Here is a 114,874-nt window from a genome sequence, read left to right as displayed (position 1 = left end):
ATGCCCGAGCAGTGGCAGGCGGCCATCGAGCATCGGCTGCCATTGCTGCTGACGATTCGCCTGGCCACGCTGATCTGGTTCGGGTTGCACCGCTGGTCTTTCCACGACTGCGGGCTGAGCGAAGCGGGGCGGCTGGTGCTGGCCAACGTCATCGGCACCGTGGTGTTCGAGGCGACGCGCTCCTTCTTCTTCTTCGAGCCCCTGCCGCGCTCGGTGATCGCGATCGAGTTCTTCTTCACCACGACGTTGATGGGGGTGTACCGGTTCGCTCCGCGCATGGCGCGGCAGTGGTACCTGGACCAGCGCCGCTCGCGGGCGCGGGGGACGCGGCGCACGATCATCGTCGGAGCCGGCAGCGCGGGAGATCTGCTGCTGAGGGATCTGCTTCGCACGCCAGACGGTCCGTGGCACGTCATCGGCATGGTGGACGACGATCCGGGCAAGCTGGGGACGTCCCTGAGTGGCAAGCCGGTGCTGGGAGCCATCGATGCGCTGCCGGAGCTGGTGACGAAACACCGTGTGAGCCAGGTGCTCATTGCCATTCCCCGGCTGTCACCTGATCGCATTCGTCACATCCTGGGTCTGTGCAAGCACCAGAGCGTCAGCTTCAAGATCATCCCCGCCTCGTTCGCGTGGCTCGATCAGAAGATCACCGCCGCGATGCTGCACGATCTCAGCCCGGAGGACCTGCTGCCCCGAGACGCGATCGCCTTCGATCAGGAGGAGATTCACAGGCTGGTCTCCGGCCGCCGCATCCTCGTGACCGGAGGCGCGGGCTCCATCGGCAGCGAGATCGCGCGCCAGGTGGCGGGGCACGCGCCTGCCTCCCTGGTGTTGGTGGACATCAACGAGAATGAACTCTACCTGCTGGTGCGCCAGCTCCAGGAGCGCTACCCGCTGCTGCCGGTGAGCTCCATCGTGGCGGACATCCGGGATCTGGACCGGTTGATGCGCATCGGCCTGGAGCACGCGCCGCACTACGTCTTCCACGCGGCCGCGCACAAGCACGTGCCGTTGATGGAGGACTCGCCCGAGGAGGCCATCAAGAACAACGTCTTCGGGACGCGGAACGTCGCGAGCATGGCGGATGCCTGTGGAGCGGAGCGCTTCGTGCTCATCTCCACCGACAAGGCGGTCCACCCTTCCTCGGTGATGGGGGCCTCCAAGCGGCTGGCGGAGATGGTCATCCGAGACATCGCGAGACACTCGCGCACCGCGTTCACGGCCGTCCGGTTCGGCAACGTGCTCGGTTCGGCGGGCAGCGTGGTGCCGCTGTTCAAGCAACAGATCCAGCGTGGGGGGCCCGTCACCGTGACGCACCCGGACTGCACGCGCTACTTCATGACCATCCCCGAGGCCGTGGGGCTCGTGGTGATGGCGGGCCTGAGCGGCTACGGAGAGCTGTGCATCCTGGACATGGGCGCGCCGGTGCGCATCGCCGAGCTCGCCGCGAACATGATCACCATGGCCGGGCTGGTGCCGAACAAGGACATCTCCATCGTCTACACAGGGCTGCGGCCGGGCGAGAAGCTCGAGGAGACGCTGCTGAGCGAGGAGGAGGAGCTCACCCAGCAGGTCCGCAACCGCATCAAGGTGGCCCAGAGCCCGCTGCCTCCTCCGGATTTCCATGCCCGGCTCGATCGGCTGGGGCGGGCGGCGCAGGACGGAGACGTGCTCGGGGTGAAGCTTGCGCTCTGCGGCCTCATCCCCACGTACACGCCCTCGAAGCTCCCTCTTCCAGCTCCGAAGGTGCGAGAGGTCACGAACGCTCCGAGCTACGCCGCGAGCTAGACCGCCGCAGGGGGGCGGGCTGGAGCGAAACAGCAACAACGGGGGGATGCCATGTGTCGTGTACGAGGTGTGATCTCCATGGCCGTGGGCCTGGTGACGTGTCTCACGGGGGCAGCCACCGCGCAGGCGGGCGGTGGAGAGGTGGCCGCGCAGGCGAGTGTCCAGTGCGGCGATACGATCACCCAGAGCATCCGGCTCACCCGCGATCTGGAGTGCCCCGGAACGCCCGAGCCGGCGCTCCGGATCGCCGGTGAGGGAGTGGTCCTCGATCTGGGAGGCCACACGGTGCGCCGGACTGGCTCGGACACGTGGGCCTCCGAGGGCATCGCGGTGATGGCCGGGAGCACGGTGAAGAACGGGACCATCCGGGGCTTTGGCAAGGGATACGTGCTCTATGGGGGGCGCAACGTCTGGCTGTCCCGGCTCCAGTTCGTGAACAACGGGGTTGGTGCCCACAACTATGGCTTCTCGACGTTCACGGTCACGGACTCCCTTTTCATCGGGAACACCGTGGGGATGGGCAGCGAGCAGGATGCGAGCAACGGTGGCTTCGAGGTTCGGTCGACGCTCTTCATCGACAACCAGGTCGCGCTCGGCGTGAACAATGCCCACACTGTCAACGTGGACCGCTCGACCTTCGCCTTCAACGACGTCGCCGTCGTGTGCTTCTACGGCACCATCTCGTTCACCTCGAGCTGGATCTTGCAGAACTCGGCCGTGGCCAGCATTCCCTTCTTCGAAGGGGGCTATTCCCAGTGCGCCCATGCGTCGTTCCTCGACACGGTCATTGCGCGCAACGCCTCCTTCGCACCCGCGGATGAGCCGGTCTGGAAGCCGTTCGACTTCGTGCTGCGCCGCTCGCAGGTGCGCGACAATGACAGCGGGATCGTGGTGAGGACCACGACGGCTGACGTGCGGAGCAACACCTGGCAGAGCAACGGGGGTGGTTTGACCCTGGACGAGCCCCTTCAGTTCCTGCAGCCCACGTTGACGGGCACGGTCAGCGACAACCGCTTCCTCCGCAATGGAGGTGACGGCTTCCGGGTGACGGTCGCCAGCACCCTCACGGTGTCCCGCAACGTGGCGGTCGGCAACACCGGCTGGGGCATCCATGCGCCGGGAGTCATCGACGGAGGCGGTAACGTCGCGCGCGGTAACGGAGCAGGCAACTGTGTCGGAGTCGTCTGCACCTCCCCGTGAGCCCTGACGTGCGTCTTGGAGGGCGGAGGCCCTCCGGACCGACGGGGCTCAGCCCCGTGGCGCACGGTAGGCGGGGAAGTAGCCGCTGGCGGTGCGGCCTGCCGACAGATGGGCGTACACCTCGGGATTGCAGATGATCTCGTGGGTATGGAGGGAGGACTTCGCGTTCGCGAAGCCCTGCTTGAACTCCTCGAGCCCGTCGCCAGGCCGGACGCCTCCTCCCAGGTTGAGGGGGATCCCGAGCCGGGAGGACAGCTCGGACAACCCCAGGAAGACGTTCTTGGCCGGCGAGCGCGCCAGGTACGCATCCGCTGTTCCACCCAGGTAGTAGTGCAGCAAGCCGTCACTGGAGACGCCGATCGCCGCGGAGGCAATGCAGCCGTCGGGTGCACGCGTCGTCACGAGCCATGCCGAGGGTGAGGAGAACACCTGCTCGAAGTACGTGTCCGAGAAGAAGTATCGCGGGCTGGCCTCGTCGCGGATCATCGTCTGCAGATAGACCTGCTTGAAGCCCTCCTGCTCCTGGCGAGAGGTCTCACGCACCGGGCTCGAGGTGTTCACGAAGCCCAGGCGGAAGTTGCGCCGCACGTGCCGGCGGTGCATCTCCCGGAACTCGATGGGCAGCCGGGGATCGATGAAGTACACCGTGTTGCGCGCCGTCCCGTCCGCGAAGCAGAGAGGGCCCCAGACGCGATCGCGGACGAAGATGCTGACGAGCTCCGTGGCGCGCCAGTCCACCGAGTGCTTGGAGGCTTCGCTCAGCCCATCGAGCACTCCGCCCGGAAAGCCATAGGGCGAGACAGCGTCGCGGTAGGAAGTCCCCTCGATGGGCCGAACGATGAGAGGGATGCGCAGAGAATGCGCCTGGCCGCTGTCGATGACGAGGGTGTGAGTGACGCCCTCGGCGCGCAGGTGATGCTCCGAGCGGAAGTAATCCTGAGACAATGCCAGTCTGCCCTCATCGGGGACCAGCATGGCCTTCAGTTGCATCGTGGTCATTGCCGCTGTCTCCATGTCCACGTGGCAAGGTAACAATCCATTCAAGCGGTGGGTTAGGCACCCTGGGGTGCCGTCGATGTTGAAAGCCGGGCGTTGAATCGCTTGCTTGAATGTGCGCGTGGGATCAGGAGCGCGGCGCGCGGTAGGCAGGGAAGTAATCCGTCGTCGCGCAGCTTGCGGACAAGCGCTCATAGGCCGCTGGTTCGCAGATGATCTCATGGGTGTAGAAACGAGAGATTGTGTTCGCGAAGCCTCGCTTGAACATCTCGACGCCGTCTCCGGGGCGGACGCCGCCGCCCAGGTGGACGGGGGCACTCAGCCTCGCGGAGAGCTCGACCATCACCGGGAGATCATTCTTGGCCGGCGAGCGAGTCAGGTGCGGATCCGCTGTCCCTCCAATGTAGTTGTGCAGGTAGCCATCGCTGAGGACGGCGATCGCCGAGGAGGCCACGCTGCCGTCGGCGGCGCGCGTCGTCACGAGCCATGCGGCGGGCGAGGAGAACGCCTCCTCGAACCAGGCATCCGAGAAGAAGTATCGAGCGGTGGCTTCCGTACGGATCATGGTCTGCCGGTAGACTTCCTTGAGTTGCTCTCGATCCTCTCGGGAAGCCTGGCTCGCGTGGCAGCACGTCGTCACATAACCCAACCGGGCGTTGCGGCGGATGTCAGCCGCATGGTCCCTGCGGAACTTCACGGGCTGGGCGCTATCGATGAGACACACCTCGTTTCGAACCGTGGCATCCGCGAAGCAGCACGGCCCACCGATCCGATCTCGGATGAAGATGCTGATGAGCTCCGTGGCGCGCCAGTCCACCAGGTGCTTGGGGACTTCACTCAGCCCGTCGAGGACGCCGCCCGGGAAACCGTAAGGTGAAACAGCGTCGCGATAAGAAGTGCCCTCGATGGCGCGCACGATGAGCGGGATGCGCAGCGCGCGGGCCTGGCTGTCCTCGATGACGAGGGTATGTGTGACACCCTCCGCACGCAGGTGATGCTCGGAGCGGAAGTAATCCTGAGACAACGCCAGCTTGCCCTCATCAGGGACCAGTACGGCCCTCAATGGCTTCATCGTCATGCCTGCTCCCCCTGTGCTCCCCGACTGCTCAGGACACCCGAGCAGACAGGCCCATGTCGGCGTGCACTACCTCCGAGTACAACCTGATCTCAGGTGCATGTCGGAATTTGATTTGTAGACACACGTTCTGGTGGGCCGTGAACGCAATTCAGCATTCACATTTCAGGGTAACAGTCCGTGCGAGCGGACGGTTAGGCCCCCTAGGACACCACTGATGTTGGACTCTCGTCGTCGCAGCACGCGTGCTATCGCCACGTCTTCGATTCTGGTCCTGTCCCTCCTGCTCGGAGTGGCCTGCGATCCCAATGCCGAGCGGGCTGATTCGAATCCCAGCTCAGAAGAGAATGGCCAGGAGACGCTAACCCAGACAGACAGTCTTACCAGCCCCACACAGGCGGATGTCACCCTGGCAGCCACGGGCCTCCGCACCGTGGCGTCATGGGAACAGTTGTTCCTGGGCAAGTGGAGCTCCGAGCACTCCTCGAGCTTCCTGCCGATGAGCAATTCGCTCGATAGCTGGCAGTTCTACAACCTCTCGTATGGCATCGATGGTAACACCGCGATGTATCGCGCCACGGGGAAGACCCAGTACATGGACCGTGCGCTGCTGTATGTGAACAATGTCGTGAATCACGCCAAGGTCTCGTCGTCGCTGTCCAAGAGCCAATTCAAGGACTCGTATCTGGGCTGGGCCTCGGCTCGCTCGGACACGCTCGGGCAGGAAGTGCCTCTGTTCGAGAGCTACTGCTGGCGCTACGTCACCCGCATGCTGCGGGTCATCCGTGAGACACCCGCGCTCTACAACAACGCCACCTACCGCGCGCAGTACGACCGGCTGCTGGCGTTCACCGAGAAGAACATGTTCGAGAAGTGGTACAAGCGCGGCGCCAACAGCTACATCTACCGTGTCAACACGCACATGGCGTCGCACTGGGCCTTCATCGCGATGGATCTGTATCGGATGACGACGGATGCCACCAAGAAGGCCACGTACCTGACGGTCTTCAACAACATCAACCGCAACCTGCCGAACTACGTCTCGTCGCTGCGCGAGCAGATGGGCTCCAGCCCGGTCAACTCGTCCGCGTACTTCTGGAGCGACACGTGGGGCTCGCACTCGCGGCCCGGCCAGGACGTGGCCCACGGCAACGGGGTCATGGCGTTCATCGTCGAGGCGCGTGACGCGGGCATGGAGTGGACGGCCGCGGACATCAACGCCTTCGTCAACACGCTCAACCTGGTGATCTGGCCCGCGGCGGGCCGGTACGCCAACTACGTGGACGGCTCGGGGAGCGGCACGGGCTGGTTCAACGATGGCCTGATGAAGCTGGGGCGCTACAACGCCAACCTGCAGCGCCGGCTGGAGACTCACACCGTCGGTAACAACACGCAGTTCTACGGGAACGGCGCGCTCAACGCGGCGATCCTGGCTTCGCAGCCCGCCTCGTAGGCGTAGGCGAGCGAACAGACACACCCCCCTCCCGCCCCAGAGCATGGGAGGGGAGGGGGGTGACAGTCTCCTGGGCGCGCCGGGTTCACGGCCCGGTGTCGTCCTCTTCCCAGGAGTCTTTGCATGCCCCGGCGTATCTACCTGTCATCGCCTCACATGGGCTCGCTCGAGCGCGGCTACGTCAACGAGGCGTTCGAGAGCAATTGGGTCGCGCCGCTGGGCCCTCATGTCGACGCGTTCCAGGAGGAGTTCGCCCGTTGCGTGGGAACCCAACACGCGCTCGCGCTGAGTTCCGGCACGGCCGCGCTGCACCTGGCCCTGCAATTGGTCGGGGTAGGCCCGGGAGACGAGGTGTTGGTGAGCACGCTCACCTTCTCGGCCTCGGTGAACCCCATCCGGTATCTGGGGGCTTCTCCCGTCTTCATCGACAGCGAGCGCACGTCGTGGAACATGGATCCCGCGTTGCTGACCGAGGAGCTCGAGTCACGCGCCGCGTCCGGGCGGCTGCCACGCGCGGTTGTCGTGGTGCACCTCTACGGACAGAGCGCGGACATGGACCCCATCTTGTCCGTATGCGAGCGCTACGGCGTGCCCGTCGTGGAGGACGCGGCCGAGGCGCTGGGCAGCACGTACAAGGGACGCGTCCCTGGCACGCTCGGCCGGGTGGGCATCTTCTCCTTCAATGGCAACAAGATCATCACCACCTCGGGCGGTGGGATGTTGGTGTCGCATGACGAAGCGCTCGTCCGCCACGCGCTCAAGCTCTCCACGCAGGCGCGCGACCCGGCGCCGCACTACCAGCACTCCGAGATTGGCTACAACTACCGTCTCAGCAACGTGCTGGCGGCGGTCGGCCGTGGGCAGCTGCGGGTGCTGGAGGATCGGGTCGCCGCGAGGCGCAGGAACTACGCCTTCTACGTGCGAGCCCTCGGAGGCCTGCCCGGGATCACCTTCATGCCCGAGGCTCCCTGGGGCCGCCACACGCGCTGGCTGACGACGATAACGATCGATCCGATGCGCTTCGGCGCGGACCGGGAGGCGGTGCGCGTGGCGCTGGAGCGGGAGGACATCGAGGCCCGGCCCGTCTGGAAGCCCATGCACCTGCAGCCGGTCTTCGCTGCCTTCAAGCAGCGAGGCGGCCGCGTGGCGGAGGAGTTGTTCCAGAACGGGCTGTGCCTGCCCTCCGGCTCCAACCTCACCCCAGATGACCTTGCGCGGGTGGCCGAGGTGGTACGGGCCGTACACCAGGGTCAGGGACGGCACGCGGGTATGGGATGACGTTGCTGCCCGAACCCTGGAACTTGAACATCGTCGCCTCGCCCTCGAAGGAGATGCCCTGGCGCTGCACGACTCGCAGCAGCGTCAGCGCGAGGATCTTCGCGTCCAGCAACAGGCTCCAGTTGTCCACGTACCAGACGTCGTGCCGGAAGCGCTCCTCCCAGCTCAGGGCGTTGCGCCCGTTCACCTGGGCCCAGCCGGTGATGCCCGGCAGCACGTCATGGCGCCGGGCCTGCTCGGCGGAGTAGCGCGGCAGGTACTCCACGAGCAGCGGGCGCGGGCCCACCAGGCTCATGTCTCCTCGCAGCACGTTCCACAGCTGGGGGAGCTCGTCCAGGCTCGTCGCGCGCAGGAACTTCCCGACCCGTGTGATGCGCTGTGAATCGGGCAGCGGGTTGCCGTCCGCGCCCTTCGCGTCGCGCATGGTGCGGAACTTCAGGACTTCGAACAGCTTGCCTCCGCGGCCAGGGCGGATCTGCCGGAAGAGGATGGGGCTGCCCATTGAGGCCCGCACGGCCACCGCTGTGCCGGCCATGACCGGCGCGAGGCACACGAGCCCCGTGGCGGCCGCCAGCCGGTCGATGCATTGCTTGAGGAACAGCCCCGCTCCAGCCTGTCGCTTCATGGTGTTCTCCCTCCGGTGTGAATCGCAGGCCCCGCGCTCAGGTGCGCCCCAGGCAGAAGTAGGTGAACCCGCGCAGGCGCATCCGCTCGGGCTCGAAGAGGTTCCGGCCGTCGAAGATGACGGGCGTCTTCATGAGGTGCTTCAGCCGATCGAAGTCCGGGTGCCGGAACTCGTTCCACTCGGTGACGATGAAGAGCGCATCCATCCCCTCGGCCGCCGCGTAGGGGCCCGGGGCATAGGTGATGCGGTTGCCGAACACACGCCGTGCGCTCTCCAGTGCCACGGGATCATGCGCGGTGACCTGGGCCCCCTTGGCCAGCAGGCCCTCGATGATCTCGATGGAGGGCGCCTCTCGCATGTCGTCCGTCTTCGGCTTGAAGGCGAGCCCCCATACCCCGACCCTGCGCCCCTCGAGCGAGGAGCCGAAGTGGCGCACCGCCTTGGTCACCAGCAGGCGCTTGTGCCGCTCGTTGGTGCGCTCCACGGCGCGCAGCAGATCGAACTCGAGGCCGGCGTCCCTCGCGGTGATCCCGAGCGCCTTGACGTCCTTGGGGAAGCAGCTTCCGCCGTAGCCCACACCCGGGAAGAGGAACGAGTGCCCGATGCGCTTGTCCGTACCGATCCCCTTGCGCACCATCTCCACGTCCGCGCCCACGCGCTCGCAGAGGCAGGCGATGTCGTTCATGAAGGAGATGCGCGTAGCCAGCATGGCGTTGGCCGTGTACTTCGTCAGCTCGGCGCTGGCGGTATCCATGAAGAGCAGCGGGCTGCCCGTGCGCATGAAGGGCGAATAGAGGTCCGCCATCACCGTGCGTGCCTTCTCGCTGTTCGTCCCGATCACCACGCGGTCCGGTCTGGTGAAGTCCTCGATCGCCGCGCCCTCCTTGAGGAACTCGGGGTTGGAGACCACGTCGAACGCGACCTGCGTCACCGAGGCGATGGTGCGCCGGACCCGCTCCGCCGTGCCCACCGGGACGGTGCTCTTGTCCACGATGAGGGTGTACTGCTTCAGGGCTCGGCCAATGGCTTCGGCCGCGGAGAGCACGTGGCGCAGGTCCGCGTCTCCATTCTCGCCCTCGGGTGTCCCCACGGCGATGAAGACCACCTGTGAGTTGCCCACGGCGCTCGCCAGCTCCGTGGTGAAGGAGAGCCGCCCCTCGCGCACGTTGCGCACGAGGAGCTCCTCCAGCCCCGGCTCGTAGATGGGCACCTCTCCCGCGCGCAGTTGCCGGATCTTCTCGGCGTTGATGTCCACGCAGACCACGTCGTTGCCAGAGTCCGCGAAGCAAGCCCCCACCACGAGGCCCACGTAGCCCGTACCAATCACTGCAATCTTCATGTCCGCCTGCCTGATGAGAAGGTTCCCCCCCCGCCCTCGCCCATCCCAAGGCACTGCCGAGAGGCTCGTTTCGGCCTCCCAGCAGCGCCGCGCGCTTCAAGCGTGCAGGAAAGTAGGCGCCTTGCTGAATGCTCACCACGATCCCCCGAGCCGGATCCGGTTGTCCGTGTCCGAACATCCGCCGTCACGCGATGTCGGCCTCAGGGCGCGGCGTCCACTTCGGGAGCGACGCGGGATGGGACGGCCGCCTCCTGGAGCCCGATCCGCCTCCAGGCGCGCCAGGTGAGCCACGCACTGCAGACCAGCTCGACGAACCAGCCCAGCGCCAGCGCCCATGCCGCACCCACGGGCCCCACGGAGGGCACCCACCACGCGCTGCCCAGCGCGACCACGACGATGGAGGCGGCCAGCATGAGCGCCTGGGCCTTCAGCTCCCTCGCCGCCGTGAGTCCGATCTGCAAGCTCACGCAGACGTACTCCAGCGCGGCGGCCACCATCAGCCAGATGAACAGCGAGGGGTTCTGGGCGTAGGCTGCTCCGTACAGGAGCGTCAGTGCCCAGCGGCCGAACAGCGCTGCGCCCGTGATGGCACAGACGCCCACCAGCGCGGCACCTCCCGTGAAGCTCAGGAGCATGCGGCCATAGCGGTGTTGATCTCCGGCTGTGTGATAACGCCCGAGCCGGGGACTGACGGCCTGCCCGAGCGCATGCACCACCCGGCCTCCCAGCGCCGTGAGGTACGCGAGCGCGGCATACATGCCCAGCTCGGCCTGGCCGAAGCGTGCCTCCAGGACATAGCGGGGGACATTGGGGCGCAGCGAACCCAGCAGGGCCGTGATCCCGAGCGCGTAGGCGAGCCCCAGCAGGCCCTTCAGCCGGAGTCCCTCGTGGCGCCAGGGTGTCCGCCACAGCAGGCCCCAGGGGCGCTCTCCTCCGAACTCGCGCCGGTATGCCTGCGAGTCGAACAGGAAGAGCACGATGGCCCACGAGAGGCCCAGGGCCGCCGCCGCGACAACCGCGCTCCCCGTGAGGAGGAGCGCGAGCGCCACGAGCACCACGGAGAGCACGCTCTTGGCGATGATCGAGCGGGCGATGAGGCTCATCCGCTCGGTTCGCTGGAGGGCGCCGTAGAACACCTCGCTGACGGCCTCGAAGCCCTTGGCCAGCGCCAGCAGCGCGATGACGAGGCTGGCACGCGCCGAGTACCCCGCCACCAGGGCGATGGCGCAGCACACCAGCACGCCTCCGAGCACGTTGAGCACCATCAGCCCCAGGTAGTGCTCGAACGCGTAGATGCCCCGGGCGTCGGTGGCCTGGAGGGTGCGCATCTGCATCCGCGCCAGCAGCATCACCGGCGCGGTGATCGCCAGGCCGAGGGCGAACTCGCCGAGCAGCTCCATGGTGCCCAGCCGCGCATAGGCGACCAGGACCCCCCACTGCGCGAGCGCGTACACCAGCCCGGCCGTGAGGGTCCACGCGAAGTTCCCGCCCACCGACCGCTGGAGCTGTCGGGTCACGCGTTGGCCACCACTTGTTGGAGCACCGCCGAGAGCCTGCGGGCCGCGGTGTCCGCCGAGAAGCGCTCCTGGCCGAGCTGCCGGGCCCGTGCCCCTGCGTCAGCCAGCCACTGGGGGTCTCGGAGCCGGTTGGCCAGCAGTTCCGAGGCGGCGGTGGGATCCTTGGACGGCAGGCACAGGCCGAACTGCTCCTGCTCGACGAGTTCCGCCTGCCATCCTCCGTAGTTGAGCGCGAGCGGGCGGCCCGCAGCGAGCGCATCGAAGAACTTGTTCGCGGAGTTGTCCTGCATGCCCGGCACGTCCGTGAAGAGGGAGGTGGCGATGGTGGCCGCGGAGAGCACCTTGGGGACCTCGGCCTTGGGCACGCTGGGCAGGAAGAAGAGGTTGCGCTCGCGTACGCCCAGCCGGTCAGCGAGTGTATGCAGGGTGCTCTCCTCCCGGCCCTGGCCCATGATGACGAAGCGCACCTCCGGGTCGCGCTTGACCATGTCCGCGGCGATCCGCACGAGGTAGTCCACGCCGTTCACCAGGCCCAGCGTGCCCGCGTACAGCACCATGGGCCGATCCCCGAGCCACGAGTATTTCTGCCGGAACTCCGCACCCGCCGATGTCGGAACCTGGAAGCGCTCCGGATCGCAGAGGTTGGGGATGACGGTGATCTTCTCCGAGGATACGCCCGCCGCCTCGACCCCGGCCTTCATTCCGGGCGACAGCGCGACGATGTGCGCCGCTCCCGCATAGGCGGCCCGCTCGAGCATCTGCGCGGCGACGATGGCGGGGCGGCTCTTGAGGGCGCCGACGGCGATGGGAATGGCGGGCCAGAGATCCCGCACCTCGAAGACCATGGGCTTCCGGTTCCAGCGCGAGGCGAAGATGCCCGGGACCGCGATGGTCAGCGGCGTGCTTGTGGCGAAGACCACGTCCCCCGTGAGCTGGGTGGCCCGGTGCGCGGAGTTGACGGCGAAGTGGCCGAAGGCGCGCATCCGGTCCGTGTACTGCATGGAGTTGGAGTAGGGCACCGGGAGCCAGTGCACGCGGATTCCACTCTCGTTCGATACGCGCCAGCCCTTCGCGCCCGGAGAGGGCTGCGTGTCCGAGGTCACCATGTGCACCTCGTGGCCCATTCCCACCAGCCGGCGGGCAAGCTCGTAGGAACGGGTTCCACCGTGCATCGAGGGGGTGTTGAAGTACTGGTGGAGGTAGATGATCTTCATGTCACGTGACTCCGGGAACGACGGGGTGAGCTGCGGGAAGGGCTTGAGGAAGTGAGGCAGGAGCGGAGCGGCGCCCGGCGGCCGAGGTGCACGCGGCCATCGCCATCAGCAGGTAGAGCGCCCGGCAGTCGTAGAGGTCTCCGCTGGACTGGCTGCCGATCAGGATCAGCACCGCGGCTCCGACGGTGGCGCCATCGAGCCCGCCGCGCGCTCGCAGGACCGTGCGGACGAAGGTGAGCAGGACCCAGGCGAGGAACGCGAGACCCAGCACGCCTCCCTCACAGAACACCTCCAGGAAGAGGTTGTGGGGGTAGACGCCCAGTCCCAGCGCCGGGAATGCCGAGAGCCCTGCTCCCGCCACCGGGTGGTCGAGCCCGAGTTCGTAGGCGGCTTGATAGAGGACCTCGCGCCCGGAGAGGTACACCTTGCTCTCCGAGGCGTTGCCTCCGTCGTACTTCAGGGTCAGGCGCAGGAAGCGCTCCTCCACAGAGCGGTTGAGCGCCTGGCCCAGGGGCGAGAGCAGCGTCACCATCACGACGGCGGCCGTGGCGAGCAGCGACAGGATGGCGATCCGGCGCAGCGGCACTCGCCCCACGATGAGAAAGGTCGCGATGCCGGCGATGATGGCTCCCGAGCCCCCACGGGAGCCGGTGAGCAGCGCGAGGATCACCCCCGTGGCCGCGAGGGGAATCCAAAGCCAGGCCTGTCCCCGGCGGTACCAGAAGTACAGCGCGCCGAGCGCGAGCAGCCCCATGAGCCGCGCGAAGATGTTCGGTCCTCCTCCCAGCACGGCCAGCCGTGCTCCCCCGCCGCCGCCCAGCAACTGGCGCACGCCCGTGACGGCGAGCAGCGCGGTGGCGGTGACCACCACGGCCCAGAACGCATCCAGCACGCGCTCCGAGGGTTGGCGGAGCGAGGCGAGCCCGAAGCCCACGCTCATCACGCAGACGAGGGCGAGATCGTAGAGCTTCGCCAGGGCAAAGCTCGCGTCGGGAGACCAGAGCGCGCTGGTCGCCAGATATCCGAAGAACAGCAGCAGCGCGGTGGTGAGCCGGGTGTCGATCCGAGTCTCTCTCGAGCGTGCTGGACGGTGAGCCCGGTGGACCAGCCCCACGGCCGCGAGCATCAGCCCGCCCATGACGATCCACAGCCGGAGTTCCAGGAACGGATTCGGGTCGGGCTCCGCGGAGGCGAGCCTGTGAAATCCCCAGCGGCCCGCCAGCACGTAGAGCGCGGCAATGAGGCCCAATGCTGTGCGTCGGATCCAGCTCATGGGGGCTCCAGCCTTCGCTCAGCTCACGGTCGGGTAGTCGTACTGGTAGATGCCGCTCGCGGCGCGAGCCCTCGACGAGCGTGGCGCTCCGTTGAGGATGACCCCCTGCACCGGCGTGCCGTGCTGCTCGAACCGGTGGAGCGCCGCCGCGATCTCCTTCATCGGATGGGCTCCGGCGCGCACCACCATGAGGTTCACGCCCGCGTGTCGCCCCACGAGCGCCGCGTCCGTCACGGCGAGGATGGGAGGCGTGTCGATGAGGACGAGGTCGTGCTCAGCCGACAGTTGCGTCACGAGTTCCTTGAACCGGGCGCTCAGCAGGAGCTCGGAGGGATTGGAGGGAAGGGTGCCGGTGGGAAGGAAGGACAGGCTCTGCCCGGGAATCCTTCGGATGGCCTTCTCCAGGGGGATCGATCCGCCGAGGAGTTCGGAGAGTCCCTGGGCACGCTCGGTGGCGAAGCAGCGGTGGAGCCAGCTCCCTCGGAGGTTCGCGTCCACCAGCAGGACGCGCTTTCCACAGTCCGCGAGCACGCAGGCGAGGTTGAGCGAGACGAAGGACTTGCCCACGCTCGGGCTCGGGCCGGTGATGGCGATGACGTTGTTGCGGGAGGACTCCAGCGCGAGCAGGAGCCGGGTCCGAAGTCCGCGCATGCTCTCGATGACGGGATCGTGCGGCTGGGTCCGGGCCAGGATGGGGAGCCACTCGCCCGAAGACGCCCGCTTCCGTCGGGGCCGCGACGGAAGCGGGCTGGAGGGGAGGGTGGCGAAGACGGGAACGCCGAACTCCGCTTCGATCACGGCGGGGGACGACACGCCTCGACGGAGTCCCTGGCGGGCGAAGGCGAGCGCGATGCCGAGCGTCAGCCCCAGCACGAGGCTGACCGCGACCACACCGGGCTTGCTGGGCCGCACGGGAACGCGGCTCACCACGGGCACATCGACGATGCGCGCATTGCCGACGGTGCTCGCCTTCAGGACGCGGTACTCCTGCGCCTTGTTGTTGAGCTGGAGGTACAGCTCATTGGCTACCTTCACGTCGCGCATGAGCCGGGCGGACTCGAGCTCCGCTTCCGGCAGGGCCTTGAGCTGGGAGTTGAGCGCCGCCTGATCGGTCCGCAGCCGCGCCAGCTTGCGGGTCGTGGCGACGAGCGTGGGGTGGCTCTCGGTGAAGCGCTGCCGCAGCTCGGAGCGCTCGAGCAGGAGCGTCGAGATCGACTTCTCGAGGTTGGCGCTCCGCTCCAGGATCGACTGGGCCTCCAGCCCCAGGTCGACGTTCCCCTTCCCGGAGCGGTGGGCGCTCAGGGCCGCCTCGGCACGCTCCACTTCCTGGCGCAGGCCGGGCAGCTGCGAGTCGAGGAACACGAGCGTCTTCTCGGCGTCCTCGCTCCTGCGCTCGACGTTGTAGCGGACGTAGTGGAGGGAGAGGGCTTCGAGGATCGAGGCGATCTTCCCGGGCTCCTCTCCCTCCAGCGTCGCGGCGAGGATGCCGGTGTTGAGGCCCTTCTCGGTCAGGCGCAAGTCGCCCTGGAGTTCCTCCACTACCTGGGAGCGGGAGCGCTGCGTCACCCGGAACTGCGTTCCCGGGCGGGCGATGAGCTCGGAGACGAGGAGCTCGACCGGCTGGGGCAGCCCCGGTGGTGCCGCTGCGGGACTCCCGACACGTCCCTGGAGCAGCACCTGGGAGTTCCTGCCCAGGAGCGTGTACTCGCCGGGCTCGCCCGCCACGAGTGTGAGCGGAACGTCCTCCAGCTCCGAAGGCACGTGGATCCGCTCCACCTGGAGGCGCTCTCCTCCCCAGGCAAACCGGTCCAGTCCCCACAGGGGCGTGCTGGCGAGGCCCGGTCCCGTGTGGGCGCGGGCGAGCGCTGCCCCCAGCACTGGGAAGTACCGGGGCCGAACGTCGAGCTCCAGGTGCAGCTCGTCCGCGACGCGGCCCAGCAGGGTCCGCGAGCTGAGGAGTTCGATCTCGGTGGAGGTCTCCCCGGAGAAGTGAGCGAGCAGCTGGTCGAGATCTCCGAGGCTGCTGGTCTTCTGCTCGATCTGCAGGGTGGCACTGGCGCGATAGATGGGCGCCGTCGCCGTCAGGTACAGCACTCCCCCCAGGAACGTGAGGGCGAGCATCACGATGATCGATGCTCGATACTCGAGCAGGATTCCCAGGTAACTGCCCAGGTCGAGCTCGTCGTCGGAGGCTCCCTGGCTGGAGCGGGCAATGTCCTTTGAGCCGGGGGTACTCGTCATGGGGACTGCAATATGACGGCTCGGTTCCCCGTATCCATCGCCTGCCAGAGCAGCTGAACTGTTGGCTGGATCTGCGTAATGATCCGATTCCACCGCGTCAAGTTGTGCGCCGAGACGAAGATGACGTCGCGTGGTTGAAGCTGGAACTGCGTGGCGAGCAGGAGCGCATCCGGCGAGTGCGCGTCGAGCTTGTAGATGGAGGGCCGGTCGAAGCTCCCTCGGATCACGTAGACCTTGGAGGGGTTCGAGCTGACGGGATCGAAGCCCTCACTGTCGCCAATGGCCTCCGCGAGCGTCATCCGGCCCTTCACCATGAGTCGCGAGGAGGGCTTGCGGACCTCGCCCAGGACGAAGACCTTGTTGCGGCTGCGATCCGGGACATTGAGGATGTCTCCGTCCTGCAGGAGCCAGTTCTGGCTGACATCGCCCTGCTCGTAGAGCGCCTGTAGATCGAGAGCGAACGTCCTTCCACCCCGGCTGAGGGTGACTTCACGCAGGTCCGCCTCCGCAGTGAGTCCTCGGGCCTGGCTGATGGCGTCCTGGACTCGCAGGGGCACGTCCGTGATCGGGATGCTGCTGGGCGCGGCCACCTCTCCGGTGACCTGGACCTTCTGGCCTCGGAAGCCCACCACGCGCACGTCGAGCTGGGGGCGCTCGATGACGCTCGCCAGGCGCTGCGTCAGCAGCTCGCGGATCTCGCGCAGTGTCTTGCCCGCCACCTGGATCACTCCGACATGGGGGTAGAACATCGTCCCATCCGCCGACACGGGATGGCCGGTGGCCTCGGCGGGCCGGAACTCGCCCGCCGGGATCGTGAGCTCGGGGTGATCCCAGACGATCACGCTGAGCACGTCATGGGCCGTCACGCGGTAGTCGTAGTCCGCCGCGGCCTGGGCCAGCGGATCCTGCCTCGGAGCGGGACGCTCCTGGAGGCGAGTCTCCTGTTGCTTCTTGAGCAGTGCCGCATCGATCGAGACGATCTCGAACGCGTCGTCGGGGCCTCCGTCCGCCTTGCCGGCATACCGCTCCCGGAAGGCGTCCTCGTCCATGTGCATACCAGGACCCCAGGCGCACGCGCTCAGGCAGAGCATCCCGGTCATCAACAGGACGCGCTTCATCGGAAACCTCCGAAACCGATTCTTCCGGCACCGGGGAGGCACGCGTAAGCCGCTGCGCGTGTCCGCTGTCCGGAAGGGAATAGGACGGTGCGGGCGGATGACAGATCACCTGCCCTGCGGGGCGAGTCCGCCCGGGGATGGCTTCAGGCCTCGCCTGTGAGCCGGTAGTACGTGTGGGGCCGGTGCCAGCGGATGAACGTCTGCGCGAGCGCGTTCATGTCCCACTTGATGGGAACCGGATCCACGACGAACCCCATGTCATCCTTGAACTGCCGGAGCTGAGGCACCTCGCGAGCGTCCAGGCCTCCCACGAGCGTGTGGACGTTGCCGAACCGGCGGCAGATCTGCGCGAACTCGAAGACGAGGCCCGTCGAGATGTTGGTCGGCAGGGCCCACGTGGCGTAGTAGGCGTTGACGCCATACGCGATGCCATCCACCACGAAGCCATCCAGGTAGCCGCCGAGCTTGCCGTCGATCAGGCCCGCGAGCACGCACCAGTGAAAGCTTCGGAAGTACTTCTGGATGTCCGCGAGGTAGCTCTCACGGGTGGGGGGCTTCTTGTGCTGGGTCCTCGCCAGGGCGTCGACGACGGTGTCGTAGCCCTGCTCGGCGAGGAGCGCGGGCCCCGTCACCTGGACGATCTGTACGAGGCGCTGACACTTGCGGAGCTTGTTCCTGCGATTCGAGGAGAGGCAGTCGGGGCCGTAGCTCTCCAGGTCGGGCAGCCGCACGACAGGGACGGTGCCGTTGGCGGCTTCCGCGGCCTCGGGAGCCAACGCCGCGCGGTAGCCCCAGCTCAGCGGGGTGGGGCGGGTGGCTTCCTCGGGAGTGAGGCGCACCAGCAGGTGCACGGGTTGGAAGAACCCCGGGGCTCCCTTCTGCTCCCAGTAGTGGCCGCCGTGGGAGATGACCCGTGCGCCTTCCTGGCGCCGGTGCTCGGCCAACTCCTTCTCCGTGAAGACGTCGAACGTTGCCGCTGAGGCATCGCGTACCTGCTGAACCACCATGGCGCTTGAATCCTCCCCCCGAGAAGCCCGTGCCCAGGTCTGTCACGCGGGGTGACAGCTGGGACGTGGCGCTCTTTTGCGCAGAGCTTCCGCGTGATCACAAGCTCACACCGCGGATTGAGGAGGGGGATGGCGGCAGGGTGTGCATTGGCCAAAGCCGTCCTGGATCCCGAGGGCAATGAATCGTTCGGAATCCGAGTCGGACTTCGGTTCAGTGCTCGTGGCCCGGCGAGTGCGCGTGGCCGTGCTCGAGCTCCTCCGCGGTGGCCGCGCGCACCTCGAGCACCTTCACCTCGAAGTGGAGCGTCTTGCCGGCCAGCGGGTGGTTGAAGTCCACCACCACCGTCTTGGGGCGCACCTCCTTCACGAGGAAGTCCACCTCGTCTCCCTCGTCGTCCGTGGCGCTGACGATGCCGCCCTCCTCCAGCTCCAGGTCCGCCGGGAAGTCCTCGCGCGGCACTTCCTCCACGCCCTCGGGGTCGTAATCCCCGTAGCCTTCCGCGGGGGACACCTGCACCTTCAGGGAGTCGCCCACCTTCTTGCCCTCCAGCGCCTTCTCCAGGCCGGGGACGATCTCCTCGTACCCATGCAGGTAGACGAGCGGGTCGCTCTCCTCGCTCTCCTCGATGATCTTCCCGTCCCCCAGATGCAGCCGGTAGTTGATCGAGACGACGCTGTCCTTCGCGATTTCCATGGGTGCTCTCCTCGGAGCAACAGTGAGGCGGGATTGAAGCCGGTGCCGTCTAGCACAGAAGCCCGTCCGGAGGTCGCATCAGTTCTGGCAAGAACACTCTAAACGAATTCCAAGCTTGATGAGGGCTTTCCGGCTTGGAATGGATTGCGGCTCTCGTTGGGCTATGTGAATCTTTACATGAAGCAGATGCTTTCAGCAGTGGGGGGGACCCATGCTGGGAAATGTCTATACACAGCCAGCGCAGGCAGGCTGGCCATGAGTACCGACGCCGCGTGGACACAGCGTCTGGTGACGCAGCAGCTCGAGTTCCTCGAGATCATCGAGCACATCCCTGATGTCATCGTCATCGTTCGTCCGAGCGGAGAGATCCGGTTCGCCAACGCTCGCGCGGCGCTTAGCGTGGGAGTTCCTTCCGCGAGCCTGCTCGTGGGCCGGAGCCTCGTCTCGCTGCTGGCGCCCGAGGATCAGGAGCGTTGTCGGTGGATGCTCGCGCGGCACCATGTTCCACCCGAGGAGGGCGAGCGCACGGAGCTGCGGCTGTTGAGAGAGGGGCGGGAGCCCGTGGTGGTCGAGGCCTCGTTGCTGCGAGAGGTCGACTTCGACGAGGAGCGCTCGCTGCTCCTCGTGGCGAGAGACATCACCGAGGAGCGGCAATTGCGTCTGCGATTGCAATTGGCAAGTCAGCTGGCCTCCGTGGGCACGCTGGCGGCGGGGGTGGCCCATGAGATCAACAACCCGCTCTCGTTCGTCACCGCGTCCCTGGCGTTCGTGCGGGAGAGCCTGCCGAGCCTGAGCGGGAGGCCCTCGCAGGAGCTCTGGGAGGAAGTGAACGAATCTCTTGGAGAGGCCCTGGAGGGCGCCCATCGCATCCGAGACATCGTCCGGGATCTGAAGACCTTCTCCCAGAGCTCACCCGGGGCAGCGCAGCGGGCGAACCTGCGCGCCGCGGCGGAGTGGGCGCTCAAGGTCACCGCGCACCAACTGCGCCACCGCTGCACGGTCCGGCAGGAGCTGGGGCCGGTGCCCGCGGTCGTGGGGAACGAGGCTCGCCTGGGCCAGGTGTTGGTCAACCTGTTGATCAACGCCGTGCAGGCCCTGCCGGAGGATCGCACCTCGGAGAACCAGGTCCGCGTGGCCACGTTCATGGATGGCCAGGGTCGCGCGGTCGTCGAGGTGGAGGACAACGGTTGCGGCATCCCGCCCCAGCACCTGGAGCGCATCTTCGATCCGTTCTTCACCACCAAGCCGGTGGGTCAGGGCACGGGGCTGGGGCTCGCCATCTCGCACGCGATCGTCTCGGAGGCGGGCGGGGAGATCGAGGTGCGCAGCCACCCCTCGGTGGGCACCTGCTTCCGCGCGGTGTTCCCTCCGTCCCGTCAGTCCCCCGTCCGCCGCGAGATCCCTCGTACTCCGCCTCCACTCCCGCGCGTCCTGCGGGTGCTCGTGGTGGACGACGAGCCCTCCGTGGGCACGGCGTTGAAGCGGATGCTGGGCCACAACCACGAACTCGTCACCATCACCGAGGCGCGTGAGGCGCTCGATCGGCTGCGCGAGGGCGAGCGGTTCGACGTGGTCCTGTGCGACCTGATGATGCCGTACATGAGTGGGATGGAGTTCTACCGGGTGCTTCAGGAGCAGTTCCCCGCGCTGACGCGGCAGGTCGTCTTCATGACGGGGGGCATCTTCACGGAGGCGGCGCGGGCCTTCATCGCCCAGGTACCCAACCCCACCATGGAGAAGCCCTTCGTGAGGGACCATGTCGAGGAGGTGCTCTCCCGGCTCGCCGTGGGGTAGCCGGGCTGTTCACATCCGGGACGCGCCGTCCCAGGTTCGGACAGTGTCCCCCGGTTTCGCCCGGCCGGAGGCTCCGCGCTCCTAGGGAACCGCACCCGCCGGCACGTTGGTGCGGAACCTGCTTATGCCTCTGCCGAGAGCCTTCCCTCCCTTCGAGACGGATGTGGGAGGATGGCGGGTTTCCGGCGGAGGCGGCAGTCACCATGGAAGCGTTCCTCAGAGATGCCCGATATGCCTGGCGCGGGCTGCGTCGCACGCCGGGCTTCACCCTCGCCGTGGTGCTGACGCTGGGCCTGGCGCTGGGAGCCAACACGGTCATCTTCAGCATGGTGCATGCGCTGGTGCTGCGCCCGTTGCCCTTCCCCCAGAGCGAGCAGTTGGTGCGGCTGTACTGCGTCCAGCCCGAGGATGGCGACGTGAGCCCCTCGGAGCCGGAGGCCGCGGCGTGGAGCGAGGAGACGCGGGCCTTCAGTGGAGTGGCGGGCTTCTTCTCCACCTCCGTCAACCGCACTGGAGGAGAGCTGCCCGAGCGGCTCCAGGCGGTGCGCACCACCCCCAATCTCTTCTCTGTCGTGGGCGTGGCGCCTGTCGCCGGCCGTCCGTTCGAGCCCGCGGATGCGCAGCCCGGCGCGGCTCCCGTGGCGCTCGTCTCGCACAACCTGGCGACGCGGCTGTTCGCCACTGCCGGGGCCGCTGCGGGTCAGACGCTCTGGCTGGATGGCACCGCCGTGCGTATCGCGGGAGTACTGCCCCAGGGCTTCGCGCTGGGGGACTCCAGCAAGGAGGTCGAGGTCTGGCTGCCGCTGCTGCTGCGGACGAACCCGGAGGCGCTGGGCCACCACCGCCTGACGGTGCTGGCCCGGCTGAAGCCCGGCGTGGCGTTGGAGTCCGCGCGGCTCGCTGCCTTCCAGCGCAGCGTCCCCTTGTTCTCTCGAACGGGGGAGGATGGAGACTCCGAGCCGCCCCATGACGTGAGCGCGCTGTCCTGGCAGGCGGATGTCACCGGGCGCAGCCGCCCTGTCGTGTTTGCTTTGTGGGGCGCGGCGGCCTTCGTTCTCTTCATCGCTTGCGCCAACGTCGCCAACCTGCTGCTGGCTCGCGCCATGCACCGCAGGCGTGAGGGGGCCATTCGCTCCGCACTCGGAGCGAGCCTGCGGCACCGCATCAGCGAGACGCTCGCCGAGAGCTTGCTGCTGGCGTTGATGGGGAGCGCGGTGGGGTTGCTGATCGCCCTGTGGGGCACGGATGCCCTCACTGCGGCGTTGCCTCCGGCGCTGCGGAACCTCGCCGCACCGGAGCTGCACCTGCCCGTGTTGCTCTTCGCCGCCGGGCTGTGTGTGGGGGTCGCCGTGCTCCTTGGACTGGTGCCCGCGCTCGACTCCGCCCGTATCGCGCTGCTGCCGCTGCTGTCCGGGGGGCATGGCTCCACCGGGGCCCGCCATCCGCTGCGCGCGGCCCTCGTGGTGGTGCAGCTCGCCCTGGCGCTCGTGCTGCTCACGGGCGCGGGCCTCCTCGTGCGGACGCTCGCGCAGCTCTCCGAGGTGGATCTCGGCTTCCACCCCGAGGGCGCGGTGTCCGCGGCGGTGCAACTGCCAGCCCAGCGCTACCCGGACGAGTCCTCGCGTGTTCGCGTCGCGGCCCGCCTGGAGGAGGCCCTGGCCTCGATTCCTGGCATCCGAGCCGTGGGACTGCAGCGGGAGATCCACCTGGCGGGATCCACCACCTCGTCGGGCGTCATGGTGGAGGGGACGGACGACACGGGCTCGCGCCACGCCGAGCACCGTATCGCCAGCCCCGGCGCCTTCGAGGCCCTGGGAGTTCCCTTGAAGCGCGGCCGCCTTTTCGATGCGACGGATGGACAGGGTGCGGCTCTGGTAGCGGTGGTCAACGAGGCCTTCGTGCGCTCGTTCCTCGCGGGGCGGGATCCGCTGGGCAGCCGGTTCTCCTTCAACTCGACGACGTGGTGGACCGTGGTCGGCATCGTGGGAGACGTGCGCCACATCGAGCTGACGGAGGCCCCGGGACCCGCGTTCTATCTGCCGGTGGCCCAGACGGGGCCAGAGGTGCTGAACCTCATCGTTCGCGGATCGCCCGAGCCCACGCTCGCGCAGGTTCGCTCGGTGGTGAAGGGCGTGGATCCGGAGCTGCCGGTGCCCACGCTGCAGAAGCTCGATGCGTTGGTGGCCCGTGGCAAGCAGCGCTACGAATTGCTGCTCAACGTGCTCTCCGCCCTGTCGGGGCTGGCCCTCCTGCTGGCGGCGCTCGGCATCTGGGGCGTGATGTCCTACAGCGTGACGCAGCGCACGCGCGAGCTGTCCATCCGCCGGGCCCTGGGTGCGACCGAGCGCAATCTGGTGAGGCTGGTGGTGGGCGCCGCGGGACGGCTGGTGGGCTTCGCGCTCCTGGTGGGATTGCCGGCGGCGGTGGGGTTGGGGCAGGTGGCGCGCGGGCTGCTCTACGGTGTCACCCCCACGGACGTGCCCACGCTGCTGGGCGTCGCGGCGCTGCTGGGCATGGTGGGCCTGATCGCCGCATGGCTGCCGGCCAGGCGCGCGGCCCGGGTGGATCCCGGACTCACCTTGCGGTCCGAGTAGCGGCCGGTAGGCTGCGCTCTCCTCGTGATACCTGATCCCGTCACCCTGGCCGCCTGGGGGCTCCCCGGCGTCTTCGTCGTCGCCATGCTGGCGGGCTCGATCGTGCCGATGCCCTCGGAGGCACTGGTGGCCGCCGTCATCGTCGGAGGCGTGTCTCCAGTGGCGGTCGTCTCGGTGGCCACCGTGGGCAATGTCCTCGGCGCACTGTCGCTCTACCTGCTCGGGCGGTGGGTGGCGCGCGGAGGCGGAGGGTTCCTGGGCCGCTGGGTCTCCCGCCGGAGTGCTCGCGAGGGGCCTCGGCTGGAGCGTGCACGGGAGCGGTTGAGGACGTGGGGCTCTCCCATCCTCGTGCTCTCATGGCTCCCCGTCGTGGGGGATGGCTTCGTCCTCGCGGCGGGGCTCGTGGGTGTCCGAGTCGCTCCCTTTCTCGTGTTCACCACGTTGGGCAAAGCCCTGCGCTATTGCTTCGTGGCGGTCTCCGCCATGGCTGCGATGTGAAAGGTCCGTGCCCGTGTCGCCCAACGGCTGCCGTCCACGAAGTGATCCCCGACTCAGTTCCGCGCTGGCCGGATGCGACACCGGGTCTCGGCCACACGCGCCTGGGCTGCTTCCTCGGTTCGGCCAGCCTCCGCCAGGAGGACCGCCGCGCGTGCGTAGTGGTCAGCGGCCTGTTCCAGGGGCAGCACCTGCTCCTGCGACTGCGCGGCGGCCAGCAGGTAGGGCAGGGCGCGCTCCATCGAGCCTGCCTCCAGCCAGTGGTGGGCCAGCAACAGCGGAGGGGCGCCCTCGTTCTCGAACACGGTGGCGAGCCGGCCGTGCAGGGTCCGCTTGGAAGCAGGCTGGAGGCTGTCCTGGACTGCCTCCCTCACCAGATCATGGATGAAGCGCTCGTCCATCAGGACCTGGGCGGCCTCGAGCTCCGCGAGCGCCGAGTGCGCCACGCTGACGGACACCTGAAGCGCCTCGGAGACGAGGGAGGCCCGGAAGTGGGAGCCCGCCAGGGCCGCGAGTTGGGCACTCTGCAGCGCCAGCGGTGACAACTGCTCCAGCCGCCGCCGGATCAGCGGGCCCACCCGCCCCGGAGGAGGCAGTCGATCGGGCCAGGGCTTGTGGAGCGAGTCGGTCTCGATGAAGTGCTTGATCGTCTCCACCACATAGAGCGGGTTGCCACCGGTATACCGGGACAAGGCCTCGGCATGGCGCTCGGCGCCCGGTAGCTCCAGCCCCGCCAACATCTGGTGTACCTCTTGTGCGGAGAGCGGGCCGAGTTCGATGAGACGCGCCACCCCTTGATCCACCAGCTGGTGCACATACGTCTGGGAATAGGCCGGGAGCTCTCCCTTTCGGTAGCAGTCGATGAAGCGCAGGGTTCGGCTCTGCGCTCCGCCCGCCTCGGCCATGCGCGTGAGCGCGTAGGTGAAGGCCTTGGAGCTGGCCTTGTCCCAGTACTGCACGTCATCCGCGATGCTGACGCACTCCTCCTGGTGCAGCAGCCGGATCGCCTCCGCCTGCGCGTCGTAGAAGCGCAGCGTGTCGGCCTCCGAGCGCAGCGGCGGGAGGGACCGGGGATCCCCCAGCTCGGGCAGGATGCGCGAGAGCTCGGTGCGCACCCAATCCGGCAGCTTCGCGTCTGGCCAGCGGGCCATCTGTGTCCGGAAGGCGCGTGCGGCCGAGGCAAAGGGAACATCCCGGTCCCCGATGCGCGCTTCGATCCGTCCCCACGGGCCACGGGTGCTCGCGAACTCCTCGGCGAGGCGGGACTTGCCGGCCCCGGGCTCTCCCGTGATGAACAGGATGAGTCCGGCGTTCCAGCCCTCCTCGAGCTGCCGCCATGCAGCCTCCCGGCCGGCCAGTAGCGGTGGGCGCAGCACGGACAGGGGCAGGGGCCGGCGAGCCGTGACCGGAGGCCGGGGCAGATCGGTGCCCTTCTCGATTTGCCTCACCAGCGCGAGCGTCTCCGGCATGGGATCCACGCCCAGCTCGCGAGAGAGCATGGAGCGCAGCCGCTCGAAGGCTGCCAGGGCCGCGCCTCGATCCCCCCGCAGGTAGTGCAGGCGGATGAGGTGGACACCGGCCTGCTCGGACTCGGGCTCCTGCTGGACCCAGCTCTGGGCCAGAGCGAGGGCCGCCGACCAGTCGCCCAGGGACGTGTACCGTTCGATCTCGGCCTCGCGCGCCTTGCGCACCCACCCGTCGATCGCGGCGCGGACTCCTTCTACCCAACGAGCCAGCTCGGGGCAGTCATCGAAGTCGAAGCCGGCCAGCAGCAGTCCGGGACCTTCGGCGGGGAGGGCCTCCAGCACCCGCGCGTGCTCCTGGTTTCGGGCCGCCACCTTGAGGCGCGCGGCGTCCACCGCCAGGGATGGGCCGAGCTCCAGTCGCTCGGAATCCGCGTCCACCCACGCCTCACCCGGGCCCGCCAGACGCAGGCGGCGCAGCAACTGACGCATGTTGGCGCGCACCGTCTGCGGAGCCGAGTCCGGCCACAGCAGGCTGGCCAGGGCGAACTTGGGAGAAGGCCCCTCCAGTCCCAGGTACGCCAGCAGCACCGCCGCTCGCCGCTCCAACCGCACGCGCTGGCCCTCAGGACCTTCGAGGTGCGCCAGCCCCAACACTCGTGCTGCCCATTCGCCCGTCACACCGCGTGGCGTACCGGAGGTTTTCCCCGCAGACAAAGGCGATTCATGCTGAGAATCGTGAACTGGATGGAGACACGGGCTTGCCTGACAGCTGTGCTGTACAGCTGCATCCATTATTAAGGTCTGGCCACACCATGACGATGCCCCGGACAGCGGACGAGGCGCTGGACTTCTTTTCTCGGTTGAACCCCTCGGTCATCAAGCCGGGCCTGGAGCGCATGCACGTAGCGCTCGAGGCTCTGGGCCATCCAGAGCGCCGCTACCGCTCGCTCCACGTGGCGGGCACCAATGGCAAGGGCAGCACCTGCGCCTTCTCCGCCACCGCCCTGCGCGCCGCCGGGCACCGTGTGGCGCTCTATACCTCTCCGCATCTGGAGCGCGTCACCGAGCGCTTCCAGGTGGATGGCGCGGAGATCTCTCGCGAGCTGCTCGGCCGCCGCATCCTCGAGATCCTCGAGCGCTACCCTGAAGCCGCCGCCACTCCCGCGCCCCTCACGTACTTCGAGTTCGGCACCGTCATCGCCTTCTGGCACTTCGCCCAGGAGGCCGTGGACATCGCCGTGCTGGAGACGGGGCTCGGCGGGCGGCTCGATGCCACCAACACCGTCACGCCGCTCGTCACCGCCATCACGCCCATCTCCTTTGATCACATGGAGTACCTGGGCAACACCCTCGGAGCCATCGCCGGCGAGAAGGCTGGCATCCTCAAGCCGGGGGTGCCCGTGGTGCTCAGCCGCCAGGAACCCGAGGCGCTCGATGCCATCTCCCGCATCGCAGCCCAGGTGGGCGCTCCCGTGCTGCTGGAGGGCAGGGACCTCACCTCTCACGAGACGCCCTCGGGAGGGCTCTCCTATAGAGGACCCCGGTGGAGCCTGGATGGACTCTCCCTCTCCCTGCGAGGACCTCACCAGCGGCAGAACGCGTCCGTGGCGCTCGCCGCGTTGGAGCAGCTCGATGCGCGCGGCGTAGCTGTATCTGCGGATGCAGCGCGCACAGGCCTTGCCTCGGCCTACTGGCCCGGCCGCCTGGAGGAGCTGAGCAGGCGACCGGCCGTCGTCCTGGACGGTGCCCACAACCCGGGCGGCATCGCCGTGCTGCTCTCCTCGCTCGATGCCCTCTACCCTGGGCGGCGCATCCACGCCGTCTTCGGGGTGGTGGCCGACAAGGACCGCGCTCCCATGATGCGGGCCCTCTTTCCACGCTGCGCCTCCATCCACCTCACGCCCCTCGACACCCCGCGCTCCCTGGCCCCTGAGCGGTACCTCGACGAGGCGCGTGCACTGTGTGCGGATGTACGGGCCTATGCCCGCCTGGACGAGGCCCTGGTAGGCGCAAGGAGCCTCGCGGGGGAGGATGACGTCATCTTATGTGCGGGCTCCTTGTTCCTGGTGGGGGCAGCCCGCGCTTGGCTCGCGCGAAACCTTGGCGCGATGCAGCAGCGGCAGTAAATTTCAGATATGCGCTTGCCGGATGATTGGAGGACCGCGGCCCCCGGTCCAAGGATACCGACCGTCGACGAGGTCGACTTCCGGGCGCTCTATCAGAAGACGAAGTACGTCGTGGAGACGGCGGACGGCTGGTCGCTGATGATGACCCGCTACCGGCCGGTGAAGCAGCCCTTCCCGCAGCCGTTGTTCGGTGAGGTGCTGCTGCTGGTGCATGGCTTCTCGCAGAACAGGCATGCGTGGACGAGCGGGCAGTTCGTCAAGAACCTGCTGTTCTTCGGCGTGGACATCCACATCCTGGAGCTGCGCGGGCACGGCAAGAGCTCGCTGGAGCTTCAACGCGAGCGTGCCGAGCGCTTCCGCCGCCCGCTGCCGCCGGACCTGGATTACGACTGGGACATCGACAGCTACTTCCTCTACGACCTGCCTGCCGCGGTCTCTGGAGTGAAGCGCATCACCCGGCGAGACAAGATCTTCTACTGCGGGCACTCCATGGGCGGGATGCTGGGCTACGGCTACGCCGGCATCCACGATGACTTCGAGGGCCTCATCACCATCGGCTCGCCAGCGGACCTGGGGCGGGGCTTCCTGATGCTTCGGGCGCTGGCCATGAGCGCGCCGGCCGTGGGCGGCCTGGTGGACATGACGCTGGCGGGGCTCAACGTGCAGGGCAGGGTGGGGCACATGGGCCGCTCGCTGCTGGCGCGGGGGATCAAGGCGGTGAGCCGCGAGCTCGGCAAGCGGCTGGAGCCTCCGATAGACCACCGGGACACGCGCTTCAACTACGTGCCGGTGGACACCTGGCTGAAGTACGCGGAGAAGCAACTCGCCCGTGCCGAGGGCCACCCGCTCTACGAGCGCCTGGCCGCACGCATCAACAGGCTGAGCAACCCGGCCCGCGTGAGCGCCAAGGACATCCGCTGGCTGCTGCGCGAGGGCGGAGAGCGCGAGCCGCGCAAGGTGCTGGAGCAGTTCGCCCGGTGGATCCGCCGGGGCGAGATGGTCTGCTACCGCACCGACTACGACTTCAAGCGCGGCTTCTCCAAGATCAAGATCCCCATGGCCATCATCTTCGGGGACATGGATCCACTGGCCTCGGTGGAGTCCACCCGGAGCGTCTACCGCGCCGCGCAGAGCGAGTACCTGCTGTGGCGCCCCGTGAAGGGCAACAGCCACATCGAGCTGACGATGGGGCATGACATCCGGCAGATCTGCTACGACATCAAGAACCTGATCGAGTACGCACGGACCCACCGCGTACGTCCACCGGTGCTGCCGCGAATCCGCTAGCGCTTCGAGCAGGTCCAGGGCCGGGAAATTGGAGCAGGGGAGCGCATGCTCTACAGTCGCGCTCTCCGAAGAAGGGGTGTCGTTCGATGAAGTTCCTGGCGGTGTCCGTGCTCGGCTGGGTGCTGGTTCCTCTGCTTGCGCTCGCGCAGGAGAAGGTGGAACTCAACACCATCACGGGCGTGACGGTGAACGGCAGCGCCGTGGAGATCACCGGCACGAAGAAGCCGAACTTCACCACCTTCACCATGACGGATCCTCCGCGGCTGGTGATCGACATCTCCGAGGCCGTCCTCAAGGGCGTCCCGGAGGAGACGCGGGTGAACAACGGTCTGATCACCGGGCTGCGCTCGGCGAACTACGGCTCGGACACCTCCGCCATCGCCCGCGTGCTCATCGGCTACGACCGGGACGTGGAGACCGACATCCAGGTTACCGGCAACGTGCTGATGGTGAAGGTGCTGGAGGGTGGGGGCCCGCTCGTGGCCCAGGCGCCTCCCATGCCCGAGAAGCCCCTCGAGGCATCCAACGGCCCGACTGCCGCCGAGGCCCAGGCCGGCGCCACGCAGGCCACCACGGCGGCCAAGGCGGACCGTGAGGCCCAGGAGAAGGCGGCGGCGGACGCTGCCGCGGCGGCCAAGGCGGACCGTGAGGCCCAGGAGAAGGCCCAGGCGGAGGCCACCGCCTTGGCGAAGAAGTCCGAGGAGGAGCGCCGCAAGCAGGAGGAGGCCGCTCGCGCGGAGGCAGCGAAGAAGGCCGAGGAAGAGCGCAAGGCGAAGGAGCTCGCCGCCGCCGAGGAGAAGAAGCGCCAGTTGGAGACTGCTCGCGCGGAGGCGGATGCCCGCAAGCAGGCAGAGGCCGAGGAGAAGAAGCGCAAGGCGGACGAGGCCGAGGCTCGCAGGCAGGCGGAGGCCGAGGAGAAGAAGCGCAAGGCGGACGAGGCCGAGCAGAAGCGTCTGGCCGCGCTCGAGGAGAAGAAGCGCAAGGCGGACGAGGCGGAGGCCCGCAGGGAGGCGGAGGCCGACGAGAAGAAGCGCAAGGCGGAAGAGGCCGAGGAGAAGCGCCTGGCCGCGCTCGAGGAGAAGAAGCACAAGGCGGAAGAGTCGCGCGGCACCCGCGTGGCCAGCGCTGAGCCTCCCTCCAGGCCCGAGCCGGAAAGCCCCTCGGCGGGTTCCGTCTCCGGACGGCGTGGGATCCTGGAGATCGTCGGTTTCCAACAGCAGGCCGGAGGCGCGCGTGTCTACGTGCGCACCAACGAGCCTGTGAGCTACAAGGTGTCCGAGGGACGCAACGAGATCGTCCTCATGCTGGAGAACACGCAGATCGGCAAGGGCAACAACACCCGTGCGCTCGACACCTCCTACTTCGATACCGCCGTGGCTCGAGTGGACCCGACCGTTGGACCCGACCGCTCCGTGCGCGTCTCCATCAAGCTCAAGGCGCAGGTGCCCGTGCAGACTCGCCAGGAGGGCAACACCATCTCCCTGGAGTTCCCGCGCCCGAACCGGTGAGCGGACAGGGCCATGAGCCTCCTGCTCCCGGCGACGGTGGCGCTGCTCGTCTCGGCGCAGATCCCCCTGTCCACCCAGATCCAGCTCCCCACCGGGGAGACGGTCGAGGTGGCCGCGGACTTCGTCGTCTACGAGCCGGACCGCCAGCTACTCACCGCTCGAGGACACACCGAGCTGCGCACCGCCGAAACGGTGCTGCGCGCCGATGAAGTCACCTATGACCAGTCAGCGCAGACGGCTCGGGCCAGCGGCAGCGTCATGTTCGTCAGCGGACAGTTCGCCGCCGTGGCGGACGAGGTGGCGGTCGACCTGAAGTCCAACGAGGCCACCGTGAAGGGGGGCCTCTTCATGCAGAAGCGCAACGTTACGGCGGATGCCCTGCGCGCCGCGGAGACGCCCCAGCAGCTCCGGCAGATGGGCGACACGCCCGTGTTGCTCAGCGGCACGCGCATCAAGCGCACCGGCCCCAATGCCTTCCAGGTGGATGATCTCGCCTTCAGCCCGTGCGAGTGCAAGCCGGGAGAGCCCAGTTGGCGCGTGGAGGCGAACAAGGCCAACGTGGAGATGGGAGAGCGCGCCATCCTCTCCTGGCCCGTTGTTTATGTGCACTCGGTGCCGGTGTTCGCTCTGCCCTGGCTGTACCTGCCGCTGGCCGAGCGCCGCTCCGGCCTGCTCGTGCCGCGGCCCACGACTTCGGGGCTCAATGGTTTCTCCATTGATCAGCCTGTCTTCTTCACGCTCGGACGCAGCTACGATCTCACCTTCACCCCTGGCTATTACACCGGCGCCTCGCAGGAGACGCGCGAGTTCACCGATGCCAACGGTGAGAAGTTCACGCGCAAGGAGCCTCGCACCGTCGGCATCCGCGGGCCGCGCCTGCTCACCGAGTTCCGGTATGTGCCCAGCGAACAGACTCGCGGGCGGGCCACGCTGGGCGTCGTCTATGACCGCCAGCCGCTGCGCAACCCGGTGGATGGCTCTTTCTACCGTCCAGGTGGCTCCACCGCCGAGCCCCTCACCGAGGCACGCGGGCTGAGAGGCGAGGCCTCCTGGCAGCACGTCCAGGATCTCGGAGGTGGCTTCCGGGATCGCGTCGACGCGGCGTTCGTCTCGGATGGCTTCTACACGCGCGATCTCACCGCGGACATCGTCGCTCGAGAGAACCAGTACCTGCGCAGCACCGGGGTGCTCTACCACCGCGGCGAGGAGCACTACGCGGGCGTGGAGGTCTCCCTGCGCCAGGACATCCGCTGGGACTTCCAGTTCCTGCGGGAGGATCGCATCCCGTCCGCGTTGGATCCGGCCCGGCCTGTCGTCCCGGGGCCCGTCACCCTCCAGCGGCTGCCTGCCTTCACGGTGGCTTTTCCCGAGAGGCGCTTCGCGGGCCGCTGGGCGGCGGGGCTGCGCATGGAGCTCACCCGCCTGTCTCCCTTCACCAAGACCTTTGGAGACGAGGGCGAGGATGGGCTCTTCACCCCCGCGCTCCCTCTCTATGCAGGCAATTCGCAGTCGCCTCCGGACGCCACGCAATCGGATGGGATCTTCAACGCATCCGACCGCGAGGCGCGCGATCGGTTGGACTTCTTCCCGCGGCTCTCGACGTCTTTGGGCCTGGGCCCGTACGCGCGGCTGACGCCCTCGCTGTCTGTCCGTCAGGACATCTATCTCGGCGAGGTGTCCGGACGGGTAGCCCAGCGTGGCTACCCCTTGCTTGGCCTCATCGCGGACTCCGAGCTGGCGCGCACCTACGAGCACGGTACCTCTGCCTGGCGCCACACCCTGGTGCCCTCCGTGGAGGTGCGCTACGTCCCAGGTGTATGGGGTGGCGTCCCTTCACCCGGTGCCTCGCCTGACCGCCCTTCCCAGCTCTACGACGAGCTTGACGCGGCGCTTCCGGTAGGGCCGGAAGGACAGAGTCAGGGCTTCCTCCAGGCCGTGGTGGAGGTCAGCCAATCGCTCCAGCTCAAGCGAGGAGACCAGCGGCGTGAGGTGCTCCGCCTCCGCCTGGGGCAGGGGTTTGATCTGACCCGTTATGTATTGGACCTTGGTACAGGGGAGGCGAGCGAGCCATCACGCAGGGTGTTACGTGACTCATACGCGCGTCTCAATGCCAGTGCAGGCGTGCTCAATGCTGGAGCATTGGTCCGTTTTGACCCCAATACCTCTCGTATCACCCAACTGAGCGCGGATGCCTCCATCGACAACGGGAAGGGAGAGGCTCTCTACGCGCGTTATGACGACTTGTTAGCAGTCGGTTCCGACCGACTGCGTCGTGGCATCGATGCCTTGGTTGGTCCGGCTGCGGAGAGTCAGGCCCGCGCTCAGCTCCTCGTGGCAGGCGCGCGTTTGTCGCTCGGAATCGGACTTGGTCTAAGGTACGAAGCCATCGTGCAGCCACTCGCGAAGACACAGTCACCGCTCGCTCAGCAGGTGCTGGGTGTGTCGTACGGTCCCGCGTGTGACTGCTGGCGTGTCGAGGGAGTTGCCACGCTGCGCCGGGGCCAGAAGCGCCCCGACTTCGGCCTCAACTTGATTGTGGCCGGCGTCGGAGCTTTCGGGTCAGGAAGTTGACGGGCAGCGGAATCCCCGAATGCCGACAGTAGTTGTCATCACCTTGCAACGTTCCCTAGGAGGCCAGGATTTTCGTGTCGGAACTCGGAAAACGTATTGGCCAACGCATCCGCGAGCTTCGCACGCAGCGGCCTGAGCGTTGGACCCAAGAGGAGCTCGCGGAGCGGGCTCAGATCAGTGTGTCGTTTCTCTCGATGATTGAGCGCGGTGAGCGTGTTGCCCATGTGGAAACGCTCGCGGCGCTCGCCAGCGCCCTGGGCGTCAGCCTCGGGGAGCTGTTTGCTGGAACGGAGCAGTCCCTCGCGCAGACCGAGGACCTGCTTCGCCCGCTGTCGGACTTTGCCCGTGCCCGGGGCCTCACGGCCAGGGATGTCGACCGCCTGCTGGGCGTGGCGCGGGTGATGTTCAACGGTTCGACGGCGTAGTCCGGTGCCGCGGTGCCTGTTTTCGAGGCCCGCGGCGCCGTGCCGTGTCCTTGACTCGACACAGGGCAGCCCTGGAAGATGGGGAACTGTTGGCCAGGCGGCACCTGAGTTGCCTGGCCGTCCCTCTTCTTAAGGAGTTACCGCAGATGCGTCTGGGTCTGGCCTCATGCGTGGTGCTCGCGAGCGCCTTCATGGCGTGCTCGCCGCCGCCCCCCGCCACGCTCGAGTTCGTGGATCAAAACCCGGCCAATCCTCGGCTGGGGGAGATCACGACCTTGCGCTTCCGGGCGATCGATAGCCGCGGCCTCCCGCAGGCAGGGACGAGCGTCCACTTCGAGCTCCAGTCTCCGGTGCCCGGGGTGACGCTCAATCCCACCGATGCCACCACGAACGTGGGGGATGGCATCGCGTCCACCCAGCTGGTGGCCAATGGCCGTGTGGCCTCGGTGGTGGTGGTCGCCACGGCGGATGACAAGACGGCATTGAGCCCGGCGGTGTCCTTCGCGGGCGCGTCCGCCAACGGCAAGCAGTTCACCTTCCAGTGCGGCGCGATTGCCGGCGAGGGCTCGGGTGGTATGCACGCCATCGGGGCCTGGGATGACACGCGCTACCTGATCGCGGGCGTGAAAGCGCGTTGCACCGCTCACGTGGGCGACCGCAACGGCGATGGCATCTCCGGCGCCCAGGTGTCCTTCCTCACCGAGGCGGGGACCATTGGGCCCTCGTCCACCTCGCAGACCAACGTCGTGGGCAACGCGGAGATCATCTACAAGACGTCCTACCCGAAGCCGGTGGAGACGGATCCGGGCACCTTCACCTGGGCCCCCACCAACGACGCCACCCACACGGGCGACTACATCGCTCCGCTGTGGATGCACCCCTTCTACTGGGCGGCGAACCCGATCCGGGATTACGGCACCCCCATCAACCCGCAGGAGCCGCGCCCCGAGCCGTTCCGCGACGATCCGATCCGCCCTGGCCAGCGCAACAACCCGCGTGACAACCTGGTGGCGATGATCGCCGTCACCACGGGCGAGGAGGGCTACAACGACAAGAACAACAACGGCCAGTTCGACGAGGGCGAGTTCGACCCGAAGTACGATCTGACCGAGCCCTTCGTGGACAGCAACGACAACGGGACGTGGGATGACACGGAGCTCTATGTCGACACCAACGGCGACGGCAACTGGGACGGCAAGAACGGCAAGTACGACGCCAGCACGCTCATCTGGGTGCAGGAGCGCCTCCTCTGGACGGGCTGGCCCCACCCGCTGGATCGCGACGAGTCGGCGCTCAACGGGCGGCCTATCGTGCGGCAGCTGAAGCCGGCCGCCGGCGTCACCCTCAACCTCCCCCACTTCGGCACGGAGGACGCCGTCTTCCTGCTGGCGGATCCCTGGTTCAACCGGCTCGCCCAGAACTCCGCCGGGGATGGCTGCAGCGGTGGCAACATCGGTCCGGTCATCGTGGAGAACCTGCCCAAGGGCGTGGCCTTCACCTACCCGTCCTTCTCGGTGGAGCAGTACGTCATCCGCGACCAGCACGATCCCGCCTCGCAGCCGCCGGCCGAGCCCTACCCCGCGCCGGGCATCAAGTTCACGGTGACGGCGGGCTGCAACTACACGGCGGCGCAGGAGGATGGGCACGTCGTGCTGATCCCCGCACCGAGCATTCCGGGGCTGGTGCTGTAGCCTCGGCGCAGCAAGGGCATTGACCGCGGGCCCCGGCGTCCGTAGGGTCCTCCGCGGCTGATTCTTGAGTCAATCGGCCGCGGAGGGCGTGTGAGTCAGCAGCAGACCAGCAAGGCGGCGGAGGCGGGGGCTCGGGAGAACGAGCGGCGCCACACCATCCTTCGAGCGGCGATCAACGTCTTCGCGAGCAAGGGCTACCACGGGTGCCGCATCGCGGACGTGGCGCGCGAGGCGGGCGTGGCCTACGGGCTCGTCTACCACTACTTCAAGAACAAGGATGAGCTGCTGGAGACCGTCTTCGATACGGGCTGGAGTGGCTTCGTGTCGCGCGTGAAGGCGGTGGTCCAGGGCGAGGGCTCGCTCGAGCAGAAGGTGCGCGGCATCACCGACGTGGCCTTCGAGGCGTACCGGGTGGATCCGCGGGCGGTGAAGGTGCTGATCCTGGAGATCGCCCGCAGCCCCGGGGGCCGGGTGAACCGGCAGACGGCCTTCATGGATGCGATCCGCCTGTGCTCGGACATGCTCACCAAGGCCCATGCCGACGGAGAATTGCGGCCGGAGGTAGACCCGGTGCTGGCCGCGACGCTGTTCTTCGGCAACATCGAGATGGCGTTCACCGCCCTGGTGATGGGGGTGGTGGACCCGAAGGACCCGGAGAAGATGGCGCGAGCCAAGGAGCAGATCGCCGGATCCTTTCTGCACGGTGTCCTCGCCGCGGACGCCGACCCGGAGGTGCCATGGAAGAAGGAACAGGGGAAGTCCGCTACGCGGTCCAAGGTGGCCAGGCGCTCATAACCATTGATCGGCCCAAGGCGCGCAACGCGTTGTCTCCCGCGGTGGTGCAGGGGCTGACGGAGGCCCTGGGCCGCGCGGAGGCGGACGCGGAGGCGCGCGTGGTGGTGATCACCGGAGCCGGGGAGAAGGTGTTCTGCGCGGGAGGCGATCTCGGGCAGATGGGGGGTGACGGCTTTCTGGCCACGCACGACAGCCGGCGCGCCTACGGCTTGCTGCTCCTGCGCGTGCAGAATTGCCGCAAGCCCACGGTGGCACGGGTGAACGGGCACGCGCTCGCAGGAGGGCTCGGGCTGATGCTGGCGTGCGATCTCGCGGTGGCCGCCGAGTCCGCCGAGTTCGGCACCCCGGAGATCGACGTGGGGCTGTTCCCCATGATGATGATGGCGCTGCTGCAGCGGCACCTGGGGCGCAAGCGGGCGATGGAGCTGGTGATGACGGGAGACCGGCTGCCGGCGCGCGAGGCCCTGGTGCTGGGACTGATCAACCGGGTGGTGCCCGCGGCGGAGCTGGATGCGGCCGTGAGCGCGCTGGCGGCGAAGCTGGCGGCGAAGAGCCAGGCCATCCTGGCGCTCGGGAAGCGGGCCTTCTTCACCGCCGAGGATCTGCCGCTGCCGGCGGCGCTGGAGTACCTGGCGTCCCAGCTCTCGCTGAACACGCTGTCCGAGGATGCCGCGGAGGGCGTCACCGCCTTCCTGGAGAAGCGCCCGCCGAAGTGGCACGACCGCTGAGCGAGCCGCGGGCGTGGCTGGCTACGGCGTCGTGCTGGTGCTCACGGGAGCGGAGAGCTCGCCCCCTGTGAGGGCCGGTGCCGGCTGAGCCGTGTCGGGCGTGGCGGTGGCCACGCGCGGCTCCGGTGTGCCGAAGAAGTCGAGCTTGAGCAGCGAGAGTCCGTCCACCCAGAGCCCGTCCACCTTCACGCCCCAGTGGAGGTGGGGACCGGTGACGCGGCCCGTCTTGCCCACCAGGCCCAGCTTCTGGCCCTGCTTCACCTTCGTGCCCGGCTTCACGTCGATGCGCGACATGTGGAAGTACGTCGTGTACAGGCCCGCGCCGTGGTGGATGATCACCGTGTTGCCCGAGCTGTAGCAGTCCCGGGACATCACCACCTCGCCATCATTGGCGGCGTAGATCGTGTCCCCGGTGTCTCCGTCGATGTCCGTGCCGAAGTGCTGGCTCTGGAGCTTGCCGTTGAAGGAGCGGCGATCGCCGAAGGGCGCGGTGATGCGATCCTGGCGCGGCCAGGCGAAGTTGCGCTCGAACCGCAGCGGGCCGAAGTCCTGCGAGAAGGCCGCGGCGAAGGCGGCGCGATCCTCGGCCATGCGCGTCTTCACGGACTGGGGCGGCTTGATGTACTTGCCCGCCACCTGGAGCTGGCGCTCGGGGTAGCCGGGGTCCACCACGTCCAGCGTGCCCACGAGGTTCACGGCCGAGCCGTCGCGCTGGCGGGGACCCTCCACCTTCACCGCGGCCGAGCCCACGGCCTGCTCCACCGGGAGCCCGGTGAGGGCCTGCCAGGCGCCCGCGGCTTCGAAGAAGCGCAGAGTCCTTCCGGCCACGGTGCCCGAGGGCTGGCCGTCCACGCCGCGCACGGTGATGAGGATCGGATCCCCGGGCTTCGCCGTTCCGGGCTGCACGGAGAGGCTCGGCTGAGCCTCGGCCCCGAAGGCCACCAGGCCAAGGGAGAGCAGGGTGAGTGGGAGCAGGGAGGAGGGCCGGGGAAGGAAGGGCGCGAGCGGCATGGCGTGCCGGCAGTTGTACACCGGCTTGGGTGACGCGCCGACTTCCAGGACAGGCGGCTCGCCTGAGTGCTTGCTCTCCTTGACGGCCAGGCGTCATTCGAGAGCGGAATCGGCGGCTGGTGAACATCCGCCTCGTCCTCCGGGCTCCTCAGGTCGAGGAGCGAACGTCCGAGCGCCGCGCATTCTTGTGCGGTGTTCCGAGGGGCAGGGTGGCTCCCTAGCTTTTCGGACGGACTCGCTTCCACAACTTGGGGGATGTTGGATGCCTCGTTCCTATAGCTTTGATCATTTCCAGATGCCCGCCGCCGAGCCTCGCAGCCGGAGCCAGCGGCGTCAGGACAAGAAGCACCTGGCCGATTCCCGTCACTCGCTGCCCGAGGATGACGGTGGGATTCACTACGGCAAGAGCCACGCGGAGACAGAAGAGATCCTCAAGGCCAAGGCCCTGGCCATGCCTCCGCGCAAGGAGCCCGTGGCGTCTCCGCCGCCCACGGAGAAGTCCATGGCCACTCCGCGGATCAACCGCAACACCCAGCCCATCGGCGCGCTGCCGGCCATGGAGGAGCTGCCGCCTCGGGGACGCTTCCAGGATCTGTTCGACGAGGCGACGCGCCAGTTCGAGGCGATCCAGGGCGGGATCGGCGACGTGAGCAAGGCGGCGGTGAGATTGGCCTCGCTCCCGCTCGAGGTGATGCGGCTGGCCGCGCGCCGTCTGCGGCTCGTGCACAGCTGAGGGGCCCCGACACCGTGGAGCTGACGCTCGTCTCGTACAACATCCACAGTGGAATTGGCATCGACGGGCGCTTCGATCTCCACCGGGTGGGCGAGGTGCTCCGCGAGATCAACGCGGACATCATCGCCCTGCAGGAGGTGGGGGACTTCCGAGGCAAGACGTCGCGGGAGGATCAGCCCGAGCACCTGGCGGATCTGCTCGGGCTGCACATGGCCTTTGGCCCGAATGTGGTGCGCCAGGGGCGCCGCTACGGCAACGCCGTGCTCACGCGGCTGCCCATCCTCAAGTCGAAGAACTATGACTTGAGTGTGGAAAACCGCGAGCCGCGCGGCGCCCTGCGCTGCGATCTGGACCTGGGCGGAGGCCGGCAGATGCACGTCTTCTGCCTCCACCTGGGGCTGTCGCTCGGGGAGCGCCGGAGGCAGGAGGGCCTGCTGCTGTCCTCGGACATCCTCCGGGACGCGGTGCGCAAGGATCCGGTGGTGGTCTGCGGAGACTTCAACTACTGGTGGAACCGGCCGGTGCCCGCGCTGGTGCGCCGGGCCATCCACGACGCCGCGCTGGAACTGCAGTCGCCTGCGCGCACCTATCCCACCCGGCTGCCGCTGCTGCGCCTGGACCGGATCTTCGTGGATGCGGGTGTCCGCCCTCTGGCCATCCGGCCACACCGTTCCCTCCTGTCCACGGTTGCCTCGGATCACCTGCCGCTGGTGATGCGCTTCGAGGCCCCCGTGGGCAGCGAGGCCCTGGTGGCCTCGGCACCCGTGCAGCTCATCGGGTAGCGTTGTGGGGCCGGAGGCGTTCAATGGCCGACGCTTCGCGCCACCGGACACAAGAAGCACGCGACGGGTTGTCGCGGCGGGGACGGATGCCTAGGTTGGCTCCGCCTGTAGGACGCCAGCAGCGCCGGCCGGAGAGTGGATGAACTTGGGGACGGAACAGACTGATCGCGGTATCGCCGCGCTCGTCGGGCGGATGGCGGACAGCTTCAGCCGTCTGGTGTCTCAGCACATCACCCTGGCTCGCCTCGAGTTGGCCGAGGATGCCAAGGCCATGGGCCTGGACGTGGCGCGCATCGTCGCGTTCGTGCCCTTCCTGCTGGTGGGCTACCTCTTCCTGTGCGGAGCGCTCTCGGTCGTGCTCGCCACGTGGATGGGCTACGCCGGAGGGCTGGCGGTGGTGGGCGGCATCAACGTGGTGGGCGGGGGGCTCGGCATCTGGCTCGCCGTGTCCCGTATGCAGGGCCGCCAGGTGATGGATGACAGCAGCCAGGAACTTTCTCGCAGCATGGCGGTGCTCACCACGGTGAACGCGCCGGCCGTGCCTCCGCAGCCCCGGAACGTGCTCAAGGAGCCACCGAATGCCCAGTAACGGACAGCCCAAGGCCGAGCCTCGCAGCCCCGCTGCCCTGCGCGCCGAGATCGAACGCACCCGAGCGGAGCTGGCCACGTCGGTCAGCGCCCTGCGCGAGGAGGTGGCTCAGGCCGCTGATTGGCGCTCCTGGGTGGCGAAGCGCCCTCTGGTGTGCGTGGGAGCGGCGTTCATGGTCGGCTACTGGCTGGGCTCGCGCCGCTGACGCACCTTTTACCTACACCCGTATTTCCAACCGATAAGGAGATGGCCTCGATGGAGATGAATCCTCAGCAGATCCAGGACCGCGCGCGGGAGATCCAGGAGCGTATCGTGCCGCAGATCGAGGAGGCGCGGCGCAACCTGGTGGACGTGAACACCCGCGTGGTGAGCTTCATCCGCGCCAACCCGGGCACGTGCCTGCTGGGCGCGGTGGCCGTGGGCTTCCTCATCGGCAAGATCGCCTCGCGCCGCTGAGCCTTCCCGTTCCTTGTCGCTTCGAGAGAACACCATGACGACTTTTCAGAACACCCAGAACAACGGCAGCGCGGGCAGCAGCGAGAACCAAGGGTTCGGGCAGCGCGTGGATCAGATCGGCTCGGAGGCTCAGGAGCTGTGGAGCAACGCGCGCAGCGCGGTGTCGGATCTGGGCGCCACGTTGGACATCAAGGGCCGCGTGGATCGCAACCCGTACGGGATGGTGGCTGCGGCGCTCGGCGTGGGGTACGTGCTGGGGGGCGGGCTGTTCACGCCGCTGACGGGGCGGATCCTGAAGCTGGGCGCGCGGCTGGCGATGCTGCCCTTCGTCAAGGACGAACTGCTCGGCATGGCCGAGGCGGCGCTGCAGGGTTATCAGGCGGGTCAGTCCAGTGTGGGCGGTGGGGCCAACGCCGGGGGCGCGTCCAACATCGGTGGCGCGGGCACTGGCACGTCGCCTCGGCCGGGCGGCTCTGGCAACATCAGCTGATCCGCGCTTCGTGCGCCTCACCTTCACCTCAACCTGGGGAGTTCCCGCATGTTCGGAATCAATGACCTGAAGAAGCTGGACAAGGATGAGCTGCTCAACCTGATCGGGCTGGAGACTCGGAAGGAGACGACCGACTACCTGCTGCCCGCGCTGGGTGCGTTCACCGTGGGCGTGCTGCTAGGCGTGGGCGTGGGCCTGATGCTGGCGCCCAAGCCGGGCAACGAGCTGCGCAGCGATCTGCGCAACCGGTTCCAGAGCGGCCAGGACGCGCTCACGGGCGCCGGGGCCACGCGCGCGGAGACGGTGACGCGCGGCGTGTAGCAGGAGCTTCGAGGCGGATGCCTCTCTTCGGGCCTCGCTGGGCGCGCCACCCGCGCCTGGTGGAGGCCCGTTGTGTTGCGGGTGAGAGGTGGCTCAGGGAGGCGGGGAGGGGAGTTGGGGGAGTCGGGTGGGCTTGCGGTGGTGGGGGTGATCGTAGAAGCAGTCGGATCCCAGGTGGGCGATGAGCTGTTGCTCCTGGGAGAGGGCTTCGGGCGTGCCGGCCTGGGTGGGCAGCTCGTAGGGCTGGACGAGGATGACTCCGTCTCCGAGGTCCTGCTTTAACTCCGCAGGGAGGGTGTCGAGGCGCTCTCCGAACAGGTGCACGAAGGGGGGGCCGAAGAAGTTGCGCCAGAAGAGGCCCGCGAGGCCCTCGCTGGGGTCGCGTACAGTGAACGTGAGCGCTTCTCCCAGCCCATCTGGATGGGGGACCCACCGGCTCTGCTTGCTCTCGAAATCATCGGCGGGACCTGCCGCTGCCATGGGGGCCTGCATCAACCTCATCAGTTCAGCGACCTGTTTTGAATGAGCGGCCCGCCATCCTGGCGAGGCAGCAGTCCGCATGGAGGTCATCCAACTGATGTTCCCTGCATGAGGGTGATCTCCAGGTCTGGTCACGGTGATGCGAAGAAAGTCGCGGTCCGTGCGCGCAGCGATGGTGATGGAAGCGAGCCTCTCATAAAGCGCAAGCAGTGCCGCGTAGTCGATGCGTCCAGGAACGAGCCGTTCATCCAGTTTCGCCAGGCCATAGCGCTCTGGGCGAAACCACCGGTATTGCTCGAAGATCAGCTCGAGCACCGTGTGCAGGGTCGGCCTTGGAGCAACACCCGGAGGCAGACTGATGACAGTCGTCAAGTACTTCATGGGAAGGTTCACTCAGAGCGGGTAGGCGCGCACGGTGGCTCTACCAAGTTTCGCGAGATCTTGCAGGACGGCCTTCAGGGGCTGGGTCAGGCGGGAGGGGCCCTCCGGGTGCTTCGCGGAGCGCACCCACAACTCGATATGGCCGCCATACTGCAACACGTACTGGAGCATCGCCTCCAGGTTGCCGCCCAGAGACAGATCCTTGCGCGCCTTCGCCTCGACGAAGAGGTAGGGCTGGCCCCAGACCAGTTCTCCTGGCGTAGTGCTGCCCACGACCGCGTCCGGGATGAAGCCACGTGCTTCACTACCGGGCGGAGGCATCATCAGCGCACGGTTTTTCTCGTACCCGCGTGTGGACAGGATGCTGCGTTCGAATTCGCCTCCTGCGCCCTTGTTCTTGAGGATCAGCTCGTACTTCTTGCGCCAGTCCTCCTCGATGGCGAAGCGGAAGCGAGGGTACTTGTCCGAGTGTCGGAACTGGTAATCCACCCAGGCGGCAGCCATGTGCTCGGCCGTGCCTGGCTCCAGGCGTACGCCCGCCTCGCCCAGCCGTGAGCCCACCAGCGGCACCTTTCCACCTCGGCGGAGCACGTCCGCCGCTTCGAGCAACGGCCGTTCCAGCCCCACCGCCACGCGTCTCAAGAAGGTGACATCCTCCTCGGCCAGGTGCCCTCCTCGCGCGACCCGCCGCATCAACACGTCGATTCGCTTGGCCTCCTCGGGGCGAAGGTGCGTGGCCACCCGTTGCAGGACACGTATCTCCTCCAGGCTGCGGCCCGTCACCAGCGCTGCGCGCTCCACCTTCTCGGCACCGCTCAGCATCTGCCCAGAGACGAAGGGCACCAGCACCGCTACCCCACACAGCAGGCGCTCGTTCGCATCCAGCTTGCGACCCGTGACGCTGTAGCCGAATACCAGCCCCGCCGAGTCCGTGAGCTCTCCGATGCCGGGCAGGAGCCCTCCAAGCAGCTCTGTCGCCAGCTCTTGAGGCGAAGGCCCCGTGTCTGGCAGGGGTGTGTAGTCCAGATGAGGCGGGGCAACCCGCCCCATCTCAATCGCCGTGGCCAGGGCACTGTGCCGGGCCAGCAGGTAGAGCGCGACTTCGCTGGGATTCCTGCGAACGAAATCCGGGTCCCGGGAGTGTGTCAGTGCCCAGTCCAGCACGGCGGCGGTGAGCGAATCCTGGGACTGGGTGCGCAGCGGGTGCTCGGTGAGCAAGTGCCGGGAATCGATCGCTCGGACTCTTTCCCGCGCTACTTCGGCCCACCGCAGTTCGCCCCAATCGAAGAACTCCTCCAGCTTCGCGTCCACCGCAGCCTGGTGCTCGGCTGCCTCGCGCTCCTGTCGCCGGCGCGCCTGCTTCACGTCGACGTACACCTCGATGGGCAGGTGCTGGCGCAGCGTGGACTCGCTCTGGTTCTGGACCCAGTTCTGCATCTCCTGGAGCACTGAGCGCTCGCGCCGCTTGTCGTCTTCTGTCTCCTGGGAGCCTGCCAGCTGCGTCCGCCTCTCGCGGATGAACTCCAGGTAGTGTGTTCGGGCATCGCTGTCCGCTGCCCACGACTCGTCCCAATCCACCCGGGGCGGTGACGAGACTCCTCTTCGCTGCTGAAGCGTGCGCGGCCCGCTCTGGAGCGAGCCTCCGCCTGCCGAGCAGCCAGTCACCAGGACACCCGCGAGCACGAGCGTCATGAAGTGGATGCATGCGCCAGGGGCCGAGGTTCCCATGGCCGCCACGGTAGGCGCGCGCCCTCCATGCGGAGAAGAACCCAGGACGTGATGCTCGGCCTTGGAGGTAGACTCGCCCCATGGCCAAGGGCAGGACCCCGAAGCAACGCCGCTCGGCGTCGGGCAGCAAGCGCAAGTCCGACCCATCCCCGTCGAAGCGGACGCCCTCCGTCAAGACCACGGGACGGCGGCGGCCCGTCCCGCCTCGGAAGGCCTCCGAGGCTCCTCCTCCCGAGCGAGCCCTGGCTCCTCTGCGCCGCGACACCCCGAAGGATCTTCCCGCCGTCGTCGCCCCGGAGAAGGGGAGCGGTGGGACGCACTCGGTCCTCGCCCGGCTCCGCAGCCTGGAGAACCTCGAGACGGCCTATGAAGCCTGGCTCGAGCTGAAGCTGGAGCACGGCAGCGCTCGGCTCCGCTTCCAGGAGGAGCGCGAACGGCTGGACCAGCAGGGAGCCTTCCTCGTGGGCGCCGTCCGCGCCGCTGGAGTGGAGCCCACTCCCGGAAGCCAGCCCGGCATCATGCCTACCGGCGCCGATTCCTTCCTCCGTGGCGCCGAAGCCCGGCTCTCGCAGGCCCGTGAGGAACTCGCACGCAAGGAGGCGGACTCAGAGGCCTTCTACCAACAGGCCTTCGCCGAGATCCGCTCCACCCTCACCGATCGTATCCGACGCTACCTCGAAGGCTCTCGCCCGAGCCTGCAACTGCTCCTGCGCAAGGTGGGCGCCACGCGCTCCATCCTCCACATCTCCCGCGTCGGCCAGGACGAGTCCCTGCTGCTCTGCTTCCTGTTCACCGGACGCATTCCCTCCCGCTACGGCTTCCTCTTCGACGACTCAACCGACGACGTGTCGTTGCCTCCCGCGCCGCTCTACCCCGATGAGGGCGTGGAGCCCCGAGACACACGTCCCACCGCCGCGGCCCTCGAGGCGCGGATCCGAGCTCCCGGAGAGGTGCTCCCGCTCAAGGGCTTCCTCCCCATCTTCATGCCGCGCCCGGCAGGGGGCGAAGACTTCTTCCGCCTGCTCCAGCGCGGGCCTGTGATGGAAGTGGAAGTGGCCGACGGCGCCGAGTTCCGCAACATCCTCTCTCGAGAGGAGGCGGAGCGCTTCGCCGGCCACCTCCTGCGTCTCAAGCTCGAAGGGAAGCTCGAGCTCGAGATCGAGGCGGGCTGAGCCACACCGTCAGTACGTGCGCACCACGCCCACGTCCGCCGTGCCCGCCAGCAGCGCACTGCCCAGGAAGAGGTTGTCCGACTCCGGGCCGCCCAGCCGCACCGCCTGGAAGATCACCAGGTACGTCTGATTCGGCATCGGGAAGGCCGTGCCGGGGATGACGACGTGCTTCTCCCGCCACTCGGTCGGCACGGCGACGAGCTTCAGGAAGTCGAGCGGGGCCTTCGGCGCGTTGGTGTAGGTGGGCTGGCCCTGCTGGCCGCTGTCGCTCACCGGCACCACCGTGACGAATCCCAGCGTCCGGTCCTGTCCTTGCGGAACATCCCCACGATCAAACGAGAACTCCGTGTTGGCGGCCTTCCGCACCACCAGCCCATTCGGGTGGAGCGCTGGAATGCTCTCCTGCGCGGGCGCATCCTTCACCTGACCCACGTAGTGCTCCCCCTGGTGGTCGGCGATGAACTCGTAGGTCGCGCCATCCTGGTACTTCAGCGTGGAGTCGCTGTTGTTGGAGCGGCTGTAGGAGCCCGAGCCATCGGCCGAGAGGTTCACCTTCTGCGTGCCGTTGACCTGCAACGTCACCGTGGCGCCCGTGAGGCCCTCGGGGGTGGAGTTCTCTCCCTTGCGCGTGCCCAGGAAGACGAGCGCCGCCGTCTGGCCCGGGATGACGATGGAGGACTGGCCACCGTCCGTCTGGACGCCACCGTCCAGCCCCGCGACGGCTTCCGGAGAGAAGGATACGTCCGGGGTGGAGAGCATGGTGCCCACCATCACGGTTTCGGCGGAGATCTGGTTGACGGTCTTTCCTATATCGCACGCCAGGGGGACGAGGAGGCAGACGGAAGCAGCGGAAAACAGCAGGAGGCGTTTCATCGGAATCGAATCCTTCCCGGTGGGGGACCGGCCCTGTTCGCGAGCATATCAGTCCCCAGGCAGGACGCGCCCGGGCACGCTATCCTCGCGCCCCCGTGCAGAACCGCTCCGTCCAGTCCTCCGGCCGTCGTTTCTTCAAGCGGCTGGGCATTGCCCTCCTCCTGTCGGCCGTCTTTGGCGGCCTGCTGGGAGGGCTCGTGTCCGTGCGGGTACCTCGCACGCAGTTGGAGAGCGAGGGCGCACCCCAGACGGTATTGGCCAACCTGGTCGAGCTGCTCGACCGTCCGGAGCGCATCGCCTATGACGCCCGGGTGCGTGCCCTGGGCGAGTCGCTCCAGCGCCAGCGCAAGGAGTCCAAGCCCCAGGAGCAGGTCGTCATCGTCACGGTCGATGACGACACCCTGATCAGCGCGCGCCAGAGCGAGCACCCCGGGCTTGCCTCCTACCCGTGGCCTCGGGAGCTGGTTGGCGGGATGACGCGCCGGCTTGTCGAGGAGGGTGCTTCCGTCGTCCTGCTCGACATGCTCTTCCCCGAGCTGAGCCCGCGCGGGTGTGTCGCCCCACAGCTCGGTCCCGAGACGGAGTCCGATGACAGCACCTTCCGCCGCCTGCTGAACGAGGCTCCTGGCCGCTCCGCCCTTGCCTTCTCGTGGAGCGTGCCCCGCGCCACCCCTCCCGCGTTCCAGCTCTGGCCCTACCGCGTGCGGGTGGGCTCCTACGGCGATCAAGGTCAGGCGCGCTCGAAGGCCCAGGCGGTGCTCGCGTCGCAGCGGCCCGCATTCTTCATCCCCTTGGAGGACAAGGTGGAGGTGTGGGCTGGCGTAGAGGACGAGCGCGAGGGACTGAGCCTCGCCTCGCGCTTCGGCGCCAGCCTTCCGCCGCTGGTGCGCGAGCGCCGCAGCTCGGACGATGCCTCGCGCTTCACGGCGTTGGATCTCTTCGTCTCCCTGGCCGAGGTGGAGGTGGAGGGGCTCGATGCCTCCAAGCTGCTGCAGGTTCGCACGCTGCAACACCCCGTGGTGCAGTTGCTGGGCCAGCAGAGCCTCTACGGCGCGGTGACGGGCTTCCCGGACGCCGATGGCACTGTGCGCGGCATGCTCCACCTGGTCAGCTACGCCCCACGGGAGGGCGAACACCACGTGCTGCCTTCGCTCCCGTTGGCCGCCGCGATGAAGCTGGCCGGGACCCGGAAGCTCCGCTACGCCGATGGCTACCTCCACGTGGGAGATGCGTACGCCATCCCCATGGACGAGACGGGCTACAGCCTGATGCGCTGGGACACGGAGGACGCGGGGCGGACGGCGGGGGCCTCGGTGTTTCGTTCCATCCGTGCGTGGAACATCCTGCTCAACCTCTTCGATGTGAGCGAGGGGCGGCCCGCGCGCTCGGCGCACGATCTCGAGAAGCGCGCGGTGATCCTCACCAACACCTCCACGTACGCCACGGACTACAAGGCCACGCCCGTGGGCAAGGTGACGCCCGGAGGCTCCGTGCTCGCGCAGTCGCTGGAGAACATCCTCCAGTCCCAGGGCATCCGCCGTGCGCCGCCTCGGATGGATCTGCAGGCAACCCTGGGGATGGCCTTCGCCGGAGCCGCCATCGCCTTCTTCTTCAGCCGCAGCTTCCGCTCGGGCTTCGGCGCGGTGATCTACTTCTCCAGCGCCGTGGGGCTCGGGGTGGGCTACTTCCTGGTGGCGCGCTACGTCTTCATCGAGAAGCAGCTCTGGATCGCCGTGGCGGGCCCGCTGCTGGCCATGGTGGCCACGTTCGGCTTCACCACGCTCTACACCGTGCGCACGGAGGACGAGATCCGTGACTTCGTGAACCACGCGCTCGGGCGCTACGTGAGCCCCGAGGTGGCGCGGCTGGTGACGCGCGATCTCACCCTGCTGGTGCACCCCGAGCGCCGGCAGATGACGATGTTCTTCTCCGACATCGAGGGCTTCACCCGGCTCTCGGAGCAGATGGAGCCGGAGCGCCTGGTGCAGTTCCTCAACGAGTACCTCACGGAGATGACCATGGCCGTGCGGTCCTCGGGCGGCCAGGTGGACAAGTATATTGGCGACACGGTGATGGCCTTCTGGGGAGCGCCCGTGCGCACGGATCGTCACGCGCATCTGGCCTGCGAGGCCGCGTTGAAGATGCGCGCGGTGCTCCTGGAGCGCCAGCCTGTCTGGGAGAAGAAGTACGGCTACCGCATCCAGTTCCGCGCCGGCATCAACAGCGGCGAAGTGGTGGTGGGAGACATGGGCACGGAGCTCAAGTCCAACTACACCGTCTTCGGGGATGCGGTGGGCGTGGCCTCGTGGCTGGAGGGCTGCAACAAGTTCTACGGCACGTTGGTGCTGGTGGGAGAGAACACGGCCCAGCTCGCGCGGGATGCCTACGTCTTCCGCGAGGTGGATCGCGTGCTGGTGAGGGGCAAGTCCGTTCCCATCCGCCTCCACGAACTGCTGGGCCGCCACGGAGAGATCTCCCCGAAGGTGCAGGAACTGCTCGGAGTGTACGATCAGGCACAGACGGCCTATCACCAGCGCCGCTTCGATGAGGCGCTCGCCTTGTTCGAGCGCTGCGCCTCGGAGTATCAGGATTCGGTCGCAGGCGTGTTCGCGGGACGGTGCCGCCGCTTCCTGGTCACCGCCCCGGCGGAGGACTGGGATGGCGTCTACGAAGTCGGCGAGAAGTGATCAGCGCCCACGCCGGCGTGCGGCGGGCGTCGTGCTCGTGGGGCTGCTCGCGTCCTGTCAGGCCACGGACAAGCCCGCTTTCGTCGCCCGGGCCGAGGAGAGCCTCGAGACCCATCGGCGTCGCATCAACCGCCGGCTCACGGAGCGCACGGAGCGGCTCGGCTCCTTGTCGGCGGCGCTCACCGGTTGCAGCCTGGAGCGGAGGACGGCCTACGAGCTGGATCCGGAGCAGGAGGATGCGCTGGGCAGCGCGGTGCTCTCGCGTCAGCTCGCCTCGCTGGGGGTGGAGCCTCTGCCGCCGACGGACCCGGTGGCCCGCTACGTGGACCAGGTGGGGCAGTACCTGGCGCTGGTGGCCGAGTCCGTGGGCAACGCCAACGGGCCGGATCGGGCGAAGCGGCCCGAGCGGCTCCTGGACAACCGTTCGTGGCCGCTGGTGGGCTACCGCTTCGTGGTGGTGCCTTCGGAGGAGCCTCGGGCCGTCGGGAATCCAGGCGGCAAGGTGATGATCTCCACGGGCTTCCTGCGCTCGCTCGAGAGCGAGGAGGAACTGGCGGCGGTCCTGGCGCACGAGGTGGCGCACGTGCAGAGGGGCCATGGTGTGGAGGTGCTCAAGGCCTTCATGTGCCACCACAAGCTCAGCGTCTCCAGTCCGGGTTCCAGGTCTCTTGAAATCGAGGCCCAGCAAGCGGCGAACCTCTATCGAGACGGTTTCCCCGAGGACTTCGAGCTGGAGGCGGACCGCATCAGCATCCGGATCCTGCTGGCGGCGGGCTATGACGGGCGGGCGTTCACCGGGCTGTTGCGGCGCATGGCCCAGGAGGCTCCGGCGAAGCACGCCTGGCTCCGCATGCACCCCGCTGTGCCGGAGCGCCTGGAGACGATCGGTGAGCGGCTCAAGGCCCTCGGCCCGGCGCAGTCCTGGCCCTCGGCGGAAGCGATAGCCCCGCGGACGAAGCGCTTCCTGGAGGCCATTCTGCCCCTCGAGGTCGCCTCGGGAGCGCAGACACCCCCCTGAGCCGGGCGACGTGGCGCAACCTGTCTGCTTGGTGGACAGGTTCGCGGAACACGTCCGAGGCAGGGGGACCCGAGACGCAGGCCGCCGCTACTCCTGCTCGTCCGGATCGCCGAAGTACTCGCGCACGGGCTGGTCCTGGACGATGTGCTCGGCCACCACCCGGCGCATCTTCTCGGGCGTCATCCGCGAGTAGTAGACCTCTCCCGGCCAGCCCATGAGCTGATAGTCCTCGGGAGAGAGTGGATCGCGCTTGCGCCCAGTGTCCTCGCGGATCACCACGTTCGGACCCATGTGGCAGAAGCCGTAGCAGCCGCCCCGGTATGCCTCGCAGCGAGGCCCGACTGCGCGCTGGGCCAGCTCTTCCTTCGCCGCCGCGAACACCGCATCGGACCCGTTGCCCTTGCAGTCCATGCCCTTGCACACCGAGAGGCGGTAGCGCTTCATCGAAGCCTCAACCTACGGGACTTCCCCCATACGGGGAAGGTGCGCTCCCGTGGGAGTCCGGCTTTCTCACTGGCTGAGAGGGCATCCGAGCACCCCTGAAACGCCACCGGCCCGCCAACTCCACCCAAGCTCGGGGGAGGGCGGGCCGGAGTGCGGCGCGCAGGGTGCTTACTTGGTGGCGTGCGGCTTGGTGGACTGGCCGGGGGCCAGCTTCTTGGGCTCGTGCCCGTGGCCCACCGAGTGCGGCGTCTTGAGCTGCACCAGGCCCTCGCCAATGCGCGTATGGGCCTCCTTGTGCGCGTGGTGCGGCTCCTCGGAGCCCTCGCGCTTGTTCCACGGATCCGAGGGGTGAGACACCGCCGGTCCCTTCAGCAGCTTGGGGATGTCGTACACGAAGCCCTGCCGGTTGTACTCGGGCTTGGTGTGCTCGTAGGTGTCCATGCGGATGGCGTCCTTGGGGCACGCATCCACGCACAGGCCGCAGACGATGCACCGCAGCTCGTCGATGACGAACTGGGTCGGGTACTTCTCGATGACGCGGGACTCGCCGTCCGCGGACTCGGACTCGTACTCGCCCGCCTCGATGTAGATGCACTGCGCGGGGCAGATCGTCGCGCACATGTAGCAGGCCACGCAGCGCGGCTTGCCGTCATCGCGGGGAACCAGGCGGTGCAGCCCGCGGTAGCCCGGAGGGTAGGGGATCTTCTCCTCGGGGTACTCGACGGTGGTGATGAGGCTGGTGCCCTTGCGGTCCACCACCTGGGTGTTGGGGTCCCGCGTTCCGAAGAGGTTCCGGAAGAAGTGGCGCGCGGTGATGCCCAACCCCTTGAGCAGCTCGGGGAGGTAGGCCCGCTCGCGGACGTCCGTGCGGGGATCTTGGGTCGCCTTGTAGGCCATGACTGTCCTTGTCTCGCTTCCTCGAAAGCCTAATGCGTGGAGCCCGTGTGCGCACCCGCGTGCGCCGGAGCGTGTCCGCCCGCATGCGCCGCGGCGTGTCCGTGCGGCAGCGCGTGTCCGTGCGCGGCCCCGTGGGCATCATGTCCATGTCCCAGAGCACCGTGGCCATCTCCGTGGCCGTGCGACTCTTCTCCGCTCGTCTTGCTCGAGAGCGTGAGGGCGATCAGGACGCCAATCTCCAGGATGCCGAAGAGCGCCAGCGAGCGCAGCGTCGGATCCCACAGCACCAGAGCGCCGCTGACGAAGACGTTGATCAGGCCCACCGGCAGCAGCATCTTCCAGCCCAGCGTCTGGATCTGATCGTAGCGGAAGCGCGGGAACGTCCAGCGGATGAGCAGCTGGATGAAGCAGAGCACCAGGACCTTGATCCAGAAGAAGGTGCCCAGCAGCGTGGCGTACAGCAGCGGGTAGTCCTTGAGGTGGCTGGCCACCCACTCGCCGCCGAAGGGCAGGTGGTAGCCGCCGAAGAACAGGGCCGCGGTGACGCCGGAGAGCACCACCACCTCCACGAACTCGGAGATCATGAACAGGCCGAACTGCATGCCCGAGTACTCCACGAAGTAGCCGATGATCTCGGACTCACCTTCGGGCACGTCGAACGGGGCGCGCTTGGTCTCCGCGAAGGCCGCGGCGAAGAAGCCGATGAAGCCCACTGGCTGCAGGATGATGCCCCAGGCGGGCAGGCCGAAGTCGAAGCCCTGGCCCGCGGCGCCGCCCGTGAGCTGCCACAGGTAGCGCGCCTGGCCGGACGCCTCGCCGCCCGTCTCCGCCGCGAGCTGGCCGACGATGGCCGGCAGCTGCACCGAGGAGAACGCCAGCATGATGCCCACCAGCGACAGGCCCAGCGCCACCTCGTACGAGATCATCTGCGAGGAGGCACGTACGCCGCCCAGCAGGGCGAACTTGTTGTTGGAGGCCCAGCCCGCCAGCGCCGTGCCGTACACCGCCAGCGAGGCGATGCCGAACAGGAAGAGCAGGCCGAAGTCCGGCGTGCCCACCACCATGTCCACCTCGGCGTCCCAGAGGCGGACGCTCGGGCCCGCAGGGACGATGGCGAACAGCGCGAACACCGGCGCGAAGGCCAGCATGGGGCCCAGGTTGAAGAGGAACCGGTTGGCGTTCTCCGGGTGGAACGCCTCCTTGGTCAGCATCTTCACCGAGTCCGCGATCACGAAGGGCAGGCCCGCCAGCGGCCGATCCTTCAAGCCCGGCAGGCCGAAGCGCGCGCGATTCGGGCCGATGCGATCCTGCATCAGCGCGCTCCACTTGCGCTCGGCCAGCGTGAGCAGCGTGGCGATGATCATCACGAAGACGAGCATCAGGAAGAGGATGTTCGTCAGCCGGCTGGCACCGGCGAACCCGTGCTTCTCCACCAGCGCGCCCAGGGCGTAGGACGCGGCGACCACGGCGGCGATCAGGCCGATGATGAAGCCGGTGGCGAAGAGGACTGTCAGAACGCGCTTCATTTAGATTCCTCGCACGCGGGGAGTACCGAACTCGCGGTAGCCCGGGGGACGGCCGTCAGCGCCAGTAGGCAGCGGGTTGATGCCCGGCTTCTCGCGGTCCGGCGGGGAAGACTGCTCCCAGTTGAACGTGGAGAGCTCGACCACCTGCGAGGCCAGCTCCCGGAACACCTCGCGCGCGGAGTTCCACGCCGCGCCGCCCAGCGCCTTGCTGATCTCGGACACCCAGCGCCAGTGCGGCACCGCGTCTCCCTTGGCGGGGTACGCCTTGCGGAAGCGCTGGATGACGCCCTCGAACTGCACGAAGGAGCCTTCGTCCTCGATGTGGGCCGCGGCCGGCAGCAGCACCGTGGCCTGCGCGGTGACGGGCGACTCGTTGGCCGCCTGCGCCACGAACACCTCGGCCTTGGCCACCGCCTGGGCGAAGGCCTCCGCGTCACCCGGCACCTCGGTGCCGATGGCGTACAGCGCCTTCACCTTGCCCGAGTGCAGCGCCGGAGCCAGCTCCTCGAAGGACTTGAGCGTGAGCCCCAGCCCCTTGGCGATGAACTCCAGGCCCTTGCGGTTGGGGTTCTTGTCGGCCGTCATCAGGAAGTGGTCCGCGGCGCCCGGAGCCCGGCCGCCCACGTACACTTCCTTGATGCCGAGGGTGCCCTTGGCGAACGACAGGCCCGCCAGCAGGTCCTCGTTCGAGGCCACCGGAGAGGCCAGCACCGCCAACTGCGCGCTGCCCGCCAGCGGCTGGAGCGCCTGGGCCGCGGCCTTGACGGCCTCGGCGCGGGTGATCTCCGGACGGGCGGCGTTGGCGGCCTGGGTGGCGCGGCGGCCCACCGAGGCGCTCAGCACGCGGTTCAGGTTCAGGTTCTTGTACGAGAGCCGGCCCTGATCGCACATCCAGCTCTTGTTGATCTGCTCGTTCTCGCGCGGGCGGAAGCGGTAGGTGTCCTGGGACATCCAGTCCGCGTAGATGTTGCAGCCGCGCGAGCAGCCGGTGCACACGGACGGGGTGGCGGACAGGAACCACGCGCGGGCGCGGAAGCGGAAGTCCCGGCTGAGCAGCGCGCCCACCGGGCAGACGTCCACGGTGTTGAGCGAGTAGTTGCTGTTGAGCTCGTTGCCCGGGAAGACGTCGATGCGCTCATGACTGCCGCGGCCGAACACGCCCAGCTGCGGCTCCTTGGGGATCTCGTTCATGAAGCGCACGCAGCGGGTGCAGATGATGCAGCGCTCCTGATCCAGCACGACGTTGGGGCCCAGCACCTTGCGCTTGTGCTTCAGCGCCTTGCCGCCCTCCAGCCGCGAGGGCCGGTAGTCGTACTTCATGTAGTAGTCCTGCAGCTTGCACTCACCGGCCTGGTCGCAGATGGAGCAGTCCACCGGGTGGTTGAGCAGCAGGAACTCCATCACCGCGCGCTGCTGCTCCTTCACCTTGGGCGTGGTCGTCTTGACGGCCTGGCCCTCGGCCAGCGGCGTCTGGCACGCCGGCACCAGCTTCGGAGCGTTGGAGGCCTCGATGAGGCAGATGCGGCAGTTGGCCGCGATCGAGAGGCGCGGGTGGTAGCAGTAGAAGGGGATCTCCACGCCGACGGACTTCGCCGCCTCGATCATGTTCGTCCCCGGCTTGGCGACGACCTCGTGGCCGTCGATGGTGCAGGTGACGAAGCCCGGGTTCTTGGGCGGAGGAGGCTTGGGCGGGCCACCGGCGGGAGCCGGAGGCTTGGGCGGCGTGGTGCTGCTGTGGGCCGCGGGCGGGTTGTCCGCCTTGGCCGCCGCGGGCGGGTTGGAGGGCTCCGGACCGATCTTCGCCGCCGGCGTGTCGGTGGGCGCGCCCTTCGGGGGCGGCTGCGCGTCACCAGTAGGCTTCTTGGTGTCGTTCTCGCTCACTGCTCGACCTCGCCGCCGATCATGTTGATCATGTCAAAGGTGGGAATGAGGTCCGCCAGCATCTTCCCCTCGATGATGTGGGGGATGGCGGAGAGGATGGGGAAGCCCGGCGCGCGGACGTGGCACTTGTACGGCCGGCCGCGCCCATCGCTCACCAGGTACCAGCCCAGCTCGCCGTTGGAGGCCTCGGTGCAGTCATAGACTTCACCCGGCGGCACCGGGATGCCCTCCATCACCAGCTTGAAGTGCGACATGACACCTTCGATGGTGCCGTACACCTCGGGCTTGGGCGGCAGGGCGATGCGCCAGTCGTCCACGATGATGGGGCCCGTGGGAATCTTCTCGAGCGCCTGGCGGATGATGCGGTCGGACTGCTTCAGCTCCTCGAGCCGCATGATGTAGCGATCGTAGTTGTCGCCGTGCTCGCCCACCGGCACGTCGAAGTCCAGCTGATTGTAGACCCAGTAGGGCTTGGCCTTGCGGAGATCGTAGTCGATGCCGGCGGCGCGCAGGCACGGGCCGGTGAAGCCGAAGTCCAGCGCGTCCTCGGCGGAGAGGACGCCGGTGCCCTTCATGCGGTCCACGAAGATGCGGTTCTTCATCAGCAGCCCCTCGACCTCCACGAGGAGCTCCTTGATCTTGTCCAGCGACTTGATCGTCTTGGCGATCCAGCCCTCGGGCAGGTCGCGGTTGAGCCCGCCCACGCGGCCGTAGCTGGTGGTGAGGCGCGCGCCCGTCAGCTCCGTCACCCGGTCCATGATGAGCTCACGGCCCTCGATGGAGTAGAGGAACGGGGCGAAGCCGCCCAGTTCCAGCGCGGTGGCGCCCACGCACGTGAGGTGATCGTGCATGCGGTGCAGCTCGGAGCCGATGACGCGGATGAACTTGGCGCGCTCGGGGATCTCCAGGCCGATGAGCTTCTCCACGGCGTTGAGGAACCCGAAGTTGTTCATCATCGCCGAGTTGTAGTTGAGCCGGTCCGTGTACGGCAGACACTGCGTCCACGTGACGTTCTCGCAGCTCTTCTGGAAGCCTCGGTGGAGGAAGCCGATCTCGGGATCCGCCTTGACGATCGTCTCGCCCTCCAGCTCCACCTTCATGCGCACGGTGCCGTGCATGGCGGGGTGGGAGGGGCCCATGTTGATGTACATCCGCTTGGTCTGGAGGTGCGCCTCCAGCTCCGACTCATGGGCGTACGCGTCGGTGTCCGGGTTGGGCGCTGCGGGCTGGGGATACTTGGAGGGGTCCGACATGAAGTCCTCTTCAGGAGAGACCGCTGGTGCCAGGGCCGCGGAAGATGTCCTTGATGGGGCGCTCGGGGATCAGCGGCTGCCGGTCCCTCATGGCGTAGTCCTTGCGCAGCGGATAGCCCTGGAACTCCTCGTACATGAGGATGCGGCGCAGATCCGGATGGCCTACGAACTTGATGCCGTAGAAGTCGTAGGTGAGGCGCTCCCACCAGTTGGCGCCCTTGAAGAGAGGCACCAGCGTGGGCACCTCGGGAGTCGTCTCGGTGACGCGCACCTTGAGGCGCACGTGCTCCTTCCGGGTGAGCGAGTAGAGGAAGTAGACGATCTCGAAGCGGGGATCGTTCTCGGCCAGGTGCAGCCGGTCCACCGCATCGATGGAGACGAAGAGCTTGAAGTTCAGCTCGGGATCGTTCTTCAGGTACGCCACCACCTTCGGCAGGTGCTGGGCATGAATCACGGACCAGGCGCCGCCAGCCCGGTCGACATAGCGCTCCGCGACCGCCTCCGGGAGGTGGGCGGAGACCCTGTCCAACGCGAATGTGCTCAAGGATGCCTCAATGGCAGGGGAATCCGCGGCGTTATAGGGAGGAGGGCCCGGGGCGTCAACGTAAAACCCCCAACCATGTAGGGCACTTACGTGCTCTAGAAGCGCAACCCCCCGAGCCCGCCTAGAGGGTGAGCGCCAGGGTGGCGGTGAAGCCGTCCTCGTGCTCGTGGATCTCCAGCCCGTGGCAGGTGGCGGACTTCACCGGCCATTCGAGCGAGGGGGGCCGGAAGCCGCGGATGCGGGCGTGGAGCCTGCTCTCGGTGAGCTCGTCCACGAGGAAGTACGCGTAGACCTTGCCGCCCTGCTCCCAGCGTGCGAGCAGCGCGTTGAGCCAGTCCACCAGCAGCGTCTTGGTGTCCGCGGCTTCCAGGGTGAGGTGCTCCTCCTCGCCGTCGAGCGGCACATCCCACGGCGCCTGGCCGAGCAGGACTTCCGCCAGGGCGTACCCTGCCTCCTCGAAGAGTTCGGGCAGATCCGCGCCTTCGATGGGGAGTTGGACCTCCGGGGTGGGGTGAGGGCCGACCGCCTGGGTGCTCGTCTCCATGATCACCTCCCCGGGTGGGGGATCTCCCCCCAAGGTGGACGCAGGTGTGCGCGCGAGCAATGGGGGCTCGTCCGAACGGTCGGTCTTCTCAGGCGGCAGCGGAGGTGTCGCCGGGCAGGACGGCGCCGCCGTGAGGTTCGGGGATGAAGAGCGCGATGGGCTGGCTCTTGCCGGGGACGGTGGCCGCGGGGGCCTCGCGCCAGTGGAAGCTGTCGCCCGCTTCCTCGCGCGTGACGCGGGACACGAGGACGGGGGTGCCGGCCGTCTTGGTGACGCGCTCGATGCGGCTGGCCAGGTTCACCGTGTCGCCGATGGCCGTGTACTCCAGGCGCCTGGAGGCGGAGCCGATGTTGCCCAGCACCACCGGGCCGGTGTGCACCCCGACGCCCATGCGCAGGCCGGGCTCGCCGCGGGCCTCGCGCTCGGCGTTGACGGCCTCTAACTCACGCACCATGTCCAGCGCGCACTGCACGGCGTGGCTGGCATGGGCCTCGTCCGGGATGGGGGCACCGAAGTAGACCATCAGCGCGTCGCCGATGAACTTGTCCAGCGTGCCGCCGTGGCGGAACACCACCTCCACCATGCGGCCGTAGTACTCGTTGAGGATGGCGACCACCTGCTGTGGAGGCAGGCGCTCGCTGAGCGAGGTGAAGTCGCGGATGTCCGCGAAGAGCACCGTCACCTCGCGCAGCTCTCCCACCGTCTTGGAGGTGGTGAGATCCTGCAGGCGCTCGGCCACGGCGGGGGAGAAGTAGCGGCCGAGCCGGGCTCGCTTGAGCTCCTCGCGAGTCACCGCCGTCAGCAGGGCGCGGATGCGCAGCAGCAGGTGCGAGGCTCCCGCCGCGCTCGCCGCCAGCACCACCACGGCGGTGATCTGCGCCCCGATGGAGATGCCCGCCTGTTGTTGGAGCCGGACCTCCGCGATGGCCGCCGTCGCGGTGACGACCAGCGTCACCATGCGGCGCAGCGATAGGGCCGATAGCAGCACGAGCGTCACGAGGATGCCCAGCGTGAAGCCCGCCACGCCGCCTGGAGAGGGAGACAGGGGCAGGGACAGCGTCTGGAGCCAGAAGATGGCGGGCACGTCCACCAGGGCCAGCGTCATGCCCGCCCACTGCGTGAGCCACGGGGAGCGATAGACGCCTCCCAGCGTCAGGGCGGTGAGGGCCCAGTAGGCGGCGAAGGGGGTGGCATAGACGGCCCAGTCCGCCAGCCCTTCCAGGAAGCCCAGGTAGAGCGTGACGCCGAAGATGGCGGAGACGGCCAGGAACCGAACCCAGGACAGACGCACGGCGTTGCGCACGCGCTCGGCATCGAGCGCCCGCGTGAGGCTCTCCTCCGTGTTCTGTTTCGCGAGTTCCTTCATGCGCGGGCCGCCCCCATGCTCACCGTGCAACCCGGTTGCACACTCTGGCATGGGTTGGGGGCAGGTGCACGTGAGCGGCAGCGGGGGCTGGCTTGCTCGGTCAGGCGGGGAGTTCACAGCAACGTTACCGATTGGGTAGGGCGAGGTAGGCACCGAGGCATGGCAGGGCCGAGGTTTTTCAGGTAGAGGCCCGCGCGAGGCCATGTCCGTCCAAGCCGCTCCTCGATTGCCGCGCTGGTTGCTCCTCGTTGCCCTTCTGGGTGCCGTGCTGGGGCTTGGCCTGTTCGCCTGGGAGACGGAGCACCTGCTCAGGACCGGAGTGGTGGGCGTGGGCATCGATGTGGAGGGTCCCTACGCCGCGCTGATGAATGCGATTCGCCCGTTGCTGCCGGGGCTGCTCCTTCGGATCGCGGCGGTGTACGCGGTGGCGGGCGCCGTGCTGGCGCTCGTGGCGGGAGGACTGGCTCGCGCGTGGGGACGGACGGCGGTGCGGTGGGTGGTGCCGCACTGGTTTGTGTTGCTGGCGCTGCTGGCCTGGGATCGCGCCATCGCCCGGCCCGCGCTGTTCGATGATCTTCCCGCGCTGCGGCCCGTGCTGGGCTGGCTGGTGGACCATGGGCAGCCCTGGCATCCCCGAGTGGTGGCAGGGCTCTGGTTCGGGCTCTACCTGGGGCTGGTCGTCTGGCGCGCTCGCGAGCACCGGCGCTCCGTGGGGGTGGTTGCTGGCGCCGTGGCGGCGGTGGGGCTGCTGGGGGCGTGGGTGGCTCGGCCTTCGACGGGAGGGGAGAAGCACCCTCTGGTCATTGTCATCGGCGTGGACGCGTTCCGCCCGGATCGGCTCAAAGCGCTGGGTGGGAAGGGCGAGGTGGCACCAAATCTCGATCGCTTTCTGGACGAAGGCGCCACGCTCTTCACCCGTGCCTATACGCCCATTGCCCAGACGGAGCCGGCCTGGCGCTCCCTGCTCACCGCGCGCTGGCCGCACCGCACGGGCGTGCGTTATTCGCTCACCGCCGAGTCCCGCTGGGTCGAGGTTCCCACGTTTGCCCAGCGCTTCGCGGACGCCGGCTGGAGCACCGTGTTCGCCACGGACTGCTCGCGCTTCCACTCCGAGGGGCCGGACTCGGGTTTCACCACGCGCCTGCAGCCGCCGCGCGGCGCGGTGAACTTCCTGCTCGAGAAGCTGCGCTATCGGGCCGTGGGGCTCTTCGCGGACCACCGGCTTGGCGCCGCGTGGCTGCCCGAGTTCGTCGACAATCGCGCCCTGGCCGGCATCTATGATCCGGTGGGCTATGCGGACCGGCTCGCGGCGCGGCTCGTCTCCGAGGCGAACCAGGGGCCCACGCTGTTTGCCTTCCACGCCACGGCGGCACACTTCCCGGGCGATCCCTCGTATCCGTTCTATCGGCGCTTCGTGGCGAGCACCGAGCCGCTCGATCGTCGGCTGCGCATGCACTTCTCCCCCGTGGTGCCCGGCGCCGCCGGAGACGCGGGCAGTTGGAATCGCGCGGGCGCGGAGGGGCTCTATGACGAGCTGCTCGCTCAGGCGGACTCGCAGGTGGGCCAGCTCTTCGACGCGCTGAAGCGGGCCGGGCGCTACGACGATGCGCTCATCCTCGTGCTCTCGGACCACGGCGAGAGCTTCTACGCGGATCGTCCGGATCTCGCCGGAGCGACCTCGGTGCACGGCGCGCGGCTCTCGGAGGAGGAGAACCACGTGCTGCTGGCGCTGAAGCTCCCTCGAGGGCAGAGCGCACCGGCTCGGGTGGACACGCTGGTGAGGCTCGTGGATGTGGGGCCTACGTTGCTGGAGCTGTCCCGGCTGCCCGCCCTGCCAGCCGGTGCGGATGGTGTGTCGCTGGTGCCCTTGCTGCGCGGTGAATCCTTCCAGCCCTCGCCGCTCTACGCGGAGACGGGCTTCACGCACGTGAGCCCGGAGGTGTTCGACCCTGGCCACTGGCCCGGAGCGCCTCGGAGCTTCGACACCTACCGCATCCGCCAGGATGGCGTGGTGGAGGTGGACGGCGCCGCGCACGACGCCATGGTGCGCGAGAAAGATCGAGGCGCCTTCGATGGGCAGCGGTGGCTGGTGGATCGTCCACGGTTGGACGGCTCGGTGCAGCGATCGTGCGCGGGAGACTGCGCGGAGACCGCCGTGTTGTCTTCCTGGCTGGACACGGTGCTGAGCCGCGCTCCGTGACTCGGGCTGGGGTAGGGTGCCGCCCCATGTCGACGACGAATACCCAGAGCCTCCAGGAGCGTTACGCCCCCCACAACGCCTGCTTCGGCTGTGGTCCCTCCAACCCGCAGGGCCTGCGGATCCGCAGCATGGCGGAGGGAGATCTCGTGGTGGCCGAGTGGACGCCTTCCGAGCATCACCAGGCGTTCCCCGGCGTCCTCAACGGAGGGATCATCGGGGCGCTGCTGGACTGTCACTGCAACTGGACGGCGGCCTACCACCTGATGAAGCAGAGCGGTCAGGAGTCCCCGCCGTGCACGGTGACGGCCGACTACAGCATCCAACTCAAGCGGCCCACGCCCATGGGGCTCGTGCGGTTGGAGGCGAAGCCGGTGGAGCTGAAGGAGGACCGCGCCGTCATCGAGGGCACGCTCACGGCTGGAGGCAAGGTGACAGCCCTGTGCCGAGGCACCTTCGTCGCCGTGAAGCCCGGCCACCCCGCCTATCACCGCTGGTAGCCCGCAAAACCGAAGGCCCCGGCTCCTCCTTCGGGAGGCGCTCGGGGCCCTGGGTACGGACGCAGCCGTGTCGCGCTACTTGTTCGCGATCACCGGCAGCTTGAAGCCAGCGGCCGTAGGGTTCCGCTCGGTCTTGTCGGCGATGACGTGCACCTGCCGGCCGATCTTGTCCTGCAGCAGCATCAGGCCGTCCAGCACCTGCTCGGGACGCGGCGGGCAGCCGGGGATGTACACATCCACCGGGATGATGCGGTCGATGCCCTGCAGCACCGCGTAGTTGTCGTAGAAGCCGCCGGACGAGGCGCACACGCCGAAGGCCACCACCCACTTCGGCTCCGTCATCTGCTCGTACACGCGCTTGAGGATGGGGGCCTGCTTCAGGTTGATGGTCCCCACCACCATGAGCATGTCCGCCTGCCGGGGCGAGAAGCGCGGGAACTCGGCGCCGAAGCGGGCGATGTCGTAGCGGCTGGCCGCCACGGACATGAACTCCATGCCGCAGCACGCGGTGGCGAACGGGTAGGTGAACAGCGAGTACTTGCGGGCCCAGCCCAGGCCCTTGGACACCACGCGCTGCAAGAAGCCCATGGCCTCGTCGCGGCGGGTGGCAATCACAGGAGCATTGTCGATCTCAGAAGCCATGGTTCCTCAGTGCTCCCACTCGAGAGCGCCCTTCTTCCACACGTAGATAAGGCCGACCACCAACGTCGCCGCGAAAACCACCATCTCGGTGTAGCCGAACCAGCCGAGCGCCTGGAAGTTCACCGCCCAGGGGTACAGGAACACGGCTTCCACGTCGAACACGATGAACAGCAGGGCCACCACGTAGAACTTCACCGCGAAGCGCTGCCGAGCCATGCCGCTCGACTCGGAGCCGGCCTCGAACGTCGTGGACTTGATCGCGCTGGGCCGGCGGGGGCCGAGCACGCCAGCGAGGGTGGGGATCACCAGCGCCAGGACGCCCGACAGCAGCAGCACCACGGCCAGTGGCAGATAGGGAGCGAGGGGAGTGCTCATCGGCGGCGGACCATAGGAACACCCAGCGCGCCCTGTCAAAGGGAAAGTCCACCTCTTCAGGGCGTAACCCGTTGAGATGACAGTGAAAAGCCAGGTTGCTTCCGACCCGTTGGAACCCGCCTGCTCGCCTGGGGCCCAGGAGGGACGGAGAGTGTGCGGCCGGGCGCGCACTGTGCGTTTGACGCTCCGCGGCCCTGAGGCCTACCGTCGCTCTCTCGTCTCGATCGAAGTCCGGGAGAAGAAGGCATGTGGGGTCGGCTCAGTCTACGGTGGCAGGTGGCGCTTGCGGTGCTGCTGCCCTCCATCGTCATCTCCGTCCTCGGCAGCTTGTACTTTCCGCCGCGGCAGATGGAGATCGGGGTGGAGCGGTTGAAGGAGCGGGCCCGGGCCGTGGGACTGCTCGCCCAGGAGCGGACCTCGGAGATTCTCGCGGGGCCCGAGGTGGAGCGCGCCCAGCGTTTCCAGCACCTCTTCGCACAGGTCGAGAAGGGCGGGAGCGTGGCGGTCCAGGCCGTGCTCGAGCCCGATGGCAGCATGCTCGTCAGCAAGGGCGGCTCGCTGCCTCAGGGGCTGAACTCTCTGCGGGCCACCGAGAGCTGCGCGGATGCGCGCCTCCAGGGGTTGCTGGTGGTGCGCTGCGCGCTGCCCGACGGACGTAGCTACGTGCTGGGCCTGGAGGCCTCCATCGTGGACAAGGAGGTCCATGCCTTCATGACGCCGGGGGCGGTCGTCTTCATGGGCGCCGCGCTGGTGGGCCTGGTGCTCGCTTTCTTCATCGGCCGGGCCATCACCGAGCCCGTGTCGCGCATGACGCGGGCGGCTCAGGACGTGGCCCGAGGGGACGTGTCCCGGAGCCAGCTGGACGTCACCCAGGCAGCGGGCGAGGTGAAGCTGATGGCGCAGTCCTTCAGCGAGATGCTGGGCACGTTGCGCGGCACGGTGGCGGAGTTGGTGTCGCGCACCGAGCAGCTCTCCAGCGCCTCGCGAGGGCTCACGGGCGCCAGCGCGGATCAGGAGCACGTGATCAGCCAGCAGGCCGCGTACGCACAGCAGATCGCCGCGACCTTCGAGGAGCTGAGCCGCACCGCCGAGCAGATTTCCAGCTCCACCGAGGTGGTGGAGTCCTCCGCGCGCCGCACGCACGAGGCGGTGGCCGAGGCCATGGCCGTGGTGGCGCAGGTGGTGGCCGGCATCAATGACATCCGGATCGAGTCCAAGGGCGTGGCGGACGCCATCGTCGGGCTGAACCAGGATCTGCAGCAGGTGTCGAAGATCGCCCAGGTGATCAACCAGGTGGCGGAGCGCTCGGACCTGCTGGCGCTCAACGCGGCGCTCGAGGGCACCAAGGCGGGCGAGGTGGGCCGGGGCTTCTCGCTGGTGGCCGCGGAGATGCGCAAGCTGGCCGAGAACGTGTCGGGCTCGGCGCGGGACATCGCCCGCATCGTCGAGAAGGTGCAGGACTCGGGCGAGGAGGCCGCGACGAAGGCCCGCGTGGGCATGGCCACCTCGGATCGCGGGGTGGAGGTGGCCGAGCAGGCCTCGGCGGTGTTCGAGCGCATCGTCGAGCTGGCGCGCGGCACCAGCGAGGCGGCGCGGCAGATCACCATCGCCACGCGCCAGCAGCGCCAGTCCAGCGAGCAGGCCGTGCAGGGCGCTCGCAACGTGGCGGAGCTGGTGAAGCAGGGCGTGGATGCCACCGGCCGCACCACGCGCATCGCCCAGGATCTCCAGGCGGTGGCCGAGGGGCTCACCGCCGTCACCAGCCGCTTCAAGGTGGCGCGCGACTGACGCCGGGCGCCTGAGCCCTCAAGCGCTCTCCTGGTCCGGATCCTTGGGCGCCAGCTGGTGCACGTGCTTGAGCAGCTCGTTGAGCGAGAAGGGCTTCTTGAGGAAACCCGCCCACGCGTAGTCCTTGCTCTTCATCGTCGGCGGGATGGCGCTCATCATCAGCACGGGGAGCTTCTGGAGTTCGGGCCGCTGGCGGATGGCCTTGAGCGTCTCGTAGCCATTCATCACCGGCATCATGATGTCGATGATGGCCAGGTCGGGAGGGGTCTCGGAGAGGCCCTGGAGCGCCTCGCGGCCGTTGCTGCAGGTGACGACCTTGTAGCGCTCCTCCTCGAGGATGGCCTTCAGCGCTTCCACGATGTCGAGCTCGTCATCGACGATGAGGACCGTCTTCATGACTTCCTCCGTCGCAGGCCGCGGCGCTTGGACTTTTTCGCCTTGGGCGAGCCCATGGGCGGCTTGAGCTCGTCCTTCCTGGAGCCTTCCCTCAAGCGGGCGTGGCCGGTGAGGATGGCCTCCGCGCTCTCGAAGGTGTCCGCGACGTTGATGCCTTCATCCGTGATGGCGAACTCGCGGATGCCGCTGTCGTACTGGCTCTCGCGCATCTTCATGATGGAGATGAGCCGGTACAGCTGTGAGCGCAGCTCCACGTAACGCAGCAGGATGATGTTCTCCACGTACGCCGCGGCCTCAGGGAGTGGGGCCTCCACCCCAGAGCTGAGCAGGGGCGTCTCCTCGGAGTAGAGCGTGGTGGCGTCCAGCATGCGCAGTTGGTGGGAGAGGGCGGAGAAGAAGCGGCCCATCCGGTCCGGGTACACAGCCGCGGAGCGGAAGCCCGACAGCCCGTCGATGAAGAGCCGTAGCCGCTTCACGTTCCGCTCGTGGAGGCGCTCCAGGAGCCGCTCGGCCAGCGAGTCCATGTTGTGCTCCAGCGGAGGCTGCCATTGGATTTCGATCAGGCCGTTGTCCACGTACTTCTTGAGATCCTTCATCCCCACGCCGGCGGCCTTCTCCAGCAGGCGGGGCGGAGTCTCGTAGAATCCGAAGTAGACGCCGGGCTGCCCTTCGCGGGCGCCCTGCAGGAGGAAGTGCAGTCCCAGCAGTGTCTTCCCGGTGCCTGGGGCGCCCAGGAGCATGGTGGTGGAGCCGGACAGCACCCCACCTCGCAGGGATTGATCCAGGCGCTCGATCCCGAAGGCCATCCGCACGCGGTCCTCGCGGCCCCCCTCGCCCGGGTTGGCGAACTGCACCTCCGTGCGAGGGTGGATCACGATGCCCCGCTCGGAGATCTCCACCTCGTGGCGGCCGAGCAGCGAGTCGCTGCCTCGGAACTTGAGCGCCACCAACTCGCGCACCGCGCGCGGGCCCGAGAGCCAGAGCGACAGCTCGAAGACGCCATCCACGGCGGTGATCTCCGGGTGGATCTCTCCCTCATGGTGGGGAGACAGCAGCAGGATGGTGCAGCCGAGCAGCCCGGTAAACGCCTGGAGATCCTGGAGGAAGCGTTTGAAGGTCAGATCCGAGCGGGCGAACTCCCTGGCCGCGTCCATCCCGTCGATGATCAGCAGGGTGGCCTGGTGGTGCAGGGCGGTGCGCCGCACCATGTCCAGCAGCCCCTTGAGTCCCTCCTTCTCCAGTTCCGAGTAGCCGCTGACGTAGTGGAGCTTGTCGGGGATGATGCTCGAGTCGAAGAAGGTCATCTCCTCGAGGTTCGCGAGCATGCGTGCGTGGGACTCGGACAGGAGCGTCACGTAGAGCGCCTTGCCTCCTTGCCTCACGTGATTGAAGGCGATCTGGTTGGCCAGCACCGTCTTGCCGGAGCCGGGAGGGCCCAGCACCGTGTACGAGGCGCCCTTGAGCAGGCCACCCTTGGTGATGAAGTCCAGGCGGGGCACCTCCGTGATCAGCCGCTTCTGGCTCATCTTCCGATCCTTGTCGCTGTGACTGGCGTCTTGCCGTGTCGACACCGCACGTTCTCCTTGTGCTCAGTAGCGTTCCGTCCGGCGCAGGGGCAGGAGCACCTGGAAGGTGGATCCCTGGCCCGGCTGGCTGGTGACCGTGATGGTCCCGCCGTGTGCCGTGACAATCTCTCGGGTGATGTAGAGGCCCAGCCCCAGGCTCTGGGACTGCTGGGTGCTCGTGGCTCGCTCGAAGCGGCCGAAGATGCGCGTCTGGTCCTCCGGGGCGATGCCGATGCCTTGATCGCGGACGAGGATGGCGGCCCACTCGGGGCGTTCTTCCACGCGGATCTGCACGGGCCGGCCGGCGCCATACTTGATGGCGTTGGTGACCAGGTTGGTGACCACCTGCTCCAGGCGCAAGCGATCTCCGAAGAGGACGACGGGCTCATGAGGTAGCTCGAAGTGGAGCTGAACGCCCACGGAGCGGGCCTGGGTCTCCAGGCGCAAGGCGAGCTCGCCGACGACCTCCACCAGATCCATGGCGCTCACGTCCAGCCGCAGCCGGTGACTGGTGACGCGAGAGACGTCGAGCAGCGCATCCAATAGCCGCTGGAGCCGCTCGACCTGGCGGACGGCGGGGGAGAGGCTCTTCTCCACGGCGGCCTTGGGCAGCGTCTCGGAGGGGTTGCGGTTGGTGAGGTAGAGGGCGCGCTCGAGGTTGAGGCGCAGCGCGGTGAGGGGCGTCTTCAGTTCGTGGGCGGCGACGGAGAGGAAGTCGTCGCGCACGCGGATGGCTTCCTGGGCACGGCCCTGGAGCCGCAGGATCGCCTCGATGTTGGCGAGCAGCTCCTCCTCTTCCATGGGCGTGGTCCAGTAGGCGTCCGCGCCGTGGGCGAGCCCGCGGATGCGATCATCGCGCTGGACGGAGACGGCGGACAGGTGCGCGATGAGGAGATCCTGGGTCTCCTCCTGGGCGCGCAGGCGGCGGCAGACTTCATAGCCATCGATGTCGGGCAGGTGGACATCGAGCAGGACGAGGTCTGGCCGGCCCACGGCGATGGTGAGGGCCTGTTTGCCGGTTGCGGCCTCCAGCACCTGGTATCCGGCCATGCGCAACATGTGCGAGACCATGTAGAGCGTGGCGGGATGGTCGTTGACGTTGAGGATGGTGGCCTTTGGAGGTGGCCGCTCACCCATATGTCCAGGCGCGTTCACAATTTATCTCGCCAGGGAGAGTGCGAACCGTAGTGCGGAAGCGGAATCCCCTGGGGACCATGGCCATGCACGAATTTTGCTGAAGCGTGAGCGGGTGTTGGGTGGTGGTCAGAATCAGGCCCGGGCGCGAGAGCGCAGCTTCGTGAACAGCTCCGGAGGCATGGAGGCCGTGCCCAGATGCCTCCCGGGCGCCACCTTCTCACCGTGGAAGTCGCTGCCCGCGGTGGGCACCAGATCGAAATCCTTCGCCAGCGCCAGGTACTTCTCCCGGACGCTCGGGTTGTGATCCGAGTGCTGCACCTCCAGCCCCGACAGCCCGGCCTTCGCCAGCGCCTCGATCTCCATCCGGTTCATCTTCGAGGTACCCGGGTGGGCGAGGGTGGCGGTGCCTCCCGCGTTGCGGATGAGCCGGATGGCGTCCGGCCCGTCCAGGCGGTAGCGGTCCACCCACGCCGGGCGCCCGTCGCCGAGGAATCGGTCGAACGCCTCCTTTGTGTCGACGCACCAGCCCTTCTCCACCAGCACCCGCGCCAGGTGCGGCCGGGCCAGATGCCCCTTCTCCGAGATCGCGTACACGTCGTCCATGCGCACCGGGAAGCCCAGCTTGCGCATCTTCTCCACCATCTGCTCCATCCGCTGCTCGCGCTCCGTGCGCAGCGTGTCCGCGAACTGGGAGATGTCCGGATCCTCCGGCCGCAGGAAGTGCCCCAGGATGTGGCACTCCCGCCCGAGCACGAAGGCGGACAGCTCGATGCCCGGCACCAGCTCCATGCCCCGCGCCTGGGCCGCTTTCTTCGCCGCCGCCAGTCCCGCCACCGTGTCGTGGTCCGTCACCGCCAGCACCGTCACCCCCGCCGAGGAGGCCAGTGCCAGCAGTTCCTCTGGAGAGTGCTGCCCATCGCTCGCGGTGGTGTGGGAGTGCAGATCGATCACGGCAGGCTCCGGGGGGCTTGGGTGGAGGGCTTGCACCCTCTCTCATAGCCGAACCCTGGCCCACGGCACACACCTTGCCGCCGACTGGCCATGACTGAACGGAGCGCTCCCGGCTCCTCGCTCCGCCTGGTGCACTGCGCGTAGATTCTCCGACACCTATGGGCAAGACGGACGACACCATCGAGAACCGCGTCTATCTCTTCGAGTCACTCGCCAGCAGCTATGTGGCGGCGGCCTCTGAGTTACTGGGCTCCGAGGATGCCGCGGTGCGCGAGCGGGCCCGGCGGGCCCTGGCGGAGCTGGCATATGTCTCCTGCGTCATCGCCGATACCCAGCACCTGTCCCCGGAACAAGTCCGTGACCGGGTCCTGGGCGCCCCCGAGCCGGAACAGGAACCCAGGGCCAAGGCGGGCCGCCGTCGCTGAGCGTGCTCCCCACGACGCGCGGCGAGTGCTATAGGCCCGCGCCATGGCCAAGACCTCGACTCCCAAGAAGTCCCTGCGCGCCGCGTACTCGGGCGCCCGCAAGGCGGATCCCCGCCCCATCACCGGCAAGGAGAAGCCGGCCGAGCTGCTCGCCCACGCCTTCAGCGCCTACGTGGGCCGCCAGGAGCGCACCGCCTTCGAGCTGATGACGAAGTCGATCGAGCAGGACGCCTCCATCTTCCTCACGCTGTCGGGCGCCATGACGCCGGCGGGCCTGCACCAGAGTTGCCTCATCCCGCTCATCGAGAAGGGCGTCATCTCCGCGCTCACCACCACGGGTGCCAACCTTTACCACGACGCCCACCGCATCATCGGCCACGCCATCCGCGAGGTGAACCCCAACGCCGGGGACTTGCAGTACCGGCTGGCGCGCATCATCCGCATCTACGACTTGGGCTTCTGGGAGGAGGCCCTGTTGGACACGGATCGGCTCTTCTCGGCCATCATCCGCGGCCCCGAGTTCCAGCGGAAGATGACGACGCCCGAGTTCCACTACCTGCTGGGCAAGGCCGTCTACCAGATCGAGAAGAAGCTGGGCGTGAAGCAGCCCTCGCTGCTGTCCACCTGCTACAAGCACGCGGTGCCCATCTGGGTGGGCGCGGTGCAGGACGGCTCCATCTTCCTGAACGTCGTCAAGCTCAAGCGGTTGCTCGGCGCCGAGTTCAAGTTCGAGCTCGACATCAACGACGACGTGTACTCGATGGCGGCGATGCAGCACTACTGCCGCCACCAGGGCTCGAAGCGGCTGGCGATCTGGATCCTCGGCGGTGGCGTGCCCAAGAACTACACGCTCCAGGGCGAGCCCCTGCTGGATCAGATCCTCAACGTGCCCACCACGGGCTTCGACATCGACGTGCAGTTCTGCGTGGACCCGGTGGACAACGGCGCGCTGTCGAGCTGCCCGGCCGGCGAGGGCCACACCTGGGGCAAGGTCTCCGTGGAGGCGGTGGAGACGGGCTCCGTGTACGTGCACTGCGACGTGACGGCCGTGTTCCCCTGGCTCACGCACGCGCTGCTGTCCGAGCCGAAGAACAAGCGCAAGCCCATGCGGCTGATGGACAAGATGAATGAGTCCATCTCCTTCCTGGATGCGGACGTGAAGAAGCGCAGCAAGACGCTGATGAAGACGTTGGATTGGACCATCCAGGACGCCGAGCCCTCCCAGGAAGAGGACGCCAAGAAGCACGAGGCGTACGTTCGCTGAACAACCCCGCGCACAGGAGCACAGCCATGAGCCAGCCCTCGCAGCCCACCGGAGTGGTGATGCACGCCACCACCGCCCCGGCATTCAAGACGCAGCTGGAGCACGGGCCCTCGGGCTCGCACATCGCCACCGAGGCGCCGAAGGACAACGGCGGTACGGGCGCCTCGTTTTCGCCCACGGATCTGGTGGGCGCGGCGCTCGCCTCGTGCGCGCTGACCACCATGGCGTTGGCTGCCTCGCGGGAGAACATCCCCTTCGGTGAGGCCAAGGCCACGGTGGAGAAGCGGATGACGCCACCTCCGCGCCGCATTGGCGAGCTGGTGCTCAACATCCAGATGCCCGCGGGCCTGTCCCGTGCGCACCGGACCCGGCTGGAGGAGGTGGCCCATGGCTGCCCTGTGGCGCGCAGCCTTCATCCGGACGTGAAGCTGCCTGTGACCTTCTCCTATCCGGACGCGCCCAAGGAGGGCTGAGGTCTTCGACTCACTCCCAAGGAGAGCGGCCTTGAAGACATTCCTTCCGTTTCTGCTGCTGGCGACGGCTGCTGTCGCGGAGACTCCGCCACCGCCCTCCAGTGAGGTGGTGGCGTTGGTGTGGGGTGGGGGAAAGGACGAGGCCGCGGCGCAGGAGTGGCGCCGCCGCTGGGATGAGGAGCAGAAGTCCATCAAAGCCCCGGTTTCGCTCGGGGAGGGCTTTCCGAAGATCGTCTCGAGCGCGAGCGTGCCGGGGATGAACCCGGGGTTCGAGATCGTCCTGCTCGGCTTCTGCCGGAAGGACGAGAGCGAGCCGGTCCGGCAGTTCCTGAAGGCCCTCTATCCGTTCATCTATGAGCGGCCCGTCAAGGTGGAGACGAACGCGTGCCCAACCTGGGCCGATGAGGGCGAGCGCACCGTCGAGGCTCCCTCCGTCCTGAAGGTTCGCGGGGCGACGATCACCGTGGTGGTGGCTCCGGTGAAGGACTCGTCATCGTCTTCCGGGCCGGGGCAACTCGTGAGTGTCGTCGCGCGGGACGGCAAGTCCCAATTGCTCGGCAGCTACAACGCCGATGACAGTGGGAGCGGTTTTCCGGGTGACGCCTGCGAGACGTCCGTGGAGGTACGGACTGCGGATGTCGTGCTGGAGCGGTCGTGCACCCATTCGGTAGGCGCCGCCTGCAACCGCTACCCAGGTGAGAAGTCGCGCATCACCGTGCGGTGGGATGGGAAGGCGCTCACCGCTACGGAGAAGACGCTGGAGAAGTGGAGCATCAATATGGACAAGGAGTGCGCTGAGTAGAACGCTCGCCTTTCACCAAGGCCCGGTTCCTCCCGAGCCCCTTCGTCCCCGTGGAGAGCACGGGGAAGAAGGGGCTCCCGAAGGCTCTCAGGTCCCGGTAGGCGGAGGGTTGGAGCGCGGAGGCGTCCCCGTGTCCGGCTGCGCCACCAGGCGGAGCTGGCCGTGGCTGGCCGCGGCGAACTTCGCGTCCACGTCCCGCTCCAGGTACGTGTAGCCGGACAGGCCTTCCTCGTACATCCGCAGCAGCGAGCGCGACTCGTCCAGGGTGATGCGGCCCGACCGCAGCGCCACCTCGGTGAACTTGCGCAGCCGCGCCACCAGATCGTCCTTGTTGTAGCTCACGTAGTGGAGCACCTCGTTGACGGTGTCTCCCTCCACCACGTGATCGATCAGGTACCCGCCATTCGGCGCCAGCGACACCTGCACCGCGTGCGTGTCTCCGAACAGGTTGTGCAGGTCACCCAGGATCTCCTGGTACGCGCCCACCAGGAAGATGCCCAGGTAGTAGTCGTCATCGTTCAGCTGGTGCAACTCCAGCGAATCCTTCACCTCGCGCTTGTCGATGAAGTGCTCGATCTTGCCGTCCGAGTCGCAGGTGATGTCCGCCAGCACCGCCTTGCGCGTGGGCTTCTCGTTCAGCCGGTGGATGGGCATCACCGGGAAGAGCTGATCGATCGCCCACGAGTCCGGCAGCGACTGGAACACCGAGAAGTTGCAGAAGTAGGTATCCGACAGCTGCTTCTCCAGCGACTCCAGCTCCTCGGGGATCTCTCCCGCTTCCCGGGCGATCCGCATGATCTTGTGGCAGATGGCCCAGTAGACGTTCTCCGCCGCCACGCGCTGCTCCAGCGAGAGGTGGCCCAGCGAGAACAGGGTGAGGCTCTCCTCCTTGGCGTCCTGCGCGTCGTGCCAGGACTCCAGCAGGTTCTTGTTCGTCACGTCCCGGAAGGTGCTCGCCAGGTTGCGCACCACGGCCTGGGCCTTGTCGTCCACCTTGTCCGGCACCTGCGCCGGGTCGAACTCGCTGGTGCCCAGCACGTCCACCACCAGCACCGCGTGGTGCGCCACAATCGCGCGGCCGGACTCGGACACGAGCGTCGGGTGGACGACTCCCGCCCGATCACACGCCTCCATCACCCCGAACACCACGTCGTTGGCGTACTCCTCCGTGGTGTAGTTCATCGACGAGGTGAAGTTCGTCTGCGAGCCGTCGTAGTCCACGCCCAGGCCGCCGCCCACGTCCAGGTACTGCAGTGGCGCCCCCTGGCGGGCCACCTCCACGTAGAAGCAGCCCACCTCGCGCAGAGCGTTCTTCACGTTGCGGATGTTGGAGATCTGGCTGCCCAGGTGGAAGTGCAGCAGCTCGAAGTGCTGCAACAGCCCTGTCTCACGCATGAAGGTGATGGAGCTCATCAGCTCGGAGGAGGTGAGGCCGAACTTGGAGCGATCTCCACCCGAGGCCTCCCACTTGCCCGCGCCGCGCGTGGACAGGCGCACCCGCACGCCCAGCCGGGGGGTGATGCCCGTGCGACGGGCCACCTCGGCGATCAGCGGCAGCTCGCTGGGCTTCTCCACCACGAGGATGACCTTGCGGCCCAGCCGGGAGAAGAACAGCGCCGTCTCCACGTACTCCTCGTCCTTGTAGCCGTTGCAGATGACGAGCGCGTCCTCGTTGTCCAGCAGCGCCATCACCGCCAGCAGCTCCGGCTTGCTGCCCGCCTCGAGCCCGTAGCCGTACTGCTTGCCCTGCTCGACGATGGTCTCCACCACGTACCGGTGCTGGTTCACCTTGATGGGGTACACACCCCGGTACTGGCCCTTGTAGTTGTGCTCGGTGATGGCCTTCTTGAAGGCCTCGTTGAGGTGGCGCACCCGGTGGCGCAGCACGTCCGTGAAGCGGATCAGCAGCGGCAGGCCGATGCCCCGGCGCCGCACCTCGTCCACCAGCTCCTTCAGGTCCATGCTGGCCGCTTGCGGCCCGTCCGGGTGGACGCACACGTGGCCCTTCTCGTTGATGCCGAAGTAGGGGTTGCCCCAGTTACGGATTCCGTACGTCTCCAGAGCGTCGGCAAGGGTCCAGCGGTGTTGCGGGGGCGAGGTGATGGCCATTGCGTCTCAGGGCCTCCGGGGCGAAGGGATGGTGGCTGGAGTGCCAACAACCCACTGAACGCGCGCAACTATAGGGAAAGCGCCCCGGCTTCAATAGCTGACTGATCGGAGAGCAGCCGGGCAGGCGACTGTGACGGGTTCTCCACCCGTCCAGGTGGGCCTCCTCGCGTTTCATTCCTACCCTTCTGGTCAAACGCTGGGAGGGTGCGTGGACCTGAGGGGAGGCTACATGGAGTCGTCCGTACGCAGGGAAGAAGAGCCGGTGTTGACGCCCCGGCAGATCTTCGAGCGGCTGGATCGCTACGTCATCGGCCAGGAAGAAGCCAAGCGCGCGGTGGCCATTGCGGCCCACAACCACCTGAAGCGCGTCCAGGCGCGGCGCATGCGCCGGGGTTCCCTGATCAAGAAGTCCAACATCCTGCTCATCGGGCCCACGGGAAGCGGGAAGACGCACATTGCCCGCAATCTGGCGGAGATCCTCTCCGTTCCGTTCACCACCGTGGACGCCACCGAGTACACGGAGGCCGGCTACTACGGCAAGGACGTGGAGGTGATGATCTCGGATCTGCTCTTCAAGGCGAACCACTCCGTCGAGGACACGCAGCGGGGCATCATCTTCGTGGACGAGGTGGACAAGATCGCCCGGCGCACGCAGGGAGCCCGCAACGGCGCCGGCAGCCGGGACATCGGCGGCGAGGGGGTGCAGCAGGCCCTGCTCAAGCTGCTCGAGGGGCGCGAGGTGTTCGTGCCCATGAACGTCACCCAGGCGTGGAACAAGAGCGACTTCGTCCAGATCGACACCAAGGACATCCTCTTCATCTGCGCCGGCACTTTCTCGGACCTGCACGAGTACGGCGACGGTGGCACGCGCCCGGTGGGCTTCGGGGCCGAGGACGCCGTGCGGAAGGTGCAGAAGCGCATCACCGTGAAGCAGTTGGTGGATTTCGGGATGCTCGCGGAGTTCCTGGGCCGGCTGCCCGTCATGGTGCAACTGCACGCCCTGGGCGAGCCGGAGCTCTTGCGCGTGCTCACCGAGCCGCCCGACTCCGTGCTGCGCGAGTTCCGCGAGCTGCTCTCGTATGACGAGATCGAGCTGGACATCACCGAGGACGCCCTGCGCGCCGTGGTGCGCTTCTCCGTGGAGAAGGGCCTGGGGGCTCGTGGCCTGCGCTCCATCCTGGAGCACGTCATGGCGGACGTGATGTTCGATGCGCCCGAGCTGCGCCGCCGCCGCCTGACGGTGGACGCGGGCTTCGTGAATGCTCGCCTGCTCCGGTTGGATGCCGCGCAGCTGGGGGCCTGAACCTTCGGACAGGTCCTGGGTGCGAATGGACCTGTCGGGGTGGGCTTCTGTCAACGCGCCGAACCTGGGAAGATCGCTTTCCTGCGCGGACCTGTGGGGGGAGCGCGCGAGCGGAGGCGTCAATCATGAGCGGCCCGGAGCCAGACCCGAAGATGGGTCCGTCCTCTAGCCTGGCGACAGAAGCCCTCGAGCCTGGTTCCGTGCAGGCGGTGACGGTGCGGCCCACCGCCGCCTCGGCGCAGGAGTGGAATGTGCCCACCGTGATGCGTCCCGGAGGTGTGCCTCCCCTCGAAGCGCGGGAGGAGGCTCCGGGCGCGGAAGGCTCGGAGCTGGGAGATGTCCCCGCCGGGCTCCTGCCGGGGCACACGCTTGCGGGCCGCTACACGGTGCTGGACAAGCTGGGGCAGGGCGGGATGGGCGTGGTGGTCGCCGCGTACGACTCGCGGTTGGACCGGCGCGTGGCGCTCAAGCTGCTGCGCCGAAGTCTGAAGGGCGAGGGAACCGAGGGCGAGGAGTCGCGGCTGGTGCGCGAAGCCCAGGCCATGGCCCGTCTGAGCCACCCCCACGTGGTGGCCGTCTACGACGCGGGGACGCTGGAGGACGGCTCGCTCTTCATCGCCATGGAGTACATCCAGGGGCGGACGCTGAGGCGCTGGAAGGGGCAGGAGCCTCGCACCTGGCGCCAGGTGCTGGAGGCCTATGTGTCCGCTGGACGCGGGCTGGCGGCGGCTCACGCGGCGGGGCTCATCCACCGGGACTTCAAGGCGGACAACGTGCTCGTGGGCGAGGACGGCCGCGTGCGGGTGACGGACTTTGGCCTGGCTCGCACCCAGGGCGCGCTGGACTCCGGGAACAAGGCTCCCACTCCGGAGCGGCAGGCGCCCATCGTCTCGTCCGAGCCGCAGCTGCCCACGGATCTCACGGTCACCGCGCGGCCCTCGGGCTCGTGGTCGAGCGTGCTCACGCTGCCCGGCATGTTCATGGGCACGCCGGCCTATATGGCTCCGGAGCTCTTCCGGAGCTGCCCGGCGGACGTGCGCAGCGATCTGTTCGCCTTCTGCGCTTCGCTGTACGAGGCACTCTTCGGACAGCTGCCCTTCCGGGGTTCGACGCCCACCGAGCTCACCCGCGCCCAGCTCGAGGGCAAGGTGGTGACGCCGCCGGAGTCCTCCGAGGTGCCGGAGTGGGTGACGCGCACGGTGCTGTGGGGGTTGCAGCCGGATCCGCAGAAGCGTCCGGCCTCCATGGAGCCGTTGCTGGCGGCGCTGGGGGATGATCCCGAGCAGCGGCGCAGGTCCCGGCTCCGCAGTGCAGGCGTGGCGCTCGCCATCGGAGGGCTGGCGACGCTGGCCGTCCTGGGCTGGGTGCGCAAGGAGGCACCGGCGACGGGGTGCTCCCAGGTGGGGCGGCAGCTCTCTGGCATCTGGGACTCGGGCGTGCAGGAGCAGATGAGGAAGGCCATGCTCGGCACGGAGCTGCCCTATGCGGCGGACACCTTCACCCGGGTGGCCTCGGTGCTGGAGGGCTACACGGCGTCCTGGGTGAAGCAGCGCACGGAGGTGTGCGAGCTCATCCATCAGGAGGCTTCTCGCACCCAGAGCCTGGCGGTTCGCCGGGAGTACTGTCTGGAGCGCCGGCGCAGCCAGATGCGTGCGCTCACCGAGCTGCTCGCGCGAGGTCCGGACAAGGAGCTGCTCCCGCGCGCCGTGCAGGTGGCTCAGTCGCTGCCTCCACTGGAGTACTGCGCGGATGCCAAGGCGCTGATGGCGGCGGTGCCCCCTCCGGAGGATCCCGCGCTCCGGGCGAAGGCCGACGCGCTCCAGCAGGACCTCGACAAGGTGGAAACGCTGCTGGATACGGGGAAGTACAAGGAGGGGTTGTCGCGCGCCGATGAGCTGCTCCGGCAGGCCGAGGCGCTGGGCTATGCGCCGCTGCATGCGCGGGCCCTGTTCCTCGGGGCCCTCTCTCGGGATGGGAGCGGCGACTACAAGGCGGCCGAGGAGATGGCGCGCCAGGCGATCGTCACGGGGGCTCGGGCGAAGGACCCCTTGGTGGTGGCTCGGGCGTCGGGCCTCTTGTACTTCCTCGTGGGGTATCGCGAGGCGCGGCACTCGGACGCGGCGCTCCTTCAGCTGGGCATGGAGGCCGCCGTGGAGCTGGCCGATGACGACCTCATCCGCGCCAATGCCTGCAACAGCGAGGGGATCATCCTCACGGATCTCGGGCGCTATGAAGAGGCCCGGCAGAAGTACGAGTGCGCGCTCTCCCGGCGGGAGAAGGTGCTCGGGCCCGACCATCCGTTGATGACGCCTCCGCTCAACAACCTGGGCAACGTGCTGGATGAGATGGGGCGCTACGAGGAGGCGGTGCGTGTGCACGAGCGCGTCCTGGCCATCCGCGAGAAGGCACTGGGCCCTCAGCATCCGGATCTGGCCAGCGCGCTGGGGAACCTGGGCAACGCGCTCACCTCCCTGGGGCGCTACGACGAGGCGCTGCCACGGCACGAGCGAGCCCTGGCGGTCCGCGAGCAGGCACTGGGGGCCGACCACCCCCTCGTCGCCAACTCGCTGATCAACCTGAGCAATACCTTGCTGACGCTCGGGCGTTATGACGAGGCCCTGAAGCAGAGCGAGCGCGCGCTGGCCCTCCAGGAGAAGAGCCTGGGCCCGGAGCACCCGCGCCTCGCGTCCTCGCTCACCGGCCTTGGCGTGGTCCTCGAGGAACTGGGCCGGTACGGAGAGGCCCGGCAGATGTACGAGCGCGCGCTGGCGATCGAGCAGAAGGGCCAGGGCACCGATGAATCCGATCAAGCGGACCCGCTCAGTGGCCTGGGCCGGGTGGCTGAAGCCTCGGGACGTTACGAGGAAGCCCGGCGGCTGCACGAGCGCGCGTTGGCTCTGCGTGAGAAGGCGCTGGGCCCGGAGCATCCCAGCGTCGCCAGCTCGCTCGATGAGCTGGGATCGGCGCTCACGGATCTCGGCCGGTACGACGAGGCGGCGCGGGCGGTGGAGCGCGCGCGAGCCATTCAGGAGAAGGCGCTCGGAGCACAGCATCCGGAGCTCGCCGAGACGCTGCAGGTCTCCGGGAATCTGATGCTCGCCCGGGGCCGGGCCTCCGAGGCGATTCCCCTGCTCGAACAGGCGCTGAGGCTGGGGCAGCCGCGCATGCGTGCCCAGATCGAGTTCCTCCTGGCCCGTGCGCTCTGGGAAGAGGGGAAGGATCATCCTCGCGCGGTGCAACTGGCTACCGAGGTGCGCTCGCAGTGGCAGGGGATTCACCACCCGAGAGCCACCGAAGTTTCACGCTGGCTCGACGCGCACGGTTCGCGCTGAGGGCGCTTAGCGCTCTGAGGCTCGTGACGCGGCACCCAGCCGGGCCGCGAACTCCGGATCCTGGATGAGCTGGAGGATCAGATCACTGCGCAGCAGCGCTCGGGTGTCTCCCTGCTCCAGCGAGCGGCGCAGCGAGGCGTCATTGAGGGCCTTCTTGAAGCGCGGGTCTTGCCGCAGGGCCTTGTAGGCCGGATCGTTCGCCATCTTCGCGGCCTGCTCCGGGTTCGTGCTGGCCTGCACCACCTGGACGAAGTCCTGGATCGGGGCGAACTGCGTCAGCTCGAAGAGGTTGTGGTCCCGGGCGAAGGCGAAGGAGCGCGAGTCCTTGGGTGAGAACCCCAGCTTCTTCCCCGCCACCTCGACGTGCTGGTCCACGAACGTGAGCGCGCTCAGCAGCACGTACGCGATGACGGCCACCTTCGCTCCGCCGAGCACGAACCCGATGGTTCTGTCCGGGCCGCGATTGGTGGGATCCTTGCCCGTCATCACCCGCTGGAGCAGCGCGCCCAGCGCGTAGCGGACCGCCACCAGCACCACGATGAAGATGAGCATCGTGCCCACCAGCACCCCGATCAGCTCCGTGGTGCCCAGCGAGTCCGCCAGCTTCGGGCCCACCACCGTGCCCAGCTTCCGGGACACGTAGTAGGCCAGTGCCAGTCCCACCATATGGGCGATCTGCTTCGCCGCGCCGGTGAAGGCGCCAACGATCGCGAAGAACAGCACCAGCCCGAGGATGATCAGATCGATGGTCATCGCGGATCCGCGGCGCCCCCGGGCGACGCGTCACTTGATTTTGAAACCCTCGCCCTTGGCCTTGGACTCTTCGTTGATCTTCTTCTGCGCCTCGGCGAGCTTTTCCTTGTAGCGGGCGTTGGACGGCTCGTAGGTCATCGCCATCTTCAGGTTGCGCTCGGCGGAGGACCAGCGGCCCGCTTCCAGATCGGCCGCGCCCAACTGGTAGAACTGGCGCCCCTTGGGGTGGGTGCCGATCTGCTCCTCCTGCTCCTTCTTCACGGCGGCCTTCGTCTCGGCCTCGGAGGTCTCGGTGAAGCGCAGCTTCTGGGCGCGCTCGGGGCCGGTCACGTCCACCACGTACTTGCGGCGCTTCGTGTCATCTCGCAGGACGTAGTAGGCCTCGGTGACGCGCTTGTAGAGCTCGTTCACCTGATCCTTCAGCTCCTTCGAGTCCAACTGGTAGAAGCGATCCGGGTGGTAGTTGCGGCTCTCGTGGTAGAAGGCCTTCTTGATGTCCGAGGGCGTCGCCTCCCGAGAAATCTGGAGGACCTCGAAGTAGTCGAGCTGATCGAGCTTCGCGCAGCGCGCCGCCAGATCGGCCATCTGCTCCGGATCGAGCCCACCCTTGGTTGCAGCCGGCGGTGGCGGCGGCGGAGTCGCGGGCCCGGGCGCGCGAGCCTGAGCCGGAGCCGCGGGAGCCATGGGCGGCACCACGGGCGCGGTATTCACGGGAGGCGCAGGCGGCCGGGGCGGAGCGGGAGGAACGGCCGGAGCCACTCCCGGTGCCGGACGCAGAGCCGTCGCCGCGGGCTGAACGGTGGGGATGCCCGAGCGGGACGGAGGCCGCTGCCCCGCGGCCGCAGGCGGCGCTGGCTGGACGGTGGGAATGCCTGAGCGGGACGGAGGCCGTTGCCCCGCGGCGGCAGGCGGCGGGGGAGGAACAGACGGCCCAGGAGGACGCGGAGGCGTGGGGGTGATGACCGGAACGCGAGGAGCGCTTCCGGGCGAAGCCAGCGCTGGCAGCGACACGGTGGGCTTGTTGCCGGGCCGCACCGGGGGCGCCGTCGCGGCTGGGGGCGGAGGCGGAGGCTGGCCCGGAGCGATGACCGGAGGGGGACGCGCTCCGCCCGCGGCCACAGGGACCGGAGAAGGTTGCCCCGCGCCAGGCGGCCGAGGCGGCTGAGCCTGTGCCGGAGAGCCGGGATTTCGCGCGACCGAGATGGGAGCGAGGCCCGGAACGGTGGGGCGGTGCAGCGGGGCCGCGGGGGAGTTCGGCGTGGGCTCGTTCAGCGAGACGCCCGGGCCCGGCTGTGGGTTGACCGAGATGGGAGTGATGCCCTGGACGGTGGGGCGGCTGGCCACGGCGGGAGGAGGCCTTGGCGCCGCAACCCCCGGAGAGCCGGGAGCCGGAGCCGCGACGCCCGGAGCCATCCCAGCCGAGTACGCCCCAGGAGGAGGAGGGGGCGGTGTTCCCGGAGCGGTGGACCGATCCGGGGGATTCACCGCGGGAGCCGTCACCGTGGGGCGGCTGCCCACGGGGATCATCGCGGGGTTGGCCGCCGCGGGAGGTGCCGGAGGACGAGCCGCCGGAGCACCGGGAGCAGGTGCGCGAGGCACGGCCGTGGCCGGCGAGGCAGGGCCGGCTCCCGCGGGCGTCGTGCGCGGAGGCGCCGCCATGGCGGGCTGCGCGACAGGAGCGGGCCCTCCAGGACGAGGAGGAACGCCCGCGGGCGCGGACGCAGGGGCGGCCCCCAAGGGCACCGTGCGCGGAGGCGCTGCGCCGGGGCCAGCAGGCGCGGCGGGCCGAGGCGCGGCGGCGGGCGCGGCAGGCCGGGCGGCGGGCGCGGCGGGCCGGGCGGCGGGCGCGGGGCCTGCGGGAGGGCCGGGGGGCTTGCTCTGGTCGGGGGGTTGAGACATCGGCGATTACTCTCAGGCCACGGAGGGAAGGTCTGCGTTGTGGCCAGCGAGCTGGATCTGCCGGGTGGCTTCCATGGACCGCTGGATGTCGTCCTCGGACATGCCCGAGGACAGCGTGAGCGTCGTCGTCGTCCGCTGGCCCGTCTCCGTGTCACACGCGGACACGTTCACCATGCCGTTGGTGTCGATCTCGAACGTCACCTCGATCTTCACCTCTCCGCGGTAGCCGATGCGGAAGCCGGAGAACTCGAATTCGCCCAGCATCTCGCACTCGTCCGCGCGGTTGGACTCGCCCTGGTACACGCGGATCTTCACCTTCTCCTGCCCATCGCGGCTGGTGGTGAACGTCTTCGACCGGTCGATGGGTACCGGCGTGTTCTTGTCGATGATCTTCTCCGTATAACCGCCCACCGTGCCGATGCGCAGCGTCAGCGGCGTCACGTCCACCAGGAACGTCGAGCCCCCGGCCTCCAGCAGCGCGTGCGACTGCAGCGCGGCGCCCATGGCCACCACCTGGTCCGGGTTGATGCCCTCCAGCGGCTCCTTCTGGAAGTAGTGCTTCACCGAGTTGCGGATGATGGGCAGCCGCGTGGGGCCTCCCACCAGGATCACCGCGTCGATGTCCGACGCCGTCAGCCGCGCGCTCTGCAGCGCCTCGTCGCACACCTTGAACGTGCGCTGCACCAGGTCCATCACCATCCGGTTGAACTGGTCCTGCGTCAGGCGCTGCTTCAGGTCCATCACGTTGCCGTTGGCGTCCTGGCAGATGCCCTGGCAGAGGATGTCCGCCGAGCCGTGCTGGCCCACGTCGATCTTCGCCCGCTCGGCCGCGTCCTTGAGCATCTGCAGGCAGTACTTGTTCTGCCGCAGATCCAGCCGCGTCTTGCCCAGGAAGTCCTCCGCCAGCCACGTCATGATCCGGTCGTCGAAGTCATCGCCGCCCAGGTACGTGTCTCCCGCGGTGGAGAGCACCTCGAACACGTCCTTGCCGATCTCCAGGATCGACACGTCGAACGTACCGCCGCCCAGGTCATAGACGACGACGCGCTGGTTGACGTCCCGCCCGAAGCCGTAGGCCAGCGCCGCGGACGTGGGCTCGTTGAGGATGCGCAGCACCTCCAGCCCCGCGATGCGGCCCGCGTCCTTGGTGGCCTGGCGCTGGTTGTCGTTGAAGTACGCGGGCACGGTGACGACGGCCTTGGTCACCTCGATGCCCAGGTACGTCTCCGCCACTGCCTTCATCTCCTTGAGCACCAGCGCGGAGATCTCCGGCAGGGAATACGTGTTGCCCCGCACTTCGATGCGCACCGAGTTGTTCTCACCCTCGACGATGCGGTACGGCATCACCGCCTGCGCCTTCTTCACCTCGTCCGAGAAGAAGTACCGGCCGATGAGACGCTTGGCGGAGTACACCGTCGCCTCGGGCGCGGCGATGATGTTCTTCTTCGCCGCGTTGCCCACCAGCACCGAGCCATCCTCCAGAAACGAAACGCACGAGGCGTGGTTCGTTTCACCCCACTCGTTGGGGATGACCACCGGCTGCCCGTCCTGGACCACCGACACGCACGAATACGAGGTGCCCAGGTCGATGCCGATCGCAATCTCGTCCGACATTCCGTCTCCGGTGAAGTCCTGCATGGGTGTGCAGGGACTCTCTCTACCGCTGAAGCGCGAGGATGTTAGGCCCCGCGTACTGGGCCTGTCAAACGTTCAGTCTGACTAAATCCGAGCCATTTCAAGGGCTTAGCAGACAGAGAGGGGGCTGGGGAGCATGGGTTGAGGGGGTGGGCCGCCGTCATTATGTATTCCAGAGACAGCGGTTTTTCCTTAGGGGGTTTCGTTCCATGTCGGCAGTCCTGGCGGTGCTCACATCGGATCCGAACCTGTTGCGCTGCGAGCTGCAGCGGCTGGAGGGCCAGGTGGCCATCCAGGCGGAGCCGCGAGCCAATGCGGTGGGGGTGGGGAGCTACGCGGATGGCGAAGTCCTGCTGCGCCGGCTCTCGAGCGATGCGGGACTGACGCTGGCCGCGTTGGCACCGCCGCACGAGTCCGGGGCGCTCGTCTTCCATGAGGGCAAGCTGCCGGTGGGCTTGTCCCCCGAGGAGAACACGCAGCCGTTCCGGTCGCGCGCCTGGTTGTTCGCCCACCAGGGAGCCCTCAACGAGTTCGAGCGGCTGAGGGGCTCGTTGCTCGAGGAGCTGCCGGAGTACCTGCGGTGGCAGGTGAAGGGATCCACGGACAGCGAGGTGGCGTTCGCGCACTTCCTCAAGCACCTGAGGGACAAGGGCCGCATCGAGGATCCCCGCCTGGAGGCGGAGCTGGCCGCGGCGCTGCTGGTGGAGACGACGCGAGCGCTGGAGCGCGCGGCGGTACAGGCTGGGGCGGCTCGCACCTCCATGCTGAATTTCGTGGCGACGAACGGACGCATCCTCGTGGCCACACGCTGGGGTGAGGCCCCGCTCTACTACACGCGGTTGGAGGGCTCGGATCACTGCGAGGTGTGCGGCATCACTGCGACGACGCCGGAGACGCAGCCGAAGGTGATGGCGCACCGGCGTCAGCGCGCGGTGGTGGTGGCCAGCCACGTGAAGCGCACGCAGGGCTGGGTGGAGCTGGCGCAGGGCACGGCGCTGGCGGTGAGCGAGGATCTCCAGGTCCACCAGCTCTCGGCAGCCTGAGCGTTCTCGCCTAACGCTCCTTCTGGCCGAGGTTGGCGTGCACGACGGTGCCGTTGAGCACCGGATGGTCCGCGGAGAACACGATCACCTGGGCGATCTCGTCCGGCAGGATGAGGCGCCCCTCTCCGGTGATGGAGCGCAGCACCTCGAGCGTTTCGGGATTGCCCTCCACGCGCTTGCGCAGCAGCTCCGTGTCCGTGACGCCCGGACAGACGAGCACCGTGTGAACGCCGCGCCCGAGCAGATCCTGGCAGGTGGCCCGCATCATCCCCACCATGGCGTGCTTGACGACCACGTAGGAGTACTGCCCCGGGACGGCCTTCTCCGAGAGCGTCGAGCCCACGTACACCACCGAGGAGCCCTTGGGCATCTTCGGGATGAGGATCCGGTTGAGCGCCGTGGCCCCCACGACGCCCACGTCCAGCGCGCGTCGCAGCACATCCAGTGAACCCGCGTCCGCGGTGTCCTTCTCCATCGTGGAGGAGTTGTGGACGAGCGCCACGCGATCGCAGCCCGCGACGGCCTCGAGCAGCGCCGTCTCCACGTTTCGCTCGAAGCCGGGCACGGTCATGTCCGCCGTGAGGTTCACGGCCCCTTCGAGCTCGCACCGGTTGCGCGAGATGTTCACCACGCGCGCCCCTCGAGCGTGGAAGAGCTTCGCCGTGGCGAAGCCGATGCCTGTGCTGGCTCCCGTGATGACGAGTAATTCTCTCATGTGCAGCGCCTCCCGCTGAGGGCTGCGTCTATCGGAAGCCGGAGCGGGGCGCTACACCTCGTCCAACACGGAGAGGCGGGCGGCCACCAGGCGCACCTCCTCCTTCAGAGCGAGGATGAGGGCATCCAACTCATGGTGCACGTCGCGGACGAGGGCCTGGGCCCGTTCGGGCTCCGGAGCGGTTCCCCTCTCCATCACATACTCCCGGGACCGCTGGAGCGCTTCCCACAGGGCGTGGGTCTGCATCAGCTCCAGGGTCATCTTCATCCGGTGCGAGTGGAACTCGAACTCCTGGGGGTCCGCGTTCTCGATGGCCTGCTGGAAGGCCACCTTGCTGCGCTCGCAATTGTGGATGGCCAGGGTGCTCAGCTCCAGCAGGGCGTGCCTGTCGCCTTCGGCCAGGTCTCGGAACCTGTCGAGGTTGAATCGCCCGGAGGAACCCGGGGCCTCTGTTTCCTCTGGCTCCGGGGCTGGCACGATGGGAGGGCGCCCGGGGGCGGCCTGCTGGGAGCGGCCCGTGTACAGGGCGAGCTTCGCGAAGAGATCATCCGGGCGGAACGGCTTGCCGATGAAGTCCGTGAAGCCGGCCAGATCGAGTCGCTCCTCGAGCCCCAACCGCGCCGAGGCCGTCAGGGCCAGGATGGGCAGCCGGCGGAAACGCTCGTCGGGGAGGGCTCGGAGGTTGTGGGTGGTCTCGTAGCCATCCATCTCCGGCATCTGCAGATCCATCAGCACGAGATCGTAATGCGACTGCTGGAGCTTCTCGATCACCTGCTTCCCGTTCTGCACCACGTCGAACTCGACGCTCCACTTGCGCAGGAACTGCGAGAGCACGAAGACGTTGATGGTCTGGTCATCCGCGACCAGGACGCGGATGCCCTGCAGGCGTTGGGCATCCGGGCGGCCCTCCACGGAGCCCACGGCCTCCTGCTCGGGCATGCCGAGCCTCAGCCTCAGGGGGAAGGAGAACGTGGTGCCCTGGCCGAGCACGCTCTCCACCTGGAGCTTGCTGCCATACAGCTCCAGCAGCCGCTGGCAGATGGTGAGGCCCAGGCCCGTGCCGCCGTACTTCAGGTTGATGTCGTAGCTGGCCTGGGTGAATTCCTCGAAGACCTTCGACAGCCGGTCCGGAGGAATCCCGATGCCCGTGTCTCGCACCCGGAACTCCAGGGTTACGGCCTCCGCGTGCTGCTCGAGCACCCTCGCGGACACCGTGATGGAGCCCGTCTCGGTGAACTTGATGGCGTTGCTCACCAGGTTGGTGAGCACCTGCCCGATCTTCACCGTGTCGCCCATGAGCCAGGCGGGCACCTGCTCTTCCAACTCCAACCGCAGCGCCAGCCGCTTCTCATCGGCCTTCACTCGCAGGGTGTGGAAGATGCCCTCGATCATCGGCGGCAGGTGGAAGTTGCGCTCCTCCAGCGACACCTTGCCCGCTTCGATCTTGCTGAAGTCCAGGATGTTGTTGAGCAGGGCCAGCAGGTTCTCGGAGGACGTATGGAGGACGTCCGCGTACTTCTGCTGCTGCTCCGACAGCCGCGTCTGCCGCAGCAGGTGCGACAGCCCGATGATGGCGTTCATCGGCGTGCGGATCTCGTGGCTCATCATCGACAGGAAGTCCGCCTTGGCCTTCGTGGCCTGCTCGGCCTTCTGGCGCGCCACCAGCAGCTCCCGCTCGTAGTTCTTGCGGTCGGTGATGTTGAAGATCGTCGTCCGATAGAGGAGCACCTGGCCGCTGGCATCCTTCTTCTGGGCGGTGTTCACGAGGACGGGCAGCGAGCGGCCTCCCTTGCCCACCAGATCGAAGTTGACCTCGTTGACGAACCCCTGCATCCGCAAGAGGGGGGCGTAGTGCGTCTCGTGGAAGATCTTCCCGCCGATGGCCAGCAGATCCTGGAACCGCTTGCCGGCCAGCAGCTCCTCGCGGGAGTAGTCCAGCCAGTTCAGCAGCGTCTGGTTGGCCTTGACGATGGTGCCGTCCGGGCGCGTGGAGATGTACCCGCAGGGGGCGTTCTCGTAGAGATCCTCGGCGCTCTCCTCGATGAGGGCTCCCGCCTCCACCGGGCGAGCCATGGGTCGTGTTTCCAAGATGCGACCGCGGCCTAGGAGAGGAAGCTGCGCATGGCGGCGATGGTTTCTTCCGGCGCGCTCAGGTGGGGGCAGTGTCCCGTGGCCTTCAGCTTCACCAGCTCGCTGTCCCGCATGTGGCGGTGCAGGTACTCGCCGACCACCTCCGGGGCGATCAGATCCTGCGAGCACTGCAGCAGCAGCGAGGGTGTCTTCACCTTGGGCAGGTCGGCCCGGTTGTCCGAGAGGAAGGTGACGCGCGCGAAGTGCTTGGCGATCTCGGGATCGGTGCGGCAGAAGCTGTTGGTGAGCTCCTGGCCCAGCTCCGGCCGGTCCGGGTTGCCCATGATGACGGGCGCCATGGAGCTGGACCAGCCCAGGTAGTTGCTGTCGAGCGACTCGAGCAGCCCGTCGATGTCCCCACGGCTGAAGCCACCGACGTAATCCCCATCATTCACATAGCAGGGCGAGGGGCCAATCAAGACGAGCTTGTCGAAGCGCGCGGGCTCCTCGAGGGCGGCCAGCACCCCGATCATGGCGCTCACCGAGTGCCCCACGAAGATGGCCCGGTTCAAAGACAGCTCACGGCAGATCTCCAGCACGTCGCTGGCATAGCCCTTCAAGGTTCCGTATTTGTTGCGATTGTAGGCAGAGGTGTCGGAATGCCCGGCCCCCACGTGATCGAACAGGACAATGCGGTACCGGTCCTGGAACGCGGGGGTGATGAACCGCCACATGTTCTGATCACACCCATACCCGTGGGCGAAGATCATGGCCTGGCTGCCAGCTCCCAGCACCTTGACGTTGTTCCTCTCGAGCGCGGCCCCAGGCATGACGAAGACCCCAGATGGTGTATCGCGGTGGCTGTAGCACCACCGGCGGACACCTCAGCCTAGGGGCAAAAATCTCGATTTCAAGGGTTTGTTCACGCTCGGTGAAGAGGCAGGCCAGCAATCAGGACGTGCGTTGTCGGATACCGGATGTCGCTGGAGCAGACGTCCTCCATGGAACAAAGGACGCTGAGACAGGGCCCGAGACTCGGTGCTGCGACGAGTCCGGGTCCTGGTCTCGTGTGGCTCACTCCTCGTGGATGAGTGAGGGCGGCTCACCCTGGAGCACACAGAGGTTGGTCGCCACGTCGCAGGTGGTGGGGAAGGCCGGATCAATGGACAGGCCAGGCTGAGGCAGCTGGCAGATGGTGGGGTCGCGCACCGGCTTGTTGTCCACGGTCTTCTCGCACTTGATGGCGGGGAACATGCCCACGGCGGTGTACTTCGCCGTGCAGTCGTTCTCCGTGTACGTGAGGTCCGCGATCCACTGGGTTCCAGGGATGGCGGACGAGCCCTGCACGCGCACGTTGCTGAACTGGTAGCGGACGTCCAGCGTGGAGCCGTCAGTCTGGGTGAGGCGCTGGCGGGCCTCGCTCATGGTGGGCACCACGCACAGCTCCTCCTCCTTGCTGGGGTACTCGGTGGTGAAGTCCCCGGAGGCGATGGCCGGGTTGGCGGTGTCCTTGCCGGTGGCCAGCCGCTCGGGCTTGAAGTCCAGCGAGGGGGGAATGCCCGAGCCCGGCGTGCGGAAGATCTGCGCGCCCAGCTTCTCGGCCGTCTTGGTGGCGCAGGGGCCGTCGCCCGCGACGAGGACGTAGCGCACGGCGTGCTCTCCTCGGCCGATGGTGCACTGGGGCAGGGGCTCGGAGTTGTCGCAGGCGCTCAGCAGCGCCGCGCACCCCAGGGGGAGGATCCAGGTGAAGGCGGAATGGGTCTTCATGGAGAGTGGGCTCCGCTTAGAACGAGAGGCGCGCGCCGAACCGGATGCTGCGAGGCGTCTGGTACGCGGTGGGCTTGCCGAAGTTGGGGTTGACGATGACGTCGCGGGTGGTGCCGCGGACCTTCAGGTTGGCCAGGTCCTCCTTCGTTCCGCCGATGATGGCGTCCACCGTCTCGGCGGTGTAGCGCTGATCCACGGCGGTGAACTGCTGGAAGTTGAAGAGGTTGAACACGTCCACGCTGAGGCTGGCGACCATGTCCTTGCTCAGCCGGTAGTTGGCCGCCAGGCGCGTGTCGATGTTGTGCACGAAGGGCAGCCGGCCCCCGGCGCCGCGCGGGAGGATGAAGGTGAAGTCCGGGCCGTAGATGTAGTGGTTGCCGGTGACGTTGATGGGCGCGCCCGAGGTGCCCCGGTAGGACAAGCCCAGGTTGAGGCTGATCTGGCCGGTGATGGGCAGCTCCTTGGCGCCGTAGAGCTTCACCGAGTGGGTGTGATCCAGCAGCAGCAGGCCCATCTTGTTCTCGGTGAGGGAGATCAGGTCGAAGTCCGAGGTGACGTTGGGCGCCAGCTGCAGGTTCTCCGGGCGGAAGAGGCCCGAGTAGTTGCCCCACAGGCGAGACCACGTGTAGCTGGCCTGCACCAGCCACAGATCCGAGAAGGCCTTGTTGAGCTGCAGGGTGACGGCGTCGTAGTTGCGCACGGGCTTGGGGAACTCGGAGGCGATGCCGCGGCCCGGGTTGCCGATGAAGTAGTTCGTCGCCTCGTTGCGCGACATGTCCTCGATGACCTGGTTCATGTCCCGGTGCGTGTACGAGAGCCCCAGCGTGGCGCTGGCGAACAGCTCGTAGTCACCGCCCACCACGAACTCGTCCGAGGACTGCGGCTCCAGATCCGGATCCACGGGGCTGTTGATGGCGAACGTCTGGCTGTACTTGGGGCTCAGCAGGTTGGCGTTGGTGCTGGGGATGACGTTGCCGTCGTTGCGGCACTCGGAGTAGGGCGCCGCCTGCGTGAGCGGATCGCACCCGGGCGCATCTCCCTGGGCGGCGCGGCGGCGCGTGGCCTGGATGCGGGTGATGTTGGAGAACTGCGAGTTGACCATGGCCAGCACCGCGTTCTGGTAGTAGCGCGCGAAGCTGGCGTAGAGCTTGGAACGGCCCTGCTGGGTGAAGTCGTAGATGACGCCGACGCGCGGCGAGAGCTGGTTGCCCAGCTTGAAGGCCAGATCCCCGCCGGTGCCGTAGATGCTCTGCGTGTCGTAGCGCAGGCCGGCGTTGAGGGTGACCTTGTCCATGATGCTCCACGAGTCCTGCAGGAAGCCGCCGATGGCCAGCGCGCGGGTGGAGGGATTCACCGCGGGCTGGATCACCACCTCGTCAGGCCCGGTGAGGTAGCCGAAGGCGCGGAAGTCCGTGAAGGACTGGCCGTTGGTGGCCTCGCGGTAGAAGACCAGGCCGGAGTAGCCGCGGGTGTCCTTGTTCTTCATCAGCTCCGTGTCGAAACCCGCCTTGATGACGTGGTGGCCCAGGGCGCTGAGCAGCGCGGTGCCCACGATGTTGCCCTGGTAGCGCTCCACGACGCGGTCCTGCAGGAAGCCGGGGCCTCCCAGGAAGTAGTCGTTCACCGGGCACTTCACGGCGTTCAACGTCCCGGCCGGGTCGCACACGGACGGATCCGGCAGCTGCTCGAAGTCATTGATGGAGTAGAAGTACGGCAGGCTGCGCGAAGGGTTGGTCGGGTCCGCCCGTGCGGAGCGCAGCATCTCGAACTGGGGCACGCCCGCCAGGCCATCCGTGCTGCCAATGTCCGAGCCGTCCGAGGGCAGGGTGGCGTCGCGCTGGTGGTGCCAGCCCACGGTGGTGTCCAGCAGGAACTTCTTGTCCAGGAAGGAGGAGGCCAGCTTGAGGGAGATGTCGCGCGAGCTCGTCTCCACGCGGTGCGCCAGCGCGGAGTAGGTACCGGACAGATCGGCCACCTCCACGGCGTTGTCGTCCACGCGGAAGGCATACTTGCCGTCGCCGCCCGAGGTGCTCGGGGCGCCGTACACGGAGAGGGTGAGGGTGTGGTCCGCGGCGGCCTGCCACGTGAGCTTGCCGATGTACTGCACCTGGCGCTGGTCCACGAAGTAGTTCTGGGTGGTGCCGGGGATGCGCTCGGTGGCGTTGAAGCCGGCCTCGTTCTTCACGTTGTTGCCTTTGTCATCGAGCACGAAGGCGTTCAGGTTGCGCTCGAGCTGCCGGCGGGTGAACGAGGGCGCCACGCCCACGTAGAACCAGAGCTTGTCCTTGATGATGGGGCCGCCCAGGTCTCCACCGAAGTCACCCAGGTTCCACAATTGCTGGTTGGTGGTGATGGTACTTCCAGCGCGGATGACTTCGTGCGGAGTGCCCTCGAGGCTGCCCGGGGTGAGGTTGGTGAAGAGCGAGCCGCGGAACTCGTTGGAGCCGGACTTGGTCACGGCCGTGACGACGCCGCCCGTGGAGCGGCCGAACTCGGGCATGAAGCCACCGGTGATGACGTTCACCTCCTGGATGAACTCCACGGAGATGGGCGAGCCGAGCGTACCGGTGGAGGGGTTGCCCGTGGCCAGGCCGTCCACCAGGAAGCCGTTCTCCGGGGACGTGGTGCCGTTGAGGGACACGCCGTACGCGTCCGAGTTGGCGCCGGGGGCCAGCTCCGCGAGGCTCTCGAAGGAGCGCGCCGCGCTGCCCTTGGAGCCCGGGCGGATGACGGCGATGTTGCGCACCACGTCCGTGTCCACGTTCACGCCCGTGCGCGTGGAGCCCACGTCGATGGCGGGCGGCGTGCCGGAGATCTCGATCGTCGTCTGGAACTCGTCCGGGAGGATCTGCGCGTTGAGGCGGATGGTGCGGTTGAGGCGCAGGGTGATCTCCGTGCGCGAGTAGGGCTGGAAGCTCTCCTTCTCGAACCGCAGCGTGTACACGCCCGGAGGAAGTTGGGGGATGCGGTAGGTACCGGTGGCGTCGGTGACGGCGATCTCTTCGCCTTGCAGGGCGTTGGAAGTCGCGGTGACGACCACGTCAGCAACGGGCTTCTGGTTGCTGGCATCCACCACGGTGCCTGTGATCACGGAAGCGTTCTGCTGAGCCTGGGCGGAATGCGCCCACAAGGCGGTGCACAACGCGAGCCCCACGGCCAGGACGCGTGCCTGACTTCTCTCGAGACGATTCACTGGGAGTTCCCCTCCGGACGGGGCCCTGACGCACTGCGCAGAGCACCCGGGTTTCCCAGCTATACTCCAATTTTCTGAATATTTGTGAACACTTGATCTTGTGGACCTCGCGGGGAGGTTTCCAGAGGGGAGACCTGCCAGGCTGGGTCATCCGAGCCTCGTTTGAGCGCCGAGTATCAGACGCCGCCGAAGAACGAGACCTCGAGGATGTGCACGAAGAGGTTGCAAGCGGCGTGGAAGAGGGCCGAGCCGACGACGGTGCCCGAGCGCTCCCGCATCCACCCGAAGATGAGCGCGGGGAAGAAGACGGACAGGCGCCAGGCCTGGAAGATGGCCAGGTGGCCCAGGGCGAAGAGCAACGCCGTGAGCCAGAAGGCGGGCCCCAGCCGCGCGCCCAGCACCTGGCGCCCTTGTGGCCACGCATCTCGCAGCCGGCTCTGCATGTAGCCCCGGTAGAAGAACTCCTCGGGCAACGCCACGACGAACAGTTGGTCGACGACCCACTCGGCGAAGCGCGGGGGCAGGCGGAACGAGAAGTGCCCGATGCCTGTGTGCGGCGTGAGGAGCCGGGCCAGCCCCGGAGGCAGGTGGGGGATGAGCTCCACCCAGACGTAGAAGCCGGCGAAGAACAGTGGGCCGACGATGAGGCAGAGCGTGAGGAACAACCTCAGGTCCTGGCGCCAGGCCCTCAGCGTGAGGCCGTAGTCGCGATAGTCCTCGTTCCTCCAGCGCATGGGGATGAGCGGCAGGTAGAGGAAGCCCACCGTGGCCACCAGCTTGGGGATGCTGCTGCCTCCGAAGAGCACGAACGAGACGATGATGCCCAGGAAGCCCACGGCCCACAGGACGACCACTTCCTGGACCGCGGAGAGCCGAGAGGGTTGAGCGGTGGTGGAGCTCATGGGCTCTCCGCCGCGGAGGCGAGCTGGAGCTTTACGGCTGCCAGAGGCAGGGCCCGGCACCCCGTGGGCCGGCGCTGCACCACGACGGCGACGAGCCGCCCCTGTGTGTCGAAGAGGGGAGTGCCCGGGGTGAAGGGCAGGTCCACGTCCACGAAGGGCTCCTGCTTCGCGCTGTGGGCCACGGCGGTGAACGGCTGGGACGGCCGCTTGCCCTTTCCCTTCACCACGCCGATGAGCCACTGCCCGTTCAGCCCATCAGGCAGCACCTTCACCGGCACGGATGGATAGGTTCCATTGGGAGCGGCGATGACGGCGACCTTCAGGGCCGCGTTGGCGAGCACCACCGAGGCCGGCAGCCGCTTGCCTTCGATCTCCACCTCGGTGCTCTCCAGGCTCACGTGATCGACAGCGGTGAGCACCTGCCCCTGGCTGCCCACGATGACACCCGGCCCTCCGCGGCGTGGGGCGACCACGCGCACCACGGAGCGCTCATGCAGCTCCAGCGCCTTCTGCATGTCCGCGCGCGTGGGTTTGTCGGGGCCCGAGGCGTGGGCCGCGAATCCGGTACAGAGGAAGAGGAGGACAAGGAGGCGAGTCGTCACCGCGGCCGCGAGGCTATCACCGGGGCACGAGGTGCCAAGTAGGTGCCTCAAGCCCGGGTCGGCTTGAACTGCCTGGCCAACTGCTCCCAACCTCCGGGCGGCTCGGGAATCCCCATGGCCATGAGCGTTTCACGGGCGCGCTCGGTGAGGCCGGGCTCGGGGTTGACGTCCGGGTTCCACTTCTCCACCAGGGCCTGGAACTCGCGCACCATCGGCTCGGCGTCCGCCAGGGACTTGTTGCCGCTCTGGGCCGTCTGCAACACCTCTCCCGCATCCAGGAAGCGCTGGATGCTGCGCAGGAGCTCCTGACGGAAGTCGCGGGGAGTGCGGCCCTGCAGGCCCTGTTTGAGCGTCGGCGCCGCGGCGATGACGCCGATGGCCTTCATGCAATCGGTGATGGTGGTGACGACCTCCTGAAGCTGCTTCTTGTCGATCACTCGTGCTCCCCTGGGCCAAGAGGTACTGCGGGCGCATTCAGTATAGCTGCTCGCGGTCCGGCGCGAGGGGCGTGGGCTCTCTCATGACGTGGTATCGTGCACCCATGCCGCACTCCTGGAAGCCCCTCGGTCGTCGCTCGCTTGTTGCGGGTCTGCTGCTGCTCGGGCCAGCAACGGCGCCGGCGGGGCTTCCCTCCGAGGCCGGGACCGTGGCCTCGGTCCGGAGCCTCGTCGGAGTGGTGGTCGCGGCCCGGACGTTGGACCTCGCCCCCCGCGTCGAAGGACGGCTGGAGGTGATGCGCGTCCGCCTGGGAGACCGGGTAGCCGCCAACCAGGAGGTGGCGACGCTGGAGCGGCAGCCCCTCTCCATCGAGCTGGCCGCCCGTCAGGCAGGTGTGAAGGCGGCGGAGGCCGAATACTCCCGGAACCAGATCCTCCTCACCCAGGCAAAGCAGCGGCTGGAGCGAGAGCACCGCGTGAAGGAGTACTCCGCAGCCGAGGCCGTGGAGACCGCCGAGAATCAGGTCGCCCTGTCCACCTCGGACGTGGCGCTGGCCCAGGCGCACGTGTCCCAGGCCCAGGCCCAGCTCGACCAGGTGGTGATCCAACTGGAGAACACCCGGGTCCGGGCGCCGTTCGCCGCCTTCGTCTCGGAGATCTTCATCTATCCCGGAGCTCAGGTCAGTCAGGCCACGCCGGTGGTCCGACTGGTGAGCGAGGAGCTGCGGTTGCGCGTGGCCATTCCCGCTTCCATGGCCTCGCTTGCTCGTCCTGGTGCCGAGATCCAGGCCCGGTTGGAGGCCCTGAACCTCGTGGTGACGGGCGTGTTGGAGAGCGTCTCCCCGGAACTCGATCCGGCCTCGCGGCATCTCAAGGCCGAGGCCCGGTTGGAGATCCCCGCCGCGCACCGGGGCCGCATCCCCACGGGGCTGCTGGCGGAGGTGGAGTTCCGGGGGAGCCCTCCGGCCGTGTCCAGCGGTACTCCCGCGACTCCCTGAGTCAGCGCGTCAACTGGCCTTGCTGGCCTGCGCCGCGGGCACGCTGTCAGCTCCGTCCTGGGAGGAGAACAGCTCGTAGTAGTAGCCCCGGCGGGCCATCAGCTCCGGGTGGGTGCCGCGCTCCACCAGCTTGCCCTGATCCATCACGAGGATGAGATCCGCGTCGCGCAGGGTCGTCAGCCGGTGGGCGATGACGACGCGCGTGCAGCTCAACTGGGCAATGGCCTCCTGCACCGCGCGCTCCGTCTTCGCATCCAGGGAGTTGGTGGCCTCGTCCAGCAGCAGGATCGCCGGCTCGTTCACCAGGGCGCGGGCAATGGCGATGCGCTGGCGCTGGCCTCCCGAGAGCGAGGCGCCCATGTCGCTCAGCACGGTGTCGTACTTCATGGGCATGGCCATGATGTCGTCGTGCACGTGGGCGCGGAAGGAGGCCTTGATGATCTTGTCGATCGGCAGGGTGGCGTCCGCGTAGGCGATGTTGTGGCGGATGTCTCCGCGGAAGAGCGAAGGGTTCTGCAGCACCACGCCCATCTGCCGCCGCATCTCCTGCAGGTCCATCTCCGCCAGCGGCACGTTGTCGTAGCGGATGGAGCCGGAGCTGGGCAGGTACAGACCGAGCATCAGGTGGGCCAGGCTGGACTTGCCCGCGCCCGAGCGGCCGACGATGGCCACGAACTGGCCCGGCGCGATGCTCACCGACACGTTCTGGACCACCATGGGCGCGTTGACGCCGTACTGGAAGGAGACGTTCTCCACCTGGATGCTGCCCTCCAGCTTGTGCGGCAGCTTCCGGGTATTGGGCGGCTGCTCGCGCGGGGCCTCGAGCACGTCGTCCACGCGGTCCAGGTAGCTCTTCACCAGCTCCAACTGGAAGGCGGTGGTGACCAGGTTGGTGATGGGGGTGAGGAAGCCCACGGCCAGCGAGTTGAGCGCCAGCATCTCGCCCAGGCTCAAGTCCCGGCGCAGCACCATCACGGTCCCCATCACCAGGATGGCCAGCGGCGAGGCCATGCGCAGCGTGTTGGTGATGGACTCGGTCAGCGCCTGAAGCCGCCCGCGATCCAGCGACACGTTGAGCACGTCCACGAAGAGGTTGGACCAGTGCTGCACGGCCCGGTTCTCCACGCCCATGGCCTTGAGGGTCTGGATGCCGGTGAACAGCTCCACCTCGTAGTTCTGCGAGCTGGCCGTCACCTCGAGGTTCTTGGCCATCAGGTCCCGCTGCGTCTTGCGCGAGAACAGGTAGACGAGCACCTGCAGCACGGCCAGCCCCAGGGACAGCAGGGCCATCTGCCAACTGCCGACGAACAGCAGGCCCAGGTAGAGCAGCACCAGGCTGCCATCCAGCAGCGTGGACAGCGCCCCCGAGGTGAGGATCTCCCGCAGCGCGGTGTTGCTGTTGAGGCGGTTGATCAGATCGCCCGCCGAGCGCAGTTGGAAGAAGGAGAAGGGCAGGTGGACCAGGTGGTCCAGGAAGCCCAGCGTCATGCGCGCGTCCAGGTGCGTGCGCATGTGCAGCAGCAGGTGCGAGCGGACCAGCAGGGACAGGAGCTGGAAGAGGGCCAGCGCTCCCATGCCGATGGAGAGGATGACGAGCAGGTCCTCGTCCCCGGTGGGCACCACGCGGTCCACCACCGTCCCGGTGATCGACGGCAGCGCCAGGGCGAACACCTGCAGCAGCAGGGAGATCACCGCCACCCGGAGCAGGGTGGGCTTCTCCTTGAGCAGCAGCTTCAGGTAGCGGTGCGTGCCCCGGGTGACCCCGCCCGTCTGGAAGGTCTCGCTGGGCTCGAAGAGCACCGCCACGCCGGTGAAGGACTTGCGGAACTGCTCAATCGGCACCCGGCGGGGACCGAAGGCCGGGTCCACCACGTCCACGCCCTTGTTCGTCACCCGCTCGAAGACGACGAAGTGGCGGAACTCCCAGTGGAGCACGGCGCCCTGATCGAGCAGGTGCAGCTCGTCGATGTCGACCTTGACGGCCCGCCCGAGCAGCTCGCATCGCCTGCCGGCCTCCAGCAGGGCCCGCGCGGACACGCCGTGTGAGCTCACCCCGGTGGCTATCCGCGCCTCCTCCAGGCTCACCTTGCGGCCGTGGAAGCCGAGCACCATGGCCAGGCACGCGGCGGCGCAGTCCACCGCGGACAGTTGGGCGATATAGGGGATGTTCCGACGGCGGAAGCTCTCGCCCAGCCGTTGCAGGGCCGGGAAGCGCTCGAAGAAGGAGGTGGTCGACTCCTCTGGGGGCGGGGCCTCGTCAGCCACGATCGCCTCTCAGGTAGTCCAGGATGGGCAGCAGCGTCATCCACCCGTTGCGCGAGCGCACCTTCACGCGGACGGTGCCGGGCATGCCGGTGTAGTAGTGGTACGTGCGCTTGTCCGAGACGAACTCGCTGGAGGGCAGCCGCGCCTCCACCACCACCACGGGGCCCTGGAGCGTCACCACGTCTCCGAGATCCGGCCCCAGGTAGCGCCGCACCTCCGCCGGTCCCACCAACTCGTCACTGATGGAGGCCACCTCGAGATCGCGGAACTGGTAGGGGAAGCCCTCCAACTCCAGGCGGAAGGCCTGCCCGGGCTTGATCATCGGCCGGTAGCGCCCCGGTACGAGCCCCAGCGCCCAGGACTCCGCGCCCTCTCGCATCACCGACACGACCACTTCGCCCTGGCCGATGAACTGGCCCTCGCGCACGCGCACGTCGTTGACGATCCCCTCGAAGGGCGCCTTGAGCGAGCGCTCGGCCAAGCGCGCCTGGCTCTGATCGAGCTGCGTGCGCATGGAGGACACCACCTGTTGGGCCGCGCCGTTGAGCGGCGTGAGCAGCGTGGTGGCCAGCAGCGCGCGGAACTCCTGCTCCAGCCGCTCGCGATCTCCCAGCTCCTGGCTGGAGTACAGCTCCACCAGCGTCTCGCCCGCCTTGACGTGCTGGCCTCGCTGCACCAGCACCCGGCTCACCCGGCCTCCCGCGGTGGAGGCCACGTCCTCCAGGCCCTTGACCTGGATCAGGACCGAGCCCTGGGCGTACTCGTTGATGTCCACCACCGCGAGTCCCACCCCCGCCACCACCGCGGCCAGGACGATGATCCAGTACGTGGTGCGGGCCCAGAAGGGAGTGATCTGCAACAGGCTGCCCCGTGCCTCGGGCCGAGCATGGTGCGCCAGCGCTTCCTGGCGAAACAGTGGCTGGGGAGCGTCCTGTTGACTCATGCTCGCTGATTCACTCGCGGAGAGCGGGGACGATACTTCCGGCAGAGGGGTGGAGCAAATCGAGGCAGGCACTCGTGCGTGACGCCTTGCCCCCAAAAAAAACGAGGACCCTCCGAAGAGGACCCTCGCCAGCGTCCAGGCGCTCGAGCGAGCGCCTGATGCGCTGGATCAGCGACTAGACGCTGATGCCGACGCCGACGGAGACCTCGACGGGGCCAACGCCGACGCCGACGGATACCTCAACAGACGAGGCCAAACCGCCGACGACGTTGTCCAGCTCCTGATCGTTGATCGTGCGCAAGGCCTCCTTGCGCATACCCAGCTTGTTGTTCTTCATGGGGGTACTCCTGTGGTTGGTTGGGGCCACACTGTGAGTCCAGGTAGGAAAACCGTCTTACCGTGTAATCACAGCAAATGCAGTTTACCTGTAATTTGCTCACAGTCAAACATTTTTAATGAGTACAAAGAGGATTTCATGATCCAGCAGCGACCCTGAGGATCAACGGGGCGCCGCCGCGCGCCTCAGATGGTGGCGAAGGGGATGGGCCAGTGGCGGATCTGGTAGGGCAGGGCGACGAACCAGTCGTCCAACTGGAGCACGAGATCCTCTTCGAGCAGGGCGTCCAGGGCCTCGCGATCATGCCCCGAGAGATCCTGCAGGCGGTGGGGCGCCTGCAACTGGGTGAAGAGCTCGTACACCGGGCCGCGCTCGAGGGTGAAGCGGGAGGCGTCCCGAGGCTGGCGCATGTCCTTGATGGTGAGGAAGTTCTGCCCCAGCCGCCAGAAGAACCGGCCGTAGGAGTGCTCGGCGTCCCAGGTGCGCAGGGCCTCTTCCGGGGCGTTCTCCGGGAGGACGGGCGGCTCCAGGTGCAGCAGGGTGCGTGGCTTGAGGGTGTTGGCCGTCTGCCCCTTCCACTGCACGCGCACGCGGTGCGAGGTGCAGTCGCGCAGGAAGCGGACGAAGTGGATGGACTCCTCGGGGTGCTGCGCGCCGATCTCCATCTCCCAGGGGACGCGGATCTCCACCAGCCCCTGGGCCGCGAACTGCCCGAGCTGCTGGCTGGAGGGCCACTGGGCCGACAGCTCGCCGGTGAGCTGGACGGCCACGGCGCTGTTGCCGCCCCGGGCCTCGAGCGCGGGCAGCAGCCGATCCCACTCGTTGAGGCTCAGGGGCACCGCGAGCCTGTCGGTGCCCAGCGGCTCGCCCTGGCTGAGCCGCTCCAGTGAAAGCTGTGGCAGCGAGTCCTCGCCCTGGGGACGCGGCATGCCCTCGGGGCGACGGGCCATGGACTTGCGCTGCTTGCCGGCGGGGGCGCGGATGCGCTGCGGACGCGCCTTCAGGGGCAGGGCGATGAAGCGGCCGCTCTCCTCGAAGACGAGCCCCTGCTTGCGCCAATCCGCGAGCAGCTGGGTCATCTGCTCCACGGAAGTGGTGTGGCCGGCGGTGCGCATCGACTCGGCCAGCGTCGCCGCGGCCTGGGGACGCATCAGCGCGCGGAAGACAGCCACCTCGAGCGGATCCGTCATCACCAGATCCTTCTCCGGCCAGTTCGCCCGGCGATCGCGGATGTAGATGAAGCGCCCGTCGTCGCGGTAGCTCAGCTCGCTCTTGGGGTAGCTCTCCCTCCACTGCGCCACGGCCTTGCCGAGCGCCTCGGCCGTCTCTCCGGAGATCCCCTTGAACGTGGTCTCGAAGATGTAGGCCAGGTCCATCAGCTCGTGCTGCGGCAGATCGTAGACGATGGGGTAGAAGAGCGCCGGGATGCGGTCGGTGAAGCCGAGCGAGGGGTTCTCGAAGTTGGGGCTGAAGCGCTCGAGCGCGATGCGCGATGCGCCACCGGGGTGCTGCAGGTGCGCCAGTGCGGGGAGCTGCTCGATGACGGCCGTGTAGTCCTCGGGCGTCTCACCCGGGAAGCCGTAGAGGTAGTTCCAGGAGATGGTGAGCCCCTGGTCCTCGCAGTCGCGCAGCGTCTGCACGTTGTGGCAGCCGTTGATGCCCTTGGCCATCAGCTTGAGCACGTGGGTGCTCAGGTTCTCGATGCCCGGCTGCACGTTGACGACGCCCGCGGCCTTGAGCGCCTGGATCTGCTCGCTGTTGAGGTTGGACTTCACCTCGTAGTGGATGCGCAGGTTCAGGCCGGACTGGGAGATGTGCGGCAGCAGGCCCTTGAAGTACTTGAGGTCGATGATGTTATCGACCATGAGGATGTCGAGCGTCTGGTGGCGCTCGACGATGGCGCGCATCTCCTCCCAGAGCTGGGTGGGCGGCTTGCTGCGGAAGTTCATCATCGAGCCGTTGAGGCCGCAGAAGGTGCAGTGGTGCTTCTCGCCCCACCAGCAGCCGCGCGCGCCCTCCATGACGAGCTTGGGCTCGAAGTCCACGCGCAGCGGCGTCTGGGCCACGGCGTCGAAGTACGCGTCGTAGTTGGGCGCGGGGATCTGGTGGGCGGGGAACGCGTGGGTGCGGTCCGCGTTGACGATGCTGCGGCCGTCCTTGCGCCAGCACAGCCCGGCGATGTCCTTGAGCTCGACGTGGCCGCCGAGCGCGTCCAGCAACTCCACGAAGGCCTGCTCGCCCTCTCCACGGACGATGTAGTCCATGAAGGAGAAGTTGCGGTGGAGGGCCGCGCCCTGGGGCCCGTCGCAGTTGGCGCCGCCCATGGCGGTGATGATCTTCGGGTTGCGCTCTTTGATGGCGCGGGCCAGGGCCAGGGAGGCCACGTTCTGCATGAAGGTGCTGGTGAAGCCCACGAAGTCCGGGTTCAGCGCCACCACTTCGTCCACCATCCGCGCGATGAAGCCGGGGGACCAGGACTGGATCTTCGGCAGCCAGTCGGACCAGCGCGACAGCTTGTCCAGGTAGGCCTTGTACTCGTCGACCCGCCACTGCTCCTGGCCGTAGAGGGCGGCGCTGAACATCCAGTCGCCCATGCCCATGAAGATGCCGCCCTCGGCGATGGCCGTGTAGTCCTTGGCGCCCAGCTTTCCTTCCGAGCGCTCGGCCATGTACTCGCCCCACTTGAAGCTCCCGTAGAAGTCGATGACTTCGTGAGGGTCCCGGCTGTGCTTGATCCGCTCGTGGAGGATTCCAAGCGCCAGGGAGGGGGTATCCAAAGAATGCCAGGGCATCGCGACGAGTAGGATTTTCATGGAGCTCTGGGGAAGAAGGGGTTCCTCCTTATGTCTACATGAAAAATCCGAATACGTCCACGTACAGTGAACTTTTTCGGGCCTGGCGGTATGAAACCGACCTGCACCTACGCGCGGCGCTCAGCGGGCGCGCTGGGCCTTGAGCGCGGAGATGAACTGGGGCGCCGGGAGCGTGTTGAGCACTTCGCCCTTGCGAGCCCAGCCTCGGCGCGCGGTAGCCACGGCGAAGGGCAGGTGATTCAGGTCCTGGACCCTGTGGGCATCGGCGCTGACGACCAGCTTCACGCCGCGCTGCATGGCCTGGCGCACGTGCTCGGCCTTGAGATCCAGGCGGGCCGGCTTGCCGTTCACCTCCATGACGACACCGCGCTCGGCGGCCCGGTCCAGCACGGCCTCCATGCGCAGCGGGTACGGATCGCGCTCGTGGATGAGGCGCCCGGTGGGGTGGCCGATGATGTTGAGGAAGGGGTTGTCCATCGCGTTGAGCACGCGCTGGGTCATCTGCTCCTCGTTCATGCTGTGGCGCACGTGGATGGAGGCGATGACCACCTCGAGTTGCTCCAGCACGCTGTCGCGGTAGTCGAGCGCTCCGGACTCGAGGATGTCCACCTCGATGCCCTTGATGAGCCGGAAGCCGGGCAGCTTCTCGTTCACCCGATCGATCTCCTCCCACTGGCGTTTGAGATCGTCCTCCTTGAGGCCGCCCGCGTAGATGGCCGCCTGGCTATGCTCGGTGACGGTGAGGTACTGCAGGCCCATGGCGTGGGCGGCGCGCGCCATCTCTTCGAGTGAGTTCTTTCCGTCCGACCAGGTGCTGTGCGAGTGCACCACGCCGCGCACGTCCTCCAGGCTGATGAGATCCTGGGGCAGGCGGCCCTCGAGCGCGGCTTCGATCTCGCCGGTGTCCTCGCGCAGCTCGGGCGGGACGTACTGCATGCCGAGCAGCTTGTAGATGTCCGCCTCGTCGTGGATGGGCATCTTGGTGCCGTCGGCGCGGTGCACGCCCCACTCGGAGATCTTGTAGCCCTTGTCCTGGCCGAGGCCGCGCAAGCGGACATGGTGGGCCTTGGAGCCGGTGAAGTGGTGGAGCGCGGTGGCGAAGTCCTCGTCCGGGAGCACGCGCAGATCCACCTGGAGATCCTCCGCGTGCATGCGGACGGAGCACTTGGATTCGCCCTTGCCGATCAGCACGGCGACGCCGGGGGCATTGGCCAGCACGTCGAGCACGGGACCGGCCTGGGGCGCGGAGGCGAGCATGTCCACATCCGCCACGGTCTCGGCGCGGCGCCGCACGCTGCCAGCGGGGCAGACGCGGACGACACCGGGGGCGGCCTTGAGGAGCTCCAGGAGACCCTCGACGGTGGGCAGCACGTCCCCGAGCAGCTTGCGCTTGCCGTGGATGCGGTGGAACACGGCGATGCCCTCGAGGATCTTCGCCTCGCTCTTGGCGCCGAACCCCTTGAGCTGGCGCACGCGGCCGTCGCGGCAGGCCTGCTCCAGCTCGGCGACGGTGCCGATGTTGAGCTCCTTGTAGAGGGCCATGGCCTTCTTGGGGCCCATGTCCGGGAGCTGGAGGATCTCCAGGAGGCCGGGAGGGAACTCGGCCTTGAGGTCCTCGTAGAAGCCGAGCTTTCCGGTGGTGACGAGCTCGGAGATCTTCTCGGCGAGCCCCTGGCCGATCCCTGGGAGTTCTTGCAGGCGGCCTTCCTTCACGAGGGCTGCCAGGTCCTGGGTCATGCCTAGGAGCCGGTCGGCGGCCGTGTCATAGGCGCGGACCTTGAAAGCGTTCTCGCCCTTGAGCTGGAGCAGGAGGGAGACGTCCCGGAGGATCTTGGCGACGGCGGCTTTGTCGAGCGGGGGCGGGTTCACGTGAGAGAAGGTAATCCGAGTGGGGCGAGCGCGCAGGCGTGTCGAGGCGCGAAGGACGCTCGCGAGGCTTGTGGGAGCAGGGTAGAAGGGGGGCCCCCACGGGGTCTACCCGTCGTTTGATTGAGGATGAACGAAGCAGATGAAGATCAAGCTCGGACCGGCGGACTTCGCCGAGAAGGAGATGCGAGGCTACGAGGTAGGCAACCGCAACGTATGCATCGCGAAGGTCAACGGGCGCTACAAGGGGCTTGACGACTGGTGCAACCACGCAGGCTGCCTGCTATCGGGTGGGCGCGTCGAGGACAACCTGGTCATCTGCCCGTGCCACGAGGTCGGCTTCGACCTGGACACGGGGAAGAACGAGACCTCGCCAGGCATCGCTGATGACCAGACGGTGGTGAAGGTCGACGTCGAGGGTGGGCAGATCGTCATCGACGATCCGGCGGCGAAGTAGGCAGGAAGCGACTCGGGAGGGCAGCGATGGGACACGACGGGCACGATCACGACGATGACCACGGCCACGACCATGACCCTGAGCACGGTCATGGGCACCGTCATGGACACGAGCACGGAGGCCCCGGGCATCGTCCGCCTCCACCACCGCCGCCTCCGCCCCCGCCGCATGAGCATGGCTCTCACGCGCATGGGCACCGTCCGCCGCCGCCTCCTCCTCCGCCTCCGAGGCGCAGGCGGGAGGATCACGAGCACCGGGGGCACGAGCATCACCACCACCATCCTCCGCACGGGCATCACGGGCACTCGCACGCGGCGGACGAGCACAAGTCGCACGCGCCGACGCAGGTGAGCGTGTTCGTGGTGACGTGCTCGGACAGCCGGGATGCGGCCCGGGACGAGAGCGGGCAGGTGCTGCGCAGCGGGCTGGAGGAGGCGGGGCACACGCTGGCGGGTTACAAGGTGGTGAAGGACGAGCCGGACGCGATCCGGGCGGTGCTGACCGAGGCCGCCGAGGCGGGAGCGCGAGCGGTGCTCTTCAACGGTGGGACGGGGATCGGGCGGCGAGACTCGACGGTGGAGACGCTGCGGGCCCTGTTCGAGAAGGAGCTGCCGGGGTTCGGAGAGATCTTCCGGATGCTCTCCTACGAGGAGATCGGCAGCGCGGCGATGCTGTCACGGGCCACGGCGGGGACGTACAAGGGGATGATCCTGTTCGCCATGCCGGGATCTCCTCAGGCGGTGAAGTTGGCACTGAAGGCGCTGATCCTCCCGGAGCTGGGGCACCTGGTGCGAGAGCTGACGCGCTGAGCTGCCGCGGCCCAGTCGCCCGGCTGTGAATGCCCACGACTCCCAGGGCGAATCACCACCTGAAGTCACAGCCCTCCGGGTCCCGGCAATGAACCGAACTGGTATGACAACCATACCAATGCTCAGCCTCTGCCCAGAGGGGGCCCCTTCTTCTTTCATGCGCTCCGGAGCAGAGCGCTCCACGGGCATCGAGCCACGCTCAGTTGTAGCTCATGTAGTAGCCCGCGCTGTTCAAGGTGAGCCGGTAACCGGCTCCGCATGACATCACAGGATCTGCGGGAGTACCTTTCACTGGCTGGTGCCGGCCGGCGTCTTCGTGCCGGGACCTGGACGGCATCTGAGCGGCGGGCGCCCTCAGCCTGCGGCGCGCTCCACCTCGTCGAAGATGCCGACGAGCAGGCTCTCGACCACGTCCATCGCCAGCAGGATGCACGACCACTCAGCACGGTTCACGCAGCGCAGGTGCTCCGCCAACTGCGCGGAGTGGTCGTCATCCAATGTTCCGTGGAGTCGCAAATAGGAGTCTGCGGCGTCGATGTTCTCGATGCGCCCGGCGCTTCGCAGCCGCTCCACAGCCTTGCCGGCGCTGTTTCCTGACAGTGTCTCCAAGCTGTACGCGGTACCGGCTATCTCAGGCGTGCCTCGCCTGGCCGCAGCCTCGTGGTAGTGCAGGTAGCCCTCCACCGAGGGGCATGGCTGGATCCGCTTCAGCTGCTGGTTCGACCACCCCAGGCGCTTCAGATCATTCCAGCACCACAAGTGGTGGTTCATTTCTTCGAGCGACTTCTTGTAGAGGTGCGAGGCGAGCGCTGGGTACCGCTTCATCTTCAGGCTCGTGAGCTTCAGGAAGTGGCTCGACTTCTCGACGTAGCAGCTGCTTTGAGCCAGGTAGACGCAATAGCCGTCCTTGTTGAGAGTGCCGTTGATGAGGCGCCAGGCCGCGCGGTGAGTGCCCACTCGCTTGGCGAGCACTTCATTCCGGTGGTTCATGAGGGAGAGCAGGTTTGCGTTGGGCTTCCTGGACATGGACTTCATTGACATGGACTTCTCCTATGCGGGACCGGTACCGGTCCCGGTGTGGGTGAGGCACAGGGTGGGTGATGGGATGTGGCGCTTCGGATCAGGCGGCGCGGCGCGGGGCCTGTCCCAGAGAGCGCCGGCTTTTCTCCAGCGCATTGAACTGCGCCAGGGTCCGCGCCGGGATCCTCTTCAGCCAGGCGCTGATCGGCAGAGTCCACCGCGAGAATTCATGGATGTAGAGCGGCTCGCCCATGACGAGAGCGCCGAACTTTTCGACATACATCGTGAGCAACTGGGGCAGGGGCAGGGCGCTGAGGTAGCCCTGCTGGGCCAGCGCCCAGTGCATCGGCGTGTAGAAGGTCTTCGACGGGTTCGCGGGGGGCGAGGAAGGCGTGCGGGCGCCGACGCGCAAGGGGCTATCCAGCCGGCGGGCCGATGCCACCCTGGCCATCAACAAGGCGTCCTCCAGCACGTCGCTCTCGGCGTTGGCGGCCGCCACCCAGAGGTCCGCATTGGTGTCCCGCGACGTCCAGTAGGCTCCGGCCAGTAGCAGCCGGATGGCCTTGCTGCGACGGTACTCCTCCAGGGCTGCGAGTCGGCCGAACTCAACGACAGCGAGGCCAACTTCCTTCAGAGGGGAGAGGTCCAGCAGATCTTCCAGCGCGATGCCGTAATGCCTACTCCTCGTGTGCGCGATCTGCTCGTTGCCGAATAACAGCCGGTTCGTGGCGACAGGCTTCGAGTCGTCATAGACAACCGGGTGACGCGTCGAGTGGTAGTAGTCGTACTCGTCCTCATCCGCACCGTGGCTGAGGCGCTCCTGTTTGTTGTAGACGGTGCCTCGGACGATGAGGGCATCATCGATCTTGTCCTTGGCCGGATTCAGGATGCGCAGCCACAGCATGAGTCCTCCCATTCGTGAGGACCGCCTCATTGCCGACCTCACGATGGGTTTGTCGCGATAGGGATTTTTCTTGGCATTTACGATCAGCTCCTCTGTCTGGAGCAGCCATGAGAGCAGCACGGGAACCTTCGCGCCCAACGAGCCGGATGCCTGACCAGACCCGAGCAGGGCTGAGCAGGCCTGAGGAAACGTGATTCCGCTCTCGGGAGCGTCTGGGCACCATGTCCCGCGAATGGCTGAGACATCAGCCCAGAACGTGGGGACGCGCTCTCATGGCGAAGAAGAAGGATGATACCCTGGCGGAACTGTACGACAGCCGTGAGCCCTATCTCTGCCGGGCACAGTGGCTGCTTCATGATTCCGAGGAGGCCAAGGATGTGGTGCAGGAGAGCTTCGCTGCTCTGATGCGGGCCATCCCCAGGCTCAGGGGAGAGGCGTCACTCTCCACGGTGCTTCATGGAATCTTCCTCAGGCAGATTGTGAACTGCTTGCGGCGGCGCTCACGTGAAGCCATCCAGATGGGACCGTTGCGCGTCGATGATGAAGAGGACTCGCTGTGCCAGCACGAGGCGGACACAGCCCATGATGGAGGGATAGGCAAGGTGGAGGCGTTGAGGGAACTGGTGGTGCTCGTTCGTGGCGAGACACCTGGGGCGCTGGAGGTGGCGTATCTGTATCTGGTCGAGGGCTACACGTTCGGACAGATCGGAAAGAAGCTGGGCTTCGGCCGCAAAGAGGCCTCCGAGCTGATGAGGCAGCTCGTTGAACGCACGCATCGGCAGGGGGGCCACGAGAGCCGTGGAGGCTAACTCAGTGGTTCGTGGACCACTGGCTTGGTCTCAGCATGGGGAGGGCGGGCCCGCGAGATGTTCCTGGCCCTTCGAGATCGTGCCCAACGCGCGTTGAGGTACTCTGTGCCAGGATCATCGCTCGGAGGGCTCTTCATGGTCCATCGCTCAAGCAAGAATTACAGAGAGCTTGTTGTCCCCAACCGCGAGAAGCTACGAGCGTTGCGGGATCAGTACATGCGTGACATGGATGCAACCTCTTAGGACGAGGTCAGGGATAAGTTCCTGGAGGAGCTCAAATCGAAGCGCGTTCCCAAAGGGTCTCGTCGATTGGGGCGAGGCGCAGGCGTTTGGAACAGCGCGTTCGCACCAACGGGGCTGATGCTACGCTCCAGCATCATCGTGCTCGCCGAGTTTTTTGGTGTTGAGCCGGAGTTAATCATCCTGGCTCCCAGCCCTGGGAGCACAACAAGGTCCATCGCTGAGGTATCAAAGACTTCTCCGCCCACCAAGCATGGCCTAGCACCAAACGCGTACGCGGCTCGAAACGGGTGACTTGCAGAGTTCCGCCGGTGGTGGGTACGCGGAGCTGACGCCAGCGCCCTCGAGTCTGCCTGTGGAGCCCTGAGCCGAGCACACGGGCGCTCTACCCTGAGCGTTGTGCCCTTGCCATCCTACCTGTGGAGTGAGTAGAGGTCGGCCCATGCAGACGGGTCGGGCGATGAAGAGTCCTGCGGCCTTGAGTCAGGCCGAGCGAGAGCAGCGCCTTGAGCAGTGGGCCAGCGCGAGCGGAGTGGAGCTTTCGCAGTTGGACGGCATGCAGAGCGGGGTGGTGCTGGCGGCACTGGTGTTTTTGAGCTTCGTGGGCGGGGTGGCTGCGCTGCGACGCATGGTGGCCTACCTGCTGTCGCACAGTGGCCTGGGGCTGAGTTCGGTCATCATTGGCGCCGTGGTGGGCACCACGGGCAGAGCGGTGCGCAAGGCCCGCCAGGTGGCGCCCAAGGAATTCTGGAAGAAGCTGCAGAAGGCGCGTCGAGGCCACCCTGCGCCCAAGCTGCGCAAAGAGCAGGTGGGGCCCGTGGCCAAGTTCCTGTCGGAGCACCCAGGGTGCTCGGTAGCCGAGGTGCTGGGCTTCATCCACCAGAGCTTCGGAGTGGAAATGGACAGGCTCACCCTGCGCCGCTTCCTCAAGCGCTACGGCCTGGGCTGCTTGAAGCACGCGTCCGTGGAGGACACCCCCCTTTTGTCGGACGCACAGCCCACGGAGGAGCCTTCGCGCTGATGGAGCAGGCGGTGGGGCTCTACCGCACCGCGGCCTCATGCTTCGGCAGCGTGGGCGCGCACCGAGGCGGCCGCCTGGTGTTGTCCCTGTTCTTCAAGGCGGTGCTCGGCATTGAGCGCATCTTCCACTTCGACTCGCTCCGGGACGAGGGCCTGGCCTTGCTCACCGGGGGGCGCCGCACGCTGTCGCGCTCCACCCTGGGCGCTCGGGTCCGCGCTGTCTCCTCGCGCGCGGTGGGCCAGTTCGTCCGCCTCACTCAGCCGGGGGTGGCCTCCGTCCAGCGCCTGCACGTCTCCATCGACGAGCACGCCGTGGCGCGCTTCACCCGCAAGTTCCTCATCCCCAAGGGCTTCCACACCATCCGCAACAAGAAGATGCGCGTGGAGAAGCTCTTCTTCTCTTTCGACACCGGCCTGCGCACCCTCCTCAACCTCGTCGTCACCCCGGGCGACGCGCGCCTGGCCACCGTCGCCTCGAAGATGCTCGCGGCGCTGCGCGCTCGCTACCGTCACACTCCCCTCCGGGTGGTGCTCGACGCCGGGGCCGCCCAGAGCCACCGTGAACTGCTCCAACTGGTGGACCAGAATCCCAACCAGGTGGTGTTGGCGCGCACGCCCAGGCGCACCGCCTACCTCAAGCGCTGGAAGGCCCTGCCCGAGGAGCTCTTCACCTCCTACGAGGAACCTGGCCGCTACAAGGGGGCCCCTGCCAAGCGCATCCACGTGGCACAGACCACTACCACCCTTCGCGCCGACAAGCACTCCCGCGCCCGGCAGGTACGCACCCTCGTCGCCCGCGAAGAGGGCCGCCGAGGCAAGCACAGGTGGCACGCGCTCTTCGTCTTCCGTGACAACGCCACAGAAGCCCTCACCCTCATCCAAGAGTTTCGCGCTCGCCAGCACCATGAGCAGACCTACCGCGTTCTGCTCCATGATGCCTTCGTCGATGCGGCGCCCTCCGGCTACTCCAAGCATAGCTCCAATCCGGACAAGCCGGGCTTCCGCCAGAGCGCCCTCATGCTCTACTCCTGGCTGGCGGGCTTGGCCGTCAACGCCCTGTGCCACTTCACCGCCTCCCTGCCCCAACAGTTCCATCGGGCTCACCCACGCACCCTGCGCCGCTGGTGGCTCCACTTCCCGGCAGAACTCTACCTCTCCGACAAGGCCCTCTTTGTCGTCCTCCACCCAAGGTGGTTCCGCGACTGGTGGCAGCAGCACCTCGAGCACCTCAACGCCAAGAACCTGCGCCTCCCCTGGCTGGACGATCGTCTCGTTCTCTACTCCCTCGAAGCTCCGCCCTCCCAGAGCGGGGAACCATCATCCGATCCCTCGGCGAGCACGTAGCGCGTTTGGTGCTAGTTCTTCCCGACGAGCAATCTCTCGAGCAATGCTTGGTTGAGAAGGAACTGAATACTTTCGCGGCCCTTCGTTGGAACTCAGGGCTAGTTCCATGGATCACTGCAAGAGATAGGCATCTGGATGATGTGCTCGCATGGGCTGAGTCTCCAGAGGGGCCTTCGTGGCAGCTCTATGTGCTGACAGGGTCCGGCGGCGCTGGAAAGACGAGGCTCGCGGCGGAAGTCGCGCGGAAGGTGCGCTCAAAAGGGTGGGCAGCCGGCTTTCTGCCGCGTGTACACGACCTTGATTTTTTCGGCTCAGGCCACACCAGTCCTGGCGGTACTTGATTACCCGGAGGAGCGACAGGATCAGGTCCGCACGCTGCTGGAGAGCTTGAAGAATCAGGACTCATCATGGCGTCCGGCTCGCTTCGTTCTCTTGTCCCGGCAGCTTCCAAGGGAATGGGAGAGCGTGGTGCTCGGTCTGGGGGGAGCAGCACGTTTCGGAAACCTGACCCGGTTGGCACCACTGGATGAGTCTGAGGGTCTGGAGGTTTTGTTCCAGTCTGCCTCTCGTGCTGCAACAGTGCTGGAGCACTCCCTTGACTGGAATGATGTGGCTGCCCGGCAATGGCTTCGCGGAACCGAAGATGCCACGGTCCCACCACGATTCATTGAGCAAAGACGACAACCGCTCTATTTGGCTGCCGCAGGGCTGCATGCAGCTATTGCCCCTGAAAGCGCATTTACGCTGACGAGCGAGCAAGTTGTCCAGTCGCTCGTCACGTGGGAGTTTGAGCGTGCCGCCCGCGCGAGCGTGGCGCTCGGTTGTGGCAGGGCGACTTTGCCGCGCTTGATTGCGCTGGCTTGCACGGCGGGAAGCCTGCCTGATGTGGCACTGCGCCAGCTTGCCGGACGGGACGGTCTCTGGAACGAAGACTTTCCTGGAGATCTTCGAGATCGCGTGGCAACGACGAGTTGGTACAATGATAAAATATCAGCGATACCTGCAGTCGGACCCGATGTTCTCGCGGCGGCACTCGTTGAGCTGGTCTTCAATGATACCACAGGTGACTTTGCGGAGTGGCTGAGGATTGCGCTTGAACCCGAGCTGAAAATGATCTCGGGGTTCTCCTGGAAGGCGCGCGAGCTTCTCTCCATGGGCGGAAACTTCGTGGAAAGGCTCTCGCGCCTCATCTATGACGTCAAAGAGGTCTTTCCAGGAAGGGAGCCCGCGTTGTCCAGGATTCTCAAGATGACAGCGAGCTCTCCCGATGCTTTGAAGAAGCTGAGTTTCCTGGCGCGGGTTCGCTCGAGTGTAGAGCTGAGACCCGTCGAAGCGATGGTCACCAGTCTGCAAGCTGAGCTTGAGTCGGATCCGTACAAACGGGCAATTCTCCTCAAGGCCGCTGCTCTTCGAGCAATCGACGAAGGAGACATGGACAGGGCTGCCAAGAGGAGGCGAGAAGCGCTCGATATCCTCTCAGCCATGCACAATCCGGATGAGCATGAAAAAGCTCTCCTGTTGCTGACTCGTGCTGAATGGTTGCACCACAGGGCAAACCACGAAGCATTCTCGACGGATGAGCTCCAGGCGTTGCTGCGGGAGGTTATGGAGGAGCTGAATCTCTGGCGCTCACACAAACATGCATCCGGATACCTGCTTCTGGCGCAATCCTCCGCCGAGATCGCGAACAAGCTGGGTAATCGAGAGGCGGCAAGAGCAACATACGAGGTGCTGGTTAGAGAGCTTCGCGAGCTTGCGAACGAGGAGCCCGAGTATGGGCGGATGTTCGTGCAGCTTGTCAACCTGAATGCCATCTATGCATTCCAAGCTGGAAACAAGGATCAGGCGCGACTCTTGGTTCGAGAGGCGCTTGATGCGAGCCTCAGGTATCTTGGCATTGGTGATCGGGCTTTTGCCATGCACACTGCTCGTAGTGCTTATTCATATGCGCTCTTGTTGATTGAGTCGGGAGACAAAGAGCAGTATGCCGACGCGATGCGTATGGTGAGGCAAGCGTTGTCAATGTTCAAGGAATTCATGAGCATTGATCCCAAACGCTTCGTGAGTGCTTACAACGACATCGTTGATTCTGGGATCAGCCTCGCCAACGGGCTCGGTGATCGCAAGGCTGCAGAGGAGTTCGAGAGGATGAAACAGCCCACCGGTTTACCGCGGTAGGTTCGGCAGCGGGACGACGAACGCCCCAAGCGATATAGTCCCGATGGCTGCGGAGCGTTCGTTGACTCGGCTCGAGTCCGGTAGTCTGGGCTCGCGCGACGGTTCCCGCGAGGAGAACGAGCGCAACAGCGAGGAGTAGCCGATCGATGATAGAGACCTACTACACTGGCTCCTATTGGCTGGCTCGGCCCGAATCCGCTGAGGCTTGCGCACGGCGTGCGGAGCGTTTCTTCCACAGCCTGGGACGCTGCGACCCGGCGTGGAACCGCTGGTATCAGCCGGGTAGCTCCTTCGAGGAGGCGCGCAAACGCCCATTCACGACAGATGCCACGAGCTTCCAGAAGCTGTTCGCACATGAGGGGCATCAGATCTTTGACGGCGTCAAGTTCCGGCTGTGGACCGGTGACAGCCATGAGGAAACGTCCTCCGTTGGAGGAACGTGCGGTTCATCCTCCTCTCAGGTTCCTTCCAACTGCGTGCTCGAGCCCTTCGATGAGGGTCCTGTCGGGGAACGGATCCTGATCGCTCCCGTCATGACCGAGGTGTTGCGTGCCATGGCCATCGCCTGGGACCCAGAGTGGGGAGTGGCTACCTCGCACCAGCACCTGGAGATGGCGGTGAAGGGCTTTCCGTACGCAGGCACCTTCGTGGGCTGGGTGATGTACTTCTCGCGGCTGCGCGGCACGGTGCCCCCACTGCCTGCGCCCGTGCGTATCGAACGTGTGGAGGATAAGGGCACCCTCGTCATCCTGACCCCCGAGAGGTTCACCGCCGCCAATTTGGAGCACGTCGCGCTGGCCGCTCGCGTCCACGAACTGCTGGACCGGGCTGGGCTGCTGCGAGCGTTGCAGCCCTGGCCAGCAGGCTGACTGCATGGCTGTAGGTTGCTCCAGGCTCGAGCCGCGTACGCGTTTGGTGTTAGCACTACCTGGTCACTTTGGGCGCCTGATCCTCCTTGCACCAGAGACTCTCCAGGAGCGCTCAGCGCTCGGGCCGGAGCATCGCGGCGCACGCCTCCAGCCTGGCGAGGCTCCCAATCGACCGACCTGGCTTGTCGTGTGACGCGTGGCTGGTACCCTGATCAGAGCCCATACGCATCGAGCCTTTTCCCCTCTCGCCCAAAGGCCCCTCCATGACGTCTCGCGTATCCCTGTGCGTGCTCGTCGTTGCCGCTGCCAGCATTGCTCGCGCCGATCCTGCCCCCGATCCGGCTGATCCGCTCCCAGCCGGCAGCACCCCGACCGTGCAGAACTTCGACGGACTGATCTTCGATCCCGACGGCAACGCCACCACGGAGAACCTCTGGTATCGCCTGATCAAGCCCGACGGCTTCAACCCCTCCTCGGCCACCACCTATCCCTTGGTGATCTTCCTGCACGGCGCCGGGGGGGCTGGGTACAACAACACGGCGCAGCTCATGGACCAGACCGGTGTGCTGCAGTGGTTGTCGCCGAGCAATCGCGCCAGCCACCCCATGTTCATGCTGGCGCCGCAATACGGCGGTCAAGCCAACTACCAGGCACTCGTCGTGCAACTCATCGACGCGTTGCGCGCCACCTACCCCAACATCGACGCCGACCGCCTGTACATCACGGGCCTCTCACAGGGCTCGATCAATACCTGGGGGATCGTCGCTTCGAACCCGAGCAAGTTCGCCGCGGTCATTCCCATGTCAGCGGGCGGTGATCCCAACGTCGCCGGGCAGACCATCCTGGTGAACAACCACAACAACATCTGGTACTTCCACTGCGCGGGTGACAACACCCAAGCCACGGTAGGGGGTGACAACACCATGACCGGCAATTGGGACGCCGGCGGGCGCGCCATCTACACGCGCTACGGCGCTGGCGGACACGGCGGATGGACCACGATGTATGCGACGCCCACGCTCTTGCCTTGGGTGATGGCACAGCGACGCGGCGTGGACTCTCCCGTCGATCCGATCGTGCCCGTCATTTTGTCGCCTGGGCCAGCGGGCGCGGTCTCCTACAGCGGCGCCAACACCATCGAGCTCAGCGGCATGGTGCAGGTCAACGACTCCAGCGCCGGGTTGAGCGACGTCCGTTGGCGCACCCAGGCCCCCTGGCAGAACGACAGCACCTGGCCCCTGAGCTACGGTGGCGCCGAGGGCGCCTGCACCGGTACCTCACCCTGGAGCACGGCGAAGATCACCCTGCTGTCGAACTACAACCCCAACCGCGTGTCCATCCGCGCGCGCGGCACCTCGTGGGGCGGCTCCACCTACGGCGGCTACACGTATTACGTCCGTACCTCCCACGTGAACTACACTGCGGCCACGGCGGACAGCACCGCCCCCAGCGCCCCCACCAATCTGGTGTTGGTCAGCAAGACAGCCAGCTCGGTGAAGATGAGCTGGACCGCCTCCACCGACAACAAGGCCGTCACCCAATACAACATCTACCGTGGCGGCGTGGCCGTGGGCGCCACCGCTGGCACGAGCTATACCGATACGGGACTGCCCGGAGGCACGGCCTTCAGCTACACCATCAAGGCGCGCGACGCCGCCGCCAATCTGTCGGGGGAGAGCAACACGCTGAACGTCGCTACCGACAGCGGTCCGAGCGACACCACGGCTCCCAGCGCCCCCACCAACCTGGCCTCGACTTCCAAGACCGCCACTTTGGTGACCCTGGGCTGGACCGCCTCCACCGACAACGTCGCGGTGACCAGCTACCGCATCTACCGCGGCGGCGTCGAGGTCGGCACCAGCACGACGACCAGCTTCACCAACACCGGCCTCACCGCCAGCACTACGTACGCGTTCACCGTGCGCGCCTACGACGCCGCTGGCAATCAGTCGGCCTCCAGCAACACCGTGAACGTCACCACCAGCGCCGCCGCCGACACGCAAGCGCCGACCATGCCCACGGACATGCACACCTCCGAGGTGACGTCGGGCACGGTGGCGCTGGCCTGGACCGCCTCGACAGACAACGTTGCTGTCGTGCGCTACCGCATCTACCGCGACAACGTCGACATCGGCACGATCACAAGCACGACGTATACCGACACGGCGTGCAAGCCCGAGACGACGTACATCTACAAGGTGCGCGCCGAAGACGCCGCCGACAACAACGGCACGGCGACCGCCGGGCTGAGTGTCACCACGCCGCCCACCGATGGGGGCCTCGAGGGCTCCGTGAAGGATGGCACCTGCAGCGCCACGGGCGGAGGGCCCATCGCGATCCTGTGTCTCTGGGCGCTGGGGCGAGTGCGTCGCCGCCGCTGAGGCCAAGGGCCCCGATGAGTTAGGACTGCACTACGCCGTCGCGGTCTACGCCAACACCACGGTCCACCTGCTGGCCGAAAAGGCAGGCTCGCAAGGCGAAGCTCTGAGCGTCTCGGAGGTGGCGACTCGCATCCACTTTGGAGCACGTCGCGCTGGCCGCTCGCGTCCACGAACTGCTGGACCGGACCGGGCTGCTGCGACCGTTGCAGCCCTGGTCAGCAGGCTGACTGCATAGCTGTAGGTTGCTCCAGGCTCGAGTCGCGTACGCGTTTGGTGTTAGCACCACCCGGTCGCTCTGGGCGCCCTCCGAGATGAATGGATTCGAAGATCCCAAAAGGTTGTTGGGCAGACCATTGTCTCTCGCTAAGCTAGACTCTGGCATTGGGACATTCGCTCCCATGGCCAGAACGAGGGAGGATAAATGCATCGGTTGTTGAAGCCATTGATTGTCACTGCAGCTCTCGCGAACACTTTCATCCTGGCTGGATGCGGGGGCGTGGGTCCGGAGAACGACCCCGCTGCTGCTCCAGAAGGGGAGACGACGCGACATGCCATGGCCAACTGTGGCACCAGTACCTGTACCGGCTCTCAGAACCTGTGCTGTGAGAACCTGTCGGGGGTTTTCATCTGTACGGGCTCGTCCTATAGCTGTACGACGAACTCAGACTGCACCAACCACGTCCCATCCTGGTTCTGCACCACTGCGCACTACTGCGTCCCCAGCAACCAGTGGCAGGCCTGATTCAAAGTCGGCCGTCTTGGATGGGGCGAGAGGGGGCCGGTGAGAGCGGAGGAGTTGGAGGCAAAGCTCCGCCGTTCGACCCGGCGGTCGTTGCCCCAGCGTGAAGTGTGGAGGCCCAGGCGAGAGAGGCCGGCGAACCCCTCAGGCGCCTGTGGGCAGACATGCCTCCGTGCGACCGAGAACCAGAGCGTCGCGGAGCGTTTCACATGCGCGCTCCCAGCGGACGGGCAGGCGGTTCTTCAGCGGCAGTTGGGCCCGCCATGCCGCAATGAAGTTATAGGCCAGCGTGCGCAGCCAGGCGGTCACTTCCAGAGCCGAGGCGCTATCACGGCACGGCTGACGCGCATCTTCCTGGAGCACCATGTCCAGCGTCCAGTGGTGCTGGTTCTCAATGGCCCAGTGCAACCGCACCAAGCGCAACAGGTGCTGGAAGGACAGGTCCACCGTAGACAGGGAGGTGACGAAGTAACGCCACTCTACACTCTGGCTGCCATCGTCTTTCAGGTGCGTCTGCCGTACGCACAGCAGCAGCCGAGCACCAGGAAAGTCCAGTGAGGTGGACCCCAGCGCGTGCGTCCACAACTCGCGCACCACCGTCTCCCCGTGAGCCCTGTCCTGGGTCCGTGCACGGGGCGGGCACTTCTTGTCGGCTAGGCGCTCTATCGCATGCGCATGCAGCGTAGGCTGGTTGCCCTTGAGTCCCAGCAGGTAGTGCTTGCCAAAGGAGCGCACGACGGCGGCGTTCTCCGCAGCGCATAGCCCTGCGTCCCCCGTCACCACTTGGAAGTGCTCTCCGTAGTGCTCCACCACCCGAGGCAGCAACTGCCGGAACGCCGGGCTCTCTCCCTCTTTGGCGTGGATGATCTCCAGGTCCAGGCAGGGGGTCGCCTCTACGCTGGTGAGCGCCGCGCGCAGCGCCCCCATCTTCCACACCGGCGTGCCCGTCTCGTCGCACGCCACCGACTCCAACCCCGCTACCGCGCTCTGGGTGCTGGAGTACAGGCATTTAGGAGCCGCGCAGAAATAAAGTTTCAGTTTGGCCGGAGGGTGTAATTCCACTCACCATGGAAGTTGGAGCGCTCAAGGTGAAGGGCGGCCATCTGCTCGCGGCTGACGTCGACGCCTAT

The 114,874-nt window shown here is 67.3% G+C and carries 95 protein-coding genes (1 of these 95 cut by a window edge); 45 read left to right on the top strand and 50 right to left on the bottom strand.

Annotation, left to right across the window (positions count from 1 at the left end; genetic code table 11):
• Both KY501_RS30830 and KY501_RS30825 read left to right on the top strand, forming a co-directional pair.
• Positions 1 to 1,791 carry the 3' portion of a nucleoside-diphosphate sugar epimerase/dehydratase gene (locus KY501_RS30830; RefSeq protein WP_224367212.1) on the top strand. Its footprint begins 174 nt before the window's first position, so only the last 1,791 of its 1,965 coding nucleotides appear in the window; its start codon lies beyond the left edge, outside the window; the stop codon is at positions 1,789 to 1,791.
• A 51-nt stretch (positions 1,792 to 1,842) separates the two neighbouring features.
• Positions 1,843 to 2,991 (top strand): right-handed parallel beta-helix repeat-containing protein, encoded by a 1,149-nt coding sequence (locus tag KY501_RS30825; protein ID WP_224367211.1) that lies wholly within the window; start codon positions 1,843 to 1,845, stop codon positions 2,989 to 2,991.
• Between the two features lie 48 nt (positions 2,992 to 3,039).
• Here KY501_RS30825 and KY501_RS30820 read toward each other — a convergent pair whose 3' ends face one another.
• The gene (locus KY501_RS30820; RefSeq protein ID WP_224367210.1) at positions 3,040 to 3,990 is read right to left on the bottom strand and encodes a GNAT family N-acetyltransferase; all 951 of its coding nucleotides are present in this window, start codon (positions 3,988 to 3,990) and stop codon (positions 3,040 to 3,042) included.
• 124 nt (positions 3,991 to 4,114) lie between these two features.
• The gene (locus KY501_RS30815; protein WP_224367209.1) at positions 4,115 to 5,065 is read right to left on the bottom strand and encodes a GNAT family N-acetyltransferase; all 951 of its coding nucleotides are present in this window, start codon (positions 5,063 to 5,065) and stop codon (positions 4,115 to 4,117) included.
• Between the two features lie 214 nt (positions 5,066 to 5,279).
• Between KY501_RS30815 and KY501_RS30810 the strand changes: the two genes are divergently transcribed.
• A complete protein-coding gene (locus tag KY501_RS30810; RefSeq protein WP_224367208.1) occupies positions 5,280 to 6,515 on the top strand; it encodes a hypothetical protein in 1,236 nt (411 codons plus the stop codon).
• A gap of 123 nt (positions 6,516 to 6,638) precedes the next feature.
• A complete protein-coding gene (locus KY501_RS30805; RefSeq protein WP_224367207.1) occupies positions 6,639 to 7,793 on the top strand; it encodes a DegT/DnrJ/EryC1/StrS family aminotransferase in 1,155 nt (384 codons plus the stop codon).
• On the opposite strand, the gene KY501_RS30800 is transcribed toward KY501_RS30805, so the two are convergent.
• The 9 genes from KY501_RS30800 to KY501_RS30760 all read right to left on the bottom strand — a co-directional run bounded on the left by KY501_RS30800 (position 7,711) and on the right by KY501_RS30760 (position 18,821).
• Positions 7,711 to 8,418 carry a sugar transferase gene (locus KY501_RS30800; RefSeq protein ID WP_224367206.1) on the bottom strand — a complete coding sequence of 236 codons (708 nt, stop codon included), beginning with the start codon at positions 8,416 to 8,418 and terminating at the stop codon, positions 7,711 to 7,713. The genes KY501_RS30805 and KY501_RS30800 overlap by 83 nt on opposite strands.
• A gap of 37 nt (positions 8,419 to 8,455) precedes the next feature.
• The gene (locus tag KY501_RS30795; RefSeq protein ID WP_224367205.1) at positions 8,456 to 9,757 is read right to left on the bottom strand and encodes a UDP-glucose dehydrogenase family protein; all 1,302 of its coding nucleotides are present in this window, start codon (positions 9,755 to 9,757) and stop codon (positions 8,456 to 8,458) included.
• A 200-nt stretch (positions 9,758 to 9,957) separates the two neighbouring features.
• Complete coding sequence (locus KY501_RS30790; protein WP_224367204.1) at positions 9,958 to 11,274, bottom strand: lipopolysaccharide biosynthesis protein; 1,317 nt, start codon at positions 11,272 to 11,274, stop codon at positions 9,958 to 9,960.
• On the bottom strand, positions 11,271 to 12,488 hold the full coding sequence (locus KY501_RS30785) for a glycosyltransferase family 4 protein (protein WP_224367203.1): 1,218 nt from the start codon (positions 12,486 to 12,488) through the stop codon (positions 11,271 to 11,273). Before KY501_RS30785 ends, KY501_RS30790 begins: the two co-directional genes overlap by 4 nt.
• Before the next feature lies 1 nt (position 12,489).
• Positions 12,490 to 13,761: an O-antigen ligase family protein gene (locus KY501_RS30780; protein ID WP_224367202.1), complete on the bottom strand. Its 1,272-nt coding sequence runs from the start codon at positions 13,759 to 13,761 to the stop codon at positions 12,490 to 12,492.
• Positions 13,762 to 13,779: 18 nt separating this feature from the next.
• The gene (locus tag KY501_RS30775) at positions 13,780 to 16,002 is read right to left on the bottom strand and encodes a polysaccharide biosynthesis tyrosine autokinase (RefSeq protein ID WP_224367201.1); all 2,223 of its coding nucleotides are present in this window, start codon (positions 16,000 to 16,002) and stop codon (positions 13,780 to 13,782) included.
• Positions 15,999 to 17,120 carry a polysaccharide export protein gene (locus KY501_RS30770; protein ID WP_224367200.1) on the bottom strand — a complete coding sequence of 374 codons (1,122 nt, stop codon included), beginning with the start codon at positions 17,118 to 17,120 and terminating at the stop codon, positions 15,999 to 16,001. Before KY501_RS30770 ends, KY501_RS30775 begins: the two co-directional genes overlap by 4 nt.
• A 143-nt stretch (positions 17,121 to 17,263) precedes the next feature.
• Positions 17,264 to 18,127 (bottom strand): hypothetical protein, encoded by an 864-nt coding sequence (locus tag KY501_RS30765; protein ID WP_224367199.1) that lies wholly within the window; start codon positions 18,125 to 18,127, stop codon positions 17,264 to 17,266.
• Between the two features lie 211 nt (positions 18,128 to 18,338).
• Positions 18,339 to 18,821: an FKBP-type peptidyl-prolyl cis-trans isomerase gene (locus KY501_RS30760; protein WP_224367198.1), complete on the bottom strand. Its 483-nt coding sequence runs from the start codon at positions 18,819 to 18,821 to the stop codon at positions 18,339 to 18,341.
• Between the two features lie 255 nt (positions 18,822 to 19,076).
• Here KY501_RS30760 and KY501_RS30755 point away from each other — a divergent pair, with 255 nt between their 5' ends.
• The 3 genes from KY501_RS30755 (at position 19,077) to KY501_RS30745 (ending at position 23,707) form a co-directional block, all read left to right on the top strand.
• Positions 19,077 to 20,615: a hybrid sensor histidine kinase/response regulator gene (locus KY501_RS30755; protein ID WP_224367197.1), complete on the top strand. Its 1,539-nt coding sequence runs from the start codon at positions 19,077 to 19,079 to the stop codon at positions 20,613 to 20,615.
• Between the two features lie 203 nt (positions 20,616 to 20,818).
• Positions 20,819 to 23,209, top strand: a complete 2,391-nt coding sequence (locus tag KY501_RS30750; RefSeq protein ID WP_224367196.1) for an ABC transporter permease — start codon at positions 20,819 to 20,821, stop codon at positions 23,207 to 23,209.
• Positions 23,210 to 23,233: 24 nt separating this feature from the next.
• Positions 23,234 to 23,707 (top strand): YqaA family protein, encoded by a 474-nt coding sequence (locus KY501_RS30745; protein WP_309243007.1) that lies wholly within the window; start codon positions 23,234 to 23,236, stop codon positions 23,705 to 23,707.
• Between the two features lie 53 nt (positions 23,708 to 23,760).
• Here KY501_RS30745 and KY501_RS30740 read toward each other — a convergent pair whose 3' ends face one another.
• The gene (locus KY501_RS30740) at positions 23,761 to 25,848 is read right to left on the bottom strand and encodes an ATP-binding protein (protein ID WP_224367195.1); all 2,088 of its coding nucleotides are present in this window, start codon (positions 25,846 to 25,848) and stop codon (positions 23,761 to 23,763) included.
• A 134-nt stretch (positions 25,849 to 25,982) separates the two neighbouring features.
• Here KY501_RS30740 and KY501_RS30735 point away from each other — a divergent pair, with 134 nt between their 5' ends.
• The 8 genes from KY501_RS30735 to KY501_RS30700 all read left to right on the top strand — a co-directional run bounded on the left by KY501_RS30735 (position 25,983) and on the right by KY501_RS30700 (position 36,301).
• Positions 25,983 to 27,296, top strand: a complete 1,314-nt coding sequence (locus KY501_RS30735; protein WP_224367194.1) for a bifunctional folylpolyglutamate synthase/dihydrofolate synthase — start codon at positions 25,983 to 25,985, stop codon at positions 27,294 to 27,296.
• 9 nt (positions 27,297 to 27,305) lie between these two features.
• A complete protein-coding gene (locus KY501_RS30730; protein WP_224367193.1) occupies positions 27,306 to 28,583 on the top strand; it encodes an alpha/beta fold hydrolase in 1,278 nt (425 codons plus the stop codon).
• A gap of 86 nt (positions 28,584 to 28,669) precedes the next feature.
• Positions 28,670 to 30,091: an AMIN domain-containing protein gene (locus KY501_RS30725; protein ID WP_224367192.1), complete on the top strand. Its 1,422-nt coding sequence runs from the start codon at positions 28,670 to 28,672 to the stop codon at positions 30,089 to 30,091.
• A 12-nt stretch (positions 30,092 to 30,103) separates the two neighbouring features.
• Entirely contained in the window at positions 30,104 to 32,662 is a 2,559-nt protein-coding gene (locus tag KY501_RS30720) for an LPS-assembly protein LptD (RefSeq protein ID WP_224367191.1), read from the top strand.
• Between the two features lie 74 nt (positions 32,663 to 32,736).
• On the top strand, positions 32,737 to 33,087 hold the full coding sequence (locus tag KY501_RS30715) for a helix-turn-helix domain-containing protein (RefSeq protein WP_044193679.1): 351 nt from the start codon (positions 32,737 to 32,739) through the stop codon (positions 33,085 to 33,087).
• A gap of 146 nt (positions 33,088 to 33,233) precedes the next feature.
• Positions 33,234 to 34,778: a hypothetical protein gene (locus tag KY501_RS30710; protein WP_224367190.1), complete on the top strand. Its 1,545-nt coding sequence runs from the start codon at positions 33,234 to 33,236 to the stop codon at positions 34,776 to 34,778.
• Between the two features lie 90 nt (positions 34,779 to 34,868).
• A complete protein-coding gene (locus KY501_RS30705) occupies positions 34,869 to 35,573 on the top strand; it encodes a TetR/AcrR family transcriptional regulator (RefSeq protein ID WP_224367189.1) in 705 nt (234 codons plus the stop codon).
• Entirely contained in the window at positions 35,516 to 36,301 is a 786-nt protein-coding gene (locus KY501_RS30700) for an enoyl-CoA hydratase/isomerase family protein (protein ID WP_224367188.1), read from the top strand. The genes KY501_RS30705 and KY501_RS30700 overlap by 58 nt, the downstream gene beginning before the upstream one ends.
• A 21-nt stretch (positions 36,302 to 36,322) precedes the next feature.
• On the opposite strand, the gene KY501_RS30695 is transcribed toward KY501_RS30700, so the two are convergent.
• Entirely contained in the window at positions 36,323 to 37,312 is a 990-nt protein-coding gene (locus tag KY501_RS30695; RefSeq protein ID WP_224367187.1) for a M23 family metallopeptidase, read from the bottom strand.
• A gap of 262 nt (positions 37,313 to 37,574) precedes the next feature.
• Here KY501_RS30695 and KY501_RS30690 point away from each other — a divergent pair, with 262 nt between their 5' ends.
• The 7 genes from KY501_RS30690 (at position 37,575) to KY501_RS30660 (ending at position 40,683) form a co-directional block, all read left to right on the top strand.
• Positions 37,575 to 38,045: a hypothetical protein gene (locus tag KY501_RS30690; RefSeq protein ID WP_224367186.1), complete on the top strand. Its 471-nt coding sequence runs from the start codon at positions 37,575 to 37,577 to the stop codon at positions 38,043 to 38,045.
• 14 nt (positions 38,046 to 38,059) lie between these two features.
• The gene (locus tag KY501_RS30685; RefSeq protein WP_224367185.1) at positions 38,060 to 38,827 is read left to right on the top strand and encodes an endonuclease/exonuclease/phosphatase family protein; all 768 of its coding nucleotides are present in this window, start codon (positions 38,060 to 38,062) and stop codon (positions 38,825 to 38,827) included.
• Between the two features lie 139 nt (positions 38,828 to 38,966).
• Entirely contained in the window at positions 38,967 to 39,416 is a 450-nt protein-coding gene (locus tag KY501_RS30680) for a phage holin family protein (protein WP_224367184.1), read from the top strand.
• Positions 39,406 to 39,621, top strand: a complete 216-nt coding sequence (locus KY501_RS30675) for a DUF3618 domain-containing protein (RefSeq protein ID WP_224367183.1) — start codon at positions 39,406 to 39,408, stop codon at positions 39,619 to 39,621. Before KY501_RS30680 ends, KY501_RS30675 begins: the two co-directional genes overlap by 11 nt.
• Positions 39,622 to 39,671: 50 nt before the next feature.
• A complete protein-coding gene (locus tag KY501_RS30670; protein WP_224367182.1) occupies positions 39,672 to 39,872 on the top strand; it encodes a hypothetical protein in 201 nt (66 codons plus the stop codon).
• Between the two features lie 34 nt (positions 39,873 to 39,906).
• Positions 39,907 to 40,362, top strand: a complete 456-nt coding sequence (locus KY501_RS30665) for a hypothetical protein (protein ID WP_224367181.1) — start codon at positions 39,907 to 39,909, stop codon at positions 40,360 to 40,362.
• Between the two features lie 48 nt (positions 40,363 to 40,410).
• Positions 40,411 to 40,683, top strand: a complete 273-nt coding sequence (locus KY501_RS30660) for a hypothetical protein (RefSeq protein WP_224367180.1) — start codon at positions 40,411 to 40,413, stop codon at positions 40,681 to 40,683.
• 93 nt (positions 40,684 to 40,776) lie between these two features.
• Here KY501_RS30660 and KY501_RS30655 read toward each other — a convergent pair whose 3' ends face one another.
• Complete coding sequence (locus tag KY501_RS30655; RefSeq protein ID WP_224367179.1) at positions 40,777 to 41,544, bottom strand: hypothetical protein; 768 nt, start codon at positions 41,542 to 41,544, stop codon at positions 40,777 to 40,779.
• A gap of 12 nt (positions 41,545 to 41,556) precedes the next feature.
• Positions 41,557 to 43,281, bottom strand: coding sequence for a hypothetical protein (locus KY501_RS30650; RefSeq protein ID WP_224367178.1), 1,725 nt, complete (start codon positions 43,279 to 43,281; stop codon positions 41,557 to 41,559).
• A 71-nt stretch (positions 43,282 to 43,352) separates the two neighbouring features.
• Here KY501_RS30650 and KY501_RS30645 point away from each other — a divergent pair, with 71 nt between their 5' ends.
• Positions 43,353 to 44,444, top strand: a complete 1,092-nt coding sequence (locus tag KY501_RS30645) for a hypothetical protein (RefSeq protein ID WP_224367177.1) — start codon at positions 43,353 to 43,355, stop codon at positions 44,442 to 44,444.
• Between the two features lie 9 nt (positions 44,445 to 44,453).
• Here KY501_RS30645 and KY501_RS30640 read toward each other — a convergent pair whose 3' ends face one another.
• The gene (locus KY501_RS30640) at positions 44,454 to 45,317 is read right to left on the bottom strand and encodes a hypothetical protein (protein WP_224367176.1); all 864 of its coding nucleotides are present in this window, start codon (positions 45,315 to 45,317) and stop codon (positions 44,454 to 44,456) included.
• Between the two features lie 95 nt (positions 45,318 to 45,412).
• Here KY501_RS30640 and KY501_RS30635 point away from each other — a divergent pair, with 95 nt between their 5' ends.
• Together KY501_RS30635 and KY501_RS30630 are read left to right on the top strand one after the other, a co-directional pair.
• The gene (locus KY501_RS30635) at positions 45,413 to 48,004 is read left to right on the top strand and encodes an adenylate/guanylate cyclase domain-containing protein (RefSeq protein WP_224367175.1); all 2,592 of its coding nucleotides are present in this window, start codon (positions 45,413 to 45,415) and stop codon (positions 48,002 to 48,004) included.
• Positions 47,976 to 49,022 carry a M48 family metallopeptidase gene (locus KY501_RS30630; RefSeq protein ID WP_224367173.1) on the top strand — a complete coding sequence of 349 codons (1,047 nt, stop codon included), beginning with the start codon at positions 47,976 to 47,978 and terminating at the stop codon, positions 49,020 to 49,022. The genes KY501_RS30635 and KY501_RS30630 overlap by 29 nt, the downstream gene beginning before the upstream one ends.
• Positions 49,023 to 49,109: 87 nt before the next feature.
• On the opposite strand, the gene KY501_RS30625 is transcribed toward KY501_RS30630, so the two are convergent.
• The 8 genes from KY501_RS30625 to KY501_RS30590 form a co-directional block, all read right to left on the bottom strand.
• On the bottom strand, positions 49,110 to 49,466 hold the full coding sequence (locus KY501_RS30625; protein ID WP_224367172.1) for a (2Fe-2S) ferredoxin domain-containing protein: 357 nt from the start codon (positions 49,464 to 49,466) through the stop codon (positions 49,110 to 49,112).
• A gap of 168 nt (positions 49,467 to 49,634) precedes the next feature.
• A complete protein-coding gene (locus KY501_RS30620) occupies positions 49,635 to 50,363 on the bottom strand; it encodes a NuoI/complex I 23 kDa subunit family protein (RefSeq protein WP_224367170.1) in 729 nt (242 codons plus the stop codon).
• Between the two features lie 29 nt (positions 50,364 to 50,392).
• Complete coding sequence (locus KY501_RS30615; protein ID WP_224367168.1) at positions 50,393 to 51,889, bottom strand: complex I subunit 1/NuoH family protein; 1,497 nt, start codon at positions 51,887 to 51,889, stop codon at positions 50,393 to 50,395.
• Positions 51,890 to 53,770, bottom strand: coding sequence for an NADH-quinone oxidoreductase subunit G (locus KY501_RS30610; RefSeq protein ID WP_224367166.1), 1,881 nt, complete (start codon positions 53,768 to 53,770; stop codon positions 51,890 to 51,892).
• Complete coding sequence (gene nuoD / locus KY501_RS30605) at positions 53,767 to 55,023, bottom strand: NADH dehydrogenase (quinone) subunit D (RefSeq protein ID WP_224367164.1); 1,257 nt, start codon at positions 55,021 to 55,023, stop codon at positions 53,767 to 53,769. Before nuoD ends, KY501_RS30610 begins: the two co-directional genes overlap by 4 nt.
• Before the next feature lie 10 nt (positions 55,024 to 55,033).
• The gene (locus KY501_RS30600) at positions 55,034 to 55,552 is read right to left on the bottom strand and encodes an NADH-quinone oxidoreductase subunit C (protein WP_224367375.1); all 519 of its coding nucleotides are present in this window, start codon (positions 55,550 to 55,552) and stop codon (positions 55,034 to 55,036) included.
• A gap of 136 nt (positions 55,553 to 55,688) precedes the next feature.
• A complete protein-coding gene (locus KY501_RS30595) occupies positions 55,689 to 56,111 on the bottom strand; it encodes an archease (RefSeq protein ID WP_224367162.1) in 423 nt (140 codons plus the stop codon).
• Between the two features lie 88 nt (positions 56,112 to 56,199).
• Entirely contained in the window at positions 56,200 to 57,477 is a 1,278-nt protein-coding gene (locus KY501_RS30590; RefSeq protein ID WP_224367160.1) for an adenylate/guanylate cyclase domain-containing protein, read from the bottom strand.
• A 202-nt stretch (positions 57,478 to 57,679) separates the two neighbouring features.
• Here KY501_RS30590 and KY501_RS30585 point away from each other — a divergent pair, with 202 nt between their 5' ends.
• A complete protein-coding gene (locus KY501_RS30585; RefSeq protein WP_224367159.1) occupies positions 57,680 to 59,677 on the top strand; it encodes a sulfatase-like hydrolase/transferase in 1,998 nt (665 codons plus the stop codon).
• Between the two features lie 26 nt (positions 59,678 to 59,703).
• Positions 59,704 to 60,174 carry a PaaI family thioesterase gene (locus KY501_RS30580; RefSeq protein ID WP_224367157.1) on the top strand — a complete coding sequence of 157 codons (471 nt, stop codon included), beginning with the start codon at positions 59,704 to 59,706 and terminating at the stop codon, positions 60,172 to 60,174.
• Between the two features lie 75 nt (positions 60,175 to 60,249).
• Here KY501_RS30580 and KY501_RS30575 read toward each other — a convergent pair whose 3' ends face one another.
• Both KY501_RS30575 and KY501_RS30570 read right to left on the bottom strand, forming a co-directional pair.
• A complete protein-coding gene (locus tag KY501_RS30575) occupies positions 60,250 to 60,816 on the bottom strand; it encodes an NADH-quinone oxidoreductase subunit B (RefSeq protein ID WP_224367155.1) in 567 nt (188 codons plus the stop codon).
• A gap of 6 nt (positions 60,817 to 60,822) precedes the next feature.
• Positions 60,823 to 61,191, bottom strand: a complete 369-nt coding sequence (locus KY501_RS30570; RefSeq protein ID WP_224367154.1) for an NADH-quinone oxidoreductase subunit A — start codon at positions 61,189 to 61,191, stop codon at positions 60,823 to 60,825.
• Between the two features lie 246 nt (positions 61,192 to 61,437).
• Between KY501_RS30570 and KY501_RS30565 the strand changes: the two genes are divergently transcribed.
• The gene (locus KY501_RS30565) at positions 61,438 to 62,979 is read left to right on the top strand and encodes a methyl-accepting chemotaxis protein (protein WP_224367152.1); all 1,542 of its coding nucleotides are present in this window, start codon (positions 61,438 to 61,440) and stop codon (positions 62,977 to 62,979) included.
• Positions 62,980 to 62,997: 18 nt separating this feature from the next.
• Here KY501_RS30565 and KY501_RS30560 read toward each other — a convergent pair whose 3' ends face one another.
• From KY501_RS30560 to KY501_RS30545, 4 genes are all read right to left on the bottom strand, one after another.
• Positions 62,998 to 63,375, bottom strand: a complete 378-nt coding sequence (locus tag KY501_RS30560; RefSeq protein ID WP_224367150.1) for a response regulator — start codon at positions 63,373 to 63,375, stop codon at positions 62,998 to 63,000.
• On the bottom strand, positions 63,372 to 64,946 hold the full coding sequence (locus KY501_RS30555) for an ATPase domain-containing protein (RefSeq protein ID WP_224367148.1): 1,575 nt from the start codon (positions 64,944 to 64,946) through the stop codon (positions 63,372 to 63,374). Before KY501_RS30555 ends, KY501_RS30560 begins: the two co-directional genes overlap by 4 nt.
• An 18-nt stretch (positions 64,947 to 64,964) precedes the next feature.
• The gene (locus KY501_RS30550; protein WP_224367147.1) at positions 64,965 to 66,077 is read right to left on the bottom strand and encodes a hybrid sensor histidine kinase/response regulator; all 1,113 of its coding nucleotides are present in this window, start codon (positions 66,075 to 66,077) and stop codon (positions 64,965 to 64,967) included.
• Positions 66,078 to 66,209: 132 nt separating this feature from the next.
• Positions 66,210 to 67,028 (bottom strand): PHP domain-containing protein, encoded by an 819-nt coding sequence (locus KY501_RS30545; protein WP_224367145.1) that lies wholly within the window; start codon positions 67,026 to 67,028, stop codon positions 66,210 to 66,212.
• Positions 67,029 to 67,186: 158 nt separating this feature from the next.
• Here KY501_RS30545 and KY501_RS30540 point away from each other — a divergent pair, with 158 nt between their 5' ends.
• Genes KY501_RS30540 through KY501_RS30525 form a run of 4 tightly spaced genes read left to right on the top strand, consistent with a single transcriptional unit; the run spans position 67,187 to position 69,992 of the window.
• Positions 67,187 to 67,453 (top strand): hypothetical protein, encoded by a 267-nt coding sequence (locus KY501_RS30540; protein ID WP_224367143.1) that lies wholly within the window; start codon positions 67,187 to 67,189, stop codon positions 67,451 to 67,453.
• A gap of 43 nt (positions 67,454 to 67,496) precedes the next feature.
• Positions 67,497 to 68,717 (top strand): deoxyhypusine synthase family protein, encoded by a 1,221-nt coding sequence (locus KY501_RS30535; protein WP_224367142.1) that lies wholly within the window; start codon positions 67,497 to 67,499, stop codon positions 68,715 to 68,717.
• A 26-nt stretch (positions 68,718 to 68,743) separates the two neighbouring features.
• Complete coding sequence (locus KY501_RS30530; protein ID WP_224367140.1) at positions 68,744 to 69,190, top strand: OsmC family protein; 447 nt, start codon at positions 68,744 to 68,746, stop codon at positions 69,188 to 69,190.
• A 31-nt stretch (positions 69,191 to 69,221) separates the two neighbouring features.
• Positions 69,222 to 69,992, top strand: a complete 771-nt coding sequence (locus KY501_RS30525; RefSeq protein WP_224367138.1) for a hypothetical protein — start codon at positions 69,222 to 69,224, stop codon at positions 69,990 to 69,992.
• A gap of 87 nt (positions 69,993 to 70,079) precedes the next feature.
• Here KY501_RS30525 and speA read toward each other — a convergent pair whose 3' ends face one another.
• Positions 70,080 to 72,101: a biosynthetic arginine decarboxylase gene (gene speA / locus KY501_RS30520; protein WP_224367136.1), complete on the bottom strand. Its 2,022-nt coding sequence runs from the start codon at positions 72,099 to 72,101 to the stop codon at positions 70,080 to 70,082.
• Positions 72,102 to 72,330: 229 nt separating this feature from the next.
• Between speA and clpX the strand changes: the two genes are divergently transcribed.
• Positions 72,331 to 73,404, top strand: a complete 1,074-nt coding sequence (gene clpX / locus KY501_RS30515; protein ID WP_224367134.1) for an ATP-dependent Clp protease ATP-binding subunit ClpX — start codon at positions 72,331 to 72,333, stop codon at positions 73,402 to 73,404.
• 125 nt (positions 73,405 to 73,529) lie between these two features.
• A complete protein-coding gene (locus KY501_RS30510) occupies positions 73,530 to 76,736 on the top strand; it encodes a serine/threonine-protein kinase (protein ID WP_224367132.1) in 3,207 nt (1,068 codons plus the stop codon).
• 6 nt (positions 76,737 to 76,742) lie between these two features.
• Here the strand turns inward: KY501_RS30510 and KY501_RS30505 are convergent, their stop codons facing one another.
• The 3 genes from KY501_RS30505 to KY501_RS30485 are packed head-to-tail and all read right to left on the bottom strand — an operon-like array spanning position 76,743 to position 81,002.
• Positions 76,743 to 77,489, bottom strand: a complete 747-nt coding sequence (locus tag KY501_RS30505; RefSeq protein ID WP_224367131.1) for a CvpA family protein — start codon at positions 77,487 to 77,489, stop codon at positions 76,743 to 76,745.
• A gap of 30 nt (positions 77,490 to 77,519) precedes the next feature.
• Positions 77,520 to 79,388 carry a J domain-containing protein gene (locus KY501_RS53725; protein ID WP_304608658.1) on the bottom strand — a complete coding sequence of 623 codons (1,869 nt, stop codon included), beginning with the start codon at positions 79,386 to 79,388 and terminating at the stop codon, positions 77,520 to 77,522.
• A gap of 12 nt (positions 79,389 to 79,400) precedes the next feature.
• Positions 79,401 to 81,002, bottom strand: a complete 1,602-nt coding sequence (locus tag KY501_RS30485) for an Hsp70 family protein (RefSeq protein ID WP_224367127.1) — start codon at positions 81,000 to 81,002, stop codon at positions 79,401 to 79,403.
• Positions 81,003 to 81,232: 230 nt separating this feature from the next.
• Between KY501_RS30485 and KY501_RS30480 the strand changes: the two genes are divergently transcribed.
• Positions 81,233 to 82,066 (top strand): class II glutamine amidotransferase, encoded by an 834-nt coding sequence (locus KY501_RS30480; protein ID WP_224367125.1) that lies wholly within the window; start codon positions 81,233 to 81,235, stop codon positions 82,064 to 82,066.
• A gap of 10 nt (positions 82,067 to 82,076) precedes the next feature.
• Here KY501_RS30480 and KY501_RS30475 read toward each other — a convergent pair whose 3' ends face one another.
• The 8 genes from KY501_RS30475 to KY501_RS30440 all read right to left on the bottom strand — a co-directional run bounded on the left by KY501_RS30475 (position 82,077) and on the right by KY501_RS30440 (position 91,752).
• On the bottom strand, positions 82,077 to 82,781 hold the full coding sequence (locus KY501_RS30475; protein WP_224367123.1) for an SDR family oxidoreductase: 705 nt from the start codon (positions 82,779 to 82,781) through the stop codon (positions 82,077 to 82,079).
• Between the two features lie 51 nt (positions 82,782 to 82,832).
• The gene (locus tag KY501_RS30470) at positions 82,833 to 84,854 is read right to left on the bottom strand and encodes a PAS domain-containing hybrid sensor histidine kinase/response regulator (protein ID WP_224367121.1); all 2,022 of its coding nucleotides are present in this window, start codon (positions 84,852 to 84,854) and stop codon (positions 82,833 to 82,835) included.
• Between the two features lie 29 nt (positions 84,855 to 84,883).
• Positions 84,884 to 85,681, bottom strand: a complete 798-nt coding sequence (locus tag KY501_RS30465; RefSeq protein WP_224367119.1) for an alpha/beta fold hydrolase — start codon at positions 85,679 to 85,681, stop codon at positions 84,884 to 84,886.
• Positions 85,682 to 85,925: 244 nt separating this feature from the next.
• A complete protein-coding gene (locus KY501_RS30460) occupies positions 85,926 to 86,618 on the bottom strand; it encodes a hypothetical protein (protein WP_224367117.1) in 693 nt (230 codons plus the stop codon).
• Positions 86,619 to 86,634: 16 nt separating this feature from the next.
• Complete coding sequence (locus KY501_RS30455; protein ID WP_224367116.1) at positions 86,635 to 89,709, bottom strand: TonB-dependent receptor; 3,075 nt, start codon at positions 89,707 to 89,709, stop codon at positions 86,635 to 86,637.
• Positions 89,710 to 89,987: 278 nt separating this feature from the next.
• Positions 89,988 to 90,713 carry a myxosortase MrtX gene (mrtX, locus tag KY501_RS30450; protein WP_224367114.1) on the bottom strand — a complete coding sequence of 242 codons (726 nt, stop codon included), beginning with the start codon at positions 90,711 to 90,713 and terminating at the stop codon, positions 89,988 to 89,990.
• A complete protein-coding gene (locus KY501_RS30445) occupies positions 90,710 to 91,315 on the bottom strand; it encodes an MXAN_2756 family trypsin-like serine endoprotease (RefSeq protein ID WP_224367112.1) in 606 nt (201 codons plus the stop codon). Before KY501_RS30445 ends, mrtX begins: the two co-directional genes overlap by 4 nt.
• A gap of 47 nt (positions 91,316 to 91,362) precedes the next feature.
• The gene (locus KY501_RS30440; protein ID WP_224367110.1) at positions 91,363 to 91,752 is read right to left on the bottom strand and encodes a hypothetical protein; all 390 of its coding nucleotides are present in this window, start codon (positions 91,750 to 91,752) and stop codon (positions 91,363 to 91,365) included.
• Between the two features lie 83 nt (positions 91,753 to 91,835).
• Between KY501_RS30440 and KY501_RS30435 the strand changes: the two genes are divergently transcribed.
• Positions 91,836 to 92,750, top strand: coding sequence for an efflux RND transporter periplasmic adaptor subunit (locus tag KY501_RS30435; RefSeq protein ID WP_224367109.1), 915 nt, complete (start codon positions 91,836 to 91,838; stop codon positions 92,748 to 92,750).
• Between the two features lie 9 nt (positions 92,751 to 92,759).
• On the opposite strand, the gene KY501_RS30430 is transcribed toward KY501_RS30435, so the two are convergent.
• From KY501_RS30430 to polX, 5 genes are all read right to left on the bottom strand, one after another.
• Positions 92,760 to 95,018 (bottom strand): peptidase domain-containing ABC transporter, encoded by a 2,259-nt coding sequence (locus tag KY501_RS30430; protein WP_373691660.1) that lies wholly within the window; start codon positions 95,016 to 95,018, stop codon positions 92,760 to 92,762.
• Positions 95,008 to 95,958, bottom strand: a complete 951-nt coding sequence (locus tag KY501_RS30425; RefSeq protein WP_224367106.1) for an efflux RND transporter periplasmic adaptor subunit — start codon at positions 95,956 to 95,958, stop codon at positions 95,008 to 95,010. The genes KY501_RS30430 and KY501_RS30425 overlap by 11 nt, the downstream gene beginning before the upstream one ends.
• A gap of 175 nt (positions 95,959 to 96,133) precedes the next feature.
• A complete protein-coding gene (locus tag KY501_RS30420) occupies positions 96,134 to 96,295 on the bottom strand; it encodes a hypothetical protein (RefSeq protein WP_224367104.1) in 162 nt (53 codons plus the stop codon).
• Positions 96,296 to 96,480: 185 nt separating this feature from the next.
• A complete protein-coding gene (locus tag KY501_RS30415; protein ID WP_224367102.1) occupies positions 96,481 to 99,108 on the bottom strand; it encodes a RiPP maturation radical SAM C-methyltransferase in 2,628 nt (875 codons plus the stop codon).
• Between the two features lie 120 nt (positions 99,109 to 99,228).
• Positions 99,229 to 100,977 carry a DNA polymerase/3'-5' exonuclease PolX gene (gene polX / locus KY501_RS30410; RefSeq protein ID WP_224367100.1) on the bottom strand — a complete coding sequence of 583 codons (1,749 nt, stop codon included), beginning with the start codon at positions 100,975 to 100,977 and terminating at the stop codon, positions 99,229 to 99,231.
• 139 nt (positions 100,978 to 101,116) lie between these two features.
• Here polX and KY501_RS30405 point away from each other — a divergent pair, with 139 nt between their 5' ends.
• The 3 genes from KY501_RS30405 to KY501_RS30395 are packed head-to-tail and all read left to right on the top strand — an operon-like array spanning position 101,117 to position 102,240.
• Positions 101,117 to 101,431, top strand: a complete 315-nt coding sequence (locus KY501_RS30405; RefSeq protein WP_224367098.1) for a Rieske (2Fe-2S) protein — start codon at positions 101,117 to 101,119, stop codon at positions 101,429 to 101,431.
• Between the two features lie 54 nt (positions 101,432 to 101,485).
• Positions 101,486 to 101,782 (top strand): hypothetical protein, encoded by a 297-nt coding sequence (locus KY501_RS30400; protein WP_224367097.1) that lies wholly within the window; start codon positions 101,486 to 101,488, stop codon positions 101,780 to 101,782.
• Positions 101,779 to 102,240, top strand: a complete 462-nt coding sequence (locus tag KY501_RS30395; RefSeq protein WP_224367095.1) for a MogA/MoaB family molybdenum cofactor biosynthesis protein — start codon at positions 101,779 to 101,781, stop codon at positions 102,238 to 102,240. Before KY501_RS30400 ends, KY501_RS30395 begins: the two co-directional genes overlap by 4 nt.
• Positions 102,241 to 102,594: 354 nt before the next feature.
• On the opposite strand, the gene KY501_RS30390 is transcribed toward KY501_RS30395, so the two are convergent.
• Positions 102,595 to 103,281, bottom strand: coding sequence for an iron-containing redox enzyme family protein (locus KY501_RS30390; protein WP_224367094.1), 687 nt, complete (start codon positions 103,279 to 103,281; stop codon positions 102,595 to 102,597).
• Positions 103,282 to 103,360: 79 nt separating this feature from the next.
• Positions 103,361 to 104,164: a GNAT family N-acyltransferase gene (locus KY501_RS30385; RefSeq protein WP_224367092.1), complete on the bottom strand. Its 804-nt coding sequence runs from the start codon at positions 104,162 to 104,164 to the stop codon at positions 103,361 to 103,363.
• Positions 104,165 to 104,436: 272 nt separating this feature from the next.
• On the opposite strand from KY501_RS30385, the gene KY501_RS30380 reads away from it, so the two are divergent.
• The 6 genes from KY501_RS30380 (at position 104,437) to KY501_RS30355 (ending at position 113,005) form a co-directional block, all read left to right on the top strand.
• Positions 104,437 to 104,973 (top strand): RNA polymerase sigma factor, encoded by a 537-nt coding sequence (locus KY501_RS30380; RefSeq protein WP_224367090.1) that lies wholly within the window; start codon positions 104,437 to 104,439, stop codon positions 104,971 to 104,973.
• A 682-nt stretch (positions 104,974 to 105,655) separates the two neighbouring features.
• The gene (locus tag KY501_RS30375) at positions 105,656 to 106,234 is read left to right on the top strand and encodes a hypothetical protein (protein WP_224367088.1); all 579 of its coding nucleotides are present in this window, start codon (positions 105,656 to 105,658) and stop codon (positions 106,232 to 106,234) included.
• On the top strand, positions 106,234 to 107,577 hold the full coding sequence (locus KY501_RS30370; protein ID WP_224367086.1) for a hypothetical protein: 1,344 nt from the start codon (positions 106,234 to 106,236) through the stop codon (positions 107,575 to 107,577). The genes KY501_RS30375 and KY501_RS30370 overlap by 1 nt, the downstream gene beginning before the upstream one ends.
• A gap of 285 nt (positions 107,578 to 107,862) precedes the next feature.
• Positions 107,863 to 109,755, top strand: a complete 1,893-nt coding sequence (locus tag KY501_RS30365; RefSeq protein WP_224367084.1) for a hypothetical protein — start codon at positions 107,863 to 107,865, stop codon at positions 109,753 to 109,755.
• Positions 109,756 to 109,901: 146 nt separating this feature from the next.
• Complete coding sequence (locus KY501_RS30360) at positions 109,902 to 110,624, top strand: immunity 52 family protein (protein WP_224367083.1); 723 nt, start codon at positions 109,902 to 109,904, stop codon at positions 110,622 to 110,624.
• A gap of 263 nt (positions 110,625 to 110,887) precedes the next feature.
• Positions 110,888 to 113,005, top strand: a complete 2,118-nt coding sequence (locus tag KY501_RS30355) for a fibronectin type III domain-containing protein (RefSeq protein ID WP_224367081.1) — start codon at positions 110,888 to 110,890, stop codon at positions 113,003 to 113,005.
• Between the two features lie 883 nt (positions 113,006 to 113,888).
• Here KY501_RS30355 and KY501_RS30350 read toward each other — a convergent pair.
• Entirely contained in the window at positions 113,889 to 114,707 is an 819-nt protein-coding gene (locus tag KY501_RS30350; protein WP_224367079.1) for an ISAs1 family transposase, read from the bottom strand.
• Positions 114,708 to 114,874: the final 167 nt, after the last annotated feature.

The organism is Hyalangium versicolor (genome assembly GCF_020103695.1).
Classification (GTDB): Bacteria; Myxococcota; Myxococcia; order Myxococcales; family Myxococcaceae; genus Hyalangium; species Hyalangium versicolor.
The sequence above is the reverse complement of the archived record's forward strand: the minus strand, read 5'-3'. Positions and strand labels throughout refer to the sequence as shown.

What these genes read in the sequence shown, in the direction of transcription:
- KY501_RS30825 (WP_224367211.1), top strand. Translation starts at nt 1,843, where the DNA reads ATGTGTCGTGTACGAGGTGTGATCTCCATGGCCGTGGGCCTGGTGACG.
- KY501_RS30820 (WP_224367210.1), bottom strand. Translation starts at nt 3,990, where the DNA reads ATGACCACGATGCAACTGAAGGCCATGCTGGTCCCCGATGAGGGCAGA.
- KY501_RS30815 (WP_224367209.1), bottom strand. Translation starts at nt 5,065, where the DNA reads ATGACGATGAAGCCATTGAGGGCCGTACTGGTCCCTGATGAGGGCAAG.
- KY501_RS30810 (WP_224367208.1), top strand. Translation starts at nt 5,280, where the DNA reads ATGTTGGACTCTCGTCGTCGCAGCACGCGTGCTATCGCCACGTCTTCG.
- KY501_RS30805 (WP_224367207.1), top strand. Translation starts at nt 6,639, where the DNA reads ATGCCCCGGCGTATCTACCTGTCATCGCCTCACATGGGCTCGCTCGAG.
- KY501_RS30800 (WP_224367206.1), bottom strand. Translation starts at nt 8,418, where the DNA reads ATGAAGCGACAGGCTGGAGCGGGGCTGTTCCTCAAGCAATGCATCGAC.
- KY501_RS30795 (WP_224367205.1), bottom strand. Translation starts at nt 9,757, where the DNA reads ATGAAGATTGCAGTGATTGGTACGGGCTACGTGGGCCTCGTGGTGGGG.
- KY501_RS30785 (WP_224367203.1), bottom strand. Translation starts at nt 12,488, where the DNA reads ATGAAGATCATCTACCTCCACCAGTACTTCAACACCCCCTCGATGCAC.
- KY501_RS30780 (WP_224367202.1), bottom strand. Translation starts at nt 13,761, where the DNA reads ATGAGCTGGATCCGACGCACAGCATTGGGCCTCATTGCCGCGCTCTAC.
- KY501_RS30775 (WP_224367201.1), bottom strand. Translation starts at nt 16,002, where the DNA reads ATGACGAGTACCCCCGGCTCAAAGGACATTGCCCGCTCCAGCCAGGGA.
- KY501_RS30770 (WP_224367200.1), bottom strand. Translation starts at nt 17,120, where the DNA reads ATGAAGCGCGTCCTGTTGATGACCGGGATGCTCTGCCTGAGCGCGTGC.
- KY501_RS30765 (WP_224367199.1), bottom strand. Translation starts at nt 18,127, where the DNA reads ATGGTGGTTCAGCAGGTACGCGATGCCTCAGCGGCAACGTTCGACGTC.
- KY501_RS30760 (WP_224367198.1), bottom strand. Translation starts at nt 18,821, where the DNA reads ATGGAAATCGCGAAGGACAGCGTCGTCTCGATCAACTACCGGCTGCAT.
- KY501_RS30755 (WP_224367197.1), top strand. Translation starts at nt 19,077, where the DNA reads ATGAGTACCGACGCCGCGTGGACACAGCGTCTGGTGACGCAGCAGCTC.
- KY501_RS30750 (WP_224367196.1), top strand. Translation starts at nt 20,819, where the DNA reads ATGGAAGCGTTCCTCAGAGATGCCCGATATGCCTGGCGCGGGCTGCGT.
- KY501_RS30735 (WP_224367194.1), top strand. Translation starts at nt 25,983, where the DNA reads ATGACGATGCCCCGGACAGCGGACGAGGCGCTGGACTTCTTTTCTCGG.
- KY501_RS30730 (WP_224367193.1), top strand. Translation starts at nt 27,306, where the DNA reads ATGCGCTTGCCGGATGATTGGAGGACCGCGGCCCCCGGTCCAAGGATA.
- KY501_RS30725 (WP_224367192.1), top strand. Translation starts at nt 28,670, where the DNA reads ATGAAGTTCCTGGCGGTGTCCGTGCTCGGCTGGGTGCTGGTTCCTCTG.
- KY501_RS30720 (WP_224367191.1), top strand. Translation starts at nt 30,104, where the DNA reads ATGAGCCTCCTGCTCCCGGCGACGGTGGCGCTGCTCGTCTCGGCGCAG.
- KY501_RS30710 (WP_224367190.1), top strand. Translation starts at nt 33,234, where the DNA reads ATGCGTCTGGGTCTGGCCTCATGCGTGGTGCTCGCGAGCGCCTTCATG.
- KY501_RS30700 (WP_224367188.1), top strand. Translation starts at nt 35,516, where the DNA reads ATGGAAGAAGGAACAGGGGAAGTCCGCTACGCGGTCCAAGGTGGCCAG.
- KY501_RS30695 (WP_224367187.1), bottom strand. Translation starts at nt 37,312, where the DNA reads ATGCCGCTCGCGCCCTTCCTTCCCCGGCCCTCCTCCCTGCTCCCACTC.
- KY501_RS30690 (WP_224367186.1), top strand. Translation starts at nt 37,575, where the DNA reads ATGCCTCGTTCCTATAGCTTTGATCATTTCCAGATGCCCGCCGCCGAG.
- KY501_RS30680 (WP_224367184.1), top strand. Translation starts at nt 38,967, where the DNA reads ATGAACTTGGGGACGGAACAGACTGATCGCGGTATCGCCGCGCTCGTC.
- KY501_RS30675 (WP_224367183.1), top strand. Translation starts at nt 39,406, where the DNA reads ATGCCCAGTAACGGACAGCCCAAGGCCGAGCCTCGCAGCCCCGCTGCC.
- KY501_RS30670 (WP_224367182.1), top strand. Translation starts at nt 39,672, where the DNA reads ATGGAGATGAATCCTCAGCAGATCCAGGACCGCGCGCGGGAGATCCAG.
- KY501_RS30665 (WP_224367181.1), top strand. Translation starts at nt 39,907, where the DNA reads ATGACGACTTTTCAGAACACCCAGAACAACGGCAGCGCGGGCAGCAGC.
- KY501_RS30660 (WP_224367180.1), top strand. Translation starts at nt 40,411, where the DNA reads ATGTTCGGAATCAATGACCTGAAGAAGCTGGACAAGGATGAGCTGCTC.
- KY501_RS30655 (WP_224367179.1), bottom strand. Translation starts at nt 41,544, where the DNA reads ATGAAGTACTTGACGACTGTCATCAGTCTGCCTCCGGGTGTTGCTCCA.
- KY501_RS30645 (WP_224367177.1), top strand. Translation starts at nt 43,353, where the DNA reads ATGGCCAAGGGCAGGACCCCGAAGCAACGCCGCTCGGCGTCGGGCAGC.
- KY501_RS30640 (WP_224367176.1), bottom strand. Translation starts at nt 45,317, where the DNA reads ATGAAACGCCTCCTGCTGTTTTCCGCTGCTTCCGTCTGCCTCCTCGTC.
- KY501_RS30630 (WP_224367173.1), top strand. Translation starts at nt 47,976, where the DNA reads ATGGCGTCTACGAAGTCGGCGAGAAGTGATCAGCGCCCACGCCGGCGT.
- KY501_RS30625 (WP_224367172.1), bottom strand. Translation starts at nt 49,466, where the DNA reads ATGAAGCGCTACCGCCTCTCGGTGTGCAAGGGCATGGACTGCAAGGGC.
- KY501_RS30620 (WP_224367170.1), bottom strand. Translation starts at nt 50,363, where the DNA reads ATGGCCTACAAGGCGACCCAAGATCCCCGCACGGACGTCCGCGAGCGG.
- KY501_RS30615 (WP_224367168.1), bottom strand. Translation starts at nt 51,889, where the DNA reads ATGAAGCGCGTTCTGACAGTCCTCTTCGCCACCGGCTTCATCATCGGC.
- nuoD (WP_224367164.1), bottom strand. Translation starts at nt 55,023, where the DNA reads ATGTCGGACCCCTCCAAGTATCCCCAGCCCGCAGCGCCCAACCCGGAC.
- KY501_RS30595 (WP_224367162.1), bottom strand. Translation starts at nt 56,111, where the DNA reads ATGGAGACGAGCACCCAGGCGGTCGGCCCTCACCCCACCCCGGAGGTC.
- KY501_RS30590 (WP_224367160.1), bottom strand. Translation starts at nt 57,477, where the DNA reads ATGAAGGAACTCGCGAAACAGAACACGGAGGAGAGCCTCACGCGGGCG.
- KY501_RS30585 (WP_224367159.1), top strand. Translation starts at nt 57,680, where the DNA reads ATGTCCGTCCAAGCCGCTCCTCGATTGCCGCGCTGGTTGCTCCTCGTT.
- KY501_RS30580 (WP_224367157.1), top strand. Translation starts at nt 59,704, where the DNA reads ATGTCGACGACGAATACCCAGAGCCTCCAGGAGCGTTACGCCCCCCAC.
- KY501_RS30575 (WP_224367155.1), bottom strand. Translation starts at nt 60,816, where the DNA reads ATGGCTTCTGAGATCGACAATGCTCCTGTGATTGCCACCCGCCGCGAC.
- KY501_RS30570 (WP_224367154.1), bottom strand. Translation starts at nt 61,191, where the DNA reads ATGAGCACTCCCCTCGCTCCCTATCTGCCACTGGCCGTGGTGCTGCTG.
- KY501_RS30565 (WP_224367152.1), top strand. Translation starts at nt 61,438, where the DNA reads ATGTGGGGTCGGCTCAGTCTACGGTGGCAGGTGGCGCTTGCGGTGCTG.
- KY501_RS30560 (WP_224367150.1), bottom strand. Translation starts at nt 63,375, where the DNA reads ATGAAGACGGTCCTCATCGTCGATGACGAGCTCGACATCGTGGAAGCG.
- KY501_RS30550 (WP_224367147.1), bottom strand. Translation starts at nt 66,077, where the DNA reads ATGGGTGAGCGGCCACCTCCAAAGGCCACCATCCTCAACGTCAACGAC.
- KY501_RS30540 (WP_224367143.1), top strand. Translation starts at nt 67,187, where the DNA reads ATGGGCAAGACGGACGACACCATCGAGAACCGCGTCTATCTCTTCGAG.
- KY501_RS30535 (WP_224367142.1), top strand. Translation starts at nt 67,497, where the DNA reads ATGGCCAAGACCTCGACTCCCAAGAAGTCCCTGCGCGCCGCGTACTCG.
- KY501_RS30530 (WP_224367140.1), top strand. Translation starts at nt 68,744, where the DNA reads ATGAGCCAGCCCTCGCAGCCCACCGGAGTGGTGATGCACGCCACCACC.
- speA (WP_224367136.1), bottom strand. Translation starts at nt 72,101, where the DNA reads ATGGCCATCACCTCGCCCCCGCAACACCGCTGGACCCTTGCCGACGCT.
- clpX (WP_224367134.1), top strand. Translation starts at nt 72,331, where the DNA reads ATGGAGTCGTCCGTACGCAGGGAAGAAGAGCCGGTGTTGACGCCCCGG.
- KY501_RS30510 (WP_224367132.1), top strand. Translation starts at nt 73,530, where the DNA reads ATGAGCGGCCCGGAGCCAGACCCGAAGATGGGTCCGTCCTCTAGCCTG.
- KY501_RS30505 (WP_224367131.1), bottom strand. Translation starts at nt 77,489, where the DNA reads ATGACCATCGATCTGATCATCCTCGGGCTGGTGCTGTTCTTCGCGATC.
- KY501_RS53725 (WP_304608658.1), bottom strand. Translation starts at nt 79,388, where the DNA reads ATGTCTCAACCCCCCGACCAGAGCAAGCCCCCCGGCCCTCCCGCAGGC.
- KY501_RS30485 (WP_224367127.1), bottom strand. Translation starts at nt 81,002, where the DNA reads ATGTCGGACGAGATTGCGATCGGCATCGACCTGGGCACCTCGTATTCG.
- KY501_RS30480 (WP_224367125.1), top strand. Translation starts at nt 81,233, where the DNA reads ATGTCGGCAGTCCTGGCGGTGCTCACATCGGATCCGAACCTGTTGCGC.
- KY501_RS30475 (WP_224367123.1), bottom strand. Translation starts at nt 82,781, where the DNA reads ATGAGAGAATTACTCGTCATCACGGGAGCCAGCACAGGCATCGGCTTC.
- KY501_RS30470 (WP_224367121.1), bottom strand. Translation starts at nt 84,854, where the DNA reads ATGGCTCGCCCGGTGGAGGCGGGAGCCCTCATCGAGGAGAGCGCCGAG.
- KY501_RS30465 (WP_224367119.1), bottom strand. Translation starts at nt 85,681, where the DNA reads ATGCCTGGGGCCGCGCTCGAGAGGAACAACGTCAAGGTGCTGGGAGCT.
- KY501_RS30460 (WP_224367117.1), bottom strand. Translation starts at nt 86,618, where the DNA reads ATGAAGACCCATTCCGCCTTCACCTGGATCCTCCCCCTGGGGTGCGCG.
- mrtX (WP_224367114.1), bottom strand. Translation starts at nt 90,713, where the DNA reads ATGAGCTCCACCACCGCTCAACCCTCTCGGCTCTCCGCGGTCCAGGAA.
- KY501_RS30435 (WP_224367109.1), top strand. Translation starts at nt 91,836, where the DNA reads ATGACGTGGTATCGTGCACCCATGCCGCACTCCTGGAAGCCCCTCGGT.
- KY501_RS30425 (WP_224367106.1), bottom strand. Translation starts at nt 95,958, where the DNA reads ATGAGTCAACAGGACGCTCCCCAGCCACTGTTTCGCCAGGAAGCGCTG.
- KY501_RS30420 (WP_224367104.1), bottom strand. Translation starts at nt 96,295, where the DNA reads ATGAAGAACAACAAGCTGGGTATGCGCAAGGAGGCCTTGCGCACGATC.
- KY501_RS30415 (WP_224367102.1), bottom strand. Translation starts at nt 99,108, where the DNA reads ATGAAAATCCTACTCGTCGCGATGCCCTGGCATTCTTTGGATACCCCC.
- KY501_RS30405 (WP_224367098.1), top strand. Translation starts at nt 101,117, where the DNA reads ATGAAGATCAAGCTCGGACCGGCGGACTTCGCCGAGAAGGAGATGCGA.
- KY501_RS30400 (WP_224367097.1), top strand. Translation starts at nt 101,486, where the DNA reads ATGACCACGGCCACGACCATGACCCTGAGCACGGTCATGGGCACCGTC.
- KY501_RS30390 (WP_224367094.1), bottom strand. Translation starts at nt 103,281, where the DNA reads ATGTCAATGAAGTCCATGTCCAGGAAGCCCAACGCAAACCTGCTCTCC.
- KY501_RS30385 (WP_224367092.1), bottom strand. Translation starts at nt 104,164, where the DNA reads ATGCTGTGGCTGCGCATCCTGAATCCGGCCAAGGACAAGATCGATGAT.
- KY501_RS30380 (WP_224367090.1), top strand. Translation starts at nt 104,437, where the DNA reads ATGGCGAAGAAGAAGGATGATACCCTGGCGGAACTGTACGACAGCCGT.
- KY501_RS30375 (WP_224367088.1), top strand. Translation starts at nt 105,656, where the DNA reads ATGCAGACGGGTCGGGCGATGAAGAGTCCTGCGGCCTTGAGTCAGGCC.
- KY501_RS30370 (WP_224367086.1), top strand. Translation starts at nt 106,234, where the DNA reads ATGGAGCAGGCGGTGGGGCTCTACCGCACCGCGGCCTCATGCTTCGGC.
- KY501_RS30360 (WP_224367083.1), top strand. Translation starts at nt 109,902, where the DNA reads ATGATAGAGACCTACTACACTGGCTCCTATTGGCTGGCTCGGCCCGAA.
- KY501_RS30355 (WP_224367081.1), top strand. Translation starts at nt 110,888, where the DNA reads ATGACGTCTCGCGTATCCCTGTGCGTGCTCGTCGTTGCCGCTGCCAGC.